This is a genomic window from Corynebacterium sp. HMSC070H05 (genome assembly GCF_001837615.1).
GTDB lineage: Bacteria > Actinomycetota > Actinomycetes > Mycobacteriales > Mycobacteriaceae > Corynebacterium > Corynebacterium coyleae.
The window spans coordinates 72110-187452 of sequence record NZ_KV833341.1 but is presented as its reverse complement, the minus strand read 5'-3'; the positions used below and the strand labels follow the sequence as shown (position 1 = coordinate 187452).

Genomic DNA, 115343 nt, shown 5'->3' with positions numbered 1-115343 from the left:
GCCATGGATACGCCGGTGCGCGACGCGGGGTCGTCGCTACGCACGTGGCCCGGAAAATTCCGCGCAACGGGTGGTGTGCTCACCGCCGCTTTGTTTGCCGCAGCACTTGCCATCCAGCCAATCTGGAACGATCGTATCGACGACGCCGACAAACCCCTCGACCCCGCCATCTACCCAGGCGCACTCGCACTCGCCGGCGCCGAAGTCCCCGACGTCGAAGCCCGACCAGACCCGAACCTGGTTGCAGGCATCTACCCACCAATCGGGCTGGACAACTGCATGGTCTTCCTCCCCGAAGGCCCAGACATCATGCCGGGACCTCACTGCGTATACGGTGACCTGGAAGCCGACACCACCATCGCACTGGTCGGCGGCTCCCACATCGAACCATTCGGCATCCCACTGGACATCCTTGGCAAACGCCACGGCTTCAAAGTTGCAACATTCGTGCGCCAAGAATGCCCACTCGTCGTCGGAGGCCCCTGGGACCCCGCCAACGCCGACATTGTCTCGCCAGAATGCGCAGAATGGGGCGAGAACGCGTTCGCAGAACTCGTCGAACTCAACCCTGCCATGGTGATCTCCACCTCCACACGCCCCGCAGGTCACGCAGGCGGTGGCATCGCCTCTCAGGACTACGTGCCTGACGCATACGCAAACTTCTGGCAACGCCTCGCTGAATACGGCATCCCATTCGTCGGTCTGCGCGACAACCCATGGATGTTCAACCCCGACGGCGACCCAATGGACCCCAACCTGTGCCTCGTAGCCGGATACTCCGAAGCCGACTGCTCCATGGACGCACACGTGGTCTACTCCCCTGAAGACCCTGCGAAGTACTTCCTCGACGGCGGCTACAACCAGTGGGAAATCGACACCGCCAGCTGGTACTGCATCGACGGCATCTGCCCGCCACAGATCGGCAACATTTACATCTACCGCGACCAGAATCACATCTCCAACGCGTACGCCGAATCGCTCGCCCCATTGATGTGGGAAGAGCTCACCCCGATCTTCAACAAGCTTGGGCTTATCGACGACACCACGCTGGCCCCCGAAACCGCCACCGACTCTGCCCAAGATGGCGAAGAGGCCAACACCCTCTAAAGTGCTGGCCTCTCCCCCCTTTGATCTGTGAAGCGTTCGCGCTGCGGCGCGCTGCGCGCTAGAAGAACTTCCCCTTCTGCATACGCTTCATCGCCTCGTTGAAATCGAGGTTGTTGAGATCCATGCCCTGCATGCCCGCAGGAAGCTGGCTCTGCAACTTTTCCAAATCCTTCATATCCGGCATACCGCCACCCATGCCCGGCATTCCTGGCATTCCTGGCATCCCTGGCATCTTCGGCATGCCCTGATTTCCACCGCGCTTCACCGGCTTGCGCTTGCCGTTCTTGCCCCGGCGACCCTTCGGCTTCTTCTTAGTAGCGCTTCGGCCCATGCCAGGCATACCCGGCAAGCCGAACTGGCTGGCCATCTGCCCCATCATCTTCTTCGCCTCGAAGAAGCGCTCCACCAACTGGTTCACATCCGAGACCTTCACACCGGAACCGTTAGCGATGCGCTTGCGGCGCGATGCGTTCAAAATCTTCGGATCCTGGCGCTCCTGAGGAGTCATACCGCGAATGATGGCCTGGATACGGTCGAGCTGCTTCTCGTCGACCATGTCCGCCATCTGGTTCATCTGCTTGCCGCCAGGCATCATCTTGAGCAGGTTGCCAATCGGCCCCATGCGACGAATCATGAGCAACTGGTCGAGGAAGTCCTCCAGTGTGAGTTCGCCGGAAGCCAACTTGGTTGCGGCTGCCTCAGCGTCCTGCTCGTTATAAGTCTGCTCAGCCTGCTCAATCAGCGACAGCAGATCACCCATGCCGAGAATACGGCTGGACATGCGGTCCGGGTGGAACACGTCGAAGTCGTCGAGCTTCTCGCCAGACGACGCAAAGAGAATCGGCTTGCCCGTGACCTCACGGATGGACAGCGCGGCACCGCCACGGGCGTCGCCATCAAGTTTGGTCAGTGCAACACCAGTGAAGTCGACGCCAGCAGCGAACGCCTCGGCGGTAGACACCGCATCCTGACCGATCATCGCATCAATAACGAAGATGACCTCATCCGGATTCACTGCATCACGGATGTTGCGGGCCTGAGTCATCAGGGTCTCATCGATACCGAGGCGGCCCGCAGTATCGATGATGACCACATCGTTTTTGTTCTGTTTGGCGTGCTCAATACCCTGCTGCGCCACCGCAACCGGATCACCGTGCGAGGTGCCCATCTCGTGCTCATACGAGTCGATGGACGTACCCGGATCCGGGGCAAACGTCGGCACACCAGCGCGCTCACCAACAATCTGGAGCTGCTGCACCGCACCCGGACGCTGCAAGTCACACGCCACCAACATCGGGGTGTGGCCCTGCTTAGCCAAGTGCTTAGCCAACTTACCTGCCAGGGTGGTCTTACCAGCACCTTGCAGACCGGCGAGCATAATCACGGTCGGCGGGTTCTTCGCCAAATTCAACCGGCGAGTCTCACCGCCGAGAATGTTTGTCAGTTCCTCATCAACAATCTTGATGACCTGCTGCGCCGGATTCAGCGCTGCCGAAACATCGGCACCGAGGGCACGCTCCTTGACGCGCTTAATAAACGCACGCACAACCGGAAGCGACACGTCCGCCTCCAGCAACGCGATACGAATCTCGCGAGCCGTGGCGTTAATATCCTCCTCGGTGAGCTTGCCCTTGCCTCGCAGACCACCCAGGGCTGATTGGAGGCGGTCGGACAGTGACTCGAACACGGTGTGCACGCTCCCTTTTGCTTCTAGCGGAAAAGAATCCCCACAAGACTAGCGCGCGCCCCGGGTGATGGGCACATCACCGGGGGCGCGGGGTCGTCGACAAGCAAGCGCTTAGCCGAGAAGAGCGTCGACGAAACTCTCAACCTCAAACGGCGCAAGATCGTCCGCGCCCTCACCAAGACCAACCAGCTTTACCGGCACACCAAGTTCCTCCTGAACCTGGAAAACGATACCGCCCTTGGCGGTGCCGTCGAGCTTGGTCAGCACCACACCCGTGATGTCAACAACCTCACGGAAGACACGCGCCTGCGCAATGCCGTTCTGCCCCACCGTCGCGTCGAGCACCAGCAACACCTCATCGACGTTGCTCTTCTTCTCCACGACGCGCTTGACCTTGCCCAGCTGATCCATCAGACCCGTGGAGGTGTGCAGGCGGCCCGCCGTATCGACGAGCACCACATCAGCACCCTCGTCAACACCAGTTGCCACAGCATCGAAGGCCACCGAAGCCGGGTCCGCACCCTCCTTGCCACGAACCGTGGAAGCGCCGACGCGCTTGCCCCAGGTCTCCAACTGGTCCGCAGCCGCCGCGCGGAACGTATCCGCAGCACCAAGCACCACCGAGTGCCCCATAGACACGAGCACACGAGCAAGCTTGCCGGTAGTCGTCGTCTTACCGGTGCCGTTGACACCGACAACCAAGATCACGGCCGGTTTGCCGTCATTCGGCATCGCCTTAATCGAACGGTCGAGCTCCGGACGGGCAGCCTCAATCAGAGTTTCGCGCAGCATCGCACGAGCCTGCGCTTCGTTTTCCACACCACGCTCAGCGATCTTCTCGCGCAGGTTGTCCGTGATCTTCATCGTCAGACCCGCACCGATATCGGCCAAGATCAGCGTGTCTTCAATCTCCTCCCACGCGTCCTCGTCCAGATCGCCAGCGGAAAGAATGCCAAGCAGACCCTGGCCGATGGCGTTCTGAGAACGGGAAAGGCGGCCACGAAGCTTGCCCATGCGACCTGCTGCTGGAGCGATGTCATCGATCGGTTCGCTCGCGGGGGCCTCAACAACGACAGCCTCATCGGAAACCTCAGCGCCATCCTGGAGCGCCTCTTCAGCACCCTCTTGAGCCACTACAGCAGCCGCAGCAGCCTCCTCTGCCTCCGCCGTGTCTGGTGTGTCTGGCGCATCGGGCGTTTCCGATTCGGCCTCAGGGGTTTCTGCCTCATCGACAGCAGGTTCCGGCTCCGGTTCTGGAGCTGGCTTCGGCTCTGCTACCGGCTCAGGTTCTGGTGCCGGCTCCGGTTCTGGCACGGCACATTCTTCAACGACAGGCTCCTCCACAGGCCGCTCGGCCGGCTCCGGCTGATCTACCTCCGTGCTGGTGGTGTCGTCGACAAGCAATGGCTCTTCATCAGGCGCAACTGCTTTCTCGATAACAGTCTTCGGCTCCTGCTCGGCCTTTTCAGGCTCGACTACCGGCAGAACCGGCTGGTCACGACGAATCGGCTCCGGCTGCTTCGGCTGAGCATCCGCCGGTGCGAAATTGAAACCGCCCTTCGCCTGATAATTGCCGGATTTCTCCTGCTGAGTGAGCTCCTTCGGCTCCTCCGGCTTCTCAAACGAAACGGTCTTCGACTCCTTGCGCTTCTTCCCCGCAACGACGATGCCCACGATGATCAGCACGGCAACGACGACCGCAACCGCCACCCAAAGGGCCGGGGAGTTCATCAACTCAGTGGTATTCATGCGTTCTAGTGTGCCAGCCGCCACGACACAAGGTGGAACAGCAATAGACACATTGCTTATCGACGAATCAACGCTGCAGGTCAGGCCCATCCATACGAACGGGTGTTCGAATGTGTGGCGATCGTGTCGGCCTGGTCTGTAGCTTCATTTTCAACTCAGTTAGCAGCACACGTAGCCGAGAGGGGGACCCATGACAACCATCATCGACCAACACGTCAACCAGATCACCGCTGGACTAGAAGCGCTGTCCAACCTCATGATGGAACCCGACTCCCTCCACCTCCTCGGCACCCACCAAGCAATAGAGCGGCTACACGGCTCATTGCCACTGCTCGGAAACGTCAACGCCGCCTTCGCACATCTCTGCACAAGGGACAATGCCGGATCCCTGGTCGGCGCCAACCATCCCGTGGAATACCTCACGCAACGCCTCGGCCTCTCCCGTGCCCAGGCGTTCGACCTCCTCAACCACGGCAAGCGCCTCTTCGGCGAGCCCGATATCCCAGCCCCACCAACTAACCCGGAACAAACCGAAGAGGAAAAGCGCGCCGCAGAAGAAGAAGCACAACGACGCAAAGAACAAGAAAAGAAAGCCCAGGAACGCGCCCGCAAGGCTGCACGAGAAAAGAAAGCCTCCGAAGAAAAGAAGCGCATTATCTCCAACGCGCTCAAGGACCTCAACGAACACGCCAACCCGGGCTACCTCGAGTGCTACTCCCAAGCCATGGAAGCCGCAGCACGCATGACCCCCGAAGAGCTCCGGAAGCTCGTCACCGACCTCGTCCGCAAAGCCAACCGCGCGGGGCTGGACTACGAAAAGAAAAAGGACCCCCTAGCCGCGTTTAAAAAACGAGGCATCTCCTTCGGACCCACCGATGCAGACGGCGGCTCCTACGCCCGGCTCTACCTTGACGCCGCATCACGCGCAAAATTCGAAGCAGCCCTCGCCGCCGGAGAAGCCCCCGGCTCTCACCTACCCGACGGCTCCAAAGACACCCGCACGAAACAACAACGCCGCTTCGACCAACTCATGCACATCCTGGATAACTACTCCCAGGCACGTATCACGCGCGACCGCGGCATCGGAACCGTTGTGGTGACACTGACCCTGGAAGATCTGGTCGGTGCTGATTGGCAAACACGCTTTTCCACCAATACCAGTGTGGATCTCACTGCCCTCGACATTCTTCACCTGGGCTTAGCAGGAGACACTTTTGCTCTCCAACTCGACTCTGCAACCGGTGTGCCACTATCACTCGGACGCGCCCGCCTCGCGTCGATTGAACAGCGCCTCGTCCTACTCGCTACCCAAGGTGTCTGCGCCTGGAACGGGTGCACCAAACCTGGCGTCGAACTCGAAGCCCACCACCTGCAGTCCTACCTCCACGGAGGTGTCACTGACCTCAATAACCTGATACTGCTATGTCGCGAACACCACAGATGCAACAACGACAACAGAGACGGAGCCGGCGGTAAGGGACACTTCGAAAAAGACCCCGACACCTGGGACATCACCCACCATCCAGCCGACGGCGGGCCACCGACCACGACCAGCACATGGCAGTTCGAACAGTCACCCGGTCAGCGGCATAAACGAAAAATTCGGGACAAACACCCAAGTTTCGACGACCAAGAACTACCGGGAACAGATCCACCCCTGTTCGCACCGGACACCGGGTAGCCATCTTGCGCTGTGCTACGCCCCAGGTGCTACACCCCAGGCGCTGCACCGGCAGGTTGCATGCGTTGAGACAGCACTCGAGTGACGCCATCGCCACGCATAGTCACGCCATAAAGCACGTTCGCAACATCCATCGTTGGCTTCTGGTGCGTGATCACAATGAGCTGCGAATCCTGACGGAGTTCCTCCAGAAGGGCAATGAGCCGGCGCAGGTTGACGTCGTCGAGCGCCGCCTCAACTTCGTCGAGCACATAAAACGGACTTGGACGCGCACGGAAGATAGCGACCAGAAACGCCAAGGCTGTCAGCGATTTTTCACCACCGGAAAGCAGCGAAAGCCGCTTGACACGCTTACCCGGTGGCCGGGCCTCAATTTCAATGCCGGTGGCCAACATGTCGTCTGGCTCGGTGAGCACCAAGCGCGCCTCACCACCCGGGAAGAGCGTCTGGAACACTCGCGGGAACTCGGCCTCCACATCCGTCCAGGCATCGGTGAACAACTGCAAGATCTGTGCGTCAACGTCCTCGATCACACCAGTGAGGTCTTTGCGCGCCTGAATAACATCATCAAGCTGCGTAGAAAGAAACGAATACCGCTCCTCCAACGCCTTGTATTCCTCCAAGGCCAGCGGGTTGACCTTACCCAGCGCGCGCAGATCCTTTTCTGCCCGCTTGAGACGTTTCTCTTCTGCTTCGCGGTCAAAGTCCTCACCTGGGGTGTACCCATCAAGCAGATCGGCTACGGCGATGCCCAGGGTGGAGGTGATGTTGGCTTCGGCTTCGTCGATACGCACCTGTGCTTGCGAGCGGGCAATATCGGATGCGTGTGCGTTGTCGGTCAATCGAGACAATTGTTGGCGCGTGGCATTGACCTGCTGACGAGCTTGCTGCAACTGTCCCTGCAGGCTCGCCGTCTGGGCGGAGAGCTCATCGCGTTGCGCCGTCGCGCGTGCCAACGCGTCCTCGATTCGGGCGGCAAGGTCGCGCGCGTGCTTCTCGACGACCCCCGCTAGCTCTGCCTCTGCTCGACGCCTTGCCATCGCAGCGTCATGGCGGGCTTTCGCCTGACGTTCTTGCTCGGCTTGGCGGCGTAGCGCGTCTCCCTTGCCCACTTCCGCCTCTGCCCGCTGTTGTGCAGTACGCGCGGCGAGAACGGCCTCCATTTCCATGGATTTGATGTGGTTTAGCGCGTTTCGGGCAGCGTCGCGTTCGGCAGATGACGGCTCCTCGGGTGAGGCGGATACGTCCGTGTCCACTCGGGTGAGGCGGTCGCGAGTTTCTTCCAGTTCGGTGCGGCGTTGCGCAAGCCGTGCGTCAGCTTCGTTGGCGCGCTGCGCAGCTCGTTCGTGCTCCGACTTGTTCGCTTCAGCTTGCTTGACCAAGCGGGTGCGATCGCGTCGCCAGGCTTCGAGTTCGGTGTCGTGCTCTCGAAGAGACGCACGCGCCGACGCGGCGTTGACTCGGGCTTCTTCCGCCGCAACCTTCGCACCTTCAAACGTGCCTGCGAGTTCGCTGAGTTGTTGGCGGGCCGTTTCAAGTTCCACGCGAGCAGCCTCGATGCGGGCGGAGACTTCAACCGTGGTTGCTTGCCCGGAGCCGGCTGCGATCCAGCCTTCGCCGACAAGTACGCCGTCGTGTGTGACGGCTCGTAATCTCGGGTCTTGTTCGACGACGGCACGAGCCAGCTCAACATTTTTTGCGACCACAGTGTCAGCGAGCAAACGTGTCACCGGACCAGCCACTGCTTCGTCCAGCGTGACGTGGTCGAGCAGCCAGTCCACCTCAACGTCGGTCTCCAGGCGCCATGTGGAGCCGCCTCGTGTATCGACGACCACCGTACGACTCGCATTCCCCAACCGCGACACGGTCTCGTCGGACACATCACCTGCGAGCGCTTCGGCATAGTCGCCGAGGGCCGCCGCAAGCGCCGTTTCCAAACCTGCCTCTGTAGTCAGCAAACCCGCTAGCGGTGAGAAACCGTCGAGCAATTCGGCGGCATCCATTTTCGGCGTCTGCTCAGACAGCGTTGCAATGCGCGATTCAAGCGTTGCTACGTTGCGTTCGTGTTCGCGCTGCTCAGAACGAAGTTGTTCGAGGCGCTTCTCTGCAGCGTCAGATTCGGTGTGGGCGCGGGCGAATGCGGCGTCGAGTGGAGCGCGTTCCGCCTCAAACGCCGCGATGCGTTCCTCAACGGACACAACCTCAGCGTCAGCTTGGCGTGCACGTTCACGGGTTTCTTGAAGCGTCTCGTCGAAACGCCGAATCTCCTCCTCAGCAGCTTCAACCGCTTGCGCCTGCGATTCTTCTTGAGCAAGCAGTCGCACTACGCCTTCGCGACGGTCCGCGATCGCACGCACCTGCGCCATGTGTTCGCGCTCAGCTTCATCGAAAGCTTCCTGTCGTTCCGCGACTTCTTCTCGTACCGTTTCCAGCTGTTCTGCTGCTTCTTCGGCTGCTTCGACGGCTTCCGCGTAGCGTTCGTCGGCAATCCGTGCCCGTGCTTCGAGGTCTTCCGGGTCTTGCCCGGCATAGGCAACATCCGCGTTGTGGCTCCGAGCACGCTCCGATGCGATGCGTTCCGTAGCACTCGCCCGTTCCGCCAGCGTCGATAGCGCAAACCACACCTGCTGTGCTTCTTGTGCTTTGGGCTGTACTTCCTGCTGCTGTGCTTCGATGCTCTCCTGCGCTTCGGTGTATTCCTCGAGTTGCGCGGTAACGGTTTCTACCTGTTCTTCGAGGAGTTCGGCAGCACGGGCGGCATCGGAAAGCTTCGCTCGCAAACGCACGACTTGGTCACCTGCGAGCTTGAGTTTGGCGTCGCGCAGTTCGGCCTGCACCGCCGCCCCACGTTTCGCGGCTTCTGCCTGCCGCGCCAACGGTTTGAGTTGCTTGCCCAGTTCGTCGGTGAGGTCGGTGAGGCGATCCAGGTTCGCCTGCATGCCGACAAGTTTGCGCTGTGCCTTCTCTTTACGACGACGGTGCTTCAGTACACCAGCGGCTTCTTCGATAAACGCGCGACGTTCTTCAGGGCGCGAATCAAGGATTTCGGAGAGTTTGCCCTGGCCGACAATGATGTGCATTTCGCGGCCGATACCGGAGTCGGACAGCAGCTCCTGAATGTCCATGAGACGTGCTTTGGAGCCGTTGATTTCGTATTCGGACGCACCGTCGCGGAACATGCGGCGAGTGATTGCTACATCGGTGTAGTCGATGGGCAATCGTTTGTCGGTGTTGTCGAAAGTAAGCGTGACTTCGGCACGTCCGAGTGGTTTGCGCCCGCCGGCACCGGCGAAGATGACGTCTTCCATCTTCCCGCCACGCAGGTTTTTCGCACCTTGCTCGCCCATCACCCACGCGAGTGCATCGACGACGTTAGATTTTCCCGAGCCGTTCGGCCCGACGACGGCGCAGATGCCCGGCTCGAATTTCATGGTTGTCGCGGACGCGAAGGACTTAAATCCTTTGAGCGTCAGCGATTTCAGGTGCATTTGCGCAATATTACCCGCTCGGGCGCGGCTTTTAACGTTCGTCGAATCCTACCGCACCCTTCGGTGCGCTGTACTGGGCTTGCACATGGTCCACGCGCCCAGGGCGCCCCGAACCAGAGGGTGTTTCCCGCAAGAGCTTTTCAAGCTTTTCGACGCCACCCTGCTCCCCCTCCGCAACCACTTCAACGCGGCCATCTGCAAGGTTCTTGGCGTATCCCGCAAGCCCAAGTTCGAGGGCGCGGGAGCGTGTCCACCAGCGAAACCCCACCCCCTGGACTTCGCCGTGGACGTGGGCGGTCATGCGTTTCTCAGCCATACCGCCCGAGAATACAACCTAGATGCGATCCTCTGCGCTGCGTCGGGTGACGGGGTCGGAGCCGTCCCAGAACTCAACGTTCTTGACTTCCGGCAGCATGTCGCGGTGGAAGACAGGGTCTTCTCCTCGGCGACGCTGTTCGTTGTAGTTCTTCAGCAGCTTCAGCGCTACCCCGCCGAGCGGAACGATTGCGATGATGTTGAAAAGCGCCAGAAGACCGGCCATCGTGTCGCCGAGGGCCCAAACGAGCGGCACAGATCCGAACGCACCGAAGATGACGAAGCCGAGAACAACAATGCGGAACGTGGTCAACGCGGACTTGGAGTCGGTGAGGTACTGCAAATTAGCTTGCGCCAAGTAGTAGTTACCGATCACGGAAGAAAACGCCAGGAAGAACAGGATGAATGTGATGGCGTGTGCGCCCCAGGCGCCGACAGAATCGGCGAGTGCAGACTGCGTCAGCGAGGCACCCTGGATGTCATCGCGGCCATAGGTGATTGCGGGGCCGAGCAGTACAACAAACGCGGTGATGGAGCACACGAGCAGGGTGTCAAAGTACACGCCGAGGGCCTGCACAAGTCCCTGCTTAACGGGGTGAGACACGGTCGCAGTCGCGGCAGCATTTGGTGCCGAACCCATGCCTGCCTCGTTGGAGAACAAACCACGACGCATACCGTGTGCGAAGGCTGCGCCAACGGTCGCGCCCGCAACCTGCTTGAGGCCGAGAGCGTGGCCAACGATGAGTTCGAACATACCTGGGATCTCGCGCCAATTGATCACCAGCACTGCGAGGCCAATCAAGATGTAGGCACCGGCCATGAACGGAACGATCACCTGGGTCCAAGATGCAATGCGGGTAACGCCACCGAAGATGATGAGCGCGGTGAGTGCGGCGACGACACCAGCCACGATGGTTTTCACAGCGACAGAGTCGTTGCCCAACGAGCCGGAAACCGCTTCAGCGATGGAGTTGGTTTGGATGGCGTTGTACACAAAGCCGTAAGTGATGGCGAGGAAGGCAGAGAACAGCACCGCGAGTGGCTTCCATCCGAGGCCCCGGGTCATGTAGTAGGCCGGACCGCCGTGGTAGTTGCCGTCGCTGTCCTTGGTTTTCCACAGCTGGGCCAGCGTGGATTCGACGAATGCGGTCGCACCACCGAGCAAGGCGAGCATCCACATCCAGAACACGGCCCCGGGGCCACCGATGGAGATTGCCAGTGCGACACCGGCGATGTTGCCGGTGCCGACACGAGAGGCGGCAGAGATGGTGAAAGCCTTGAAGGCCGACAAGCCACCGTACTCTTCATCGAGGTCTCGACCTTCGCGGTCTTTGCCCTTCGGGGTTTCTGCAACGGCTTTGAGCATGTCCGGGAACATGCGGATTTGAACGAATAATGTGCGCAAGCCGAAGTAGATGCCGGCAGCAACGAGGAACCACGGTACGAGGCTCCAAATCACGCCATTGAGCGATCCCTCGACAAATGAGGTAGCTGAATCCATGGCGGGCAGCTTATCCCTGGGTTGTCTCAATTACCCAACGTGATCGAGCGCACTACCCCTCTATGGATTTGGTCTGCACCTCTCCGGGTTGGATTGGCCCGTGGGTGCCAAACTCGCGTTGCCAGTACAGCAGCGGGCAGTTTGCGGTAACTTCGGTGGCAGTGACGTCAACCAAGACGAGGAAGTGGTCCCCTGCTTCGATGATGCGGCTAACGTTGCCGGCGATCCAGGTGTGGTCGCCGGCAAGTTTCGGTGCGCCGTCGGCAATGCGCCAATCCACCCCCGCGAAACGATCCTCGAGCTTGTCAGCGAACCTGCGCGCCAACTCGTTCTGTTCGGTGGACAGCACGTTGATACCGATCGGTGAGCCGATCTCCAACCTCGCGAGCAGCGATGACTTCTGGTCTAGCGAGACCAGCACCATCGGTGGTTCGAGAGAAAGTGACATGAATGCGCTGACCGTTGTGCCGTGTGCCGATGCTTGCGTCCCTGTCGTCACAATGGCAACTGCAGCGGCAACCTGGGACATCGCGACTTTGAACGTCTGCTGATCAACCATGTCTTCTAACCTAGAGCACTTGGCAAACCGGGCAGTAATAACTGGAACGGCCGTTGATCACGGTGCGGGCGATCTCCGTTCCGCATCGCGCACAGGGTTTTCCGGCTTGACCGTATGCATTGAGAGAGCGTGCGAAGTATCCGGAGGCTCCGTTGACGTTGACATAGAGGGCATCGAAGCTCGTTCCGCCTTGCTCGAGCGCCCGGGCCATTACGTCACGCGATGCCTCAAGCACTGCTTCGGCGTCGCGTTGTCGCATGGTGCGCGCTTTACGCCAGGGTTTGAGGTTTGCAGACCACATTGCTTCATCGGCGTAGATCGAGCCGATTCCACTGACAATTTCTTGGTTGAGCAGCACCGTTTTCAGAGCCGAATTCTTCCGGCGCATCGCGCGCGCTGTCTCTCGCACATCAAATGCATCCTCGAAAGGGTCCGGCGCAATATGGCCCGCAGGACGAGGCACCCCGTCGACGAGGTCGGTGTATTGCCAGAATCCGAACGTGCGCTGGTCGACGAAACACAGCTCACATGTGCCCATGTCTGCGCGAATTCGCAAATGCGGCGATGTCACTTCGCCATGCTTTGCGACGAGCATCTGTCCACTCATCCTCAAATGCACCAGCACCGCTGCCCCATTGTCCAGCAGTAGCCACAAGTACTTGCCCCGTCGGCCCGTATCCACGACGGTACGTCCCGGCAGCACACGCTCAAGATCAACTTCGTTGCCACGCGATGCACGTGGGTGAAGCACTTCGACGCGGCCGAACGTGAGGCCGACTATGTGTTGTTGGAGCCCCCGGCGGACCACCTCAACTTCTGGCAGTTCAGGCATGTCCCAGGGTGGCCTCGGCAGCGTGGTCGCGCAGGTATACCAGTGCCTGTTGCGCTGCTTCCTGTTCCGCGAGTTTCTTGTTCGGCCCCACGCCCTTACCTCGCACGACACCGTTGATCAGCGTTTCGGCGTGGAAGGTTTGCTCGTGGTCCGGACCGGTCGCCTCAGAGCGATACTCTGCAACAGGGAGCTTCAGTTCTGCCACACGAACTTGCAGTGCGGTCTTCCAGTCCTTGTTCTTTTTGCTTACCGTGGCGTGACGCAGTTTCTCGTCAAAAAGCCGCAGGATCACGTCGCGGGCAGTCGCGAATCCATGCTCGAGATATATCGCGCCGAGCACAGCCTCTGTTGTGTCGGCAAGAATCGACTCTTTATCGCGCCCACCAGTCAGTTCTTCACCTTTGCCAATGAGAACGTGCTGGCCGAGGTTGATCTCACGGGCGATGTCGGACAAGCCGTAACGCGACACAATCGCTGCGCGCATTGGAGAAAGATCGGACTCGGGACGCGACGGGTAAAGCTCAAAGAGCTTAGTTGCCACGGTCAGACCTAAGATGGCGTCGCCGACGAACTCGAGTCGCTCGTTGTTGGGCAGTTGGTTGTGTTCGTTGGCGAACGAGCGGTGAGTCAGCGCAAGTTTGAGATTGTCGCGCTCGATGTTGACGCCCAGTTTTTCCAGCAGTGGCGCATGGTCTACTGCCCCATAGGCGTCTTCCCATGCCTGTTCGGCGTTGGCGGGTTTCCTGCGTGAACGGCTCACAGGAACTTCTCCAGATCTGCCCAACGCGGGTCGACGAGGTTGTTTTCTTCACCCGATACACCGTCCGGCACGGGAACGTCGGTATCTCCGGCACATTCTGGCTGGCAGGACGGGTTGAACGGCAGGTTAAGCCCAGCTTCGTTCACAAACCCTTGCTCTAGGTCGACAGTATCGCCTTCGACACGGGCAATTTCGTCCCCCGAGCCACGGTCTTCTTCTTCCTCTGCGTCTCCGGTGATGAAATCATCTGAAGTGGAAAACACTTCGGAGATCTGGAGCGTTTCGGTGGGGGTCAGATCTTTAAGGCAGCGCACACACTGGCCTACAAATTCGGCAGTCAGGGTCGCATCGACCATGATGCCGGAGCCAAGTGGGGTCAGGGTGGCTTCTATCTTGACCTCTCGGCCTTCAGGAATAGCGATCATTTCCGGGCCGATACGCGACGGGGATGGCCCCGTCTGCGTCAGGGTTTCCGGCAGTCCATCGCCTTTGAGGACGCCGGAAACATCAAATACGAAAGGATTGTTAGCCATAGCCCTTTCAGACTACAACGAATCGCTTCCCTTGCTAGTACTCGTCGGCTTCACCCTGGCCACGGCGAGCGCGGTCTGCACCGGAGACGCCCGCCCCACGACGCAGCGCGGAGCGGTCGGTGGAGACAGTGCGCAGCACGGTGTTGAGGGTCTCCTCGAACTCTGCGAGCTTGGAGTCGACATAGTCGTCGCACTCTGCGCGCAGGCGGGAGGATTCAGCGTGTGCGTCTTCGACGAGGCGATGTGCCTCTTCGTCTGCGCGACGCATGACCTCAGACTCGGAGATCAAGCGCTTCTGCTCCTTCAGGCCCTGGTCGACGGAGCGCTGGTATTCCTCGTTGCCGGTTTCCACAAGGTGATCGGCTTCGCGCTGAGCACTGTTGATGGTGGTTTCTGCAATGTCGCGAGCGCGGGTGATCATCATGTTCGACTCTTCCTCGGCGCCCGAGACGAGTCGAGTTGCGTGGTCCTGGGCGTCCGACAGCACCGTCTCCGATTCGGCTTGGGCGTCGGAAACGATGCGACGGGCGTCCTCTTCGGCGTCGCCAACGAGAACGTCGGCGCGTTCCTGGGCCCCGCGCAGGATTTCGTCCTGCTTGTCCAGAACGTCCTGGGCGTCGTCTAGATCGCCGGGCAGGGCGTTGCGGAGGTCGTCGAGAAGAGCGAGCATCTCATTGCGGGGCACCATGCAGTTGGAGGTCATCGGCACGCCGTAGGCCTGCTCCATCGTCTGCACTAACTCATCGAGGGCTTCAAAAACGCGGTACATAGTTGCACAGCGTACTGGATGAAGCTCTAAATCACGCCTTGCGCCAGCATCGCGTCGGCAACCTTTTTAAACCCAGCGATATTTGCGCCCACAACATAGTCGCCCGCGCGGTCATATTGCTCTGCGGTTCGTGCCGCGGTCTTGAAGATGTTGGACATGATGCGCTGCAGACGGTCGTCGGTGTATTCGAAGGACCAGGAGTCACGGGAAGCGTTTTGCTGCATCTCCAGCGCAGAGGTAGCAACACCACCGGCATTAGCCGCTTTACCTGGGCCGAAAGAGACCTTATTAGCCCGGAAGACCTCGGTCGCTTCGTGCGTGGACGGCATATTGGCGCCCTCCGCGACGTACTTCACACCGTTGTCGACGAGGCGTTGGGCATGCTCGCCGTTGAGCTCATTTTGGGTTGCGCACGGCAACGCCACGTCAGCTTCGAGGTCCCAAATGGAGCCGTCGGTGTGGTAGGTCGCCCCGGTGGCTTCTGCGACATAGTCGGAAACGCGTCCGCGACGGTTTTCCTTGATGTCGATCAGGAGCTCAGTATCAACCCCATTCGGGGTCTCCACCCAACCGGAGGAGTCGGAGAAGCCAACGACAGTTGCACCAAGCGCCTGCGCCTTCTTGATCGCATAGGTGGCAACGTTGCCGGAGCCGGAGACAATCACGCGTGCACCGTCAATGGATTCGCCGTTGGTACGCATCATTTCGTCGGTGAAGTACACAGCGCCGTAGCCCGTGGCTTCCTTGCGCACGAGGGAGCCACCCCATGTCAGCCCCTTACCGGTGAGCACGCCCGACTCGTGCTGGTCCACCAGGCGGCGGTACTGGCCAAACAGGAAGCCGATTTCGCGCCCACCCACGCCGATGTCACCCGCGGGGACGTCGCGGTATTCGCCGATGTGGCGCCACAGTTCAGTCATGAAGGATTGGCAGAAGCGCATGATCTCAGCGTCGGACTTGCCCTTCGGGTCGAAGTCGGACCCGCCTTTGCCGCCGCCGATGGGCAGACCGGTGAGCGAGTTTTTGAAGATCTGTTCAAAGCCAAGGAATTTGATGATGCCCAGGTTCACGCTCGGGTGGAATCGCAGACCGCCCTTATAGGGGCCGAGCGCGGAGTTGAACTGGACACGGAAGCCGCGGTTGACGCGCACGTTGTTGTCATCGTCGATCCACGGGACGCGGAAGATGATCTGACGCTCCGGCTCGCAGAGGCGCTCGATGAGGCCGTAGTCGGCGTAGTGCGGGTCTTTTTCCAGGACGATCTTCAGAGAGTCGAGCACCTCGGCAACTGCTTGGTGGAACTCGGGTTCTCCCGCGTTTCGCTCGAGCACCCTGTCGTAAAAACTCGCAACTTCCTGGTCGATTGCACTCATGGGACCCCGCCTCCAATTTCTATAGGCTTGCAGAATTGTTTACCGGAAAGATGCTACAACACATCTCGCCCGCCCGCGGAATTTTGCGGTCTTCCGGTTAAACTTGCCCGCATGTCTTCCTCTTTCGACCCGGCTCCGTCGCCGAAAATCGTCATCGCCCCGGATTCGTTTAAGTCCACTGCTACTGCGCAGGAGGCTGCTGAATGGCTGGCAGAGGGTGTGACAAGCGTGATCCGCGATGCCCAAATCATCCTTGCCCCGATGGCCGACGGTGGCGAGGGCACGTCCGCGTTGTTTGAGGGGGAACGCATTTGCTTACCGACGACCACAGCAGACGGTCGCCTTACCGAAGCCGAATACACATTCCACGCCCCCTCCTCCACCGCCTATATCGATGTGTCTGCTGCTTCTGGGTTGCCCGCTGTGGAAAAGCCGGTCCCGCTGACCGGCGACACTTACGGCACCGGTGTGCTCATCGCTGATGCGGAGACCCGCGGCGCGAAACGTATCGTGCTTGGTCTCGGTGGCACCGCAACGGTCGATGGCGGTACCGGCATTCTGGTGGCGCTCGGTGTCAACCCCCTCGACGCTGCTGGCTATCAGCTAAAACCTGGCGGTGGCGCTTTGGAAAACCTTGCGGATTTCGACACTGCCAAAGTCAATGTCCCTGCTGGCGCTATGGAGTGGGTGCTGCTCACTGACACGTCTGCACCAGCAACAGGCCCGAACGGTGCAGCTCACGTGTTCGGCCCACAAAAGGGCGCGACCGCCGACGATGTTGAACTCTTGGATCGTGGCCTTGCTCGACTGTGCGAGGTCGCAGAGATCGACCCCACAACCCCGGGGCTTGGTGCGGCGGGCGGCGTGGGCATCGGCCTGACATGGCTTTCCACCATGCTGCACGGGACCGATTCCCACGTGCATATCGTGCCCGGCGCGCGCGTTGTCGCAGATTCCAACGGGCTGACTGAGCAGATCGATGGCGCTGCGTTGGTGATCACCGGCGAAGGTCGCTTCGATGGACAGACAGGCACCGGCAAGGTGGCGTCTGTGGTCGGCGAGCTTGCTGCGGAAGCAGGTGCGGTATTCGCGATTGCTGCAGGGCGTTTCGACGAGCAGCCCGCCAACGGAACTCTCGCAGTGACGCTGCCCGAGATTGACGACGTCCGCGAGCAGCTCGTTCGCGCCGGTGCGGAGATTGCGGTCGCTTACCTCAACACTTCAACTGTCCAGGGATAAATCGACGGGGCCTCGAACTTGTCCTGGTCCTCGAGCGCCACGGGGTCGCGTGGCAGGTCACGCTTGGGGGTCAGGATGCGTGAGAGCCCCATAGCGAGGCGGTTAATACTGTCCGCGCCTTCGGACTCGATGCGGTAGCGGTGGATTTCAGCGTCGTCTGCTGGCTCGCCGCGGTCGTGTTCATAGGTTTCGGCGAGCTGGGCGTGCACGGTGTCGTCGATACGCACTTGCTCCATAGTCACGCTGCCGGAGGTGAGCATCTCGCGGCGCACCAGGATGTCGAGGGCGCGCTGGAATGCGTCGCGTACCTCTGGAGCTGCCGCGGGTGGGACGAGGACGTCGAATTGAATGACAGACATGGGCATAAGGCTAGACGCTCGGGGCGGTAGGGTGTCGTTCATGTCTCACGCTGCTGTCAACCCGACGCCCGCGCAGCACACAGCGCTGCAACGTATGAAGGACGGCACGTTAAAGCAGGTCAATCCGTTCACCGGAACCCATGTGTGGACGGTGCCTGGCCGTGGCAACCGTCCGCTTCACCCCCAGCCGAACGAACCTGCAGCACTTGGCCCCGGCGCGCACACCGATACGTGTAATTTCTGCGCGGACCGCATGCTGCATACTCCCCCGGAGCGTTCGCGACTGGTGACTACCAGCACGGGTTTCGACATTCTGCGCAATGTCATGCCGGATGAACTCGATGCGACACAGGCCGACTTTCGGCGCGTGCCCAACCTGTTCGAGATCGTTTCTTACGACTACTGGCGCGAAAACTATGGTGCGGAAATGTCAAAAGATTGGCAGGAGCACATGGAGCGCTACCTGTCGGACCCGTCTGGCCGACACCACGTGTTGGATATTGTGCGCACGCGCTTGTCTGCGTCGGGTCAGGATCCGGATCTGCCGGACGAGCAACTGCTCAGCATCGCGCCTGCTTATTTTGGTGGTGGGCACGACGTCATCATTGCAAGGCGGCACTTTATCGACGACGCCCGCGACACCTCCGACCTCGCAGGCTCAGGCTCGCTCACTGCGGATGAGCATTACCAGTTCATCGCCTTCACCGTCGATTCGTTGCACGACCTCATCACTCACCACCGTCACGCCCGCTATGTTGTGGTGTTTCAAAACTGGCTCGCCGCAGCCGGCGCGTCCTTTGAACACCTGCATAAGCAGTTGGTTGCTATCGACGAGCATGGCGTCAACGCTGAGTCCGAAATCGCCAAGTTGCAGCAGCACCCGAACATGTACAACGACTGGGGTGTGAACCCCGCTTTCGACAACAACCTGGTCATCGCGGAGAACGACCACGCCGTCCTAGTTGCCGGTGTGGGGCACCGCTACCCCACGATGACGGTGTATTCGAAGTCGGAAGCATGCGAGCCATGGCTGCACACTGACGACGAGGTCCGTGCCATGTCGGACCTGCTCCACGCCGCACACGCCGCGACCGGTACCCGTGTGGCCACGAACGAAGAGTGGCACTACAAACCACACGATGTCGAGGTGCCAATGCCGTGGCGTATCAATGTGAAGTGGCGCATCTCTACTGTTGCGGGTTTTGAGGGCGGCACGCAGATCTTCGTCAATACGCTTTCGCCCTTTGATGTCCACGACCGCGTCACCACGGAACTGGAGCGCTTGCGTGCCGTGGGAACGGTCGCGCCTAGTATCCGTATAGGCCAAGAATGCACGCCTAGGCCGAACGTGCTGCGCTATACCCAAGGTTTGGCCCCGAACGTAGAGAGGTAACGAGACTATGAGCAACATCGCCGACATCTTGGATACGTACCAGGTTGATGCAGCCTGGCAGCGCCGACTCTACGAGGAACTGCACGCTAACCCGGAGCTCTCCATGCACGAGGAGGAGACCTACCAGCGAATCCTGCATGAGTTGAAGCCGCTTGATTGCGAGGTTGTTGCCCCGATTGGCAAGTACGGCATCTGCGCAGTCTTTCGCAACGGTGAAGGCCCGACAGCGCTCTACCGAGCCGACTTTGATGGCCTTCCGGTCACGGAGCGCACCGGCGTACCGTTTGCTTCCCGCAAGGTGGTCACCACTGCGGATGGGCACACGACCGGCACGATGCACGCTTGCGGCCACGACATCCACACCACGGCTCTGCTGAGCTTGTGCCACGTCATGGACAACACGCGCGACCACTGGTCGGGCACGTTTATCGCATTGTTCCAGCCTGGCGAGGAGCTGGCTGCGGGCGCCCAAGACATGGCCGATGGCGGCCTGGCTGAGAAGGTGCCCACCCCGGACGTGGTGTTGGGCCTGCACGTGATGCCTGGTCGCGCTGGCGAGGTCATGTCCAAGCCCGGCCCGCAGTTCGCTGCTTGTGATTCGATCAGGGTGCACATTCCCGGCCGTTCGGCCCACGGTTCGATGCCGCACAACTCGGTGGATCCCACGTTTACTGCCGCGATGATTATCGCTCGTCTGCAGGCGATTGTGGGGCGTGAGGTCAATCCGGCGGATTTCGCGGTGGTCACCGTCGGCAGCATGAGTGCTGGGCGCGCGATCAATATCATTCCAGGGTCGGCGGAGTTGGTGCTCAACTGCCGTTTCTACGACGACAAGGTCAAGGCACGCGTGTATGCCGCCATCGAGCGTGTTGTCCATGCCGAGGTAGCTGCCTCGGGCGCGGAGGGCACGGCTGGCATCGAGTACTTTGCTCACGGCGAACTGTTGGACAACGACGAGGCGGTCTTTTCCGCAGTGCGCGCGAACTTCGATGCGGTGTTCGGTGAGGACTCGGTCACGTCGGATCCGAAGACGGTTTCCGAGGACTTCCCGATCATCGGTCAAACGTTTGGGGCGCCGTACCTCTTCTGGCTCATCGGATGCACCCCGCGCGACGTGTGGGATCGTGCTGTCGCGGAGGATAGGGTTGCCGAGGATGTTCCGGTCAACCATATGCCGAACTTCCTGCCGGATTATGAGCCCACGATTTCTGCTGCCACACGCTCGGCCGCAGTTGCTGTCTTGACCTACCTAGCTGGCTAACTGGCGGTACGCTTGGGCGCCATGACGTTCTCCAAGCAGTCACCCGCATTTGAGCAGACGATCGCAGGCCATGTCCGTGGCTTTGCCGGCAAGTCGCCGCAAGCCGCAACCGTAAAGAAGTTTTGGACCGGCTTGTCGGCCGCTGTCGTTGAGCAGATCGCCGACGATTGGGATGAAACTCGCAACACCTACCGCAAGACTCGTCGCGCTGCGTATTTCTCGGCGGAGTTTTTGCAGGGCCGTGCGCTGCTGAACAATCTGACGAACCTTGGGCTCGTCGATAAGGCTGAGGCTGTGGCCCGCGAGTTGGGCCACGAGCTCTCCGACGTGTTGGAGGCAGAACACGACGCGGCACTGGGCAATGGCGGGCTCGGCCGCCTCGCCGCCTGCTTCTTGGATTCGGCAGCGACGCAGGACTATCCGCTGACCGGCTATGGCCTGCTGTACCGCTACGGGTTGTTCCGCCAGGAGTTCGAGGACGGCTTCCAGCGCGAGCACCCGGACCGTTGGAAGGAATCGTTCTACCCGTTTATCGTGCGTCGTGGCTCTGAGCAGCGCATTGTTCATTTCGACGACATGGATGTGCGCGCAATTCCGTACGACATGCCGATCACGGGTTACGGCACGAACAATGTGGGCACACTGCGTCTGTGGGACGCTTCCCCGATCGATGAGTTCGACTATGACGCGTTCAATTCTCAGCGCTTTGCCGACGCGATCCTTGAGCGCGAGGCTGTCCACGACATCACGCGTGTGCTCTACCCGAACGACACCACGTACGCCGGCAAGTTGCTGCGCGTGCGTCAGCAATACTTCTTCGTGTCTGCATCGTTGCAGGAACTTATCGACGACTACCGCGCCGCCCACGGCGACGACCTGCGCAACTTCCACAAGTACAACTCGATCCAGCTCAACGACACACACCCGGTGCTCGGCATTCCTGAGCTAATGCGTTTGCTTATGGACGAGCACGGACTCGGCTGGGACGACGCCTGGGAAGTCACCACCAACACGTTTGCCTACACCAACCACACGGTGCTGCAGGAGGCGCTGGAGACCTGGGAGGAGTCCATCTTCAAGCAGCTCTTCTGGCGCATCTGGGAGATTGTGGAAGAGATTGACCGCCGTTACCGCCTTGATATGGAGGCACGTGGGGTTGATCCAGAAACGGCGCACCACCACTCCCCGATCCACGACGGTCGCGTCCACATGGCATGGATCGCCTGCTACGCCTCCTATTCGGTCAATGGTGTGGCTGCGCTTCACACGGAGATCATCAAACGCGACACGCTCGGCTTCTGGCACGGGCTGTATCCGGAACGTTTTAACAACAAGACCAACGGTGTGACCCCTCGCCGTTGGTTGCGTATGTGCAACCCGCGCTTGTCCGAGCTGTTGGACCGTCTCGCGGGTTCGGACGAGTGGGTTACCGACCTTTCCAAGCTGCAGGAGCTACGCCACTTCGCGGACGACCCGGATATCATGCGCGAGCTGCGCGAGATCAAGGCAGCGAACAAACGTGACTTCGCCGGATGGATCAACGCCCGCCAGGGTGCGGTGATCGACCCGGACTCGATCTTTGACACCCAGATCAAGCGTCTGCACGAGTACAAGCGCCAGTTGATGAACGCCCTGTACATCCTGGATCTGTACTTCCGGATCACCAAGGATGGCGAGCACAACATTCCGAAGCGCACGTTCATCTTTGGTGCGAAGGCGGCCCCGGGGTACGTCACGGCGAAGGGCATCATCAAGCTCATCAACACCATCGCAAACCTGGTGAACAATGATCCGGTTGCTTCCCAGTTCATCCACGTGGTGTTCGTGGAGAACTACAACGTCTCCCCCGCCGAGCAGATCATCCCGGCAACGGATGTCTCTGAGCAGATTTCCACCGCTGGCAAAGAGGCCTCGGGCACATCGAACATGAAGTTCATGATGAATGGCGCGCTCACGCTGGGCACGATGGACGGTGCGAATGTGGAGATCGTCGATGCCGTCGGCGAGGACAACGCTTACATTTTCGGTGCCCGCGAGGAGAACCTGCCGGAGCTGAAGGCTCACTACAACCCGCGCCAGGTTGCGGAGCAGACCCCAGGGCTGATGCGCGCGCTCGATGCGCTTGTCGACGGCACCTTGGATGACCGTGGCACCGGTGCATTCCATGACATTCGCGCATCGCTTCTCGACGACAACGGCTACGGCGAGCGCGACGTCTTCTACGTCTTGGGTGACTTTGCCGATTTCCGTGACACTCGTGATCGCATGGCTGCTGACTACTACGCCGACCAGGACGAGTGGGCGCGGAAGTGCTGGATCAACATTTGCGAGTCTGGCCGATTCTCCTCCGACCGCACCATCCGCGACTACGCCGACGAGGTCTGGAAGATCAGCCCAACCCCGATCAACTAATCGCGCACCATGCGTTTGGTGGTGATCTTGTCCCGCTCATGGGTTTTCGACTCACCATCAAACGCAAAGCCTTGCTTGGTGTAGAAGGCCTGGGCGCGGTCGTTGAAGTCTGCGACCCAGAGGAATGCTGGTTCGCCGGGGTGGATGACGGCGTCGAGAAGCTTCGGCGCCACTCCTGTCCCTGCTGCGTCCTCGAGCAGGTACAGGTTGCGAAGTTCGGTGCGCTCGCCTGGGATGCCGTACGCCAACCCGATGATCTTTCCGTCGAACTCCGCGATTGCGACGCGGCCGTTCGGGTTGCGGAAGTACTCGACCCACTGTTGTTCGAGTGCTGCGTGATCGTCGAGGACGTCGTCGTCAATATGCCCCCGGAATGCTTGGGCACGGGAGCGGTAGTGCATGTCGGCAATGGCGATGGCGTCTTGTGCGCTTGCTTGTCGGATGCTGGCGTCCATGCGCGTCAACGCTATACGATTCCGAATCGATGATCCTGCTCATTGACAATTACGATTCATACACGTTCAACCTCGCCCACCTCATCGCCGAGGCCGCCGGCCGCGAACCACTCGTTGTGCCTGCTGGCGAGGGTGCTGACCTTCCACAGCGAGTGCGCGCCGGCGAATTCAGCCACGTTGTGATCTCCCCCGGGCCAGGTACCCCCGAACGCGAGGAAGACTTTGGTACGTCCCGGCGCGTGATTGAGGCTGCCGCCGATTCCCGGGTCCCGCTGCTGGGTGTGTGTCTGGGCCACCAGGGTCTGGCGATGCTCGCAGGAGCCTCCGTCACTCGTGCGCCGGAGCCTCGCCACGGGTTCGTTTCCACAATTACCCATTCCGGTGAGGGCATCTTCGCCGGTATTCCGCAGGGTTTTCAGGTGGTGCGCTACCACTCTCTACACGTCGAGGAAATCCCTGGCGTCACCGTGCACGCTCGCAGCGAAGACGGCGTCATCCAGGCGCTCAAGGTCGATGGCGCTCCGCATTGGGGTGTGCAGTTCCACCCTGAATCCGTGCTGACTGAGCACGGCGCCGCGATCATGCGTAACTTCCTCGGCGGCTGGCGGTTGCTGCACCGCGAGGTGCCCGGCGCACTCGACTGCCAGCGCGTCTTCAACGCGATCAAGCGCGACGGCAACGATGCGTTTTTCCTCGATTCCGCCGACCCCCGCGGGCGTTTCTCCATCCTCGGAGACACCGCGGGCGCCCTGTCGCGCTCGTTTCGCTATTCGCTTGGTAGCGACCCCGATATCCTCCACACCCTCCAACACGAACTATCCGCCCCTCTCCACGACGCGCCTGACCTGCCCTTTACCGGCGGTGTCATTGGGTACCTCGGCTACGAGTGCGCGGAACTTACGCTCCCGATCACGCTGCGCCACCGCTCGCCGTACCCGGATGCTTACTTTGTGCGCCCGCAATCGTTCATCGTTTACGACCACGAGGCCGAAACCGCCCACTTGTGTGCACTCGCCGGCGACGGCACGGATGCACTCCTTGACCGCCTCGAGAAGGCCTTGGATGGGGCGGACGGTGAGCGGGGGTCGTCGATAAGCAATGGCTCCTGGAGCAACCCCGACTACCTCGACTGCATCGAGAAAGCACAGGACCTGCTGCGCGCCGGTGAGAGTTACGAGGTCTGCCTGACCGACACCTACACCGCCGAAGCGACCGGCGAGATCTATGCGCCGCTGCGTGAGCACAACCCCGCGCCATATGCCGCGCACCTCATTTTCGACGGTGTGGAAGTCGCCAGCGCCTCGCCCGAACGTTTCCTCACCGTGCGTGGCCGCGAGGTGGAGGCCAAGCCGATCAAGGGCACCATCGCCGCTGATCAGGACCCCACATTGCTTCACGACGACAAAACCCGCGCCGAAAATCTCATGATCGTCGACCTGCTGCGCAACGATCTTTCCCGCGTCTGCGAACCCGGCAGCGTACAGGTCCCGGGTCTGATGCAGGTGGAGTCGTATGCCACCGTGCACCAACTGGTTTCCACCATCACCGGGCAGCTACGCGAGGGAGCCACTGCCGTCGACGCCATCCGTGCCACCTTCCCGCCCGGTTCCATGACCGGCGCACCGAAACTACGGACGTGTGAAATCATCGACCGGCTGGAAACCTCCCCGCGCGGAGTCTACTCAGGCGCGCTCGGCTACATCGGGTTCGACGGCCAAGCGGACCTATCCGTGGTCATCCGCACCGCCGTGCGCGCCTGCTCCACCGTCACCGTCGGAGCAGGCGGCGCGATCGTACTCGCCTCCGACCCTTCCGCTGAGCTCGCCGAGCGTAACCTGAAGGCCCAGTCCGTGCTGGGAGCATGGAATGCGTAGGTACACCTGGCGCGGCGACTTCGTCGGGTGCGATGTCTCCAACATCCCCCTCGATGTAGCCGACTCCTGGCGTCACTCGAACGGCCACACCAACGGCCTCGGCCTGCACCTGGAGCGTTTCGCCCGATCTGCCGGCCCGCTACCCGACGGCTTTGTCGACGCGATGCTGACGCTACTCAGCACCGGCGAGCTTTTTCCCCGCATCGCGCTGTCTCGAGGCGAACTGCTTCTCGACGTCCGCCCCGCCCCTCCCGCGCGCCCCACCACCTCACTGACCTACACGCAAGCCCCAGACCCGCGCACCCAGCCCGAGGTGAAAGGCCCCGACTTCGCCGCATTTCACGCGTACCGTTCGCGGTACCAGGTGGCGGGAACGGACGACACGGTGGTCGTCGATAAGCATGGCGCCATGCTGGAAACAACCACCGGCGCGCTGGTGATGTGGGACGGCGACACGCTGTGCATCCCCGACGGCGTGTGGCTGCCGAGTGTCACACTGCACCAGGTTGTCGCGCGCGCCGAGAAGTTAGATATGCGGGTGGAGCGCCGTCAGCTCAAACCCGAACTCGCCGCCAAGCACCCGTTGTGGTTCCTCAACTCGCTCCACGGCATTAGCCCCGTCAGCGAACTGCATGTAGGCGGCGATGTGATCACTCCGCCGGTCCACCCAAGTTTCAACGAGTGGCGCGACTGGTGGTGGGGCAGTTTTACGACCGAATGGCACATCGAGGCATAGCGAAACACCGTGGGTCCCCAGGACTATGCCACTGCATAGTCTCTACAACCGCCAACACTCTATGCCGCTGCATAGCGTCGCACCACAGGCACAACCGAAACCCAGCGAGCCTCCGGGACTATGCCGACCGCTCGGCGAGCACGCGCCCTGTTGCGGTGTCGCACTTTGCGAGCTCTGACGGGGTGCCCGAAGCCACAACTTGTCCGCCGTCGGCGCCAGCGCCGGGGCCCATCTCGATGACACGGTCCGCCTGCGCGATCACGGAGACGTCATGCTCGACCACGATCACGGTTTGGCCCGCTTCGACGAGGCTGTTGAGTTCCTTGACTAGCAGTGAGATGTCGGCCGGATGCAGGCCGGTGGTGGGCTCGTCGAGGAGGTACACGGTGTGGCCCCGGCGCGAGTTGCGGGAGCGCTGCAACTCGGTGGCGAGTTTGATGCGCTGTGCCTCGCCACCGGACAGTTCGGGCGCGCCCTGGCCGAGGCGCAGGTACCCCAGCCCCACGGCTTGCAGAGTTTCGACGGCGCGCAGGATCTTCGGTTCGTCGGCGAATACGTCCGCGGCTTCGTCGACGGTCAACTCCAGCACGTCCGTAACGCTGAGTCCTTCCCAGGTCACTTCGAGGGTTTCGTCGTTGTAGCGTGCACCGCCGCAGTCGGGGCAGGTGGTGTACGAGCCGGGCAGGAACACGAGCTCGACTTCGATCTTGCCGGCGCCGCCGCAGGTCGGGCACTGCCCTTGCTTGACGTTGTAGGAAAAGCGCGACACGCTCCATTTGCGTCGCTTTGCTTCGTCGGTTGCGGCGAAGAGTTTGCGCACGCCGTCGAAGAGTCCGGTGTAGGTGGCCAGGGTTGACCGCGGGGTGCGCCCGATCGGCTTTTGGGTAATTTGCACGACGCGGGTGACAGCGTCAAAGCCATCATGCTTATCGACGCCCCACTCGCCCTCCTGTCCCACCTCATCGTCTTCATCAACAACGGTAGAGGCGGCGTCGCGAAGGACACCGGCGAGAACGGTGCTGACCAGCGTCGACTTGCCTGAACCAGACACACCAGCCACGGCGGTGAACTGCCCCATCCCAAACGACACATCCAGGCCGTCGATGGAGCGGGCCGAGACACCGGACAGGGAAAGTTCGCCGGTTGCGGCGCGGGGGTCGTCGTTAAGCGAGAGCTTGCGGTTGGCAAGCGCGCGGGCAGTTGGCGCATCGCCGGAGTATTCGCTGGTGGGGCCGGAATAGACCACTTCGCCGCCGCGCTCACCCGCGAGCGGCCCGACGTCGACGAGCCAGTCAGTCTGGGCAACGAGTTCCATGTCGTGTTCCACCAAGAGAACGGAATTGCCTGCGTCGATGAATCGGCGGCAAATATCCAGCACCGCACCACGCTCGGACGGGTGTAGGCCCGCTGACGGCTCGTCGAGCACATACGCCACACCGAACAGGCCTGAGCGCAGCTGCGAGGACAAACGGATGCGCTGCAACTCACCCGCGGACAACGTGGGCGCGGGCCGATCCAGGCTCAAGTGCGCAAGGCCCAAGTCGAGTGCGGACTGCACCGCGGGCAAAATCTGTTTGAGCAGCAAGTCTTCGGCGGAGCCCTCCGAGGGCTTCTGTGCCGCGAGTACCTCATAGACACGGTCGAGAGGCAAGGCGCCGAGCTCGTCGATGGGCATGCCAGCATAGGTAACCTTGAGTGCTTCCGGGTTGAGGCGACGGCCGTGGCAGGTCTCGCAGATGCGTGACTCCATGTAGGACAGCACGCGTTTGCGCAGGGTATCGGACTGTGTTTCGGCGAGTGTATTGGTCAGATACGACGCCACAGATCGCCAGGTGCCTTTGTAGTTTCGCTGGATCTGGTCCTCACCGCGCAAGGGTTTCACGGTCACCACGGGGCGCTCGTCGGTGAACAGGATCCAGTCGCGGTCCTTCTTCGGCAGATCCTGCCAGGGTGAATCGAGGTCGTAGCCCAGCGTCTGCAAAATGTCGTGGAAGTTCTTACCTGCCCACGCGCCGGGCCAGGCTTGGATCGCACCCTCCTCGATAGATAGCGTCGGGTCCGGCACCATCGACTCTTCGGTTGGCTCGTGCACGACACCTGTGCCCTGGCACGTCGGGCACATGCCTTCCGGCGTGTTGGGCGAAAACGAGTCGGAGTACAGCCCCTTCGGGTTATCGCCAGCGCGCGAGTACAGCAGACGAATGCTGTTGGACAGCGCCGAGACCGTCCCCACCGTCGAGCGCGCCCCGCCCCCGGAGGTGGACTGTTCGAGCGCCACGGTCGGCGGCAGTCCCTCAACCGCGCCGACCTGCGGGTCTACTGCAGAACCAATCAGGCGACGCGCAAACGGCGCCACCGACTCCAGGTAGCGCCGTTGTCCCTCCCCGTGGATGGTGCCGAACGCCAGCGACGACTTGCCGGAGCCTGACACCCCTGTCACCGCAACGAGAGTGCCGCGTGGGATATCCACGTCCACGTTGCGCAGGTTGTGTAGGTGGGCATCGCGTACTTGGATTCCGGCATGTGTTTCAGGCATGCCCACCAGGGTAACGCGTTAGGGGTTTCGCGTGTCCTCGCCAAGTTGGTGCACGAGGATCGTGTTGGTAGTGCCCGCAACTCCTGGCGGGGTGCCCGCGACGACCACCATGGTGTCGCCTTCGTGGTACTGGTCCATGGCCAGCAATTGCTTGTCCACAACCTTGACCATCTCGTCGGTGCTGTTGACCTCATCGCACAGGAACGTCTCCGCACCCCAGGTCATGGCCAATTGCGAACGCACCTGCTGCACCGGTGTGAACACGAGCAGTGGCAGGTCCGGGTGCAGACGCGCCACGCGGCGTGCAGTATCGCCGGAGGTCGTAAACGTGACAATCGCACGTGCGTTAAGTCGCTGCGCAATGTCGTTAGCCGAGTAGGACACCACGCCACGCTTGGTGCGCGGAATGTGGTTCAGCGGCGGGACGTTGCCCATCGTTTCAGCAGAGCGGACGATGCGGCTCATGGTGCGCACCACGTTGTGCGGGTCCACACCCACGGATGTCTCGCCGGACAGCATCACGGCGTCCGCGCCGTCGAGCACAGCGTTGGCCACATCGGAGGCCTCCGCGCGGGTCGGGCGGGAGTTCTCAATCATCGAGTCGAGCATCTGCGTAGCGACGATCACCGGCTTCGCATTCTCACGCGCAATCTGAATCACACGCTTCTGCACAGCAGGAACCTGCTCAAGGGGGATCTCCACACCCAGGTCACCGCGGGCAACCATGACGGCATCGAATGCGAGGATGATGGACTCCAACGCGTCGACAGCCTCGGGCTTTTCCAGCTTTGCGACGACCGGAACGCGCCGACCCACCTCATCCATGATCTCGTGCACGAGCTCGACATCAGACGGCGAACGGACGAACGACAACGCGATAATGTCCACGCCAAGCTTCAGCGCGAAACGCAAGTCTTCCTTGTCCTTTTCGCTCAACGCCGGTACGGAAATGTCCATACCGGGAAGCGAGACACCCTTGTTGTTCGACACCGGGCCGCCCTCGGTGACGCGGCAGACGACGTCATTGCCGTCGATGTCGGTGCAGACGAGGCCGACCTTGCCGTCGTCGACAAGCAAACGGTCCCCCGGCTTCGCATCCTGCGCAAGCTGCTTGTACGTCGTAGACACACGGTCGTGCGTACCTACAACATCGTCGACGGTGATGCGGACGGTTTCGCCCGTCTCCCAGTAGGTTTTGCCGTCGCCTTCAAAGCGGCCAAGGCGAATCTTCGGGCCCTGCAAGTCCGCCAAAATGCCGACCGCATGGCCGGTCTCATCAGTGGCTTCGCGCACCCAACGGTAATTCTGCTCGTGATCCGGGTAATCGCCGTGCGAAAAGTTCAGGCGCGCGACATCCATGCCGTCGCGCACGAGTCCTAAGATCGCATCCTTGCTGGCCACAGCGGGACCGAGCGTACAAACGATCTTCGTTTTCCTATCCACGTTTTCCAACCTCACCTTCGTAGGCTTCTCGCGTGTCTTCCACCGCAACACGGTACTCCGGATTGTCCTCTTCTGCCGTGGACGGTGCGTTGTAATCCGGATCGACCTCTTCCGGGGTCTCGCGCCCCTTCGGTGTGCGCATGAACATCACCACCGCGATGATGAACAAGATTGCGGTCATCCAGGTGTTGACGCGCAGGCCGAGGATGAGCGTGGCTTCGTCGCTACGCATCAGCTCGATGAAGAACCGGCCAAGGGTATAACCCGCGACATAGAGCCAAAACACGCTGCCATGGCCCAGGCGCCGGCGGCGGTCAATCCAGATGAGCAGGAAGAACACCGCAACGTTCCAGATCAGCTCGTAGAGGAACGTCGGGTGCACGCTCGCGATCACCTCACCGGTGGACCGGCCGGTCAGCGGCGCGAACTCCCCCGCCTCGTTGACGCGGTAGTAAATATCCAGCGCCCACGGCACATTGGTTTCGGCCCCATAGAGCTCCTGGTTGAAGTAATTGCCCAACCGGCCGATGCCTTGGGCGAGAATCACCGTCGGCGCAACTGCATCCGCAAGTGGCGCGAACGGAAGGCCCTTGCGGCGCATCATCACCCACACGCACAGGGTTCCCAGCGCGACTGCGCCGATGATGCCCAAACCACCCGACGTGATGTCGAAAGCCTTCCACGGATTCTTGCCTTCACCGAAGTACTTATCGTAATCCGTGATCACGTGGTAAAGGCGCCCGCCGATAATGCCGGTCGGGATAATCACGATCGCTGCATCCCAGATCGTCTCCGGATTACCACCGCGGGCCTTGTAGCGACGCAGGGAAATCAACAGCGCGACAACAATGCCCGCCATGATGCACAGCGCATAGGCACGAATCGGAATCGGTCCGAGCTGCCACACCCCCTGCGGCGGGGAAGGAATGTTTGCCAGAAGTGTTGTTTGCACGCCCAACAGTGTGCCAGTTTAATTCCGCGATGGACAGGCTGGGTGCTGTCCCGCGGCCGCCAAAGAGCGGGTTGCCTCGTACACATCGCCAGACGCCATCACAGCCTCCGCTGCCAACACGGCATCCGCACCACACGCGGCGGCGTCCATCAGGTCACGCGGAGTGGTCACACCACCCAGGCTGATCTTGATCACTTCGGTGGGAAGCCCCGGCGCGATATCCGCAAAGGCGTTGCGGTTGAGGTCGTTGGTGTCAAAGGTCCAGGAGTTCACCGCGATCACACTCACGCCGGCCTTAAGGGCCCGATCCGCCTCCGCTGGCGTGCGCACCTCGGCCACACCGACCATGCCCAGCGATTCCACTCGGTCCAGCAGTGCCTCCAGGCGCGGCTGCTCGAGGATGCCTACCTGCAGCGGGAGCATGTCGGCGCCGTAGCAACGGGCCTCGTGGATCTGGTACGGGTCGACGATGACATCGCGACACACCATCGGCAGGCTTACGGCTGCGCGGGCGTTGGCCAGATCTGCCAGGGAGCCGTCGAAACGCAGCCGCTCTGTCTGGCAAGCGATGAGGTGGGCGCCACCGCGCTCGATGTCTTGGGCAACCGACTCGATCGAGCGTCTGCCTACCGCGGTTGGGCCAAAAACTGGCGAGTTGCGTTTGATCTCCACGATGACCCCGCAGCCGTGGCGCAAAAGTGCTGCTTTAGCATCGCGGGTTGGGGGCATGTCGCGCGAGCGGGCCTTGATTTCCTGGAACGGCACGACCGCTTCGCGTTTTTCGACATCACGGAGCACACCAGCGACAACGTTTGATACTGCGCTCGGTGCCGACATGCGCCTACCTCCAGGTGATACGGCCTATAGCGCTATAGGTTAGCGGTTGCCCTGCGTAGGACGAAAATCCTCGTCACCAGTTTCGGTCGGGTCGATATCCGCGTCGAGCGCATCCCACATCACGCGTCCGGAATCCGGCTCCTCTTTCAGGTCGTGACGGATGGTTTCTTTGCGCACAGCTTCCTTCTCGTATTTGTGTTGCTTCGGCGCATCCTCGCCAGGCTTGACGACGAGCATCGCACCGCCAATCACCCCCAGCACACATCCCACGATCGTGAGTACTGGGCCTACCACAGCAACGTCGGCGGCGGTGATCTCCGCCCAGTTCGCAATAGCAGCGGAGGACGTATCCGTGGCTGCCTGTTCCGCCCCTGCCGTCAAGATGGCGTGGATACGCTCATGGTCAGCACCACGCGCCAGAAGCGCTGCTGCTGGGATGACAGCAGCAGCGGCGGCGAGCGCGCAAATTCCGCCAACGACACGACGACCGACCTTGCGCAACGCAAACGCGGCAATCGCACCGGCGAGCAGCAGCACCGCCACTGCGGTGATCTCGGTGGACCACTCCGCGCCGGTGATGGTTGCTACACCTTCGCCGGAGAGGTCGTCGTTGTACTTCGCGGTCACCCAGTCCATGCGGGAAAAGCCCCACATCACCGCACCCGCCACACCGAGCAGCAGTGCACCGGTTTTGTTCTTCTTCATCTGAAGCGTCCTTCCGCTACTTTGCAACCATCTGGATCGCATCGAGCACAGTACGATGCGCATGCGGTGTACCGATAACCACACCGGCGGTGGTCGGAGTCCATTCCGAACCATCAAACGCGCTTGCGTTCGCCCCTGCACTGCGTGCCAACAACACACCAGCTGCGTTATCCCAGATGTGCGGGGAAAAACTGACCGCAGCCTGGTAGATCCCCTGCGCGACGAAGGCCAGGTCAACGCCGACCGATCCGCTGATGCGCGGCCGCAGGTGCGAATCCGTGAGTGCGCCTGCCAAGTCGAGACGGAACGATGCTGGGTATCGCTGCCTATCCGCCGAGGCCAACGAGCCAATCCCCACCTGCTCCGCAGCGGAAGTCAGCGCACCAACCGGTGGCAAGGCGTTGCCGTTGAGGTGCACGGGCTCGCCATCGACCGCGGTGAGGCGCATGTTCAGCAGCGGCGCATCGGTAATCGCTGCGACCGGTTTTCCACCAAGCAGCAGCGTGCACAGGATGGCGCAGTTCGGATTGCCGGACGAGTAGTTCGACGTACCGTCGATCGGGTCAACAACCCAGCACGCCTCCGGATCAAACGACCCGCCTTGTTCCTCGCCGTACACCGCAATGCCAGTCGTGTCCGTCAGACGCTTGCGCAACAGCTTCTCAATGATCAGATCAGCCTCTGTGGCAAAGTCGCCGGCCCCCTTGCGCAGTGCAGGAGCAGCCCCCACTTTGTCGACGAATACCTCACGCGCCTCATCAACCGCGCACAATGCAGCATCAAGCAGCTCCGCCGGCTTATGCATGAGACACCTCCGGCTGCAGCTGCTGCACCCAGTTGCCCAGCACGCTCACACCAACCTCACCGGACATGGCTGGGTCGAACGCCATCGCCCACAATGGCCCATTTTCTACAGCGGCAAGGATGCGCTCGCCGTTGATGTCTGCCCAAGACAGTTTCGGGTAGGCGATGAAGTCATCCTCTGCCAACGGGAACGACTTCACGGCTTGTGGCGCGTCGAAGAACACGTCTCCAACAATTCCGGCCAGTAGCTTCGAACCATCTGCCGCCACGACGGGGTACTCCCCCGCTTCAAATGCTGCCTCCACAACTTGGCCCGGCCACTCCCCAAGGCCTGGTGTGGTGCGGCTGCCGGTCACGGCGTCGTCGAAAAGCACGTGCATTCCAGTGCCGACCGCAAGCAGTGCCCTACCCCCTGCCAGACGCTGGCCTACGATGCGATCCCCTTTGATGCGCTTGATCGCCGCAGCAGCGTCTGCAAACGATGCCCCACCAGGCAGGACAAGACCGCTTGCCTGCACAGCCTTGTCGGGGTCAGTGGTGGCAAAAGCATCAGCACCTGCATTCACCAAAGCACTGACAAGGCTGGTGGTGGTCTCACTGCCGAGGTAATCAAGTACCGCGACTGTCGGGCTTGCCGGGGTGTTCGTCATGGTTGCGTAGTGTATCCGCTCCCCCGATTACTGGTTCTTCGGCTGCTTCTTATTCTTCGACGGATAACGACGCGGCGCCTGCACAGCCTTCAAACGAGCCGACAGATTGTTAACTTCCACCACACGGTGGCGGCCCAACTGACGGTCAAGCAACGTGACAATCAGCCCAATCGCGATGACACCGGAGGCGATGCTGAACATCGGCGCGAACGCCATCGTGGCAATGAGCATGCCGTAGAAGGTAGAACCTAGGCCCGTTCCGCCGTCGAAAGCAATGTTCCAGATAGCAGAAGCTTCCGAGGTCTTCGAGCGCGGCAGGCGGTAGAACATCATGGTCAGTGCCTCGTTTTGCACCGCGCCGAAGCCTGCGCCGTAACACAGGGCGGCCAGCAGCATGGTCCACACCGGTAGCTCAAGCGCCAAGATGGCAGCCATGAGCAACACGCCGAGTGCACAAAGGACCTGGCATGGGATGAGCACGGTGCCGGGCTGCCCACGACGGTCCATGATCTTGCCTGCCGTGTAGCGCGAGATCATCGACGCAAAGTTCATCACGCCGAGCATTACGCCGCCCATCGCGGCACCCGTGGCCGGGTCGAGATCACGCATGGAGACCGGCAAGAAGTTCGTGATCGCACCGTAAGCAGTGGTCACAAACATCAACGCGAGTGCCGGCACGAGCACCAGATGCCACATGGGCACATGGACCATGTTTGTGGTCTCTGGCTCGGAATCCGGTGGTGGAATAGCAGGGATCGCCGCACAGGCAATGAGCGAGATGCCACCGATCGATGCGGCGATAATATACACGGCGTCGTACCCAATCCTGTCCACCAGGGCCAAGCCCGATGGCAGCGCAATCATCTGGGCAAGACCGACAACACCACCGAAAATGCCCGTGGCACTGCCGAGCAGGCGCAGCGGTACCAGTTCCGCGATAATCGCTGCCTCAGCCACGGACAATGCACCGAAGCCGATGCCACGAATCGCACTGACCGTCAGCAGCGGCGTTGCGTCCATGCCGATGATGTACCCCAACGCCGGGATACCCAGAAGCATTGAGGCCACTGCCATGACGATGCTGTAGCCGAACTTCCGCAGAGCCCACGGCGTACAAACCTGCGTGAGCACTGTTGCCAGCATGAACACACCAGTGGACAGCCCGGCAAGCGAGGCAGACTGTCCGGCATCGATGACGGCTGTGGGCACTACCGGCAACAGAAGCGACCAGGCGGCGAAGGCAGATGCAACGGCGACGAGCACCGGGATCAAACCACGGGCCCGCCACACATTGGTTAGCGAATCAACCTCGTCGCGGGTAAGGGGCCGAACTCCGAACATCTCACATCACCTCCACCAACATCAGCACACCACCTAGGGCTGCCATAACTGCAAGAAGCGCGAGGACGGCAGTCACCGCTCTTGAGGAGCCGTTCTGATACGACGACCACACTCCACCGACGAGGATGCCTGCAAGGAGGAACAGCAAAAGAATGAAGAATGTGTTTCCGGCACCTGTCACTGGGCGAACCTCCTGCGTTATTGGCGCGTTCAAGCTGTGTACGCCGTCAGTGTAACGACGCAGTCCGATTCCGGCCGTTCGGGGCCTTACAGACGGCTGTCGTCATCCCCGCGTGGTTCACGCGCATAGGCGCGCAGGTTGCCGATCCAAAACACCAGACCAGCTGTCAGCGGCGCAACAGCCCACCCGACCCCCGGCGAAACCGGCGGGACAAGCGTGAAGCTCGATCCGGTTTCCAAGACATCGTGGGTAGGCCTGGGGTGCAGTTTGAGGCTCAACCAGTCACCGAACAGGTAAATCGAGATCGCGCCGAGTACGGCAACGATCATGATCCACAGCATCCACCACACAGAACCGCCGACCCTGCCGCGGCGCACGCTGCGCCACCCCACGGCGCCAAGCACCACCCCGAGCAGGAGTGCCAGCAGCACAAACCACGCAAACCCTGTGAACTGTACATTCACAGGGCTTGCCACTTCGTCGACCCCGATACCGCTGTTTTCTGTGATCACGCCGACGTATGCGGGACGAAGACCACCCCAGGCGAAACCTCCAGCGATACCGAGGAGCAGGGCTAGCGCGAGCAGCCCTGCACCAGATCCCATCACTAGTTGCAGAACTTCCAGCGGCCGTCTTCCTTCTCGAAGATCATGACCTGGGTTTCTTCACCGTTTGCGTTCTTTGCAGTCAGGTTGGCAGACGCACGGTTACCGTCCACACGAACGTCGGAAATGCTGACCTCGGACTTCGGCAGCTCGAGCGCCTGGCCCTGCTGCTCAGCAAGGCGGCCCGCCTCTTCAACCTGCTCAAGGGTCAGACCCTGACGCTCCAGTTCCTCCATCATCGGGTCAGCGACTGCCTTACAGGAATTGTCCAAGATGGTGCGGGTCCAGTCAGCGAAAGAACCCGGGTTAAGCACAGCACGTGCAGTGTCTTCCATCTGCTTGCGGTCTTCGTCGGTACCTTCCTGTGCGCCCTCGAGCGGCTGGTTGGTGTTTTCCGGCATGCCGTTCTCAAACGGATTGGCAAGGGTCGGGGCCTCGCCCTGGTTGCCGCCCTCTTCCTTCGACTCCTTCTTCTTCGAAGTCGTGGCGGTTGCCTTCTTCTCGTCCTTCTTTGCGTCGTCCTTCTTTCCTTCGCTCTTATCGGCATTCTCGGACACCGTGGACTCGACAGCCGTATCGGCCGGAGCAGCCTCAGCAGCGGTGGACAGCCCTCCGGACTTGCCTTCGTCGGAGGATCCGCATGCCGAAAGCGGAAGTACGAGCATTGCTGCAGCTACGCATGCTGCCATGCCGGACGTAGTGTTCATTTTCATCTTTGACTACCTTCCTAGTTTCACCCCATCCGTTCGCTGGACGCGGGCAACCGTCTTGGGCGTGGATTGGCGCCACGACGGGACGTTCGTCCCAAAGAGTACCAACGCAACGCTTACCTGACGGTTGAACGTCCGTACTATTGTTCTGAATGGTTCCTGTGAAGTCACGTAAACCCATGTTTCGGCCACTTCGGTCTAGGGTGGTGTGTCATGCAATTGTCTCGCGAGCGCATCACGCAGGCGGCGCTTGAGCTGCTGTCTGGGTACGGTTTGGCTGATGTTTCCATGCGGCGTGTGGCGTCGTCGCTGGGCGTCGCCCCCGGCGCGTTGTACTGGCATATCGCCAACAAGCAGGAGTTGCTCGCGTCGTTGGCGGAGCATATTGTGCGCCCTCTCATGAGCGATCCAGTTGCCGACCCAGCTGAGCTAAGTCGCGCGCTGCGGGAAGCGGTGCTCGGCATCCGCGATGGCGCAGAGGTGCTTGTGGCTGCAGTGAGTCAGCCGGACGCTGAGGTTCGCGCCCAGTTGTCGGAATTGTTTATTGCGTCGGTGCGTGAGTATTCGGGTGAGGGGTCGTCGTCAAGCGAGATGCGTGCTGTGGCTCTCGGCCTGTTGCATTTGACGCTTGGGGATGCCGCCGTGCACCAAGCAAGCACACAACTTGCGGAAGCGACCGGCAGTGTTTCGGACACGTACGAAGACGATTCTGCGCAGACGCATGCTGCGGCCGTGAAGTTTTTGCTGGACGGTTTGGCGCAGCATTCGTAGCCCGGGCAGTGTCGAGCGGGTGCACTATGCTCGGGCAGCATGACTGAGACGACGCATCCGGATCTGCAGCAGCAAGTCTGGCCTGGCTCCGCACATCCGCTGGGCTCGACGTTTGATGGGGCGGGGACGAACTTTGCACTGTTTTCGGGGGTTGCTGATGCAGTTGAGCTTTGTCTTATCGACGACACCGGCGCCGAAACGCGTATCGCCCTCGACGAGGTGGATAACCATGTCTGGCACGCTTACCTGCCCGGTGTTGGCCCAGGTCAGCGTTATGGCTACCGCGTGCACGGGCCGTGGGACCCGGCCGACGGCAAGCGTTGCGATCCCAGCAAGCTGCTCGTGGACCCGTACGCGCGCGCCTTTGATGGGGAGTTTGATCAGCATTCCTCGCTGTTTTCCTACGACGTCAACGCAGAAGAACCTGGTACCGGTCGCAATGAAGAAGACTCGCTCGGCCACACGATGTTGTCGGTGGTGATCAACCCGTTCTTCGACTGGGGCGACGACCGCGCGCCGAAGATCCCTGATGAGGAGATGGTGATCTACGAGTGCCATGTCAAGGGCATGACACAGACCCACCCGGGCATTCCTGAGCAGTTGCGCGGCACCTATGCGGGTATGGCGCACCCGGTAATGGTGGATTACCTCACCGACCTTGGTGTGACCTCGATTGAGTTGCTGCCGGTGCACCAATTTTTGCAAGACGACCGCCTACTCAAACTCGGGTTGCGCAACTACTGGGGCTACAACACGTTCGGTTTCTTCGCCCCGGAGCACAGCTACGCCTCCTCCTCTGCCCCTGGCGATGCCGTGGCCGAGTTCAAACAGATGGTGCGCGCCTACCACGAGGCCGGCATCGAGGTGATCCTGGATGTGGTATACAACCACACCGCGGAGGGCAACCACATGGGCCCGACAATTGCGTTTCGTGGCATTGATAACGAGGCGTATTACAGGCTTGTCGACGACAACCGGTTCCTCTATATGGACTACACCGGCACCGGAAACTCACTGAACGTGCGCTACCCGCACTCCCTGCAGTTGATTATGGATTCGCTGCGCTACTGGGTCACCGAGATGCACGTCGACGGGTTCCGCTTCGACCTCGCCTCGACCCTCGCGCGCGAGTTTTCAGACGTGGACCGTCTGGCCACCTTCTTCGACTTGGTTCAACAGGACCCGGTGGTGAGCCAGGTCAAACTCATCGCCGAGCCGTGGGATGTGGGCGAAGGCGGCTACCAGGTAGGTAACTTCCCTGCCCTGTGGAGCGAGTGGAACGGCAAATACCGCGACACCATGCGCGACTTTTGGCGCGGTGAAGATTCCACGCTCGGTGAGTTTGCCTCGCGCCTCACCGGCTCATCGGACCTGTACCAGCACAACGGGCGCCGCCCTACCGCGTCGATCAACTTCATCACAGCCCACGACGGGTTCACCCTGAATGATCTGGTGTCCTACAACGACAAACACAACGAAGCCAACGGCGAAGACAGCCGCGATGGCGAGAACCACAACCGGTCCTGGAACTGTGGTGTGGAGGGCCACACGGACGACCCTGTGGTGCTCGACCTGCGCGCACGGCAGCGCCGCAACTTCCTGACCACACTCTTGCTATCTCAGGGCACCCCGATGCTCGCTCACGGCGACGAGATCGCACGCACGCAGGGCGGCAACAACAACGTGTACTGCCAGGACAACGAGACGGCTTGGATGGACTGGTCCAACCTTGAAAGCGCAGCAGACCTGCACGAATTCACGCGTCGGCTCATCGCTTTGCGCCGAGATCATCCGGTGTTTCGCCGCCGCAGGTTCCTCGAGGGCGGTGCGCTTGGCGACGACGAACACGGCCGAGAGATCGCTTGGCTCACCCCCGACTGCCGTCTCATGACACAAGACGATTGGAACGCCGCCTTCGGCCGTGCACTTATGGTTCACCTCGATGGCGAAGCCATCGCCGAGCCCGATAGTCGAGGACAGCGCATCGTGGACGACTCCTTCCTCCTGATGTTCAACGCCCACTATGAGGACATCGACTTCACAGTCCCCGGCGCGAGGTTTGGTGACGAGTGGGAGATCGTCGTCGATACGACTGGCCCCCTCGGCTACCGTGAAGGCGCACAGCCCATCGGTCCGGATTCGACTGTCACCGTCGGCCAGCGCTCGACCGTGGTGCTGCGCCGTACGCAACCGCCCGCTGGAGCGGGCCGAAAGGAAGACAACGCCTAAATGATTTCCGCTCATGGTGCAACGTTGACTGTGACCAACGACGCCCTCACCGTGACCCCAACTGCCCTCCTCGCCTCACTGCGTGGCGATTCTTCCGACCGCACCGTCAACATTGCCGACATCACCGGCGTGGATATCACCGAAGGTGACGCATGGTCGCCGACCAAAGTGGATGTTGCCACCACCGGTGCTCCGCTGACCGTCTGGTTCGCACCGGGAGACGTCGATGGCGCAAAGAAGTTGCGCACGCTTCTCGACGACGCCAAGCACGGCGAGGCCCCCACCACCGCTACCGCCGACGGCGGAGCAGGCATTCCTGGCTTCTCCTTCGTCGGTTTCGATGTGGAAACCGCGAACCGTCGCTGGGGCTCGATCTGTCAGATCGGGTTGGTCAAGATTGTCGACGGCGAAGAGGTCGAGCGAAAGTCTTGGTTATGTAAGCCGCCTGCCGGTTTAGACGAGTTCGAATCCGGCAACGTTGCTATCCACGGCATTTCTGCTGAGGATGTCACTGATGCCCCAGACGTACGCGACTGTATCGCGGAAATGAGCGCCTTTGTCGGGGATTTACCCCTTGTCGCGCACAACGCACAGTTCGATGCCTCCGCACTTCGCGATGCTTGCTTGGCCTCCTCCATCGCCGTCCCGAAGATGCTGTTCGCGTGCACGTTGGCACAGGCCCGCGCTACCAAGCTGGATGTGGCAAATCACAAGCTTCCAACCCTTGCGCAGCACTTCGGCGTTTCCTTGGACAACCACCACGATGCCTGCGAAGATGCCGCTGCGTGCGCCGGTGTGATGGTTGGTCTCGCCCGGGAGGCCGGCCACACTGGCAGCCTGATGAGCTTCATCCACGACACCGGGTTCACGCTCGGATCGATCGACGACGCCCGCGTCACCCCTGTCCTCCGCGACCGCTCTGGTGCCGGCCGCGCGGTGCAGGCGAAGCAGGTCGCCGAAGGTGGTGTCGCTGCTGCCGTTGCCGCCACCGCCGAGCCACGTGGTTCCAACCAGGCCGGGCCGGTGAAGAAGGAGCGCAAACCCGCTCCGTGGCAGTCGGTGGCCACCCCGGACACCGTGCCGGAGCCAGATGCTCAAGCCGACCCGAACGCTCCTCTCTACGGCGAGCACGTCACCTTAACCGGTGAGTTCGAACCGCACGATAAGGGCGAGTTGTGGGACGCGATTGCGAAGCAGGGCGCGCAGGTGGGCAAGAACGTCACCAAGAAAACGACCATCCTGGTTGTCGGCGAATGGTCGAGTGTGACCTCGAAGGAGAAACGAGCCCGCGAACTGCAGGAAAAGGGCCAGGACATTCAGATTTGGCAGGCCCCGAAACTCCTCAAGGTACTCGGTCTGTAAAAAGTTTTGGTTCGGATGGAACCGGGGCGGTGTTGGCTACGTCTAACTGAGTATGTACGTAGTAGAAACTCTTCCCCGCCCTGTCCACCAAGATGCTATTGAATTGCGGCTGGCGCGTCGCGACGACGTCGCGCCATCGTCGTCGTCACGTTCCTGGCTCACGCCTGGCTTTTCGGCCTCGACCGCGTTTATCAACCTTGCACCGCGCCTGGTGTGTGTCTTTACCGTCGACGACGGTCCGGCGCTGACCCACCAACAAATCGGTGAGCTCACGCCGAGCATGAACCAGCTCTGGAATGGTGCCGCTGACCGGTTGGCGAAGCGGGCGCTCGTCGACACGGGCGTCGAGTTTTTGGTGCGCAATCCCGCTGCCGCGCTGGAGCAGACCGGCCTTCCGCCCGGTTTAGAGGTAGGTGGACACGGTGTGCCACCCACCGCGTGGCTCGCTCACCCGAAAACGTTTACGGTGATGCACCGCCATTTCCAGACGGTGCTCGACCCCCACCACGAGCTGGTCTACGCCACCCGCGACGACCAGGAACTGTTTATCTTCGACGCACCGCTGCATCACGTCCGCGACATCCTGGGGCGCGGCGCGCTGATGACATACTCGGTCGGCTTCCCGCTAATGCACGATCCGCCAGTTTCCGGGTAAGCTCACCCGCCGACATGAGCACTTCAAAACAACCGGCCAAGCGAAACAAGGAAGCTGACGACACAATCGCACGTCTCGGCTCCACCTACTTCGCTTGGGTAAACGCACACGAGGACGCGGCGATGACCTTCCGCCACGCCCTCCATGAACTCATGCGCGATGCCGGCGTGAATTTCGACCGTGTAGATGCACGAGTGAAGTCCTGGACCTCGTTGAAGGAAAAAGCCCGCAAAACTCGCGACGGTGAGTTGCTCTACCCCGACCCGTGGCACGACATCAAAGACATCATCGGCGCCCGAATCACCGTGCTGCACTCGACCGAGATCCCTGCAGTGCAGCGCCTGCTCGCCGACGAGTTTGAGGTGTTGCGCAGCGTGGACAAAGCCGAAGAAACCCGAGTCGCCGGCAACTTCGGCTACGGCTCGCACCACCTTGTCGTCCGTGTTGAGGAGCAATCCGAGGGCCTTGAGGAGTTCGTCGGCCAAGTCTTCGAGGTGCAGATTCGTACAGTGCTGCAGCATGCGTGGGCGGAGTTTGAGCACGACATCAGGTACAAACGCTCAGCGGAAAAACTCGACCCGCAGGTGGACCGCGCGTTCACCCTCGCCGCGGGACTTATCGAGCTAGCCGATCAGCAGTTTGACCAAATTTCAACCTTGGCAGACCCACAGGAAAAGGTGCACACCGACGTGGACACCGAAATCTCGCCTGAGACACTGCCGGGCATTCTGACCGTGTTGCTTGGCAGCCAGTTTCCGCTCTCACGCGCGGGCGACTACCGCTTCCTCACCGAGTTGCTGCGTGCCCACGGCATTGAGCTTGTCTCGGACGTTGCGGACCTGACCAACCCGGCAGACATCGAGGCTGTGTCCAACTCGATGAACTACTCATTCGTCCCGGGGCAAGTGCGCATTATCGACGATCTGCTGCTCAACCGGTTCGGCACCGAACACATCGAGAAAACCTGGGATTCGGGAAACCGCCCAGAGGTGCGCCGCGAGCGTCTGAACGGCCGTCTAGCCCGGCTGCGCAGCAGCATCGATTAGCTGCGTTTAGTTACGCCGCCCCATGAGGCGGTCGATTTCGCGGCGTTCCTTCTTCGTGGGGCGCCCAGTTCCGCGATCGCGCACAGGAGGTGCCGCGAAGAGTTCACGCGGTGGTGGTGGCGGACTGTGGTCGATGTAGCAGGTGCGCGCCACCGGGGCGCCAACGCGCTTCGACACCGTCGCCGTAACCTCGAGAATGTACTCGTGGTGGTTCTTCCATACCCGCACCGTGTCTCCCGGCACGACCTGGACGGCAGGTTTGACTGCCTTGCCACCGATCTTGACGTGCCCAGCACGAACGGCTTCGGCGGCCTGGCTGCGTGTTTTGAAGATCCGCACGGCCCACAGCCAGGCGTCGATACGGACGGCTTTGCCTGACGGTTCGATCAAGGCGCTAGTAACGGTCCTGGTGATTGACGATCTTTTGGACCTTGTTCCAATTCACAAAACCACCCGCAACTCCGATGACGAGCCCAAGCACCAGGATCGTCCAGGACTGCATCAGCAGACCGAACGCGATGCCGCCGGCGAGGCCGCCGCCGGCCCACACCAGCGCGTCGCGCGAGTATTTGCGCACGGCGGCTTTTCGTTGGTCGATCGGGTTGTTTGGGCGCGGCTGCATAGTCATGGCATGCAATTCTAGCGCGAAGTAGACAACTCGACCCACCGTGGTCCGAGCGTTTTGCTTTCTGCTTGGCCTTGGGTGGCGGCGGCGAGGAGGTCGTCGATACGCTCACGCTCCCCTGGTTCGAACGCGAGCGTGTACGTGGCGGCAGCTCCGTATTCGACGTCTACGACTTCCACCCCAGCGTTGCGTAGTTCTGCTTCGATTCGGCCGGCTTCAGCATGCGGAAGGTCCACGGCAACTTGCTCACGCATGGCACGTGTGGTGGTGACAACGCTCGGCAGTGTTTCAGACACCGCGTTCGTATACGCACTCACAAGGCCGCCTGTGCCAAGCTTGATGCCACCAAAGTAGCGAATAACCACGGCGACAATGTCGGACATACCTGATCCTTTGAGCACCTCAAGCATCGGCTTTCCTGCCGTGCCGGAGGGCTCGCCGTCGTCGGAGGAACGCTCGATTGGCTGTGCGTCGTCGACATGAACGATGAACGCCGAACAATGGTGGCGCGCATCCGGATAGGCTTCGCGCGCGGCATGGATGACCTCGCGCGCTTCCTCCTCAGTGGTGGCACGCGTCACCCAGGTGATGAACCTGGAACGTTTGATCTCAAGCTCGTGGATGGCTGTCTCCCCAGCCTTGGGTCGGACGTAAGAAGTAACCATTTAACCTGCAACGATGAAGTCGTACTCAGGCGTGCCAGGCTCGAGGCGACGGCAGCCGATCGGCGACGCTTCCATACGATCCAGCAAGGGCGCAAGGTCTTCTGCATGCGCCAACTCAATGCCAACTAGCGCCGCACCGGTTTCGCGGTTGTTCTTCTTCAAGTACTCGAAGAGCACGATGTCATCTTCCTCGCCCAGGATCTCCCGCAGGAACATGCGAAGCTGCCCTGGCTCTTGGGGGAAGTTGACCAGGAAGTAGTGGCGCAGTCCACGGTGGACCAAGGAGCGCTCCATGACCTCCGCGTAGCGCAGCACATCGTTGTTGCCTCCGGAAATGATGCAAACGACGGTCGAGCCGGGCTTAATCGTCGTTTGCGCAAGACCTGCAACCGACAGTGCGCCCGCGGGCTCGGCGATGATGCCTTCGTTTTGGTACAGCGAGAGCATCTCCGTGCACACTGCCCCTTCGTCGCAAGAAAGCACCTCAGCACGATCTTTGTGTGCTTGGAATACCTGCCAGGGAGTGTCACCGATCCGCTTCACCGCCGCCCCGTCCACGAATGGGTCGATAGATTCCAGCGTCACCGGCTCGCCCGCCTCAATCGCAGCGCGTAACGACGACGCCCCCACCGGCTCAACACCAACCACCCTCGTCGACGGCGACATGTCCGCCACATACGACATCACACCTGCCATCAGGCCACCGCCACCGACCGGCACAAGAACAGTGTCGAGCTGCTTGCCCATGCTGGACAACTGCGCGACGATCTCGGCCGCGACGGTGCCTTGCCCGACCACGGTATTGCGCGAGTCGAACGGCTCAATCACCGTCGCTCCCCGTGCCGCAGCGTCTTCGCGCGCAGCCTGGGCAGCCTCGTCAAACGTGTTGCCTGTGACGACGAGCTCAATCGCATCATCGCCGTGCACCAAAATGCGGTCACGCTTCTGCTTCGGGGTTGGCTTCGGGACAAAGATCTTGCCCTGAATACCAAGCGCACGGCACGCGTACGCCACGCCTTGGGCGTGATTGCCTGCCGACGCCGCCACAACGCCAGCCTCCCGCTCCTCCGGGGTCAGCTGCGAAATACCAAAGTAAGCCCCGCGAATCTTGTACGAACGCACATCCTGCAGGTCTTCACGCTTGAGATAAATCTCAGCACCGTACTGCTGAGACAGCCGCGGGCAGTACTGCAGCGGCGACGGAGTAATGACAGAAGAAATCCTTCCCTGCGCGAACTGGATATCGGCGGCATGGACCTCTCGGAATGTGTCGGATGGGCGCATGGTCGATCAGTGTACGCGCGACGAGTTTTCAGTTTGTTCAAACCTCGATTTACCCCACCTCCATAGAACTTAGACATATAGATGATTTGGGGTACACTGCTCGCCGTGACCAAACCCCTGACTTCCAGGTGTTGGCCAATCCGATGCGGGGAACACTGAAAACATTGCCTATATCACTATGTTTTCTTCTGGGAACCTGCTAGGTTCTTCCGAGTGATCTGTCGAGCGCACGGTCGACAGCGACAAACCCCCCTAAATTTCCATAGGAGTTTTTCATAATGAAGCGCTTTTCTTCTGCAATGGTCGCTGCCGCGACCGCGCTGACCCTGACTGTTACCCCGGCTTACGCTGAGGACGCCAAGAACACCGGCAACGAGGCCACCGACACCCACACCACCGCTCCGGTTGACCAGCCCGAGGACAACAAGGGCGAGACCGACAAGCCGGGCGAGGGCGAAACCGACAAGCCGGGCAAGGGCGAGGACAACAAGGACGAGACCAACAACCCGCCGGCTCCCCAGAAGCAGACTTCCGGTTCCTCCCAGGGCCACATCATCGGCGCTGTGTCTGGCACCCTCGCTGCGGTTCTGACCACCGGTCTGATCGTGTTCTCTGACCCGCGTGGCATCAACAAGATCATCGACGCACTGAACCGCGAGTTCCACCTGGGCATCCCGCACGTCCACGTGCCGCAGGTCCAGCTCCCGAAGCTCCCGTTCTAAACCTCCACCCCAGCTAGGAATATTCAAGCATGAAGCTCCGCACTCTGTTGGTTTCCGCAGCCGGTGCCGCCGTCGCCGCTGGCGCTCTTGGCACTTCAGCTCTCGCTGCAGAGACCACCACATCCGAACCCACTTCGGCAACTACCACCGCCACCTCGGAACCGGCACCGACGACGACCACTGAGGCGCCGGCGGAACCGACACCTTCCGAGGGCACGGAGGAAACCACCACCTCGACGACGACTACTGAGACGTCGGAGGAAACTACCACCAACCAGTCGACCGAAACCACGACGAAGGAAACCACGACCGCTCCTACGCCGACGAAGGTGACCGCTGAGCCTTCGGCAACGCTGGCTCCGCACGGAAGCATCGGCCCTGCCGATAATGAGGAAGAAATCCTGAAAGCAATCACGACTATCAGCGTGATTGTTACGACGCTTGGTGCTGCAATCGGCAGCCTGGTTGTCTTCATCAACTCGATCCCTGGTGGTCGCGAGGCGCTGCGTAAGTTCTTCAAGTAAGACACGCGCTTCATCTCCTCATGCCCGCTGTGCAATATGCCAGCGGGCATTTAGCTGCGCCGACTATGCAGCGGCATAGTTTCCCCTAACCCAACATCCCGGTTCCCAAGGCGTCACCCGACAAGCTCGCGGCGCGGTACGCCCGCAGAGAATCACCGAAGCCGACTATGCAGCGGCATAGTCACCACCGCACGAGCCCCAAACGCGCACACTATGCAGCGGCATAGTCACTACCGCACGAGCCCCAAACCCGCACACTATGCAGCGGCATAGTTTCCCCTAGCCCAAGATCCCCGCACCCAGGGTTGCCTTGAGATCACCCATCAGGCTCGCAGAACGGTGCACTCGCAGATGGTCGCCGAGGATCATCAGTTGACTGTGTTCGCCGTTGACCAGGTTGAGATAGACGTCTGAGTCGCCTGGGTTGTTCGACAGCACTCCCTTGAGTTTCGAAATGTTGTCGATGGTGCACTGGTCCGTCCGCAGCGTTAGACGAAGCGGTAGGCCAGCACCGTTGCCGGGGCCAAGTTCGGGGACTTTGACGTCGTCGCCAAACAAGCTCATACGCTCGTCGCGAATTGAGACATGTGCTCGGACCAAAATGATGTTGTCCTCCACAATTTGCGGAGCGACGAGCGCGTACACCTTGTTGAAGAGCAGCACATCCACCTGCGCGCCGTGGTGATCCTCGATGGTCACAATCGCCCAGGGGGAACCGTCCTTCTTAGAGAAGCGTCGGTCCACATTCGAAATCAACCCACCGATGGTGACCTCTGCGCCGTTACGCAGTTCACCGGACAGGATGGTGGTGAGCTGCGTATCGGTCTGTGCATCGATGGCTTCCTCGTACCCATCAAGCGGGTGCCCGGACACGTATAGGCCAAGCATTTCGCGCTCGAGGGCGAGTTTGTGCTTACGGTCCCATTCGTCTTCAGGTACTTCGATGGCAAACGCAGAGTTCGCGGAACCGTCCTCGCCGCCAAGGCCCGCGAAGAGGTCGAATTGGCCCTTGTCAGCGGCCTTCTTCGTCGCCAAGACTGAGTCCACCGCGTCTTCCTGGATCAGCATCAAGCCTTTACGCGGGTGACCCAAAGAATCGAACGCGCCTGCCTTGATCAGCGATTCCGTGATGCGCTTGTTGCACGGAAGGAGATCGATCTTGTCCAGGTAGTCAGAGAAGCTGGTGAAGTGTCCCTTGGACTTGCGGGTCTCTTTGATGGACTCCACCACTTCCGCACCGACGTTTCGCACAGCCGCAAGTCCGTAACGGATGTCTTTGCCGACAGCCATGAAGTTCTCTTCAGACTCGTTGATATCTGGCTGCAACACGCTGATGCCCAAGTGGCGGCAATCCGCCAGGTAAATCGCGGACTTGTCCTTCTTATCACCAACAGAGGTCAGCAGCGCGGCCATGTACTCGGCGGCGTAATTCGCCTTCATGTAGGCAGTCCAGTACGACACCAACGCATAGCCTGCGGCGTGAGACTTGTTAAACGCGTACGACGCGAACGGCTCAATCGTTCCCCACAGTGCATCGACGGCTTCCTTGGAGTAGCCGTTTTCAAACATGCCGGCAGAAAACGTCTCGTACTCCTTCGCCAGCACCTCCGGCTTCTTCTTACCCATGGCCTTACGGAAGCCGTCTGCCTGACCAGCCGTGTAGTTGGCTACCTTCTGCGAGATGTTCATGATCTGCTCTTGGTAGACGATCAGGCCGTAGGTTTCGTCGAGAATCTCGCGCAGCGGCTCCTCAAGCTCCGGGTGAATCGGAGTGATCGGCTTGCGCCCATTCTTGCGGTCGGCGTAGTCCCAGTGAGCGTTCACACCCATCGGGCCCGGACGGTACAGAGCGAGCGAGGCGACAATATCGTTAAAGCCCGTCGGCTTCATACGCTTGAGAAGCTCCTGCATACCTCCGGAGTCGAGCTGGAACACTCCAAGGGTGTCGCCACGAGACAGCAACTCGTACACCGCCTCGTCGTCGGTGTCCAAGGCTTCAAGGTCGATGGTCTCGCCGCGGTTCTTCTCCACGTTCTCCAGCGCGTCGCCAAGCACTGTCAGGTTGCGTAGGCCGAGGAAGTCCATCTTCAGCAGGCCAATGGCCTCGCACGCCGGATAGTCCCAACCGGTAATGATCGCACCGTCGGCAGGACGCTTCCACATCGGAATGTGGTCCATCAGCGGCACCGACGCCATAATCACCGCACATGCGTGCACGCCTGCTTGGCGCACAACGCCTTCAAGTCCACGGGCGGTTTCATAGATCTTGGCCACATCCGGATCTGTCTCGATCAGCGAGCGAACCTCAGCCGCTTCCGCGTAGCGCTCGTGCTCCGGGTCCGTGATGCCGGACAGCGGAATATCCTTCGCCATAATTGCTGGTGGCAGGGCACCGTTGATGCGGTCGGCCATCTGGAAGCCCGGCTGGCCGAAGTTCACCTTCGCCGAGTCCTTAATGGCCTGCTTTGTCTTCACCGTGCCAAAGGTGATCACCTGGGCGATCTTGTCCTCGCCCCAACGCTCGGCGGCGTAGGTGATCATTTCTCCGCGGCGGCGATCGTCGAAGTCGATATCGATATCCGGTGCGGACGGACGCTCCGGGTTGAGGAATCGCTCGAAGAGCAGGCCGTGCTCCATCGGGTCAATATTTGTAATGGTCAACGCATACGCAACCAACGAACCAGCGGCGGAACCACGACCCGGACCAACGCGAATGCCGATCTCGCGGGCGTGCTTAATCAGCTCCGCAACGATCAGGAAGTAGGAGGGGTAGCCCTTCATGTCGATGACGTCGATCTCGTAATTCGCACGCTCGGTGTATTCCTGCGGAACCTCTCCCCCGTTGAAACGCTCCGACAGTCCGCGGCGAACCTCCTCACGCAGCCACGTCGTCGGGGTGTGTCCCTCCGGAACGTCCGCGATCGGCATGCGATCGTGCGGGTGTTCCTCCCACAACTCGCTGTAGTCGCCGACACGCTCCGCGATCCACAGGGTGTTGTCGCACCCGTCAGGCACGGTGGAGTCCCACAACTCACGCATCTGTTCGGCAGTCTTGATGTAGTAGCCGGAGCCATCAAACTTGAAGCGGTCCGGATCCAGCAGCGTCTTGCCTGTCTGGACACACAGCATTGCCTCGTGCGCGGGCGCCTGGGATTCGAGGACGTAGTGGCAGTCGTTGGTCACCAGCGGCGGCAGTTCAAGCATCTCTCCGATGCGCAACAGGTCGTCGCGCACGCGGCGTTCGATGTGCAACCCGTGGTCCATCAGTTCAAGGAAGTAGTTGTCCTTGCCGTAGATGTCCTGCCACATCGCCGCAGCCTCCAACGCGGCGTCAAACTGGCCTAGACGCAGGCGAGTTTGCACGTCACCGGACGGGCAGCCAGTGGTCGCGATAATGCCGTCAGCATGCTCGGCGATAAGTTCCGCATCCATGCGAGGCCACTTGCCCAACTGTCCCTCGTACGACGCAAGGGAGCTCAGCTTGAACAAGTTGCGCAGACCCGTCGCGTTCTCGGCGAGCATGGTCTGGTGGAGGTATGCGCCGGACGCGGAGACATCGTCACGCTTTTGATCCGGCGTACCCCACAGCACACGCTTCTTATTAAAACGAGAGTCCGGTGCCATGTAAGACTCAATGCCGATGATCGGCTTCACACCAGCATCGACCATGCGACGGTAAAACGCATTGGAGCCGAACATGTTGCCGTGGTCGGTCATGCCGACTGCTGGCATGCCCTGGCGGGACACCTCCTCAGCCAGCAAGTCCACCTTTGCCATGCCGTCCAACATGGAGAACTCGGTGTGGTTATGAAGATGAACGAAGGAGGATTTTTTGGCCATGCGGCTCATCTTAGACGGCTACGCAAGTCCGAATTATTCGTAGCGCAGCGCGTCGATGGGCTGCATCTTCGCGGCCTTCGACGCAGGGTATGCGCCGAAGAATACACCGGTCGCCAGCGAGAACAGCAGCGCGAACACCACGGCTCCGATCGGTGGCCATGTCATTTCCAAAAGCGCCGAGCTGGCGATCATGCCGACAGCGCCACCTAGGATGACGCCAATGACGCCGCCGATGAGGCACACCAGCATCGCCTCGACGATGAACTGGACACGAATATCATTGTGGGTTGCGCCGAGCGCTTTACGCACGCCGATTTCGCGGGTGCGTTCAGTAACCGTGATCAGCATGATGTTCATCACGCCGATACCGCCGACGAGGAGCGAGATGCCGCCGATTGCGGAGAGCACGGTCGACAGGGTGCGGAAGATCGTCGTCAAGCCTTCGAGGCTCGCTGAGATATCGAACACCTCGGCCTCGTAGTTGTCGTTACCGGCGTACATGCGATCCAGGTACGTTTGCAGGTCTGCGCGGAACGCCTCCGGGTCCTCATCCACAGCAGCACGCACGCTAAACGACGACACCCAGTCCGCCTCCAAGCCAACCCTGTCCGCGGCCGTGACCGGAATGTAGGCGTCCGCAAACGCGGTTTCCCCGAACATGGGCTGGCTCTCCGATTTTTCCAGCACACCGATGATGGTGAACACCGCCGGCTTGCCGTGGATGATGAGGTCGAAGCGGGAGCCGAGCGCCTTGCTCGGATCGTTGTCGAACAACGCCTCGACCAGCTCTGGCGACACAACGGCAACGGGGCGACGACTATCAATGATGTCTTGATCCAACCCGCGACCGTACTGAACCTTCAGGCCACGCATGTCGAGCGAGCTCGCAAGCGACGGGTAGATCGACACACTTGAAGTGTTGTCCCCGACCTGTGCGTCACCACCACCGGAAAGCTCCAGATCGATGCCTTGCACGCGGTCGCCGAACGACGCTTGCAGCTCGTTGAGCTGATCAAACGTGACAGCATCGTTCTCGTTTGTCGGCGGGGCAAGATCAAACGCCGCAAACGGGTCCTCGGATTTCTCGCCTTCTTCCGCGCGTTCGTGCACCATCACCGGGTACGTGGTCGTGCCGGCGTCTTCCAGACCACCCATCACATCGTTCTCGAGGGCACGGCCCAACGTCATGATGATGATCACGGCCATGATGCCGATGATGATGCCCAAAAGCGTCAGCAGCGAGCGCAACTTGTTGGTATTCAGGCTGGACAGCGCCAACCGTAGCGATTCGCGAATATTCACCTAGTTCACCCCACCCGGCTGGCGCACACGAGCGATTTTTCCGTCCATCATTTCCACGATCCGGCCGGTTTCTTCAGCCAACTCCGGGTTGTGGGTAATAAACACGATGGCTTTGCCCAGTTCCTGGTTGAGTTCGTGGAACAGGTCCATGACCATGCGTCCGGTTTTGGAATCCAGGGCGCCCGTGGGCTCGTCGGCAAGCAGCAGCCCTGGGTCATTGGCCAGGCTGCGTGCGATTGCCACACGCTGCTTCTGGCCACCCGAAAGTTCGTTGGGGTTGTGGTGCAACCGATCCCCCATGCCCATGCGATCCAGCAGTTCGGCGGCGCGCTCCTCGCGCTCGCGCTTCGGCACACCGGCGTACATCATCGGCATGGCCACGTTCTGCAGCGCGTCGATGCGGCCAACGAGGTTGAAGTTCTGAAAAATGAATCCGATGTTTTGGCTGCGGTAATGCGCCAGTTCCTTGTCCTGCTTCGCGTACACAGGTTCGCCGTTGAAGGCATACGCACCTTCCGTGGGGCGATCAAGCATGCCGATTAGGTTCATCAACGTCGATTTACCGCAGCCCGAAGGACCCACGATAGAAACAAATTCGCCCTGTTCAGCGTAGAAATCCACGCCGTGCAGTACGGTCAGTTCGCTCGGCTCGCCAACGTTGTACGTCTTCACGATCCGGCGCATGTCGATCAACCTGCCGGTGTTCTCCATGCGCGGCTGCGTATCGACGACTTCCTCCACCGGGACAGTTTCAACTACCGGTTCGTCTTCATCGGCTGGGTCTTCTTCGCCGTCGAGGAAGAACGGGTCGTGGGTGTCTGTCGTGTCGGTCAGGGTGTCGTCGTCAAGCGGACGCTTTTTCCTGCGAAACACTTACGGCTGCTCCTTCTCGCCGTCCTGCTTCTTCTTGCCTTCGCGAGCCTCGCGGACCTTCTCCGGGTCGAAGTTCGGGTCGTTGATCTCAACGGTCTCCCCGATACGCTCGCGGTACTCGTCCGGCCAGTTCACAACAATATCGCCAGCCTTGAGGTCGCCGCCCGTAATGGCAATGTCGACGTCGTTGGACGCACCGGTTTTCACGATGCGTTCCTCGACCTTGCCAGAGGTCGCATCTTCGCCCTCGGTTGCCATGACGAGAACCTTCTTCTTCCCGTCTTCCTCATACACGGCGTCGAGCGGGACGTTGAGCGCGTCCTTCGCCTCAGCGGTAATGATCTCCGCACGCGCGGTACCACCCAGCAGCAGACCTTCCTTGTCGCCGGTGATTTCGATCTCGACCGGGAACGTCACCTCGCTCGAATTTTGCGATCCGCCGCCGCCCATCGCCATGCCAGGAACCTCAGCAGAACCAGAACCGCTCGCGGCCGGCGCAATGCGCGTGACCTTGCCCTTGAACTGCTTCTTGCCAGTTGCGGTCGACGTGAAATCAACCCGGTCCCCGACCGAGATGTTTGGCACGTCCGACTCACGGACGTCTGCCCGGATGACCAGGGAGGAATCGTCGGCAATACTGAGCAATTTGCCTTGCGGGATGTCGCCTTCGTGCACGGAAACCTCGGTCACCAATCCCGCGATCGGGGCGTACACGGTGCCTTCACGGACTTGGTATTCGAGTGTGCCGTCGCCCTCGCCAAGCTGCGCCGACTCGGCCTGACGGGTAGCGGAGCTCACCTGCGCCTGCAACTGGTCACGTTCCTGCGCCGCCTGCGCACGTGCGGACTCAAGTTCCGCCTGAGCCTGCTGCAGCGCCGCCTGAGCCTCCTGCTTGCTCAACGAACCACCAGCGAGCTGCGCCGGAGCTTGCGGTGCCGGTTGTGCCGGTTGTGCCGGCTGTGCCGGTGGCGCTGGAACACCCGGCTTTGCCGTCGCATTGCCAAGCGAAGAGATCTGACCCGCCATCTGCTCCACAGCCGCCATGCCGCGGTTGATCAAGCGCGGGCCACCCTCTGCAGCAACAGCTGCGTTATAAGCCGCCTGCGCCTGGTCGACCTGCGCCTGAGCAGCAGCAATCGCCGGGTGCGTCCCGTTATTGATGCTTGCCTGATACGCGTTCAGCTGCTGCTGCGCCTGCTGCACGTTGGCCTGCGCATCAGCCTGCGCGTTCGCCTGCTGCTTTTGCTGGACCGCCAACTGGCGCTCCAGCTCCTCGGTATTCATGGCAACGAGGAACTGCTGCGCCTGGACTCTATCGCCAGCCTTCACTGCAACGTTCTTTACCTCAGACTGCACCGCGGAGGTGATGTTGACCGTGCGCACCGGCTCAATCTTGCCGGAGACGACAACACTGTCAGAGACGCCTTCCTGGGACACGACGGTGTAATCGCCGGGCTGCAGCCCGTCACCTTCGCCTTCGCCGTTGCCATCGCCACCGAATCCGCACGCGCCGAGCAGCAGTGCGGACGACGTGACGATTGCCAGGCTCACGCGTGTCAGCCGGCGACGTGCGGTCGAGTGATTGGTCTCGGAAGCCAAGGGGTCTCCTCCCGGTAGCAGGCGTATAACTCCGCAAATTATACACGGCCCCCAGAGACGTTTCGGGTCAATGCAAACGCTCCCCACACAGCATCAGAAGGCAATACTTCCACGGCGAAAACAGCTGGCTGTTCGGCAACCGCGCGGAGTTCATCGCCTGAACCGTAAACGATCACTGCGTCAATTGGCTGCGTGGTTGCTTGCTGGAAGATTTCGTCACGTAGCTGCCCCGCAGGCGGTTCACCAACCGCGATAGGCGCTCCGCCGTTCGCGACCAGAGCACTCGCCCGGCGCGCCGGCGCAACCGTCACCGCAGCATCGTGAACAGATAATGCTGTATCGAACGTCACAAGCGCGAACGCGGGGGCGTCGGCGGCACGCAAGGTGTCGTCGGCGCGTTGCTTGTAGTTCTCTTCCCCGTCTTCGGGCCCGAGGGTGTCGCCTTGCAGCACAGATGGCAGTGGTGGCGTCGCAACGCCAATCGCCCACAACGCTGAGAGCGCAACACCAGCTGCAAGCAGCGTTGCGACGACCCGCCTACCCGTTACGGACCGCATCAAGCGCCACACGAAGGTCCTCCGGATACTCGGAGGTGACCTCCATATATTCACCGGTACGCGGGTGGACGAACCCAAGGCTGGTGGCATGCAGCCACTGACGCTTCAACCCGAGTTGCTTCGACAGAGTCGGGTCCGACCCATACATCGGATCTCCCACGCAGGGATGGCCCACCGAGGACATATGCACTCTGATCTGGTGGGTCCGGCCCGTTTCTAGGTGGACCTCGATGAGACTCGCCCGGCGGAACGCTTCAATTACCTCGTAGTGGGTCACGCTCGGCCGGCCGTCCTGCGTGACGGCAAACTTCCACCCGGCGGAAGGGTGGCGTCCGATCGGTGCATCGATTGTGCCAACTGTCGGGTCCGGCAGCCCCTGCACCAACGCGTTATAGGTCTTGTCCACGGTGCGTTCTTTAAAGGCGCGTTTCAACGCGGAGTAAGCGGGCACGCTTGCGGCAACGATCATGACGCCGGATGTGCCGACGTCGAGACGCTGCACGATGCCCTTGCGCTCCGGCGGGCCGGCATCGGGAAGCGTGAATCCCATGGCTTGCAACCCACCGACCACATCGGGGCCTTCCCAGCCCAAGGTCGGGTGCGCCGCCACGCCCACAGGCTTATCCACCGCGATGACGTCGGCATCCTTGTACAGGATCTCCAGACCTTCAACGAGTTCGGTGACCGGCTGCGGCGCCCGCTTCGGCTCCGGCAGAGTGACCTCCAGCATGGCGCCTGTGTGGACTCGTTCCGATTTCTGTGCAGCAGTGCCGTTGACAAGCACGTCACCGTTCGCGGCAATTTCTGCGGCGACGGCACGGGAGACACCGAACAGCTTCGACATCGCAGCATCGACACGCATCCCGTCCAGCCCTTCCGGCACTGGAAGCGCCCGGAACTTACCCATCGTTGTCCCCCTTCCGCTCTGCAACAAAGGTGGCCACGACAAACACCACCACACCGACCGTAATAGCAGCATCGGCCAGGTTAAACACCGCGAAACTGCCTACGGAGATGTAGTCCACCACATGTCCGAACCAGAATCCAGGCTCACGGAACAACCTGTCGCACAGGTTGCCCAGTGCGCCACCTGCGACCAGCGCTAGACCAAACGCCTCCCAACGTGTGGACATGCGAGGACCAAACCACAGCGCACCAATGACAAACGCAAGTTGGAGGGTGGTGAATAACCACGTCGAATTCTGCCCCATTGAAAATGCGGCGCCCGGGTTAAACAGCAGGTAGAAGCGGAACCAATCTCCGATCACTGGGTGGGGCACTCCGGGTTCCAGCCATGCGACCATGATGATTTTCAGGAGCTGGTCCAGCGCCGCCACGATGAGCATCACAGCGATCACGACACCAAGGTAGCGGGGTGTCGAGCGGGGTTTCGTTGCCTGTTCCATCGCCGTCCCACCTTAGCGCCTCGGACGCTACCCCTGCGTATGCCGTGCGGTACGTTCTTAAAGATGTCTCGTTTAACTGCCGCCGTTGCCGCCGTTGCTTTGTCACTGTCCCTCACCGCATGCGCGGGCGAGGAAGACCTGATCGAGGGCGTGCCCGCGTTCCCTGTGGACGAGCCGGGTGTCACTGTCGTCGATACGGGCGAACATGCTCGCGTGTTGTCGTACACCGAGAACGCCGAGCCCTGGTCCACCACGGTTGCGGTCTCGTCCGGTGTCGCGCAGACAGTGGGCGATCAGGTCCGGGGCGGCGATGTGGCGATCACGACGTTGCCGCTGGACATCTCGGTTGGTGACGCACCTGAACCCGGCGAGGGAGAAGCAGCTGCTTCTCGACGAATCGACTTCACCGTCGGCTCCGGCAAACACTCCAACCTGGACATCGGCCAGGACGTCGCCGCCACTGAAGGCTTCCGCATGAGCTGGCGTGGCGACGACTCTGGGAAGATCTCCACCATCAAACTGCTCGCCCCACCGGAAGCACCGGAGCGCGGCCTGCAGCATGTGGAGCCCGCCCTGCTGGCGCTGATCACCCAAAACGTCGTGTTCCCCACCGAACCAATCGGTGAGGGTGGCGTGTGGAAGGTGGAAAACCGAGTCGCCGGCGACAACACGATGTTGCGCACCACCACCTACACTGTCGAGTCGCTTACCGATTCCACCGTTGACCTCGCCGTCGACATCGAGGAACGCCCCTCGGAAAAGGACATGACGATCGACGCCGATGCCGCCGGGGACCTCAACGGCCAGCACATCGAGGTGGAGTCCTCTTCCACCACGTCGAAGGGGCACATCACCGTCGATTTCTCCCGCCCGTTGCCAGTGTCAGGCGAGGTGGAAGCGACAACCCACCTGGTGTACTCCGGCGGGGAGCAAACAACCCGCGTGGTCCAAGACATCACGCGGGCTGTGCGGTACGGCGCTTAACTTACAGGCCAGGAGCTGCCGGAGGCGCCTGCTCGGCTGGGGCTTCGGCCGGGGCCTCAGCCGGTGCGGCCGGTGCGGCCGGTGCGCCGGTGTTGCACATGTCCGGCACCTGCTCCGGCGGCAAGGTGTTGCTGACCAGGAAGCACGCCCAGCTTTGCGAGATCTTCCAGTGGCCCTCCTCGTACACAAACTCCACATCCTCAGCCAGCTGCGATTCCGCGTCCGGTCGGGTGAAGTTCACCGTCGCCAACACCGAGTTGGTGGTGTAGCCCGGCAACACCGGGTTGACCACCTGGAAGTTCGCGCCTGATTCCTGCTGAGACTGGGTCATCAGATCGAACAGTTCCGGCGTGGTTTCGCCACCCTGGACGGTGTTCGCGCGTTCTGCGATGGGCAGGTTCGGGTCGGCGGCGCGTTGCAGGACTGCGTTGAGCTCTTCTGCGGTGGGCATTTCTGCCACGGGCGCTGCGTCGGATGCGCTTGCCTGTTCGGCTGCGGTGGTGGTGTTCTCCGTGTTGTCGGACTCGCCCGAGCAGGCGGTCAGACCCAGCGCGAGGCTGGCCGCTGCAAGTGCCGCAGCAAATCGCTGTGCTTTCACGTGTTCTCCTTGCATACCTTGATTGACTTGCTCAACGTTACTGCACTGAAGCCCATTTCTGGCACTCTGGTGCACATGACCGTCTACGTTGTCTCCACCGGAGGCACCATCGCCTCCACCGCCGATGTGTCCGGGGCGCTTGTGCCGACCTTGTCCGCCGATGAACTTGTCGCCCGTAGCGAAACCACCCGTGACGTGCAAACTCGCGAGATCGCGAGCCTGGATTCGTCGTCAATGGGGCTCGCCGACATCGACCGCCTTCGTGCGCTCACTAGCGCATTGCTTAACGACGACACCCTCACCGGCCTCGTCATCACCCACGGCACCGACTCCTTGGCAGAAACCGCCCTCGCGTTAGAACTCGTCCACCGCGATGAACGGCCCGTCGTGTTGACCGGTGCGATGCGCTCCGCCGATCATCCCCACCCTGACGGGCCCGCAAACCTGCGTGGCGCGATCGAGGTGGCCGCCACCCAACGCGGCGGTGGCGCCTTCGTTCACTTCGGTGGCGCAACCTTGCCTGCACGCGGCCTACGCAAGCGGCACACTACCGATCTGGACGCCTTCGACGTCCCCGTTTCACTGCGCCGACCTATGCCTGTCCCCGCTGCGCCATTGGACGGCTTGTTCGTGCCGATCCTGCGTGCATGGCCAGGTGACGACGGCACCGTTGCACATCTTGTCGCCTCGAAGTCCCCCGACGGCGTCATTGTCGAGGCCCTCGGTGCCGGCAACGTCTCCGACGGCACCGGCGAAGCACTTCGCGACATGCTGCGCCGCGGCATCCCCGTAGTGATTGCCACTTCTGCCCCCTACGGTGCAGTGACCTTCGCCTACGGCGGCGCAGGTGGCGGCTCTACCCTCGGCGACCTCGGCGCGCTGCCCGCAGGCCACCTCTCCCCCGGCCAAGCTCGTATCGCACTGCTCACCGCCCTGGCCACCGGTGTGAATCCCAGCTCACTGCTCTGACAGCCAGTCCTCCCACGCCAACGAATCGACGGGGTCGGCCGGGACGAGCGCGGGGTCGTCGCTACGCAAGCTCTTGACCCTGCCAGGCCCCGTCGCGCGCGTTTCAAACCGCACCGTGACCCATCCCTTGCCGGCCCCTTGCACCCAACCGTGCCCAAACTCAGGGTGAAACACGTCCTGGGTAGCCCGCCACTGCCCTGGCGTGTCTCCCATCTCTGAGACCACCTCGAGTCCAGCCGGTGCGGCATGATCACTCACCCCAGTTTCGTAGTCCTCCGCCACCGGCGCCGGCTTCACAATCTCCTGATCCAACTCCGGAAACAACACATCCTGCAGCGCATCCTCCAGGCCCGAATACGACACCCCCACAAGCCTGATTGGCCCGACTTCGTCCGGGTAACGCACCAGTCGAAACGCCGTTGCGAGCAGGGTTTCCGCATCGTCGGTTGCATACGGCAGGGTCGCCGAGCGGGATTCGATGCGAAAGTCCGCCATCCGCAGCTTCACTGTCACCGTGCGAGCCCCTCTCCCGTCCTTGAGCAACCGTCGATGCGAATCCGCTGCCGCACGTTCCAGCGCAGTGTCTACCTCCGACGGCTGGGTTAAATCGTTCGGGTAGGTGTGCTCGGAGGAGATCTGCTTCGCCACAGCACGCGGGGCAACCGGCCGCTCATCCACACCGCGAGCAAGCCACCACAGCTGCTTGCCCACCGCACCACCAATCGCGATATCGAGTTCTTTCTCGGTCAGCGCCGCCAAATCCCCAATCGTCTCGATCCCCGCCGACGCTAACTTCGCCTCCGTCACCGGCCCCACACCCCACAGCTCATTGACCGGCATCGGATGCAGGATCTCTAACTGTTCTTCATGCGGGATGACAAACACTCCGTCCGGTTTCGCGCGGCCCGAACCAATCTTGGCGTATTGCTTGCCCGACCCAGCTCCGATCGAGCTCGGCAAGCCAGTCTCCTCCTTGATCTCCGCGCGCAACTGGTTCGCCCACTCACGCACCTCGTCAGGGGTAGCACCAATGAGCTCAGCTGGCTCCATGAAGGCTTCATCGATGGACAGTTGCTCCACCACATCAACGTGCTTGCTAATCACCTCGAACACTCGCCTCGACGCGGTCGTGTACACCGCCCGCCGGGGTGCCACAAGAACTGCTTTTGGCCCCACCAGACGTGCCGCCCGGTGTGTTGGCATGGCGGAGCGCGCCCCATACTTTCTTGCCTCGTAACTGGCGCCCGCCACGACCCCGCGGCCGGTCACACCCGCAACGAGCACTGGCCGCCCTTTCAGCGTGGGACGGGTGAGCTGCTCACATGACGCGTAGAACGCGTCCATGTCGATATGCAGCACCCAGCGAGTCATGCCACCACTGTGCACCACCGCTACCGCCGAGTTCCAATTTCGTCATTCATCGAATGAGGTACCCGTGATGAAATCCAGGCGACGCGGCAACCCTCGCCCGCGGGAAACAAACCGCGCACCATCGTTAAACGTGAAGAACAGGTCGGTTCCCCTGCTTTCAATTGTGATCGTCCCGTGGCTAACCTGCGAGTGACAACTCGAGCACAGTGGAATGAGGTTATCCATGTTGGTCGAGCCACCATGCTCCCATTCTCGGATGTGGTGGATCTCAATAAACCGGCGATGCGAGCACCCAGGCATGGCACATTGATACCCCCACGTTGCTAGCAACGCCTGCACCTGGCCGTCAGTGGCGAACCGCTGTGCACGGCCGACGTTGATGGTCAGCCCATGTTTGTCCATCAAGTGCAACCGCACCACGGCGTTAGCAAGGTAGCTTCGCACATCCTCTGACCGTGCGGCACGGTTTTCGGGCATCCAACAGCCCCCGCCCTGATTCACCATGAGATTGACCTGCACACCGGGGCTACGAAGCGGACTAATCGGGTGAGCCCGCACCATATCCACCATGGCCAGCAACGCTGCGTAAACGTCCTGTTTCTCCGGAGGCCCGTAGCGCGAAACCGTCTTCGCGATGTCTTCGGCGGTGATCTTTGTCCGTTTCCGTGGTTCGCGATCCTGCTCAGAGGCGACAGCATCCTTGGCGTTGGTGGCGTCGTCGATAAGCAGTTGCACCTTTTCAGGATCGTTGAGATCCTCCGGATCGACGTCCTCCAGACCAAAACTGGCCAACTGCGCCATTTTCAGCGCGGTCAGAAGTTTCTGCCCAGCCACGGCGGGAAGACGGGCCTCGAACGCAAGCATGCCATCGTCGCACTCTCTGGCCCGGGCGAAAGGTTCGGTCGGCTCATCGCCTTTCGGCCCGGCACCGGCGAGCACAAGTTTCAGGTCCGAAAACGCCAGAGACAACGCAAGAGCGACAAGCTCCTCTTCGTTTTGCTCGTCTAGAAACTGCAGGAGAAAACGAACCGTCGAATACGGCATCACCCCAGACTCAAACGCCTCGAATAACCGGCGATACCTGCGCAGGCCCCGGGCAACCCTCACATACTCAAAGGCCGTCGGTTCGGGCAGGTTGAGTTCCCTACGCAACCACGTCGCGGTCGACTTCTCCCCATACTGCGACGCGAGATCCTGCTCATCGAACTGCCCGACTGCTTCAAGCATCCGCGCACGATGGTGATTGGCCGAAAGGTGGTTGACCTTAATCCGGTCTTCGAGCACCTCTGCCGACAAATCATTCGTTCGATCAGCCACCCACTGGCTCACTGTAACTGTCATGTTCACACCCCTTGTTTACAAACATTGACACCTTTATATATCGAATAGGTGTGCGAGTCAATAGTTTTCCTCAAATCTACCCAAAGAGGCCATTCCCCCACCTTGGCTGCGCAGCTTTTTCACTATGCCGCTGCATACTTTGGAGCAGACGGCGGTTCTTTGTTCGAAAAACTATGCCGCTGCATAGTCGACACATTCGTCGCCACGATGTGTCACCATGACATCTGTGAAGATCATCCAAACGTTAATCTCGGTAGCGCTCGCATCCGCGACCACGCTCACTGCGCTCACTGCCTGTTCCGGTGCAGAAGATATCGCCGCCGATGCTCCCGAGACCAAACTGACACCGACTGAGGTCGCCGAATTATGTCAGAACGCCGCCAGAAACGCGTCCACCGCCGACGGCGTTGCCTACGACGCCCTAACGGTCTATGCACACGAAGTGCCCACTGACGCAATCACAGGACAGACGTTCGACAGCGAGATCTCCGGTTTTCTCAGCAATGACGAATACATCGGTGAATTCACATTCCGTTGCACGATCGACGGCTCCGACGCCCAAGTGAGCAATTTTTATTTCCCTCCCAAGAACTTTCTCGCCCCGCAATCGGAATCCAGCCCCACAAGGCAAGCACAGCGACAGCACGCACAGCCGCAGCAACCACAGGCACAGGCCGTGGACCCGCAACGCATCGACCCACGAAACAACGGCGCGGGAGTAACCGGCAGGGACGACAACCTGGGCATTTACTATCACAACAAACAGGACTGGCTGTTTCTCGAGGCTCCGGGCAAGGTTGTACCTGGCGCGAAGATTTACAACGTGAACAAAAGCTACTGCTCTACTGGTTTTATCGCGTCGCGGGAAAACCGCACATTCATCGTTACTGCCGGGCACTGCGGCGATGTGGGTGACCAGTTCTACGTCAATGACCAATACGGCGGGTCACTGGTTGTGGGCGAGATGGTCGAATCCTTCTACGAGCGCGACAACACGGGCTTTATCGGCACCGACATCGGACTGATTGAGATTTACGACGATGCCAAGCCGTACGTGGATTCCGCACTGCCCGTAAATTCCCGATTGAAGGGCTGGATCACCCCAGCCCAAGCGGGGCAAGGCAACATGACCATTTGCCGTCTCGGTGCCACCACTGGCTACTCCTGCGGCAAATTCGTCGAGGTAGATAGGGCCGGCCAATTCGTGTTTCGCAACATCGCTGACAGAGGCGATTCCGGAGGCGCGATCTTCGCGTTCGACGGCACGGACGCATGGGCACTAGGGGTGACGTCGAACGGCAGCGACTACAACAAGACGCTCACCAGCGGCATGGAAATCGCCGGCGCAATGCAGCACTGGGGCCTCACGCTTCACGGCTAGCCCCTAAAAACACTATGCCGCTGCATAGTGGTCCGGGTCAGGATCCACTATGCAGCGGCATAGTCCGTCAGCGCCTAATTCTTGCGAACGGTGGCGGTCACACCGTCGACAACATCATGGCCTTCGACTGGTTCGGTGACCACATCGAAGGAGGTTGCCAACGTTTCAGCGGCGATGTGCTCTGCGTGACGACGAGCCCACTCCTCCTTCTCAGCCGGCACCGCAAGCACAACCGCAATGCGATCGGAGACCTCAAGGCCCTCACGCTTGCGCGCATCCTGCAGGCCACGGATGACATCGGCGGCCCAGCCTTCAGCCTCGAGTTCCTCAGTGACGTTGGTGTCCAGGACGACGAGGCCGACGGCGGCGTCGGCGTCGACACGCGCAGTGCTCTCCGGGTTCTCGGCGACGAGACGCTCGGTGTAGAGCTCCGGAGTCAGCACGATGTCTCCGTCGACCACCACGTCGTCGCCACGACGCTCATAGTTGCCAGCCTTGACGTTCTTGATCGCGCGCTGGACATCCTTGCCCAGCTTCGGACCAGCAATCTTCGCATTAACGACGACCTCGAACGAACCAGCCGAGTCCACATCCGCGGTGAGCTCAACGTCCTTGACGTTCACTTCGTCGCGAATGGTGGAGCGGAACGGCTCAAGTAGATCAGCCTCTGGCAGAGCAACAGTGAGCTTCGGCAGTGGAAGACGGTTACGTAGCTTGTTCGCCTTGCGTACCGACGACGCCGCCGAACACACCGCACGCGTCGCATCCATCGCAGCGACCAGGTCAGCATCCGCCGGCAGGTTGTCTGTCTTCGGGAAGTCAGTCAGGTGCACCGAACGGCCGCCGGTGAGACCACGCCAGATCACCTCAGAGATGTACGGCAGCAACGGCGCGACGGTACGGGTCACGACTTCAAGCACCGTGTAAAGCGTATTGAACGCCTCCGGGTGGGCCTCCTGGCCTTCCCAGAAACGATCACGGGAGCGACGCACGTACCAGTTGGTCAGGGTGTCCGCGAAGCGACGCACCTCATCGCAAGCATCGGCGATGCGCGTGTCGTCGAGAGCCCCGCCCACGGCCTCAACCAAGTCGTGGGTCTTGGCCAGGATGTAACGGTCGAGCACGTTGTCGGAATCCACCGACCACTGAGCGTCCTCAGAGGAGTACAGCTGCAGGAAGGTGTACGCGTTCCAGATCGGCAACAGTGCCTGGCGCACGCCCTCACGGATACCCTGCTCAGTGACGATCAGGTTGCCACCACGCAGGATCGGCGAAGACATCAGGAACCAACGCATCGCGTCGGAACCGTCGCGGTCGAAAACCTCGTTGACGTTCGGGTAGTTGCCCTTGGACTTGGACATCTTCTGGCCGTCGGAACCAAGCACGATGCCGTGGGCGACGACCTTCTTGTACGCCACACGGTCGAACAGCGCGGTAGACAGCACGTGCTGGACGTAGAACCAGCCACGGGTCTGGCCCGAGTACTCGACGATGAAGTCAGCCGGCTGGCGAGCGTCGTGCTCCTCGCGGTTCTCAAACGGGTAGTGGTACTGCGCAAACGGCATAGAGCCGGATTCGAACCAGCAGTCGAGCACGTCCGGCACGCGGCGCATCATGGACTTACCGGTCGGGTCGTCCGGGTTCGGACGCACCAGTTCATCAATGTGCGGACGGTGCAGCGACTTGGGGCGCTCACCGAAGTCACGCTCGAGCTCATCGAGGGAACCGTAGACATCCACGCGCGGGTACTCCGGGTTATCGGATACCCACGCCGGCACCGGGGAGCCCCAGTAGCGGGTACGCGAAATGTTCCAATCGCGAGCGCCTTCGAGCCACTTGCCAAACTGGCCATCGCGGATGTGCGACGGGATCCAGTCGATCTCCTGGTTGAGCTCGACCATGCGGTCGCGGATGTCCGTGACCTTCACAAACCAAGCCGGCAGCGCCATGTAGATCAGTGGCTCGCCGGAGCGCCAGGAGTGCGGGTAAGAGTGGACGATGGTCTGGTCACGCACGACACGGCCCTTGGCGCGCAGGTCGCGGATGATGTCGCGGTTCGCGTCGAAGACCAACTTGCCTTCGTAGTCCGGAACCAGCGAGGTGAACTTGCCGTCGGCGTCGACGGGGATGACCAAATCGATGCCGTAGTCCTGGCAGGTGAACATATCGTCTTCACCGAAGGCGGGCGCCTGGTGGACGACACCGGTGCCGTCCTCGGTGGTGACGTAGTCCGCGTTAAGCACCATGAACGCGTTCTCGTGGTCGCGGAAGTAGTCAAAGACCGGCTCGTACTCCAGGCCCTCGAGCTGGGCGCCGGTGAACGTGGAGATGACCTCGTACTCGCCGAGTTCCTTCGCGTATGCGCCGAGCAGGTTCGTCGCCAAGAGCAATGGCGTATCGACGACACCCTCATCCCCCGGCTTCACCAACGAGTACTCAACCTCCGGGTGAACCGCCAACGCCAAGTTCGACGGCAGCGTCCACGGCGTAGTGGTCCAGGCGATCGCAGCCGCATCGTGCAGTTCAGGGTGCTCAGCCCACGTCTTCTCCGCAGCGTAGCCGGCGCGGCCGCCGGTGAACGGCATGGTGACGGTGACGGTAGGGTCCTGGCGGTCGCGGTAGGAATCGTCGAGACGCGTCTCCTGGTTGGACAACGGCGTGTGCTCTGCCCAGGAGTACGGCAGCACACGGAAGCCCTGGTAGATCAAGCCCTTGTCGTAGAGCTCCTTGAACGCCCACATGACGGATTCCATGTACTCCGGGTCCATGGTCTTGTAGCCGTTCTCAAAATCGACCCAACGAGCCTGGCGGGTGACGTACTCTTCCCACTCGCCGGCATAGTGCATGACGGACTTGGCGCAGTACTCGTTGAATTTCTCCAGACCCATGTCATGGATCTGGGCTTTGTCAGTGATGCCGAGCTGCTTCTCTGCCTCAAGCTCCGCAGGCAGACCGTGGCAGTCCCAGCCGAACACACGCGGCACATGGAAGCCAGTCATCGTGCGGTAGCGCGGAACGATGTCCTTGACGTAGCCCGTCAGCAGGTGGCCGTAGTGAGGCAGACCGTTAGCAAACGGCGGGCCGTCATTGAACACGTATTCTTCGCAACCTTCACGCTGCTCAAGCGATGCCTGGAACGTTTCATCCTTGTTCCAGTAGTCGAGCACAGCGCGTTCCATCTCGGGAAACTTGTCGCTGCCTCCGGTCATATCGACCTTAGGGTAGACGTTGCCAACCATGACACTCCTCCACACACAATCTGCAGGGACGCATGTGCTGCGCGGTACCACCCTGCTTGGGGCGAAAGCCCCCACTTCATTTGTGGTGAAGGAAGTGACGTCTTCCCATTTAACGTCCGGTTCTAATAAGCGTAATGCCGTTCTTCCGGAATGCTCCCCGGTGATAGCCGGATCAAAGCGTTACGCCCGGAAGTGTAGCACTCCCGGGCGTTGAGGTTTTACTTCTCGTTCGGCGCCGTAGTTGAGCGGGCCTCGAGTTCCTCGAGCTGGGACTCAAGCAGCGTCTTCAGGCGAGTACGGTACTCGCGCTCGAAGGTGCGAAGCTCCGCAATGCGGTTCTCCAGCGCAGTCTGCTGCTGCTTCACCGTGTTCATAATCTCGGTGTGCTTGCGCTCTGCATCTGCCTTGAGCTTGTTGGCCTTCTCCTCCGCTTGGCGGATCTGGGCCTCGGCGCGGGAAGCGGCCTCGCCAGTGGTCTCCTCGGCCTTCTTCTGGGCCTCGGCGACGAGCTGCTTGGCGCGAGTCTCCGCCTCCTGCAGCTGAGACTGGGAGCGGGTCTGAGCGTCCTGCAGTTGCTTCTTGGACTTCGCCTCAGCCTCGGCCACCTCACGCTCTGCAGCGCTGCGTGCGTCTGCCAGCATGGAGGTTGCCTCTGCCTGGGCATCGCTGGTCAGACGGTCTGCCATCTCCTGTGCAAGGCCGAGCACCTTGGCAGCCTGGATGTGCGAATCCTGCGAAGGCTCTGCCTTCTGCGGGGCGGTGTTGACCGCCTTGGACACGCCTTCAGCCGGACGCTTCGCAGCCTGTGCGCAAGCTTCCTCAGCCTGCTTGCGGGCTGCTGCCGCATCTTCCTTGGCAGCCTTAGCCTCAGCCTCGGCCTTGTCCTTGGCTTCCTTCGCGGAACGCAGCTGCGCCTCGTAGTCAGCGCGGATCTTCTGCTCCACCTCGCGGCGGATTGCAGCCTCGTCTGCGGAAGAACCGGCTGCTGCCGGTGCCGCTACGCCAGCGCCACCCTCTTCGAGTCGTGCGCGGAGCTCTTCGTTTTCATCCTGGAGCTGTGCAAGCGCGTCTTCAACCAGGTCGAGGAACTGATCAACTTCGTCCTCGTTGTAGCCCCGCTTGCCAATCGGGGGCTTGCTGAAAGCGACATTGTGCACGTCAGCTGGCGTCAACGGCATTTGCGTTCCCTTCATGTTCTTGTAACGGACCCGCGTCTGCGGGTCGCGAATGCGCCCCACGTTACGGGAACGTACTTAATTTGTCTGCTGAATTGTAACTGTTTCGTCTACACAACGCACATGACAGCGCGCTAATGCAGTGCCGGAACGATCATCGTCGCCCGGATAACCATCTGGAGCAGGGAAAGTGCCAGGAAAAGCACGATCACGCTCACATCGAGCCCTACTCCCCCGTTCAACCTCAACGGGGGGATGAGCTTGCGTAATGCAAACACTGGAGGGTCGGTGATCTTGAACAGTGGTTCCGCCACCATGATGAACCAGTGGGGCGGGTCGAAGTGCTTCGAAAATGCCTGAATCATCTCAATGATGATGCGCACGACGACAATCAGCGAGTAGATGCCGATGACGGCGTAAAGAATTGCTCCGATAAGTGCCACGCGTTCACACCCTACAGGTTGTCTAGCGCAGGCCCGCGGAGCGCTTCAGCGCATCTTTGTCCACGTTGGCGTTTTCCGGGACGATGGCAAACAGGCGCTTGCGAGTGTCCTCACCACGGGACAGGTTGTGCATGCTGCCGCGCAGGCCGAAGCACAGGCCAGCAGCAAAGTCGACGATGCGCTTTGCATCGGCGGTGTCCAGATCGGTGAGGTCCATCACCACTGCGTCGCCATCGCGGAACGGCTCGCCGATCTCCTTGGCATCGTTGTAATTACGCGGAGACACGTTGACGATGCGCGGGGTCGGACGGTAGCTGGCGCGTGTCGACGACACCTCGCGGTGGTCACGCTCATAACGCGACGGACGCTCAGCACGGTCGTACGCGCCAGCGCCAGCAGTCGAGGAAGTTTCGGAGTAGCGCGAATCCTCAAAGTAGGCGTCGTCCTCGTTGTTCTCGATCGGACCGAGGCCGAAGAATTCTTTTGCGCTGCCAAAGAAGGACATAGTGGGGCTCCTTGGGGGTGGTTTTGCGATGAAGGTCAGCCTACGGGGCGGGGCCCAAGCAGCGCTGTTCCGACACGCACGAGATCGGATCCGCACGCGATTGCTGTCTCAAAGTCCCCGCTCATACCGGCCGACAAGATGAGGTCGCGGCCGAGGTGGGCGGAGGTGTCGTCGACAAGCGCACGTGCCCTGCGGAACACCGTCTCGGGGTCGGAGTTCAACGGGGGCACGACCATGAACCCGTCGAGGCGAAGATGCTCGGAATTTTCGACCGCCTCGATGATTTCCGGCACGTCGTCGTAGGAGGCGCCGCCACGGGCGGTATCGCCGTCGTCGGAAAGCTGGATCAGGCACGGCAGGGTGTCCGTGGTGCGGTCGCCGCGCTCGAGGGCAAGCGCCATGCCACGGTCAAGGCCGTGGGCGAGTTTGACCGAGTCGAGCGAGTGGACCTGAGCCGCCCAACGCGCGACGGCGTTAGCTTTCTTGGACTGGATCTGGCCGATCATGGCGATCTGGCACCGCCCATCCAGAGCTTCAGCCTTCGCGCGGGCCTCCTGCTCGCGGTTCTCACCGACGAGGGTGATGCCTGCCTCGGCGAGTTCAATAATGCGCTCAACGGGGTGGAATTTGGTCACAGGCAAGAGTTGCACGCTGCCTTCCGGGCGGCGGGCGGCGCGCTCGGCGTCGTGAATCTGCTTGGTTACGGTTTCAAGGTTATGCATCTGGCATCCAAATCACGCCGGCCTGACGTCCGGTGACGCCCTCGCGGCGATGAGAGAAGAAATCGGTATCGGTGATGGTATCGCGCGGATCTGCGTCGATGTGGGTCACGCCCATGCTCATCAGTTGGCGCACAAGCCCGGCACGGACGTCGATGCCCGCGGTCCCCTGCTTGGTGGTTGTGCGCGAGCCGGGCAAATGCTTTTCGACGTCCGCAGCCATCTCGGCAGGCACCTCATAGGACTCACCTGCCGCCGCCGGCCCGAGCAGCACCTGGATACGCTCCGGGGCAGCGCCAAGCGCCACCATCTCCTCGACGGTGCGGCGCACAATGCCGTTGCGAGCTCCCATACGGCCCGCGTGGGCTGCGGCGATCACACCTGCGCTGTGGTCGGACAGCAGCACGGGGGTGCAGTCCGCAACCAGCACGCACAGCGCGAGGTTTTTCTCGCGAGTCACGATCGCGTCAGTGGTCGCAACCGGCTCATCCGCAGGCCCGTCGACCACGGTGACGGTGTTGGTGTGGAGTTGTTCCATCCACACGAAACGCTCGGCGGGAAGGCCCAAGATGTCGGCGAGACGCTGACGGTTCGCGGCGACGTCGGCTGGGTCGTCGCCAACATGCGTTCCCAGGTTGAACGCATCGTACGGAGAACGCGAAACCCCGCCAGCACGGGAAGTAAACACCATGCGGACGGGGCGGTTGGAAAGATCTGGCATGCCAGCCAGTCTAACTAGCGCATGAAATCAGGCACATCCAAATCGTCGAAGCCGCCGCCGAACTCCTCGTCGCGGCGCGGACGGGAGTCCTCACGGTCCGTAAACAGGCCACGGTTTGGCTCGTAGCGGTGACGAGCCTGGTAGCTCTCCGACGGCTGCTCGGTGCGAATCTCAGTGCGGGTTTCAGTGCGCGGCTCCGCCGGCTTCTCCGGCTGGGACTCGAGCTCCTCGGCTGGAGCGATGACGCTTGCCTGCGGGGCGTCCTCGGCAGGACGAGCGTTGGCCTTCTCGTCGAAGCCGGTGGCGATGATGGTCACGCGGACCTCGTCGCCCAGGTTGTCGTCGATAATCGTGCCGAAGATGATGTTCGCATCGTCGTCGGCCTTCTCCTCCACGATGGAAGCAGCGTTGTTAACTTCCATCAGGCCGAGGTCGGAGCCACCGGCGACGGAGATGAGCACGCCCTTTGCGCCCTCCATGGTGGTCTCCAGCAGCGGGGAGTTGATGGCCTGCTCAGTTGCGGTCATCACACGGTTCTCGCCGCGCGCGGAACCAACGCCCATGAGCGCGGAACCCGCGTCGGCCATGACGGAGCGCACGTCCGCAAAGTCGACGTTGATCATGCCCGGGATGGTGATCAGATTGGTAATACCCTGAACACCGTTGTAGAGCACCTCGTCAGCCGCGCGGAACGCTTCCATCATGGAGAGCTCCGCGTCTCCGAGCTGCAGGAGGCGGTCGTTCGGGATCACGATGACGGTGTCGCAAACTTCCTTCAGGTTCTCAATGCCAGCCAGCGCCTGGCGGGTACGGCGCTTGCCCTCAAAGGTGAACGGGCGGGTCACAACACCAATAGTCAGTGCGCCCATCTTCTTTGCAATACCTGCGACGACCGGGGCCGCACCAGTACCGGTGCCGCCGCCTTCGCCTGCGGTAACGAAGACCATGTCGGAGCCCTTCAGGGACTCCTCAATCTCCTGCTTGTGGTCCTCGGCGGAAGTGCGGCCAACCTCGGGGTTCGCGCCTGCACCCAGCCCACGGGTGGCTTCTCGACCAATGTCGAGCTTGGTGTCGGCATCGGTAAACAGCAGCGCCTGCGAGTCAGTGTTGATGGCGACGAATTCGACGCCCTTCAACCCCTCCTCAATCATTCGGTTCACAGCGTTGACGCCGCCCCCGCCGACACCGACGACGCGGATCATGGCGAGGTAGTTGGCGGGAGAAGTCATAGCGTAAGTCTCGCCTTTCAAAACTCGGGTGTTCAGTTGCGTCCCATCATGTTTGAAAGCGAAGCATTTTTTGTGTTCTCCCCCGGCGTGTCACAACCCTAAACCTGTACTTTAGGGTTGTGACCTGGGGTTTTAGCGCGAGGTCACCAACTCGGGGTTAGAAATATTGAACTCGTGGCCTTCCAACTGGAGCACGGTTTCGAGCGCCAGCGCCTTATTCGCATTGTCGGTTGCAGCTCCCCACTGGACTACGCGGTCGTCGTCAAGCACGAGCGTGTAGGTGTAGTCACCGTTGGCTTTGAGCGCGCGGACGCGAGGCCGGGCAACATCACTAATCGACGACGCCACCTCCACCGCCTGCGCAAACCGCTCCTGGGCCACCCCCTGGATCTCCACAGCGCCTGCGGGCGGCGCCGCAACGATGAAATCGCGGCCCTCCCGGTCGATCAGGTGCGGCTGGCCATCAATGTCCACCCACGCCACCGGATCATGCTCTGTGATCTCCACACTGACACCGTTCGGCCACGCGCGCGACACTGTTGCGGAATCCACCCAGGGGTTTGCGGCAACATTCTCGGCGGCTCGGCGCGGCTTCACCTTGCCTATCGGCGTGCCGTAATCAATCCCGGTGAGGTTGCGTACTTCCTCCTCGGGCAGGTTCACGGACCCCTCGACGGCAATATCGTTCACGCTCATCAGCGGCGTGAACGGCACGGCCGCGCACACAGCCACAACAATGGCCACCGTTGCTGCGATCGCACCGTACGGGATCTTCCGGTGCTTCGGCTGCTCCTCGGTTGAGTCAGGCATGGGAACTTTTGTGGACATTACTTGCCCGCCAACGCATCCAGGATCTCGTCTGCCAGCATGGTCACACTGCCCGCCCCCATCGTGAGCACCAAGTCACCCGGCTCGGTCACGGACGCAACGGTTGCAGGAGCAGCAGAGAAGTCCGGTTTAAGGTGCACCGGGATGGTCATTTCGTCGCTAATAATGCGCGAGGTCACACCCTCAACCGGGGTTTCACGGGCACCGTAGATATCTAACAGCACGCACTCGTCTGCCAGCGACAATGCCTTAGCAAACTCGCTGGAGAACTCCTGGGTGCGCGAGTACAGGTGTGGCTGGAAGCACACGACCACACGCGCACCGTTGCCTTCTGCTTCCACCTTGTCGCGGGCCGCGGTAAGCACCGCCTCCACCTCGGTCGGGTGGTGGGCGTAGTCGTCGTACACGCGAGTCTCGCCGACGCTGCCTTTGTACTCGAAACGACGGCGCACGCCCGTGAACTCGCTGAGCCCCTGGGCGAGCTTCTCCGGATTCGCGCCGACGAGTACCCCACCGAGCAGCGCTGCTGCCGAGTTGAGCACCATGTGGCGGCCCGGGATAGCCATGCTGTAGGTGACCTCGCCGGAGACATCAGGCGTGCGCAAACGCACACCGACTGCGGTGTGCTCGCCTTCCTGGCGCTCTTCGGTAATCACCGCCGCTGCCGGCACGCTCGGGTGGCGCTTTGCGGCTTCTTCAGTGCCGTATCCGTAAACCGTCAGACCACGCTCGATTGCGCGCTCACCGCAAGCTGCGGCGTGTTCGTCATCTAGGCACACCACGATGTTCTTCGCAATGTCCGCAAAATCATCGAACACCTTGAAATACGCCTCACGCGTGCCGTAGAAGTCCAGGTGATCCGGCTCAATGTTCGTAATCACGGCGACATCTGGGGAGTAACGCAACAGCGACGCGTCCGACTCGTCGGCCTCCGCGACAAAAACCTCGCCCTGGCCGTGATGAGCGTTCGTGCCGGCACGGTTGAGCTGCCCGCCGATCGCGAACGACGGGTCTTGCCCTGCTGCTTGCAACGCCACGACCGCCATCGACGTCGTCGAAGTCTTGCCGTGCGTGCCAGCGAGCAACAGCTGAGTACGGCCCTCCATCAACTCGGCCAGCAGGTCCGAGCGGCGCAGCAGCGGAACACCCTCCCGCTTGGCGCGGACGAGTTCGGGGTTGTCCTGCGGGATAGCAGCAAAGCTCGTCACCACCGCGGTGGGAAGCTCACCAGAGAGCTCCAGGTGGGCCTCGTCGTGGCCAAGCGCCACCTTCGCGCCCTTGGCCTTCAGCGCCCGAACCGGACGGGAGTCCTTCGCGTCAGAGCCAGTCACGGTTGCGCCTCGGTCCAACAAGATATGCGCCACGCCCGACATGCCGGCACCGCCGATGCCAATGAGGTGCACGCGTGAGAGATCCGTCATCAGTTTTCCTTTCCAGCCGCATCAGCAATGCGGCGCGCGAGGTCCTCGGCAACATTGCCGGCACCGGATTGAGCAATTGCGCGACGCATCTCGGCACGCGCATCGTCGTTATTGAGCAAAGGCAGCAGCTTCTCGACGAGTACGTCGCCGTTGAGCTCGGCGTCGTCGATACGCAATGCCGCCCCTGTGGCAACCAAATGTGCCGAGTTCAACCCCTGCTCGCCATTGCCATGCGGCAACGGGATGTAGATCGCCGGCACACCAGCCGCAGAGTTCTCCGCAACCGTCATCGCACCGGAGCGACACACAACAACATCTGCGACCGCGTACGCCGCCTCCATGTCGTCGATGTACGGCACTGCCGTATAACCCTCGTGGGGTGCAGGGGCATCATTTTTGCGCCCATAGGCGTGCAACACCTGGTGACCCGCAGCGGTAATACGCTCAACCGCGCCAGCGAGTGCCGTATTGATACTCACCGCACCCTGAGAACCACCCGTAACCAACACCGTGGTCTTCTCCGGATCCAGCCCCCACGTGCGCAAGCCACGCTCGCGCTTCGCCCCGTCCGGATCCACTCCGACACCAGGGCGCACCGGAATACCGACGACATCGCCAGCCATGCCCGAATTCGCCACCGCATTCAAGCCCACGCCGCCGAGCTTGACCCCAAGCTTGTTCGCCATGCCCGCAAGCGCGTTGGTTTCCAGCACGAAAAACGGCAGCCGCAGCGACTTCGCCGCCAAGTACGCCGGCGCGGACACATACCCGCCGGTACCGAGCACCACCTGAGCACCCGAAGACTTCATCGCCTCCTTGGCCTGATTGACCGAACGCAGCAGCTTCGCCGGCACCGCAGCCAACTTCCACGGCTTCTTGCGCGGAATGGGCACCGGATCAATCAACGCCAACTGAAAACCGCGGGCGGGAACAATCGTGGTTTCCAAACCACGCTCCGTGCCCAACGCGACAACATTGGCACCGAACTGATCACGCAACACCTCCCCCACGGCGAGCGCCGGCTCAATATGGCCTGCGGTGCCGCCGCCTGCCAAGACGACGTTGAGTTCACTCATGTAATCCTCCTGCTATCTACGCACGCGGCGCGGCCCACCAGTGGCTTGACGCACCGGCGCCGTCGGGCGGTGATTGCGCTGTACCTGCTCACGTGGGTGCTCGCGAGGCTGGCGTTGCTGTGTGATCGGACGGGGCTCCTGGACGCCAAGCATGCGGTCGAACACTGGGCGGCCGTAGTTCTGCATCGCGGAAATCGCATCCGGCTCGTGGCGAGCCACGTTTGCCAACACACCCATCGCCCCCAGGGTGATCACAGCCGAGGTACCGCCGGCAGAGAGCATCGGCAGCTGAATGCCGGTCACCGGCAGCAGACCGATGACGTAGCCGATGTTGACAAACGCCTGCGAAACAACCGCTGCCGTCAGCGCCGCCGCCATCAGCGTCTGGTACTGCGACTGCGCACGCCGAGCGGTACGGAAACCGAAAAAGCCGAGCAAGGCGAACAGGGAAATAACCAAGGTGCCGCCCCACAGGCCGAGCTCTTCGCCGATGATCGCGAAAATAAAGTCGTTGCGTGCCTCAGGCAGGTAGAACCACTTCGCGCGGGACTGGCCAAGACCGACACCGAAAATGTGACCGTCTGCGAGCGACAAAAAGCCTTGGTGGGACTGGAACGCAATACCTTGCGTGTCATCGAAGTGGCCGCGCAGTGCGTCGAAGTACACGTGGAAACGCGCAGAGCGGAAACCTCCGGACAAGAACGCCACAATCAGTGAGAACGCGCCACCAATTCCCAGGTAAACGATTGCCTTCTTTGGCACACCCGCGAAGATCAGGATGAAGGCGACCACAACCGCGAACGACAAAGCCATACCCATGTCGCCCTGTGCGGCAATCAACGCGACACAGATTGCAGCCACGATAAAGAACGCGAGGAAACCGTTGTTGGCCTGGAACAAACGTTGCGGATTTCTGTGTTCGAGCACCTTCGCGCCCCACATCGCGATAGCCACACGGGCCACCTCCGATGGCTGCAGGCGCAGCGGGCCCAGCACGATCCACGACTGGGAACCTACCTCTTCGCGGCCGGTGCCCAAGGGCGTGAGCACCAAGATCAGCAAAATAACGGAAGCGGCCATCAGGACAGCGGAGAAGCTGCGCAGCCGCTCAGGCGGCGTTTTCAGCGCCACCCAAAACGCGATCAGGCCACCGATGACCATGACGGTTTGACGGATGGCCACGCCCCAGACGCTCTCGGAATCTGCGAACGACGTCGCCATTGACGACGACATCACCATGACCACACCAAGACCTGCAAGCACCAGGACAATGCTGCGGATCATGGTGTAGTCGATGAGCGGCCGGGAATCCAGAAACTCCTCGAATTTGCGCACCTTAAGCGCCAATTTTGAGGTTGGCTCGGTCGATCGCGGGGCACGCCGCGTTGTCCCCTGTTGCACCGCCATGCAGCTGCCCTTTCATTCGAGAAGTCTCAACGTGAAGTTGAGCTTACTTGTTATCCGGGCTCCAGTGTCGCATCGCTGCCGCTGCGAAGGCGTCGCCACGCGCTGACATGCCCGAAAACATATCCAAGCTCGCAGCAGCCGGCGCCAACAGCACCGTATCGCCCGGCTGCGCCTGGGTCGCCGCCCACGCAACAACCTCATCCATGGCTTGTTCCGGATCCGTGGAGTCGGAGACAAACACCGGAACGTCCGGGGCGGCCGCGTTGACAGACGCGCGGATGAGCTCACGATCCACACCGAGCAGAGCAACGGCGCGGAACTGATCAGCGTGTGCTTTGACGACACCGTCGACGGCAGCGCCTTTGAGCTGTCCTCCCGCGACCCACACCACCGTGCCCGCACCGGTGAGCGCAGAATCCGCCGCGTGCGGGTTCGTGGCCTTGGAGTTATCCACCCAATCCACACCGCCGCCGGAGTGCACCACCGCCCCACGGTGACCGGCCACGCGGTACTTCTCCAGTGCCCGCTGGATGTGATGCGGCTTGGCCCCCTGGGTCAACGCCACCGCAGCGGCCGCGAGTGCGTCAAGCAGACCGGCGGCTCCGGCGGGCTCGATGCCGTCGGCACTTGCAACGTCGATAGTTTCGCCGCCGAGTTTGGCCACGATCCTGCCGCCCGAAACACCGACCTGGTTGTCGCCAGGCTCTTGAAGTGTGAACCCGATGATGTCGTCGCGACCAGTCTGCTCAGCTAAACGCTGCACCTCCGTATCGTCGATACCTGCAACCGCATGCGTTGCTTGCAATACCTTCGCCTTCGACGCGGCGTATTCCGCAAACGAGCCGTGCCAGTCAATGTGGTCTTCAGCCAGGTTCAGCAGCACGCCAGCATCCGGCACGAGCTCGGAGGACCAGTGCAGCTGGAAGCTGGACAGTTCGGCAGCGAGGACATCGACGTGTTCGTCGAGAAGCAGCACCTCTCCGACCGCGGTGCCGATGTTGCCGCAGGCACGTGCGATACGGCCGGAGTCGGCGCCGACTTCGGTCATCATCGCCGCCAGCATGCCCGTAGTCGTGGTTTTGCCGTTGGTGCCCGTGACGACGAGCCACGTCCGCGGTGCGCCAAACACGCCGGCGCGGTCAAGGCGGAAGCACAGTTCAACATCGCCGATGACGTCGATGCCGGCGGCGGTGGCGTCGACAAGCAATGGCGTATCAGGTCGCCACCCGGGCGAGGTGACCACAAGGCCAGTGTCAGCGAAGCGCTCGCGCGCTTCAGCGCTGGAACACACCGCGAAGCCTTTTGCGGTAGCGGCTGCGCGCCCATTCGGGTTGTCGTCGACAACCGTGCAATTCGCACCCGCCTTCGTCAGCAAGTGTGCTGCGCCGAGACCAGAAACACCAGCACCGGCGACTAAAACATGATCTGGCAGCGTCACAGGCCCGCTCCGTTCAACGAGAGCCACTCACCATAAAACGCGGCGAGGCCAAGCATGACCGACATCCCGGAGATGATCCAGAAACGCACCACTACGGCAGTCTCTGGCCAGCCGCCGTTTTCAAAGTGGTGGTGGAACGGCGCCATGCGGAACACTCGCTTGCCGGTGGTCTTGAAGGACGCAACCTGAATCACCACGGAGGCGGCCTCCAGGACGAACAACGCGCCGATGACAACCATCAGCAACTCCGTGCGCGAGGCAACCGACAGGCCCGCAACAAGGCCACCGAGTGCCAGCGAGCCAGTATCCCCCATAAAGATCTTCGCGGGTGCGGCGTTCCACCACAGGAAACCCACGCAGGCGCCAAAACCGGCCGCCGCGAGAATCGCCAAATCCAACGGATCACGCACCGAATAACAGCCAGCGGTCGCGACAGCATCACAAGAGTTACGGAACTGCCAGAACGTAATGCCCGAGTAGGCAGCCATCACAAGTGCCGTCGTACCAGCGGCCAACCCGTCGAGACCGTCAGTCAGGTTCACTGCATTCGACCACGCGGCGAGCAGGATGTAGATGAACACTAGGAAGATGATGGTGCCCACCACACCCCCGCCGATGGCGAGGTTGATCGTGTCGATGTCGCGCACGAACGACAAGAACGTCGAGCCAGGTGTCAGACCGTTCTCGTCCGGGAACTGCAAGATAAGCAGCCCGAAGGCGATCGAAATGGCAAACTGCGCCACAAGCTTCGCCGTCTTATTGAGGCCAAGGTTGCGGTGCATGAACAACTTAATGCCGTCATCGGCAAAACCTACGAGGCCGAGCGACAGCGTAAGCCCCAGCACGATCAGGCCCGAGGCAGTAAACGCCGTGTGGCCCGTAGCCAAGGCTGAGAGACTGCCGCCGACGTAGCCAAGCGCGATTGCTAACAAAATAGCGATGCCGCCCATTGTTGGCGTGCCACGCTTGCGGGCGTGCGACTTCGGGCCGTCCTCGCGGATCTCCTGCCCCATCTCGCGGCGATGGAAATATCTAATGAGCAGCGGGGTCACAAAAATCGAGACCAGGAAACTAAGAATCCCGGCGCAAATGACTTGAACCATGAAGTGTTACCTCGCTGCTGTTTCGTTATTCATGTTGAACTATCTAAGCGTATGCCCTTGCAGTAGCGACTCAGCCACCGCCCACAGGCGAGCAACATTTGACGCCTTTACAAGCACGACATCGCGGTCGGTTCGCGACTGCCAGTCGTCGATACCCGCTGGCGGCATGGCCAACAGTTCGCGCACTACCTCGCTGGCTTCGGCAGCATCGGCGACGCTGCTGGTGCGGATGCCGAATTGCTCAGCACGCTCGGCCAGCGCTTCCATCGACGCATTATTCCCGACAGTGATGAGGTCGGTGACGCTGTAGCGCGCCAACTCATCGGCAAGCGCCGCGTGCTCGTGTTCCGCACCGGCGCCAAGTTCGCCCATCTCCCCCAGCACAGCAACGGAGCGCACACCTGGGCGCGCCGCGGCGGTGTAACCCAACGCGGCAATGGCAGCCCGCATCGATTCAGGGTTTGCGTTGTAGGCATCGTTGATCACGGTCACGCCATCGGCGCGGGTGTTGACGTCCATGCGGTTGACCGACACGGAGTGCGCATCAGACAACGCCTGCGCGACAGTTGCGGCATCCATACCCGATTCAATGCCGACTGCAGCTGCAGCCAGCGCATTGCCCACCTGGTGGGCACCGAACACGTTGAGGGTTACGCGCTGCGGATCGCCCTTCGGGGTGTGCATGATAAACGACGCACGCGCCACCGCATCCAGTTCCACATCGGTGGCGTAGTAATCCGCTGCCGTATTGCCGTTGGCGGAAAAGCGCACCACGCGTGCCTTCGTCCGCGGAGCCATCGCGTTGACCAGGTCGTCGTCGGCGTTGAGCACCGCGATGCCATCGGCAGGCAGCGCCTCAACGAGTTCGCCCTTGGCCTGCGCGATGTTCTCGCGGGAGCCGAACTCCCCCAGGTGCGCCGAGCCCACGTTAAGCACCACACCGATCTGCGGTGGTGCAATCGTGGCCAAGTGCGCAATGTGGCCGATACCGCGCGCCGACATCTCCGCGACCAGGAACTTCGTCTCCTCCGTGCAGCGCAGCACCGTGTATGGGTGGCCGATCTCGTTATTAAACGACCCCGGAGGAGCCACCGTCTCGCCCGCACGCTGCAGGACCGCCGCGATCAGGTCCTTCGTCGAGGTCTTGCCGGCAGAACCAGTCACGCCGATGATCCGCAACCCGTGGTTCTCCGTCAGTTCGCGGGCCACATAGGTGGCCAACTTTGACATCCCATCCACAACGCCTGCTGCGGAGCCAGTCGGATCATTCACCGCTAAATCGGAGTTGTCGTCAGCGCGGGGCGGTCGCTTCTCGACGACCACAGCCGGCCGACCGACCTCCCTCGTGGTCAACGACGCCGTGGCACCCGCCGCAGCCGCCTTACCCACAAAATCGTGGCCATCCACGTTCGCACCCGGGAACGCAACGAATAGCCCGCCGGGGCCAATCTTGCGGGAATCAAACTCCACAAACCCGGTCACCGAGTTGTCCGGATCAGCCTCCGGGCTCAAGTGTCCTCCGGTGATCTCCGCGATCTGGCGAAGCGTCAGTGCAATCATGCGTTCCTCTTCTCTCGGCGGGCGCGAAGTGCGCGCCGCATCTCTTCGCGGTCATCAAAATGGTGCTTGGTGTCGCCGATGATCTGTCCAACCTCGTGGCCTTTACCCACGACAATGATGGCATCGCCGGGCTTTGCCCACTCGACGAGCGCGTCGATCGCCCTCGCGCGGGAGTCTGCCTCGATGACCTCGGCTGCCGTTTCTGCGTCGCGTGCGCCTTGCAGCACCGCTGCGCGGATCGCTGCCGGGTCTTCGGTGCGCGGGTTGTCATCAGTCACCACAACAAAGTCTGCGCCCTTCGCTGCTTCCGCTCCCATGAGCGGGCGTTTCGAGGAATCTCTGTCACCACCAGCGCCGATCGCCACACCAATCCGGCCATCGACCTGTCCACGCAGCGTCTGAAGCACTGCTGCGACAGCGGCCGGCTTGTGGGCGTAATCCACAACAGCTACAAAATCCTGGCCTTCATCAATTCGCTCCATGCGCCCCGGCACCGCCGCCTGCTCTAGGCCTGCGACAAACGCTGCTACATCGACACCAACCTGCGCCGCAAGCGTGGTGGCAAGGGCGGCATTGGCGACGTTAAACGCACCCGGCATCGGCAGAGCAAACTCCACCTGACGCTCTGGAGTGTGAAGTCGAATGTGCTGGGTTCCGGTGTCGTCGATACGCAATAGCTCCGCAGTGACATCTGCATGCTCACCACGGGTTGCCACCGTCACCGGGTGCTCCGCGCGCGCGGCCATCTTCTGACCCCAAGAATCGTCGACACAGATCACGCTGCGCTTCGCGTGGAGGTCGCTCGACGGGTCAAAGAACAAGGCTTTCGCCTCGAAGTAGTCCTCCATCGTCGGGTGGAAATCAAGGTGATCCTGCGACAGATTGGTAAAACCAGCGACGTCGAACTGGGCACCCGTCACGCGCCCAAGCATGAGCGCGTGGGAGGAAACCTCCATCACCACATGCGTAACGCCCTCGTCGCGCATACGGGCAAACAGTGCCTGCAACGTCGGCGCCTCAGGCGTAGTCAACTCGGTGGCCACATCGCGGCCCATGATCTTCGTGCCCGTCGTACCAATCAGGCCGACCTTGCAACCAGCCTGTGTCAGTCCACGCTCCAGCATGTACGTCGTGGTGGTCTTGCCCGACGTCCCAGTCACGCCCAGCAGCGTGAAGTCCTTCGACGGATGCCCGTACACCTCCGCGGCAACATGGCCAAGAATCGCGCGCACATTATCGACGACCAACACCGGCCGGCGATCCGACGTCTGCTGGATGATCGCAAGACCTTCCTCGTCAGTCAGAACCGCACCTGCGCCCGAATCAAACGCGTACGACGCGCCATGCACCCGCGTGCCAGGCAGCGCAGCAAACAAGCCACCGGGCTCCACATTTTGGGAATCAAGACCAATAAACGACACCTCAAACGGTGCCTGCGGCGCATTGACGATGCGTGCCCCCGCAATCTCAGCGAGGGATGTCAGCGTGGGCGCTGAGGACATGATAATTCCTTCCTTTCAGGGCCGTTACTGGGCTTGCAGAACAAACGGTTCCGCGGGCGGACTCGGCGGGATATTTTCCTTATCCAACATCCAGCTCGCAATCTGACGGAACACCGGCGCCGCAGACTGGCCACCGGCACCGCCGTCGAGTACACCGCGCTGCGGCTCGTCCAGCATGACCGCCACAACAAATCTCGGATCGTTCGCCGGGGCAATACCCGCAAACGTAATCCAATACTGGCTCTGTGAGTATGCGCCCGTTTCCGGGTTCACCTTCTGTGCAGTACCTGTCTTGCCAGAGAACTGGTAGCCCTCTAGCGCATTTCCTTGTGCAGTACCCGACTGGTTGCCGGTCGGGTCTTCTTGGAATGCGGCACGGAACATATCCACCGTTGTACGCGCCGCCTCCTTGCTCACCACTTGGTTGCGCTGCGGCTCATCCTGCGGGATATCTTGCCCGTCCGGTCCGACGATGCGCTCGATGATGCGTGGCTGGATGCGCTCGCCGTCGTTGGCCAACGCCTGGTACACACTCGCCATCTGCAGCGCAGTCCAGCTCATGCCCTGACCGATTGGCAAGTTGGCAAAGGTACCGCCCGACCACTGTTCAAGCACCGGCAGCAGACCCGGCGACTCATTGGGCAACTCAATGCCGGTCGGAGCACCGATACCGAAACGGTTGAGGTAATCCCAGTAGCGCTCCTCGCCGAGGCGCTGCGCCAACTGCAATGTGCCCACGTTGGAGGACTTACCGAAGATGCCTGCGGTGGTGTACGGCAGAACATCGTGCTGCCAGGCGTCGCTCACTGTCACACCGGCCATGTCGATCGAGCCCGGCACCTGGTGCACCTCGAACGGGTCAGTCAACCCCTGATCGATTGAAGCCGCTGCAGCGATGACCTTTGCCACCGAGCCTGGCTCGAACGGGTGCGAGATCGCTGGGTTTTCAAAATCCTTACCCTGCTTGATCTGCTTTTCAATATCCCCGTTCGGGTTGATGGTGTCTGTATTGGCCATCGCCAACACCTCACCCGTGTGAGCGTCAAGGACGACAGCCTCAGCCGACTTTGCCAAAGAGTTTGCCTTTGCCTGCTCAAGCACTTGCTGCACATACGTCTGCAGGTCGAGGTCTACCGTGAGCTCAATGCGCGCACCAGGTACCGCTGGCACCACATCGCGCAGGGAGCCCGGAATGGACTGCCCACCTCCCGAGACGTCCTCGGTCGAGCGGCCGTCGATACCGGTAAGCACCGCATCGCTAGAGGCCTCAAGGCCGAACTGACCGTGCCCGTCCATGGAAACCTTGCCAATGATGTTCTCCCCCACAGCACCGTTCGGGTACTGGCGGATGTCCTGCTGGTCAGCAGCCACACCGTGGAACTTCGCCGCCACCTTCGCAGCGACATCCGGGTCAACGTTGCGCACTAAAACTTCGTACGACGTGTCGGCGTGGAGCTTGTCCAAAATCTCCTTGGCACTGACACTGCCCACAGTGCGCAACTGCTCTGTGTCTGTACCCGTAGGCTGTGGATCAGTTTCGCCACCGATCATGCCGGGGATCTCATTCGCCATTGTGCGCAGCACGTCTTCAACGCGGGCGTCGAGCTGCGCGTCGATATCTGCCTTGGGGACGCCGTCGATACGCATCTGCAGCTCTTGCTGCTGTCGCAGTTCCTCACGCAACTGCTTCGGCGAGACCGTCAACGACCTTGCCTGCATCGTGTACGCCAACTGCTTGCCGTCACGGTCCACGATCTCACCGCGACGTGCTGGCTCAACATACTCGCGCTGGCGTTGCACCTTGGCAACTTCACGCAACTCGCCGCCGATGATCACTTGGACCCAAAACAGGCGTGCGATCAGCAAGGCTGCAACGCTGAGGAACACAAGCGTCAAAAGGAATACACGGTGGTTGGTGATGTGACGCTGACTCTTCCGTGGCGCCGGACGCTTCCGGGGTGTGCCCGTGGATGTCACGTGCCCTCCTCACCTACCAAATCTGCTCATTGACTCGTTTATCATGCCCCGCACAAATGCGAAACGAGGTTGCGCCACACGCCTGCGGCACAACCCCCACCGTTAACGTCTATTCGCCGGCGGGCACATTTGCCTGATACGGCGCCACGTTGGCAACCTGCGGTGCTTGCTGCGGACGAGGCGGAGCTTGATTGCCACCTGGAACCTGAGTCAGCGCATCCGCCAGCTCGCGGGTTGCACGGTCATCACTGCTTGCACGGCCCTGCCGCAACGCTTCGCCGTTAACGTCGACAATCTTGGCAACCTTTTCTGGGTTGAAAGGCCGGCGCTCTTCAGCACGACCATCTTCCATGACCTCCACTAGGCCAGGTTCTCCAGCGACCACCATGCCTGCGCCTGCAGCGCGCTGTGCGATCTCCGCAGCAGAACGACGATCCTCTAAGTCACGGTTGAGCGACTCGACCTCGTTGGCAAGTTCACGCTCCTTCGACTGCAGCTGCTGGATGGTGAAGGTTTGTGTCGTGGCCACGCCGGACAGCAGCATCGCTATAGCAATACCGATCACCAGCAGAGGCACCGCAAGTGCGGACACTGCGGAAAAACGCGACGGCGCCGCGACCGTGCCAACCCGACGCCCACGCACAGACACAACCTGCTGCGAGCCGAGGCGCCCCCGCCCTCGGGAGTGCGGCACATGCGGTTTCACACCCGGCATCGTGCGACGACGTGCCGGAGCGCTTGTACGGCTGGTGCGGGCACTGCCATCGCGCGTCAGCGTCATCGCGCGGGAGCCACCTCGTGTGTCTCGTGCTGCCATGGTGTCCGTCCTCAGATGGTTGTGTGTCGTACGTGGGTTGTTGTGGGTTATGTGGTTGTCGTTGAGTGCTTAAGCTTCTCGACGCCGCGCACCCTCACCGGTGCTGCACGCGAGTTGCGCTCAATCTCTTCCTGCGGAGCCTTTTCCGCCCCGCGGGTGATGAGTTTGAACGTTGGCTCGGTGCCCGGCAGATCCATCGGAAGCCCCGCCGGCGTCTTTGAAGCTGTCAGTTCAGCGAAGGCAGATTTGACGATCTTGTCCTCGAGCGACTGGTAACTCATGAACACTGCCCGCCCGCCGACGCCGAGCAAATCCGTAATCACCGGAACCACTCGCTCGACAGCCTCAAGCTCGCGGTTGACCTCAATCCGCAGCGCCTGGAAGGTGCGCTTCGCCGGGTGACCGCCAGTACGTCGCGTGGCGGCCGGGATGGTGCTGTACAGCAGTTCCACGAGCCGGTCCGCACGGTCAAACGGCGCACGCTCGCGCTCCTTCAGCACAGCCGACGCAATCTTGCCTGCGAAACGTTCATCGCCGTAGGACTTCAGAATCCTCGCCAGGTCTCCGTGCGAGTACGTGTTAAGTACCTCGGCCGCAGTGATGCCGGTGGTCGGATCCATGCGCATATCCAGCGGTGCGTCACCGCGGTAGGAAAAGCCACGCTCCTCCTGATCCAACTGCATCGATGAAACACCGAGGTCGAACAGCGCACCAGCCACACCGTGCTGCCTCACAAGGTCGAAGGTCTCGCCCTCCCCCGATGCGATCTCGTCGCCGATGTAGTCGAACCGGCATTGCACCGGAGTGAAACGCTCACCGAACTGAGCCAGGCGCTCAGTCGCCTGCTGCAGCGCATTCGGGTCGCGATCCACACCGATCACGCGCGCTTGCGGGAATACGTTGAGAAAGTGTTCGGTGTGGCCACCGGCACCAAGGGTTCCATCGACAATGACGGCGTTGGCGCCGAACGCCTCTACAGCTGGGGCCAGGAGTTCGGCCATGCGGTCGCGCATGACCGGCACATGCCCATGAGGGTCTGCAGCGTGTGTGCGGTACACCATCCGGGCTCACCCCTCGCGGTCAGTTAGTCGTCGGCTCCTTCTAAGCCGGGGAGTATGTAGAGCCCTGTCCGGGGCGGCTGTTCTGATGTCGGGGAAGTACACCAGAATGCTTCACGCCCCGGACAGAGTCCGTACACACTCTCCGAATTGGTTGCCCGCTGTTGGGTAGTCAGTCCTACAGCAGACCGGAGAGAATGTCGTCGTCATCCGCCGCGGAGAACGCGGCTTCAGTCTCTTCTTGATACTTATTCCAGGATTCAAGATCCCAGATCTCGAGAAAATCCACAGAACCGATAACTACGCATTCCTTGGAAAGGCCTGCGTACTCACGGTGTGCCGGCGACAGGGTGATACGTCCGGACCCATCGAGCGTTTGCTCATCCGCACTGGCAGCCAGATTGCGGATAAACGCGCGCGCCTTCGGGTTCGTCCTTGATGCTGCAGCGGCCTTGCGGGCGCGTGCAGCAAACTCGTCCCGCGGGTACACCGCGAGGGAGTGGTCCTGCCCTTTGGTCACCATCAGGCCGTCTGCCAAGTCCTCACGGAACTTCGCAGGCAGCGTCAGGCGCCCTTTGTCGTCGAGCTTGGGAGTGTAGGTTCCCAGAAACATCCGGCGACCTACCTTCCTTCACCTTCAGAGATTGGCATTTGCAGTTTTCTCGGCTTCGCTCCGCATTACGCACGTAGTCAAGATGCGCACCACGGTGCTCCGCTGTGCCCCACTTTAACCCACTTCCCCCCACAAACGCCACACTCTGAGCAACTTAGTTCCCACAACAAGAAGAACGCGCAGGTCAACGGCCACAATCCCCGTGGGGCAATTACCCGCCAATGTCCCCCACTTACCGCCACATCCCCCACTACAACCCCATCAATCACCTACAGGCACACGAGACGCAACCCGCTCCGAACGTCCTTTAACAGGCAAAATGGCCGGATCAAACCAACGGGTGGGGCAAAGTGGGGAATGTGGGGCGAAGTGGGGATAAAAAATTGCCCTCCCGAAGAGACCGGGAGGGCGAAGGGAAAGCTAAAAGCTACTGACGATCCTCAAACCGTCGACGGAAGCTCTCCTCCAGGCTAACACTGCGCGGCGAGCGCGACTTGGACTGAGCCTGCGCTCGCTGCAGCGAAACACCAGCGGCAGCCGGGGTACGGAGCGCCATGATCCCCCCATAGAACATCACACCGAAGCCGACGATGCTCAACACCACAGTCCACAGACTCCACGACGCCAGCGCCACTCCCCCAAGAAGAAGGACAAGGCCCAGCACAATGAGGGCGAGGCTACGCATAGTCAGCCGGCCCGACGGGTGCGAAGCACCATACCCAGAGGACGGAGCGACCGAGGAACCGAACTTCGGGTCGTCTGCAAGGAGCGACTGCTCGATCTCGCGCAGTGCGCGCATTTCCTGCTCAGAAAGAGACACTACTTTCTCTCCAGATCCCAGCTATGAATGAACAATGTATGGATACAACGAACATCGTACCCACATTGTTCCCGCGCCTTATTACGCCGCCATCGGCGCATCACCCCCAGTGGTGTCCAGGAGAAAGTCCTCAGCCGAACCGATAAGGCTTGAGACCACGACCGGCGACGGGTTGTCGTCGATCCCAGACGCCACCCTCGCCCGGCGCGCCGAGTATGCAGAAAATACCGTCGCCCAGTGCTGGCCACTTTCCCCGGTGAGCGCGAGCTTGTCCCACGCATTAGTTGGCAGCCGCTTCCGCTTCCGGAGCACAATGCTGCGAGCGTTGCATGCGCCAGCGATGCGCAGTGCAGCCCGGTATGCGTTTTCCATCGCAAGGTCGTAGCGCCTTGCCGCAAAGTCAGCATGCGCCTGTGCAAGCAGTGCCTCCGCAGAGAAGATGAACGAGTCAAACTTTCGCGGCGCCCCCATATCCCCGTACGCCCTGCCCGTTGTGGCTGAAACTACGCTTCCCATGACACTTTCCCCTTTCGCTGTTACCAGTGCATGTCGCCTCTTGATTGCCCATGACCTTAGAAGTCACCCACGACACCACAACCAAAAATTAGCACGTTTGTTCGACTGTTCGAACGAGGATGTGTGGTCAAGCCCCGCAACAGGCACATAAGTGGTTCGATAGTGGGGTGCACATTGAGATCCAAAGGCTGACCAAGGCGGAGTTTTCTTTCCTCGTGCCACGGTTGGTGGACATCTACATGGAAGCTATGGGGTACCCCCAAACCATGCGCGCGCAGCGTTTACGTGTGTGGCGTGGAGAGGTCACCTGGCCAGGCTTTTGCGCCGTGGCCGCAATCTCGGACAACAGCGTCATCGGAGTGGCCTACGGTTTTCTCGGCGCGCGGGAGCGCTGGTGGGACCAACAACTCGTCAAAGCACTCACTCAGCAACGTTCAGACGGCATGCTTTCTGACGACGACCGTGCGCTACTGGCCAATTACTTCGAAATCGCCGAAGTGCATGTGGATCCGAGGCACCAGGGCCGCGGCATTGGTGCGGCGATGCTCAGGGAACTGCTCGCATCGACATCAGCTCGTTGGGCTGTCCTATCTACTCCCGAGGTAGACGGCGAAGCTAATAACGCATTTGGGCTTTACCGCAAGTTTGGGTTCCAGGACGTTGCTCGCAATTTTTATTACGGAAGCGACCCTCGCCCGTTTGCGATTCTCGCACTCGACATGGCGGGCACACCCCGTGTCGGCGAGGCTGACTAGGGTACGTTCCAGAGAGATTTTCGTAGACGACGGTGAGGAGCAGCGTGGCTACACACGAATTGGGGATTGGGAACTTAAGTGCGGTGCCTGGTGTCGTCGAAAAGCATTTGGAGCAGTTTTTCGACGAACACGGGCCGGCGATTTCCGCGATCGGTGAGCCTGTCTCGGAAGCAGTCGCGCACTTGCGCGCGTTCACACTGGGTGGTGGCAAGCGAGTGCGTCCGCTGTACGGCTGGGCAGGTTTTGTCGGCGCCGGTGGTTTGGAAACCAGCGGCGAGGACCCAAACGCGGTCTTGCGCGCGATGAGTGCGCTTGAGTTCATCCAGGCGTGTGCACTGGTCCACGACGACATCGTGGACGCCTCCGATACCCGTCGCGGAAACCCCACGGTGCACCGCAGTGTGGAGGCCCAGCACCTCGAAAACCATTGGCTGGGCGACGCTGCGACGTTTGGCGTGAACACCGCGATTTTGCTCGGCGATCTCGCCTTAGTCTGGGCGGAAGATATGTGGCGCTACTCCGGTGTTTCGTTGGAGGCGCTGCAACGCGCCGCGGAACCGTGGGTGGGCATGCGCACGGAAGTCATCGGTGGGCAGATCCTTGATATTTCGTTGGAAAGCCGTGGCAGCGAGTCTGCGGACATGGCGGATCGGGTGAACCGGTTTAAGACCGCCGCGTACACGATCGAGCGTCCGCTTCATCTTGGTGCGACTATTGCTGGTGCCGACGATGAGACCATTGCGGCATTCCGTGGTTACGGACGCGATATTGGCATCGCATTCCAGCTTCGCGACGACCTCCTCGGTGTCTTCGGCGACCCAGCAATCACCGGAAAACCCGCGGGCGATGACCTGCGCGAAGGAAAGCGCACTGTCCTTTACGCGACGGCGCTTGAGCTTCTCGACGCCAACGATGCCGACGAGCTCCGCGCCGGTGTAGGTACCGCCACCGACCCAAAGGTGCTTCAGCGCCTCGCCGATCTCATCCGCCAAAGTGGTGCGGAGGATGCGGTCGAAGAGCGCATTAACCGTCTCACCGCGTCCGGCATTGCTCACCTGGATACCGCCGGTATTACTGCTGAGGCTCGCCAGGCACTGTCCGAGTTGGCCCACAAGGCCACAGACCGGCGTATGTGATGGCCGGTAAAATCCGGCCGATCCCCCTCGGCGTTGTCGCAGCCGTTCTCATCGCGATCGGTTCCTTTGGTGCCGGAGCGACGCGTTACCGTGACGGCCTCATGCGCTCGATAGGCCTTGAGTTCCTCACGTACGGCCACGGCCGCGGCATGATGGACGGCCTCCTGATGGCGGGCACTGGTCTTCTCGTGTTTGCCTGGCTGTGGCTGTGGCGCACCCGCCCAGGCGAGCAGACCGTGCTCCGTGCGGTGTGGTCGTGGGCCACTCCACTCGCCTTGAGCGCACCAATCATGTCGCGCGACGTGTACTCCTACCTCATGCAGGGGGCAATGCTTCGCGACGGCTTCGACCCCTACTCCGAAGGCGCCGCTATCAACCCCGGCCCGTATTTGTGGGAGGTCTCCCACGACTGGCGCAACACCACAACGCCGTACGGGCCACTGCACTTGGGCATTGGCAAAGCGGTGACCACGATTGTCGGCGACCACGTCGCGTTTGGCGTCGTTGCCTACCGGCTGATCGCGCTGGCAGGTTTCGCGCTCATTGTCTGGTCGGTACCGCGCATCGCGCGCCTCGCAGGTGCTAGCCCCGGGTTTGCACTGTGGGTAGGTGTAGCCAACCCTGTCATGCTGTTGCACCTGATTGGCGGCATGCACAACGAGGCGGTCATGGTCGGCCTGGTGTGCGCGGGCCTGTACCTGTGCATGCGACACACGTGGTGCACCCCCGGAATCGTGCTCATCGCATGCGCGGTATCGCTCAAGGCCACGGCTGCGTTCGCGTTGCCGTTTGTGGTGTGGCTGATGGTCACGCGTCGCGCCCGCGTCCACGATGTGCCCCACCACCTCGCCGCGCTTGCCGTCTCTGGAGCCTGGACGCTGGCGGTCTCGGTCGCCGTCATCCAGGTGGTGACGTGGGTCTGCGGCTCAACGTGGGGTTGGCTCGAGGAAATCACCGGTAACTCGAAGGTGATCAATCCGCTGGCCGGTCCGACGTTCGCCGCAGAACTGATTACCCCGCTCGTGCAGTTGGTCAACGACGACTTCAGCTACAACACAACGCTTGCAGCCACCCGCACGGTGTTCAGCTTCGCGATGCTCCTCGCGCTCGTGATCACGTGGTGGTGGTTCCGCCCGGCGCGCGGCAAGGCCTACGCGCCGCGGATGCTGGCGGGCACCACCGTGGCGTATACGGCAGCGTTTGTCACCAACGCGGTAACGCTGCCGTGGTACTACGCCTCCATCTTGGCGCTCGTGGGCACGTTCCGGGCACCGGCCTGGGTAGCTAGAATTACCACCGGCGCATCCATCGTCGTGGCACTCGCGTTTACAGGCAGCGGCAACCACAGGCTCTACGACGTGTGGTTCCTCGCCGCAGCCTTCATCGTCGCCGTGGTAGCGACTCGCTGGGTGTTTAGAACGCCATCGCTTGCGCACGACGAATAACCTCGCGCGCTTTCTGACCATGCAAGGCGTCAATCGGGCGTCCCGGCAGCGAATCCTCTTCGGTGTAGAGGAATGTGAGGATCTCCTCGTCGTTGTAGCCGCCATCGGCAAGCACGGTGATCGCGCCTGAGACGAACTTCGACAACCCATCCTCACCGATCAGCCCAGCCGGGATGAATTTTTTACCATCCCGGATGTACATGACAAGTTTGCGGGCACCGACATAGTCGTGCACACGAGTGACCGGAACGCCCAACGCTTCGGCGGCGTCGGGAAAGGCCAGCAAGGTTTCGTCGCTAAGCAATTGCTCGAGATTCGTTTGTGTGCTCACGGCGCACGATTCTACCCTGGGGTACATGGCAACACTCGCTCCAGGCACAACTCTCGACGAACGCTACGTCGTGGACCGCGCCATCGCCCGTGGTGGCATGGCCACGGTGTATCGCTGCATCGATTCCCGCCTGGGCCGGGAAGTCGCTGCGAAAGTCATGCACGAGCAATACGTCCACGACGCTGTGTTTCGCGACCGCTTCCGGCGCGAAGCCCGCGCGATGGCGCAGCTCAGCCACCCTAACTTGGTCAACGTGTACGACTTCTCCGCGTCCGGCAACAACGTGTTTCTCATCATGGAACTCATCACCGGCGGCACGCTGCGCGAATTGCTCGCCGAGCGTGGTCCGATGCCTCCCCACGCAGCCGCGGAGGTGATGCGCGGCATGCTCACGGGACTTTCTGTCGCGCATGAGAAAGGCATGGTGCACCGCGATATTAAGCCGGACAACGTGCTTATCGACGCCTCCAGCCGCGTCAAACTCTCCGACTTCGGCCTCGTGCGCGCAGCCGCCGAAAACACACATTCGACCGACCAAATCGTGGGCACCGTCGCCTACCTCTCCCCCGAACAAGTCGACGGCAGCCCCATCACAGCCGCGTCGGATGTGTACTCCGCCGGCATCGTGTTGTTCGAACTCCTCACCGGCCGCACGCCATTTCACGGCGACACCCCCATCGCGCACGCGTACGCACGCCTCCATGGAGAGGTGCCCGCGCCGTCCTCACTCATTGCCGGGGTGCCAATGCTTTTCGACGAGCTCGTCGCCACCGCAACCGCCCGCACCCCCGAAGCGCGCTTCCGCGATGCGGGAGAATTCCTCGCCGCACTCGACGACGTAGCAGCCGAACTTGCACTGCCGGATTACACCGTGCCTGCCCCGCGCAATGCCGCAGCCACGCGAGCCGCAGCACACCCGACTAACTTCGGACTGGTCAACAACGCCGCACAGCGACGCCTCTTCCCCGATGACGAGGCGCCAACGCGAGTCGCCCCTGCAGTTGCGAGGCCAACTAAGCAGGCGTCCCCAGAACTGCCGTCACGCAGCCAATGGCCCGCTGCACAGGCGTCTCCGGCTCCGGTTCCGGCCCCCGTTCCGCCTGCAGCCGCCCCCGTGCCCGCACCCGTGCCACCACGTGCACCCCGGCCTGCCGCTCCCAATCCGGCAAAGCGCCCCGCTGTCAAGCCGGTAACTAACCGCTCTCTGATCGGTGTCGTGCTCTACACCGCTGTTGCAATCGCCGTAGTAGCTGCGGTTGGTCTGGGCGCATGGTGGTTCGGCTCCGGGATGTACGGCGACATCCCGGAGATCGTCATCCCGCGGTAGCGCTGGCCGAGTAGCGCTGTCTTAGTAGCGCAGCATCTCTGCAACGAGGAAGGACAGCTCGAGTGCCTGCTCGGTGTTCAGACGCGGGTCGCAAGCGGACTCGTAACGGCCCGGCAGATCCACATCAGTGATGTCCTGCGCACCGCCGAGGCACTCAGTGACGTCTTCACCCGTGAGCTCGATGTGAATACCACCCGGGTGGCTGCCGAGTTCGCGGTGGACCTCGAAGAAGCCCTGAACTTCGTCGATGATCTTGTCAAAGTGACGCGTCTTGTAGCCATTGCTCGACGTGAACGTATTGCCGTGCATCGGGTCCGACTGCCAAATGACCTTGTGGCCGGAGGCCTCAACCGCCTTGACAATGCCAGGCAGTACTTCGCGGATCCGGTCCTGCCCCATGCGGATCACCATGGTCAAACGACCCGGCTCGCGGTTCGGATCAAGCTTATCTGCGTAAGCGACAGCCTCTTCTGGAGTGGTGGTCGGGCCCAACTTGATACCGATCGGGTTGCTGATCATCGCGGCGAAGTTGACGTGGAAATCGTCGATACCGCGGGTGCGCTCACCGATCCAGAGCTGGTGGGCGGACAGATCGTAAAGCTTCGTCTCACCCTTCGAATCCGTGGCCAAACGCAGCATCGCACGTTCGTAATCCACCAACAGCGCCTCGTGGGATGCGTACACGCTGGACGTGCGCAAGTTCGTGTCACTGACGCCACAAGCATCCATGAACGCAAGCGAACGCGAAATCTCGCGAGCAAGTGCTTCGTAACGCGCACCCGCAGGCGAGTTAGTCACGAACTCTCGGTTCCAGTTATTGATGTTGTGCAGGTCCGCAGTACCGGACGCCGTCAGGGCACGCACCAAGTTCATCGCCGCCGACGAGTTCGCGTACGCACGCACCATGCGGGCCGGATCGTGGCGACGAGACTCCTCGGTCGGATCCACACCATTGACGATGTCACCGCGGTAATTCGGCAAACCGTTCTCATCAAGATCAGACGAGCGCGGCTTCGCGTACTGGCCAGCAATACGAGCAAGTTTGACCACCGGCATCGACGCACCGTAGGTCAACACCGCAGCCATCTGCAGCAGGGTCTGCACGTTGGCACGGATGTGTGGCTCGGTGTTGGACTCGAACGTCTCAGCACAATCGCCACCCTGCAGCATGAACGCCTTGCCGTTGGCGACGTCCGCTAGATGCGACTTGAGCCCCTCAACCTCGGGCGCGAGCACGACCGGCGGGACGGACTCCAAAATCTTGCGAACATACTCAGCCTGGGCAGGGTCCCACGACGGCTGCTGCTTCGCATCGCGGGAAATAACATCTTCAAACTGCGCGTTTAAATCTCCCGGCAGCGGCGGCAGATCGGGCAGTACCTCTTTGGGGATATCAATAGTCCAGCTCACCGTTCTATATTTAGCACGGATTACTGCCCCAGTACAGGCGGTACAGCCTGCAACTTCTCACAAGGCGGTTTTATCGTCTCACATTTTGGATACGGCGCCGTCGCGGTTCAACGGCAAATGCTCCGCACACACACGAAACTTCCGCAGATTATGGCGCGCATCAACGAGAGCATCGTGGTTGCCCTCCGGCACCCGTGGCAGACGCGGCTTGCCCGCCATCTGCCAATACTGCTTCAGCTCGCAGGTGTAGCGCGGCAGCAAACGCGGCAGACCGGACATGTCACCCCATAGTTGCGCGAGCACCACGTGGTCATAGGCGCCAACCCAAGCCCACAGTTCTGGCCTGCTGTCACCCGAGGTGAGAAACTCATAGACCTCGTTACGGATGCGCTCCAGCGACTTCCACACTGGTTGGTTCTTCGGAGGGAGCTTCGACAACACGTGCGCTTTGACCCAAGCGTTGGCGCGTGCTGGGTCGAACTCATCGGACACCGCATAGTATTCGCGGCCATCCTCAGCAACAATGCCGATGGACACCAGCTCGATCGTCTCGCCGTCCTCAATGAATTCGGTGTCGTAGAAGAATCTCACTGCGTCGAACTACTTCCGTTGCTCCGATCGAATATCCCCCAACACCTCGCGCCGCGAAGGGCCCTTCTCACCCTCAACACGCCTCGGCCAAAACATCACTGCAGCCACCGCAACGACAGCAAGCGGGCCCGACAGTTTCGGGTACCAGCCCTGCTCAGACGCAATCAGGAACATCACAACAACGACGCATACCAACGCGATTCGGGTAACAAGTGGTTTATTCATTACTGCACACCTTTCGGCCCAGTTTTCGGTTCAGCACCTTCGGGGTACTTCCCCGTCTGCTCGAGGGACTTCTTCACATCCGTCGCGTAGACATCCACGTATTCCTCACCGATCATCTCTGCAATGCGATGCATGCAGTAGTCCGTAAAGGGACGCACGGCCTCGCGCGAGTCAGGGTCGTAGCCATTTTCAACCGCCCAAGCTCGCGGATCAATCGGCTCCGAAATCTTGATCTGCACCTTGACCGGCCGGATGAGCTTGGTGCCGATCGGGTTCGCGCGACCAGATCCAATCATGCCGACCAAAATCACAGGCACGCCGGTTGGCATAGCAATGCGCGCCATGCCAGTGCGCCCCTTGTACACACGCCCATCCGGCGAACGGGTTCCCTCGGCATAAATGCCGAAGAGCTCGCCGTCGTCGAAAATCTTCTTCACCGTTTCCAGCAAGACGTCCCCGGCGGTGTCGGAGCTTCGGTCAATGGGAACTTGACCCACGGCGGTGAAGAAAAACCGCTGCAAACGTCCACTGAGCCCCGTGCCAGTGAAGTACTCCATTTTGGCCGGGAACTTCAGCTGTCGGCGAACCATCAACGGCAAGTAAAAGGAATCCAGCACAGCCTGATGGTTAGAAACCAACAGGGCCGGACCTTCGTCCGGGATGTTCTCCACACCGTAAATGCGCGGGCGGTTCCACACCAACAGCGGCGGCCCGAAAATAGCCTTGAACAGGGAATACCACTTGTTTGCCATTGTTTCTCCCCTTTTTATCGCAGCTGGCGGGCCAAATCAGCAACGCCAATCATACCCGCCTTCGCTCCGAGCTCAGCACAGAGGATCTCCGGCAGCGGACGGTATCCAGCGCCGACGATGTTCGACGCCATGGACGCTTTGGCAGCGTCAAGGAAAAGATCAGCGTCTTCGCTCACACCACCGCCGAGGACGATCAGCGATGGATCCAAAATGTCGGACACCATTGCCAGGCCTCGTCCCAGCCAGATGGAGAAACTCTCCAGAGCCGCCACACCCAGCCCATCGCCTGCGCGTGCTGCGGCCATAATGTCGTGCCCGCTTGCTCGCTTTTCGACGACCTCCCGGTACAAATCGGAACCTCGATACCCTCCCCTGCTGGCAATCTCGATCGCACAATCGACCAGCGAGGTGCCAGAAGCGTATCGCTCAAGACAGCCCTGCTTGCCACACGAGCACACCCGACCTCCCGGCACCACCGTGATGTGGCCAAACTCAGGCGCGGTGCCGAACGCACCACGGTAAATCTCGCCACGGTGCATCAGCGTTGCGCCGATCCCTGTGCCGACGGCGAAAAACACCCACGTCTCTGCGTCACGAGCGGCACCGAACCGATACTCACCCCAGGCTGCCGCATTCGCATCGTGCTCGAGCCGGACCGGCAGCCCCAGCGCATTCTCCAAATCTTTGCGCACCGGCTGATCATCACGCCACGGCAAATGGGGCGCAAAACGCACGATTTCACACTCCGGGTCGAGGAAGCCCGCAACGGCAGCGCCAACTGCCCCGATCTCGTGTTTGTCCTGGAGCTGCTCGACCATCTGCACGATCGTGCGGGTCAGCCCGTCAGCGTCCTGCGGGGTCCGCGTACTCACCGTGTCGAGGATCGACCCATCCGGCGCGACCACAGATGCACGAGCGTTCGTCCCGCCAATGTCAAAGCCGACTGTCAGCGCCTGGTCTCCTCGTTGTGAAGTCATAGCCGGACAGTTTATGCCCCTGACAGCGGTCAGCCCTAACCCGCCAACACGTCGCGCAGGCGCTCCCCCAGAGTGCCCCACGAAAACTCCCGTTGCACATGCTTGCGCCCGGCGGTGCCCATGGCGGTGCGGTGGTCGTCGCAAAGCAATTGCCCAATGGACCGCGCGACCTCATTCACATCGCGACCATTGACGACGACACCACTTTCCGGCACCACCGTCTCCGGCGCACCACCGGAATCGCCAGCGACCACCGCAACCCCACACGCCTGCGCCTCGAGATACACAATCCCCAGACCTTCCACATCAAGACCACCCCACCGCGTCCGCGCGGGCATCGCAAACACATCGGCGGCAGCCACAATGTCGCGCAACCGCTCGCGCGACACCCGGCCCGTGAATTCCACGCCCGGCGAAGACGCGGCGAGCTTGCGCAGCCGCTGCTCGTACGGCCCCTCCCCCACAATCACCAATCTCGCATTCGGCGCGTATCGACGAATCCCCGGCAACGCACGGATCAACACATCCTGTCCCTTGCGCGGGACCAACCGCGACGAACACACCACAAGTGGCGCATCACCCACGCCGAGCCAGCGCCGCGTTTCATCCCGCTTGTGCGCGCTCGCTGGCGCGAAGAAATCCGTGTCCACCCCCGACGGCAGCGCAACATAGTCGACGTCATCGCCGAACACCGCCTGCAAGCGCTCTATCGTGAACCGCGAAATGTACGTCACCACATCCGCGCTACGACCAATCCGGCGCAACACCTGACGGGCCACAGGAATCATCGCCCAGCCCACCTCGTGGCCGTGGGTGGTGGCCACCACACGTTTTGCTCCAGCACGTTTCGCCTGGGCTCCGAGAATTGCCAACGGTGCAGCCGCACCGAACCACACAGTGTCGATGCTGTGCGTTCTGATAATTCGAGCCATCTCCCGAGCAAGCCCCGGGGTAGGCAACATGATGTTGCGCGGCCAACGAATCACCGTAAAACTTTGTTCGGCGTCCCACTCGCGCGCAGCATCTGCTTCCTGGACGGATGCGAGCACCACGATTGATTCCGGGCCTTCGCGCTTGACGAGCTCGTCGACGTAATCCCGTAAGTACGACTGAATCCCGCCGACAGTGGGCGGGAAATCATTCGTTACCAACAACGTGGTCATAATCGCGCTAGTAGCGCACAGCCCCCTGAATCGGCATGGAGTTCGCCGGCACTACCTGGATCGGAATGCCGTAGTCAGACGAGTGAACGACCATGCCGTTACCGATGTACATACCCACGTGAGTCACACCCGGGTAGTAACCAATGATGTCACCCGGCTGCAACGCATCCAGCGACACCGGTGTGCCACCCGCAAGCTGCGCTTGGGAGGTACGCGGAATGCTAATGCCGTTCTGCTCATACGCCCACACCATCAGACCAGAGCAATCGAACGCATCCGGTCCAGCAGAGCCCCAGCCATATGGCTTACCCACCTGAGCCAACGCCGCACCAACGATTCCGGAGTCCACGCCCGGAAGCGAAGCGCCGCTAATCGGGTTGTCCTTATTGATCCAGCGCAGGCGATCGGCCTCGCTCAAGTTGTCTACGCGGTGTTCGATGTCACGAACCTTGTCATCCAGCTCTTCACGTTCACGTTCCAGCTTCTTTCGCTGGATCTCCAGCTCATTGCGCGCATGGCGTGCCTCTGCCACCGCAATATTGGCCGAGTTGGACTTCTCTGCCGCCACCCGGTTGGCATCCTCCAACTCGGTCAACGCACGCTGAGACTTGCGAGTGAGCGCCGCCAAATAAGCGGAACGGTCGATCGCCTCTTGCGGGTTGCCCGAATCCAGGGTGGTCAGGATCGCTTCAGATTTCGGGATACGGTAACGGGACTGCGCAATGTCACCGACATTCCTGCGATGCTCGTTACTTACCTCCTGAATAGCGGCAAGTTCTTGTTTCGCCTCTGCAGCGCGGCCATTGGCTTCCTCAACCTTGCGCTCTGAATCGGCGATTTTCTCTTCGAGTCCCTTAATTTCTTCCGACTTCGCAGTGGCGTCGTGGGAGATCTGCTCCATCTCATCGATGAGAGCATCGACATCATCGGCCTTCACAGGGGCCGCTACGCCGCCGGCGAGGATGACGCCGACGAGCGCGGACACTGCGGTCTTCTGAGCAGAAGGACGACGAGACTGAAAAGAGTGCTTACCCACGACCAAAACCTTTTCGCAATACTTGTGAGAACACAAAAACTATAGCGACATCGGTCCCACCGTCCAAGCAAAAAACATGGCCACACAGCATATTGTGAATCAAGAGCACTGGTGTGACGCACGAGGTGTCAAGGTCCCCAAAACGCACGAAAGCCCCAACTCCAAACACAGAGTCGGGGCTTGAAAACGTGCCGTTAGAAGCGAACCACAGAGTGGATCGGCATGAGGTGCAGATCGCGGTAGCCCACCGGGATACCGGAGTTCAGCGCATCGATGATCTGGCCGTTGCCAACGTAGATGCCAACGTGGGATGCACCACCGTAGTAAACAACGATGTCACCCGGCTGGATGTTGCTCAGCGCAACCTGCTGGCCAGCAGCAGCCTGAGCCTGGGAGGTACGCGGGATGGACTTGCCAGCCTGAGCGTAAACCCAGGAGGTGAAGCCGGAGCAGTCGAATGCGTTCGGGCCAGCTGCACCGTAAACGTACGGGGAACCAACCTTGGACTGTGCGATGGACACAACGCGCTCAGCGAAGGACGGCTGCGGGGCCGGAGCCGGCTGCGGCGCAGCGGCCGGTGCCGAGTAGTTGGTTGCGGCCTGTGCCGGCAGAACCTGCTTCTCGACGTTCGCGATGAAGGCGCTGAAGCCCGGAACGTTGTTCACGCCCGGCAGAGCCTTCACGCGAGCGATAGCAGCCTGAGCGTCGCCCGTAGCGGCTGCGCCCTTCAGCGACGGGATCCAGGCGTCAATGCCCGGGATTGCCGCTACGCCTGGAATGGTCTCAATACCCGGGACCTGTACTGCGATCGGCGAGTTGGGGACGCGGACCTCTGCTGCGGAGGCGGCGGCCGGCGCGATGAGCGCAGCGCCTGCTGCGAGAGCGGTGGTGGCCGCTGCTGCGCGGGCTGCGGTGTTGGTCTGGCGACGGTGCTTTGCCACTTTAGATTTTCTCCATATCTTCTCTTCGCCAACCGGGTTAGCTGTCGGGCGGGGTGTTGAGAAATGACCCTCGGTCCGAACGACCTACGCCCCACGGGAGCAGGTGCTCCACTCTGGTTCCCCGGTCCCCTTCGGCTTCGATCGGCTTTTCCGATCTCCACTTCAGAGTTACGGCTCATATGTTGTTTTCGATCCATGCTTCCAACGGCTGTTGTCGCAATGTCTCGAACAGGTTACGAAACGGCAACAAGAGTGTCCAGCCAACACGCCGTTACAGTTCCGTTATCAAAAGATTTGATGCGAAACAGCGTCGAAGTCTGCGTTTCTAAATGAAAACTAAGAACGGTCCAACAACCTCAAAACACGGCCATACGCTGCGCATTTATCCGCCGAACCAAGAAGCAAGTTGATCTCCGCAAAGTTAAAGACAACCCAATTAAAACGGATTGTGTGATCTTACTCACACTTGCTTGTTAACCTCATTGTTACAAAGAAAATCGCCCCGCACCACAGTGTGGTGCGGGACGATTCACGCAACTACTTACATGCTAGCGAGGCGATACGTCGCGGTCGTCGCGATCCTTGTTGGCCTCGAGAGCACGCAGCGTCTCGACAGCCTCCTCGTGCTTCTGCTTCTCTGCATCGCGTACACGCTCAGACACGCCGATCTCGGCGGGCGAGAACTTACCGATGGTCTCAGAGTCAGCGAAGCCAAGCTGGTTCATCTGCTTCGGCACACGAGCACCTGCGTACTCGAGCGGAACCGGGTGACCATTCTCATCCACTGGGCCAAGCGGCTGGTGGATCTCGATGAAGGCACCGTTCGGCAAACGCTTGATGATGCCGGTCTCGATACCGTGCTCCAGCACAGCGCGGTCGGAGCGCTGCAGGCCGATGCACAGACGGTAGGTGATGAAGAATGCCAGCGGCGGCAGAACAATGATGCCGATACGTCCCACCCAGGTCATCGCGTTCAGCGAGATCTGGAAGAAGTGAGCAACGTGGTCGTTACCACCGGAGATGGTCATCAGCAGGAAGAAGGTCAGACCCATCACGCCGATGCCGGTACGTACCGGAACGTCACGCGGACGCTGCAGCAAGTTGTGGTGTGCGTCGTCGCCGGTGACCTTCTTCTCGATAAAGGGGTAGGCGATGAGCAGCGCAACCATCAGACCACAGAGCAGTGCGACCCAGAATGCACCCGGGATGGTGTAGCTACCGATGTAGAGCTCCCAAGCCGGCATGACACGGGCGGCACCATCAGTCCACAGCATGTAGACGTCAGGCTGCGAACCAGCAGACACCTGCGACGGGTTGTACGGGCCGATGTTCCAAATACCGTTGATGGTGGTCAGACCAGCCATTGCAGCCAGCACTGCGAACACGATCATCATGTAGCCGATTGCGTGCGTTGCAAACACCGGCATGATGCGGACACCAACAACGTTGTTCTCGGTGCGACCCGGTCCCGGGAACTGGGTGTGCTTCTGGAACCACACGAGCAGCAGGTGAGCTGCGATCAGCGCCAGGATGATGCCCGGCAGGATCAGCACGTGCAGGATGTAGAAGCGGTCCAGCATCAGATCGGACGGGAAGTCGCCGCCGAAGATAGCCCAGTGCATCCAGGTGCCGATGATCGGCAGGCCCAGGATGATCGCGGACATAATGCGCAGACCAACACCGGAGAGCAGATCGTCCGGCAGGGAGTAGCCCATGAAGCCCTCAATCATGCCGAGGAGGACAAGGGTTACACCGATGAGCCAGTTTGCCTCACGCGGGCGACGGAACGCACCGGTGAAGAAGACACGCATCATGTGGGCGAACATGGCCATCATGAACATCAGTGCAGCCCAGTGGTGCATCTGACGAACAAACAGGCCACCGCGGACGTCAAAGGAAATGTCAAGCGCGGTTGCGTATGCACGGGACATTTCGACGCCGTTGAGCGGCAGGTATGCACCGTCGTAGATCACCTTGGTGATCGACGGGTCGAAGAACAAGGCCAGGTAGATACCGGTCAGCAGCAGGATGATGAAGCTGTAGAGCGCCATCTCGCCGAGCATGAAGGACCAGTGCGTCGGGAAGACCTTGTTGAGCTGCGGGCGCAGGACGCCCGCAACGGTAAAGCGGGAATCCGCATTGTTTGCGGCTTGCTGAAGTTTCGTACTCATTAGGACTGACGCTCCCAGAATGCCGGGCCGACGGGCTCAATGAAGTTCCCGTTGGCGATGAGGTAACCGTCTTCGTCAACCGTCACAGGAAGCTGCGGCAGTGCACGAGCGGCGGGACCGAAGATCGGCTTACCGTGCTGCAACGCATCGAACTGCGACTGGTGGCACGGGCACAGGATGCGGTTGGTCTGAGCCTCGTACAGCGAGGTCGGGCAACCAATGTGCGTGCAAATCTTGGAGTAGGCGTAGTAATCGCCGTAGTGGAAGTCTTCCTGACCCTCACGTTCGATAACGCGCTTCGCGTCCTCAGAACGCAGACGGATCAGCATGACAGCGTTGCGCGGACCATGGATGGAGTGCATGTGGTTCTCATACACATCGCGCTTCGGGTCGTATTCCTTGCCGTCATTGACGTCCTCTGGGTAGAGCGGGAACACGGTCTCCATCGCAGCGGCGGCAAGGTCCTCCGGACGCATACGCACCAGGCGAGACACGCCGGCGGTGGTGTAGTGCGAGCCGACCTCACCCTTGTGAAGTTCTGCAATCGCACCGGTGTCGCGGCCGAGGTAAACCTTCACGCCTTGATCCTGGACGGTCCAGCCGTGGGTCCACAGGGTGCCGTCGCCGAAGTAGTTCAGCTCGTGGCGGACCTTCCACGGGTTCTTGATCATGCCGCCAAGCGGAGCGATGACCATCAGACCGGCGAGGACACCAGCGGTGCCGAGCAGACCCTTGAGCGCCTTGCGACGACCAAGCGTCGAGGTCTCCCAAGCATCGTTCAGCAGTGCGGTCGTAGTGCGACGATCCAGCTCGCTGGACGGGCCGTCGTGGCGACGCTGTACAGCGATCTCTTCAGGGACGAACTTCTTCACGTACTGGATGATTGCAACACCCAGGCCGAGAAAGGCCAGGCCTGCAGTCAGACCAAGCAGTGGCGTGTAGAAGGTGTAGATCCAGAGACCTTCGTCGCCGTGGAACTTCGGCTCCCACGGCCAGAACAGGTAAACACCGAGGAAAGCAATCGCGGCGAGAACCGAGATGGCCAACCAAATCTTGATGCCACGCTCAGAGGACTTCTCGCGAGGGTCACCCTCGACCGGGAAGCGCTCCTTACGGTAAGCAACCGTTACGTCGTCAAGCTCCGTGCCGAGAGCAGCGAGCTCCGCATTGCTCATGCGGTCAAGCTCTTCCTTCGTGTAATTCTTCTTCACATCACTCATGAGCGGGATCCAATCCACATAGCACCAGCGGCGACCAGCGAGATGCCGATCATCCACATCGCAATACCTTCAGAAACCGGGCCGAGGCCACCGAGGGACCAGCCACCCGGGGACGGGGTCTCCTTGGTCGACTTAATGAAGGCAATGATGTCCTTCTTCTCATCAGCGCTGAGCTGACGGTCAGAGAACTTCGGCATGTTCTGCGGACCAGTGAGCATCGCCTGGTAGATCTCCTGCTCGTTCGCAGGGTCGAGCACCGGGGCGTACTTACCAGAAGACAATGCGCCACCACGACCGGTGAAGTTGTGGCAGGAGGCGCAGTTCAAACGGAAGAGTTCGCCGCCACGTGCGACGTCTGCTTCCTGAACCTTGCCGTCGTAGTTCTTGCCGCGCAGCTCTTCCTTAGCCAGGGTGCCGTCCGGGTTGTACACGAGCTCCGGGCCACCACCGTTGGCTGCGACATATGCAGCCAAGGCGAGAGCCTGGTTCTCCGTGTAGCGCGGCTTCTTACGCTCAGCCTGCGCGTCGTTCGACATCATCGGCATACGGCCAGAGTTGACCTGGAAGTACACGGCGCCTTCGCCGGTACCGATCAGAGACGGACCACGGTCGGCAACGCCCTGCAGGTTCGCACCGTGGCAGGTGATGCAAGCGACGTCGTAGATTTCCTTACCCTCCTGGATAAGGGCCTGGTCGTCACGCTGGGCGGTGGCCACCTGTGCATTAGGGGCCAACGCCGATGCGAGAAGACCCGCGCCGGACAAGCCCAGCGTCAACGCAGCAGCACCTGCGAAGGTGCGCTGCGCCTTGCGTGCGCGACGCTTCTTGTTGGGTGAGTTTTCCATTTTGTTCCTTATTAACGAGTTTTCAGAACACGTCTGCAGCCCGGGTTATACCCAGGGCACGGCTACTGGACGAGGTACAGGGTGATGAACACGCCGATCCAAATGGCGTCGACGAAGTGCCAGTAGTACGAAACCACCATGGCAGCAGTTGCCTGTGCCGGGGTGAACTTCGACTTGGCTACTCGCATCAGCACAACGATGAACGCGATGATGCCTGCAGTCACGTGCGCCATGTGGAAACCGGTGATGATGTAGAACACCGATCCATAAACGCTGGACTGCGGGGTCACGCCGTGCATGACCATCTCGGTCCATTCGAATGCCACCAGACCGAGGAAGATGACGCCAAGCACAACGGTTACGGTGAACCACTTGCGCAAGCCGTATACGTCACCTCGTTCTGCAGCGAACACGCCGAACTGAGAGGTGAAAGAGGAACCAATCAGCACGACGGTAATGATTCCGCCGAAAAGGACGTTGAGGTGGTCCGTCTGGTTGCTCCAGTCACCTGCGGCGAGGCCGTTTGCACGCGATGTGAAGTACATCGCGAACAAGCCGGCAAAGAACATGAGCTCTTGGGCGAGGAACGCGATCGTGCCAACGCTGACCATGTTCGGCCGGTTCAGCGCCGGAAGACGATTCTGCGGAGTCGCCATATTTGGGTTAGTAGTTGCGGTCGTCACGCATGCGATTATCCCCTATTTCTTCCTGATATTCATCTCATTCACCCCCACGATTTCCCTGTGAGACAGGGCCCAACCAGCAGCATTTAAAAACATTTTGGTTGCAAAAATAATTTTTAGAATTTCGGGAACTTTTTATAGCGTCTATCCGACGCACATCAACGCAGGTCATTGCCCCGCCACCCAAAGTCGCCGGCTCCCCCACAAGATAGTTCCTCCAATTACTCGAGCAAATAGGAGTCGCGCTGGGGTTCCAGAAAGTTCCCAAGTGTGCCCGACATCACATTGTGGCACACCCCCGCTTCGTGCCTAAACTTTCGATTGATTGATATCTCTTTAACAACAAAAGTGCCCCTTCCGATAACTCGGAAGGGGCACTATCGTGGGCCGGGAAGGCCGCGACCCACTCTTTCTGCGTTAGTGCTTCTCGCGCGGAATGCCGTACTGCAGGTTCAGCTGGGCGGTAGCCCAGATCAGCATGACCGCACCAAAGGCGATCAGCCAGAACTGCCAGAAGGCAATGCCGAGGCCGAGGAACAGAATCGATGCAGACATCGTAAACGGCCAGATCGAGCCCGGCGAGAAGAAGCCCAGCACGCCAGCGCCGTCTTCAATCTCTGCCTCTTCCCAGTCTTCCGGGAGGACGTCAGAGCGGGACTCCGCAATGTGGAGGTAACCGCCGAGCATGAAGCAGAGTGCGGTAGCAAGCACGAGGCCCACTGCGCCGATCCACTCAACACCGAAGAGGTATGCATCTTCGCCGATCCACGCCGTTGCGAGGATGTAGAACACTGCCATCAGGGCAAGAAATGTGCCAATGGCGTAGAAAACTTTTGAACCGGTTCCCATGGCTACGTTCTCTCTTTCTTAAACGGTCGCGTTCGGATCGACAGTGTTGACGCCGTCACGAGAACCCTCGCGCTCGGACACAAACGGACGGGTGCTGGTTGCGTACGGTGCTTCACCGATGGAGCGCAGTGCCTCGGAGTTCGGTGCCTCCGGGTTCTGGCGACGGAATTCGATGTACTGCTGGAACTTCTCGGGCGTGACTGCACGGATCTCGAAGTTCATCATTGCGTGGTAGGTACCGCACATCTCAGCACAGCGGCCGACGAATGCACCTTCCTTGTCGATGCGCTCAATCTGGAACTCACGCTGCTGCTGGTTCGACTCCGGGTGCGCGTAGACGTCGCGCTTGAAGAGGAACTCCGGAACCCAGAATGCGTGGTTCACGTCACCGGACGCGAGACGGAATGCAATCGGGGTGTCGGTCGGCAGAACCAGGACCGGAACTTCCTCGGTGGAGCCAACGGTCTCGATCTCGTTGAAGTTGAGGTAGGACAGGTCGCCCATCGAGGTGCCGTGGATCGGGTTCGCGTTGTGCATGTCCTCGTCGTCGTACTTCGTCGCCTCTGCAAGAGCCTGGCGCTCAGCGTCAAGACCGTCGTAGTCGCGACCGTCTGCAGTCAGATCGCCTGCGACCTCTGCGTAGCCGAACTTCCAGTTCCACTGGTAGCCGGTGACGTCAACGGTAACCTTCGGATCCTTATCCAGGGCGGTCGTGCGGGTCTGTGCCTGAACCGTGAAGAAGAACAGGACCATAACGATGACGATCGGGAGGATCGTCAGACCGAGCTCGAGCGGCACGTTGTACTGCAGCTGCTTCGGGAACTCGCCGGCACCCTGCTTTTCGCGGGCCTTGTGGTTCCACCGAACGATGGACCAGAGGAAAAGACCCCACATAATGATGCCGATTGTCCAGGCTGCTACCCAGACCCAAACCCAGAAGTTGTACATCTGGGTACCTTCAGGGGTGACCGGGTCCGGCCAGCCCATGTCGAGGATGCGCGCGACTGACTCCGGCGGAGCTACATCACAGCCCGTCAGCGCAAAGCTTCCGAGGAGCAGCGAACCGGCGACGGCAGCCTTCTTGGCGAATCCGCGCTTAACTTCCTTTTCCACGTGTGTTTGCCTTCCTGTCCACACTAGAACCATCGAATGCACATGCCGATGGCAGAACATTCCTACGGAGCCAGAATAGTTCAAACAGATCGTCGCTACGGAATCTTGTCGAGCCTCACGCTTTTGGACGATCGCCCCTCCGAACAAAACCACCTCTCCCCCGCAAATTAACCCGCAGTGCTGGGCATTAAGTTCATAAGCAAGGCGTTGCGAAGATCAGTCGAAATCTTCGCTTTGACCCCTCAACCATTAGTTGGCCCCCTTATGGGGCACCGCAAAAGGTGGACACTCCGCGACGCGTTCGGTTCACGAGTTCGCCGTTGAAAACCCTATTGTGGAATGCGTCATGACGGTGCCGCACGGTTCGAGGCGGCGCACCTTATATATAGGAGAGGTTTCACAACGATGTGCGGTCTTGTTGCACTGTTGACTGCCCGCGGCGATGCCCCAGTGTTTACCGACGCGGTCGGTCGCTCGCTTTCCTGCATGTATCACCGCGGCCCTGACGCTGCGGGAACATGGAACGACGATGACGCTGTTTTCGGCTTTAACCGCCTGGCGATCATCGACATCGAGCACTCCCACCAGCCACTGCGCTGGGGGCCGGCAGAAAACCCCGAACGTTACGCCCTGACGTTTAACGGCGAGATCTACAACTATGTGGAGCTGCGCGAGGAACTCACCAAGGCCGGATACACCTTCAACACCGCAGGTGACGGTGAGCCGATCGTGGTGGGCTACCACCACTGGGGCGCCAACGTCGTTGAGCATCTGCGCGGCATGTTCGCCTTTGTCATCTGGGACACCGAGACCAAGACGATGTTTGCAGCGCGCGATCAGTTCGGCATCAAGCCGTTGTTCTATGCGACGACCGACAAGGGCACCGTTTTCGCCTCCGAGAAGAAGTCGATCCTGGAGATGGCAGACGAGTTGGGTCTAGGCCTCGACCTTGATCGTCGTGCGATCGAGCACTACGTGGACCTGCAATACGTCCCGGAGCCGGAGAGCCTGCACCGCGAGATCCGTCGCGTGGAGTCGGGCTGCACCGTGACTATCAAGCCTGGTGGCGAGGTCCACTCGGACCGCTACTTCAAGCCACACTTCAATTCCCAGCCTGTGCCAAAGGGCAAGGAGCAGGACCTGTACGACAGGATTGCCCGGGCGTTGGAGGATTCCGTCGAAAAGCATATGCGCGCTGACGTGACGGTTGGTTCCTTCTTGTCTGGCGGAATCGACTCCACGGCGATCGCGGCGCTGGCGAAGCGTCACAATCCGAACCTGTTGACCTTCACCACTGGTTTTGAGCGGGAGGGCTATTCCGAGGTGGACGTCGCTGCAGAGTCTGCTGCGGCGATTGGTGTGGAGCACATCGTGAAGATTGTCTCCCCGGAGGAGTACGCCGACGCGATTCCGAAGATCATGTGGTACCTCGACGATCCGGTGGCTGACCCTTCACTGGTGCCGCTGTTTTTCGTCGCGCAGGAGGCACGCAAGCACGTCAAGGTTGTGCTGTCCGGTGAGGGCGCGGATGAGCTTTTCGGTGGGTACACCATCTATAAGGAACCGCTGTCGCTGGCACCGTTTGAGAAACTGCCGAGCGCGCTGAACAAGGGGTTGAACCGCCTCAGCCGCCTACTTCCGGAGGGCATGAAGGGCAAGAGCCTGCTTGAGCGCGGCACTACCCCGATGGAAGACCGTTACTACGGCAATGCGCGCTCGTTTAACTTTGAGCAGCTCCAGCGCGTCCTACCGTGGGCGAAGCGCGAGTGGGACCACCGCGAGGTCACCGCACCGATTTATGCAACGTCGACCGAGATGGATCCGGTGGCACGTATGCAGAACCTTGACCTGTTCACCTGGATGCGTGGTGACATTCTGGTCAAGGCAGACAAGATGAACATGGCGAACTCGCTGGAGCTGCGCGTTCCATTCCTGGACAAGGAAGTCTTCGAGGTCGCGCAGACGATCCCGTACGACCAGAAGATTGCCAACGGCACCACGAAGTACGCGCTGCGCAAGGCGATGGAGCAGATCGTCCCGCCGCACGTGCTGCACCGCAAGAAGTTGGGCTTCCCGGTGCCGATGCGCCACTGGCTGGCGGGCGACGAACTCTTCGGCTGGGCGCAAGACACGATCCGCGAGTCGCAGACCGACGACATTTTCGCCAAGGACCAAGTCCTGGAGATGCTCAAGGAGCACCGCGATGGTGTGTCCGACCACTCGCGTCGTCTCTGGACGGTGCTGGCGTTCATGGTCTGGCACGGCATTTTCGTGGAAAACCGCATCGATCCCCAGATCGAGCACAAGGATTACCCGGTCGAGCTGTAGGTAGTGCCAGCACTACCCCAGTTGGGCAGCCGTCTGTATTGTCGGGCTGCCCGTTCGCCGGTTGAATGTGGTGTATGTCAACTGCAAAGAAAGTACTCACCACCATCGCCGCGGTGTTCGGCGTCCTGTTGATCGCCGCCGGCGCCGCCGCCTATGTGTACGGGCCGACCATGACTGCCATGTTCGCCGGCACCGCCAAGTTCATGGGTACCGATACGCCGAAGCGCTACGCCGCGACGGTGCTTAACCTCGCAGAGCAGGGCATTTACGCGGACTCCCCCGAGTTTGCCGAGGCTAGTGACAAGGCACGCGAGGCCGCGAAACAGGCGGATTCGCTCGACGAGATCCGTCCGGCGCTCAACGACGCGGTCCAGGCTGCTGGCGGCAAGCACTCGAAACTTATCGACCCGAACGTCGAGCAGGAATACGCCGAGATGGAATCCACACGTGCGGCCGTCGAACGCAACGGGAACGTAGCGTGGGCAACGGTGCCGGGCGTCAGCCGCCACGACGATATCCAGTCCTACGCCGACACGCTGACATCCGGCCTAGTGCAAGCGCGCGACAACGGCGCCTGTGGCGTGGTTGTGGATCTGCGCGGCAACGACGGTGGCGACATGGGCCCGATGGTCGCCGGCCTGTCCCCTGTGCTGCCCGACGGCACGGTGCTCGAGTTCGTCTCGGCAGGCGGTTCGTCGCCGGTGACGGTAAGCGGCAACGCTGTCAGCGGTGGCGGCAGCCCCGTAGAAACCTCCGGCGGCAAATGGGACGGCGTGCCAGTCGCAGTGCTTGTCGACGACCTCACCGCCTCGTCCGGCGAAGCCACTATGCTGGCCTTCCGCGGCCTGGATCAGTCGCGTAGTTTCGGCACCCCCACCGCCGGATACGCCTCGGCGAACACCGTCTACGACTTCCCGGACGGCAGCAGCCTAATGCTGACCATCGCGAAGGATAAGGCCCGCACCGGCGAAACGTTTGCGGAAGACCCGATCGAACCCGATGTTCAAGGTGGCCAGGAACAGGCGCTGCAGTGGCTCCGGGACGAACACAACTGTTCGTAGCGGCACTACAGCACAGAAAAATCCCCGTACTGGCGTGATGGCCGGTACGGAGATTCGTCGATAAGCAGCGGCTTAGTTGAAGCTATCGCCACAAGCGCAAGCGGAACCTGCGTTCGGGTTATCGATGGTGAAGCCCTGCTGCTCGATGGTGTCCGCGAAATCGATCGTCGCACCCGTGAGGTACGGCACGCTCATCTTGTCCACGACAAGACGCACGCCGCCAACCTCATCGGCCTTGTCGCCGTCCAGGTCGCGGTCGTCGAAGTAGAGCTGGTAGCGCAGACCAGCGCAGCCACCAGGCTGAACGGCGATACGCAGGGACAGGTCGTTGCGCCCCTCCTGGTCAAGCAGGGCCTTTGCCTTCGCCGCCGCTGCCTCGGTGAGGTTCACGCCAGTTGCGGAAGTAGGTGCAGTCATTGGGTACTCCTTCGTGCTACGCGTTCGAGTGGCGCCCATGCTACGCGCGCCCCTTCATAGCCGGTGTAACGGTTCTCCCCCGCAATCTATTCCCACTGGTTACAGGAATGTCGCGGTGGCCTTGTAGCCTAGGTGGCGTGAAACTACCCTGGCAAAAATCCGAGCAGACCGCTGAGGCTGGTTCGACCAAGGCCGAACTGCCCCAGACCGACAACGCGCCCGCGGCAGACACCCCAGAGGCCTCAGAGCAGAAGCTTCCGAAGGGCTACACCCCGCCGAAGGGCAAGCCGACGCCGAAGCGACTTGATCAGGAGATCAAGCGCGGTGTTGTGCGCGACCCGAATGCGGCCACCCCGGCGCAGATTCGTCAGCGTGAAAAAGAGCTGAAGAAGTCCATGACCAAAGAGGAATGGAAGGCGCACAAGAAGGAGGTGCGCGAGGAGAATCGGGCCCGCAACCGCGAGATGCAGGCCAAGATCGACTCGGGCGACGAGCGCTACCTCATGGAGCGCGACAAGGGCGAGGAGCGTCGCTTCATCCGTGACTGGGTGGACTCGCAGCGCTTCTTCAACAACTACGTCATGCCGATGGCGCTGGTGCTGCTAATCGTGATGTTGATCGGCACGTGGCTGCCTCGCGTCGCGGCGGCATTGTCTTTGGTGAGCCTGCTGTTTATCGTCACCATCTTCATCGAGGGCATCATCATCGGCATCCGCGCCAACCGTGCGGTCCGTGCAAAGTTCCCGGAGGCGAACACTGGTTTCAGCCTGGGTATGTACGCGTTCTCCCGCGCTACTCAGCCGCGTAACTGGCGCTCCCCCAAGCCACGGGTGGCGTTGGGCGCGAAGGTATAGCCCATGCAGTTTCCCCCGGTTGAGCCGCCGAAACGCGCGCATGCCCGTGCGGTGGCGGATGCGTTGGCAGGTGGCACGAGTGGCGTTGCCCTTGGAAGGCTGGGGGCGATCGGTGCGTGGGTTGCCTCCGTACAAGGCCGTGACGTGCCCACGCCGTTTCTGCGCCCGCGTGCCGTGATCGTCGCTGGCAATCACGGCATTGCCGCGCGCGGTCTGTCGGCGTGGACATCGGATGCCGGCGCCGCTCAGGTTGAGCAGCTGCGCGCCGGTGTCGGCCCTGCCTCCACGACGGCGCGGGTTGCGGGAGCGAGCATCAGGCTTATCGACGACTACCTGGACACCCCCACCGGCGCCATCGACGTGGAACCCGCCGTGTCGCAAGACGTGTGGGATGCGGCGTTGGCTGCGGGTGCAGAGATCGCCGATAGTGAAATCGACGGCGGTGCTGACCTGCTGATCCCCGGAGACATCGGCGTTGGCAACACCACCGTCGCCGCGGCGGTGTACGGCACGTTTACGCGCACTGAGCCCGCAAAGGCGATCGGGCGTGGCTCCGGCATCAACGATGAGGTCTGGAAGATCAAGGTCGCCGCTATTCGCGACGCGATGTTCCGCGTGCGCGGGTTCCGCGACGACACCGAACGTGTCTGCGCGGAACTCACCGGACCGGATTTCGCCTGCCTGGTCGGCTTCATCGCCCAGGCCGCCGCGCGCCGCACGCCGTTGCTTATCGACGGCGTCTACCCCGCCGTCGCCGCATACGTCGCCGAACGCCTCGCACCCGACACCAAAGACTGGCTCATGGCAGCGCAGGAGGCGAACGAGCCGGCGCAGGCTGGCTGCTTCGAAGCGCTCGGGCTTCGACCGCTGCAACACCTGGATATGAAAACGGGCCAGGGCGCTGGGGCCCTGGCCGCGTTGCCGCAATTAAACCTGGCGGCGGAGATGGTTGGCGAGGTGCTCGCCGGGGGATCGTCGATAAGCGACTAGCCCTCGACGAGGGTGAGGTTCCAGCCGTGCGTGTCCTCGACCTCGCCGGTCTGGATGCCGCGCAGACGCTCGCGCATTGCCAGGGTGATCTCGCCGGCCTCGTTGTTATTCACCGTGAACTCGCCCTCGTTGCTGAGCACGCGGCCAACCGGGGTGATCACAGCTGCGGTGCCGCACGCCATGGTCTCGGAGATGGTGCCGTCCTCGGCACCAGCACGCCACTGCTCGACGGTGATCTTGCGCTCCTCGCTGGTGTAACCCAAGTCTTCTGCGACCTGCAGCAGCGACTTACGCGTAATGCCCGGCAGGAGCGAACCGGACAGGGACGGGGTGATGATCTTCGCGTCCTTGCCGGAGCCTTCGACGAACATGAGGTTCATGCCGCCCATTTCCTCGATGTACTTGCGCTCGATCGCGTCGAGCCACACAACCTGGTCGCAGCCCTTGTCCGCAGCCTGCTGCTGCGCAAGCAGGGACGCTGCGTAGTTGCCGGCGAACTTCGCATCGCCGGTGCCACCCGGTGCTGCACGGACGTAGTCTTCGGAGATCCACACGCTGACCGGCTTCACACCACCCTTGAAGTAGGCGCCTGCCGGGGAGGCGATGATGTAGAAGGAGTACGACGAGGACGGCTTCACACCCAGGGTCTTCTCCGTGCCGATCATGAATGGACGCAGGTACAGCGACGCCTCGCCGCCAGCTTCAGGTACCCACTTCTGGTCGATGGTGACCAACTGGCGCACGGCCTCCAAGAAGTCCTCATCCGGCAGTTCCGGCATTGCCATACGACGCGCGGAGCTGCGCATACGCTCAGCGTTTTGCTCCGGACGGAACGCGGTGATGCGCCCATCGGTGTGGCGGTACGCCTTCAGGCCCTCGAAGATCGCCTGGCCGTAGTGGAAGACGTTGGCGGCCGGGTCGAGCGCGATCGGTTCGTACGCGCGCACCTGGGCGTTGTGCCAGCCCTTATCTTCGGTCCAGTCGATGGAGACCATGTGGTCCGTGAATTCCTGGCCGAACGCCGGGTTAGCGAGGATCTTTTCACGCTCAGCATCGGTTGCGGGGTGGTCTGACGGGGTAACTGCGAATTCGAGGTTAGACATGTGGCCCACGTTACTCCGTGGCTATGTACCCTCGGGAGGCAATCCTGTTCAATTGTCAGAAAGGTGTTGTTTATGTCGTTCGATGTCACACTTCCTGCCCGCGGTACGACGGTGCGCGCGGTTGCCGGTTCTGCCGCCCCTGAGGGCGCTGTGCTGCTGGTTCCGGTCGCGCAGGGCGATGGCGGAGTCGAACTTCCGGTCACCCAACTTGCCCCAAAGGGCCTGCTTGAAGCCCTCGTTGCGGTCGGCGCGAAGGGCACGGCTAATGAGGTCACCCGCGTTGTCGTCGACGGCACGCTGGTCATCGCATACGGCCTCGGCGACGCGAACGACATTGACGACGAAGCCGTGCGCCGCGCCGTCGGCGCCGCCACCCGCACCCTCAATGGGGTGGAAAAGGCAGCTATCTCCGCCGAGTTCGGCGTCCAGCCGGTCGTCGAGGGCCTCCTGCTCGGCGGCTACGTTTACAACGGTCTGAAGTCCACCGCCAACACGCTTGACGACGACAACACCGACGCCGAACTCCCCCAGACCACCGAAGTCACCGTGGTCGGCGCAGACGAGAAGGCGTTCGAGCAGGCCGTCATCGTCGCCGAGTCGGTCAACCTGGCTCGCGACCTGGTCAACACCCCGTCAAACTTCCTCTACCCCGAGTCCTACGCCGCTGTCATGGGCGAGGTTGCTTCGGCGGCCGGCCTGGACATCGAGGTGCTCGACGACAAGGCGCTTGAGAGCCAAGGCTTCGGCGGCATCCTCTCCGTCGGTCGCGGCTCCGCACGTACCCCGCGCCTGGTCCACCTGACGTGGGCGCCGTCCGGGGCGACGAAGAAGGTCGCGCTTGTGGGCAAGGGCATCACCTTCGACACTGGTGGCATCTCGCTGAAGCCGGGCTCCGGTATGGAGGACATGATCTCCGACATGGGCGGCTCCGCAGCACAGCTCGGCGTCATCGCCGCTGCCGCCCGCCTTGAGCTGCCAGTGCGTATCGACGCCTGGCTGCCCCTCGCCGAGAACATGCCCTCCGGTACCGCCACCCGCCCGGGTGATGTGATCACCCACTACGGCGGCATCACCAGCGAGGTCATCAACACCGACGCCGAAGGCCGCCTCGTCCTTGCCGACGCCATCGCCCGCGCCTGCGAGGACAACCCCGATTACCTCATCGAAACCGCAACCCTCACCGGCGCACAACTGGTTGCCCTGGGCAACCGTACCTCCGGCGTGATGGGCTCCGACGACCTGCGCGACCTCATCGCCGAGACAGGCCGTGCCGTCGGCGAGCAGGCTTGGGCTATGCCGCTGCTCGAGGAGCAGGAGGACGAGCTGAAGTCCCCTATCGCCGACATCCGCAACACCCACAACGCCCGCACCGGCGGCATGCTCTTCGCCGGCCTCTACCTCTCCCGCTTCGTGCCGGAGAACGTCGAGTGGGCTCACATCGACATCGCCGGCCCGGCCTGGAACGGTGGCGGTGCCTGGGGCTACACGCCTAAGCGCGCAACCGGCGCTCCGGTCCGTACGATCCTCGAGGCACTCAACCGCCTGGCTGCGAAGTAGGCGTTTGAGGCAATACGGCCACTATGCCGCTGCATAGTCCCCCGCTCTCGAGCCGACAGGACTATGCCGCTGCATAGTTCTGCTAGGCCTCCCCACCTAAACGGCACACCGTACACGGTACATTTCGCTGTTTTTACCGTTTGTGGCCTCACTTTCCCGCCCTAGGCGGTAACCACCAGATGGTAATCAGCCGAGTACCTGGACCGCGGTGCTCGTTCGTACTCGGCTGATTACCACCCTCCGGTTACCATCCTCGGTGAAGAATGGGCCGGGCGGGGGCAGCATAAGGGGCAGCGTCCGGCACAGAAGCCGTCTAGCTGTACGGGTTTTCGCCGCGCTCGAACCGGGCGCGGCGTTCTTTTTGTTCCTCACGCTTGCGCAGAATGCGTTCCTGTTCCATTTTCTTGCGCATGCGGTCGGGGTAACCGGTCTCTTCGACGTCGTAAAGCAAGATGCCCAGCATTTTGGAGACGGCGTCGATGCCCTTGGGGCCGCCGATGCGGCGTCGGGTGTAGTTGCCGTGCTCGTCGACAAGAACGACGGACATCTCGTTGACCATGGTTTCTGGCTCGACAAAGCCTTCCACGAACGCACGGCCGGCGACCCAATCGCGCAAGTATTGCGCGTCGTCGGGGCGGATTGTCTCGCCCGGTGCTCGTGGCGGTTTGAACGTCGTGGACTTCTTGCCTTTGCCGAACAGGTTGAACACGCCCCACATCATACGGGCCTGTCTAAGCAATTAGGTCACCCCTTGGGCAACGAACGTGTGTGGATGCAGGTACGCTTTGTGCCGTATAGCTTCCAACGTTTCAATGAGGAGACTTTAAACATGGCGCACTCTGTTGAGATGCCCGAGCTGGGCGAGTCAGTCACCGAAGGCACGATCACGACGTGGCTGAAGGAAGTCGGCGACACGGTTGAGGTCGACGAGCCGCTGCTCGAGGT

At 61.2% G+C, this 115343-nt stretch carries 104 protein-coding genes, 1 pseudogene and 1 riboswitch (1 of these 106 cut by a window edge); of the genes and pseudogenes, 28 read left to right on the top strand and 77 right to left on the bottom strand.

The features are described 5' to 3' along the window. Positions 1–1107, top strand: partial view of an acyltransferase family protein gene (locus HMPREF2617_RS09095; RefSeq protein WP_070422249.1) — the 3' portion only. The gene continues 1089 nt to the left of window position 1, outside the view; only the last 1107 of its 2196 coding nucleotides appear in the window; the start codon falls outside the window, past its left edge; its stop codon occupies positions 1105–1107. A gap of 58 nt (positions 1108–1165) precedes the next feature. Here HMPREF2617_RS09095 and ffh read toward each other — a convergent pair whose 3' ends face one another. Then, positions 1166–2794, bottom strand: a complete 1629-nt coding sequence (gene ffh / locus HMPREF2617_RS09090) for a signal recognition particle protein (protein ID WP_070422388.1) — start codon at positions 2792–2794, stop codon at positions 1166–1168. A gap of 111 nt (positions 2795–2905) precedes the next feature. Continuing rightward, the gene (ftsY, locus tag HMPREF2617_RS09085; RefSeq protein WP_245167866.1) at positions 2906–4543 is read right to left on the bottom strand and encodes a signal recognition particle-docking protein FtsY; all 1638 of its coding nucleotides are present in this window, start codon (positions 4541–4543) and stop codon (positions 2906–2908) included. Positions 4544–4733: 190 nt separating this feature from the next. Here ftsY and HMPREF2617_RS09080 point away from each other — a divergent pair, with 190 nt between their 5' ends. Next, positions 4734–6224, top strand: a complete 1491-nt coding sequence (locus tag HMPREF2617_RS09080) for an HNH endonuclease signature motif containing protein (RefSeq protein ID WP_070840553.1) — start codon at positions 4734–4736, stop codon at positions 6222–6224. 29 nt (positions 6225–6253) lie between these two features. Here the strand turns inward: HMPREF2617_RS09080 and smc are convergent, their stop codons facing one another. From smc to gdhA, 9 genes are read right to left on the bottom strand one after another with little or no spacing between them, the layout of a single operon-like run. Further along, positions 6254–9712 carry a chromosome segregation protein SMC gene (gene smc / locus HMPREF2617_RS09075; protein WP_070840552.1) on the bottom strand — a complete coding sequence of 1153 codons (3459 nt, stop codon included), beginning with the start codon at positions 9710–9712 and terminating at the stop codon, positions 6254–6256. Between the two features lie 31 nt (positions 9713–9743). Then, on the bottom strand, positions 9744–10028 hold the full coding sequence (locus tag HMPREF2617_RS09070; protein WP_070450968.1) for an acylphosphatase: 285 nt from the start codon (positions 10026–10028) through the stop codon (positions 9744–9746). 18 nt (positions 10029–10046) lie between these two features. Continuing rightward, positions 10047–11528: an alanine/glycine:cation symporter family protein gene (locus tag HMPREF2617_RS09065; protein ID WP_070840551.1), complete on the bottom strand. Its 1482-nt coding sequence runs from the start codon at positions 11526–11528 to the stop codon at positions 10047–10049. A 52-nt stretch (positions 11529–11580) separates the two neighbouring features. Next, positions 11581–12087 (bottom strand): flavin reductase family protein, encoded by a 507-nt coding sequence (locus HMPREF2617_RS09060; RefSeq protein ID WP_070422244.1) that lies wholly within the window; start codon positions 12085–12087, stop codon positions 11581–11583. Positions 12088–12097: 10 nt separating this feature from the next. Beyond that, complete coding sequence (mutM, locus tag HMPREF2617_RS09055) at positions 12098–12919, bottom strand: bifunctional DNA-formamidopyrimidine glycosylase/DNA-(apurinic or apyrimidinic site) lyase (protein WP_070450964.1); 822 nt, start codon at positions 12917–12919, stop codon at positions 12098–12100. Then, positions 12912–13679: a ribonuclease III gene (rnc, locus tag HMPREF2617_RS09050; protein WP_070450962.1), complete on the bottom strand. Its 768-nt coding sequence runs from the start codon at positions 13677–13679 to the stop codon at positions 12912–12914. The genes mutM and rnc overlap by 8 nt, the downstream gene beginning before the upstream one ends. Next, positions 13676–14212, bottom strand: a complete 537-nt coding sequence (locus tag HMPREF2617_RS09045; protein WP_070570036.1) for a YceD family protein — start codon at positions 14210–14212, stop codon at positions 13676–13678. Before HMPREF2617_RS09045 ends, rnc begins: the two co-directional genes overlap by 4 nt. A gap of 34 nt (positions 14213–14246) precedes the next feature. Next, entirely contained in the window at positions 14247–14981 is a 735-nt protein-coding gene (locus tag HMPREF2617_RS09040) for a DivIVA domain-containing protein (RefSeq protein ID WP_070422240.1), read from the bottom strand. 26 nt (positions 14982–15007) lie between these two features. Then, positions 15008–16354, bottom strand: coding sequence for an NADP-specific glutamate dehydrogenase (gdhA, locus tag HMPREF2617_RS09035; RefSeq protein ID WP_070450958.1), 1347 nt, complete (start codon positions 16352–16354; stop codon positions 15008–15010). A gap of 111 nt (positions 16355–16465) precedes the next feature. On the opposite strand from gdhA, the gene HMPREF2617_RS09030 reads away from it, so the two are divergent. Beyond that, on the top strand, positions 16466–17593 hold the full coding sequence (locus HMPREF2617_RS09030; RefSeq protein ID WP_070840550.1) for a glycerate kinase: 1128 nt from the start codon (positions 16466–16468) through the stop codon (positions 17591–17593). Here HMPREF2617_RS09030 and HMPREF2617_RS09025 read toward each other — a convergent pair. Next, positions 17563–17952 (bottom strand): hypothetical protein, encoded by a 390-nt coding sequence (locus tag HMPREF2617_RS09025; protein ID WP_070422386.1) that lies wholly within the window; start codon positions 17950–17952, stop codon positions 17563–17565. The genes HMPREF2617_RS09030 and HMPREF2617_RS09025 overlap by 31 nt on opposite strands. A 40-nt stretch (positions 17953–17992) precedes the next feature. On the opposite strand from HMPREF2617_RS09025, the gene HMPREF2617_RS09020 reads away from it, so the two are divergent. From HMPREF2617_RS09020 to HMPREF2617_RS09010, 3 genes are read left to right on the top strand one after another with little or no spacing between them, the layout of a single operon-like run. Next, positions 17993–19345 carry a DUF4921 family protein gene (locus HMPREF2617_RS09020; RefSeq protein WP_224213725.1) on the top strand — a complete coding sequence of 451 codons (1353 nt, stop codon included), beginning with the start codon at positions 17993–17995 and terminating at the stop codon, positions 19343–19345. Positions 19346–19352: 7 nt separating this feature from the next. Then, positions 19353–20606, top strand: a complete 1254-nt coding sequence (locus tag HMPREF2617_RS09015; protein WP_070422237.1) for an amidohydrolase — start codon at positions 19353–19355, stop codon at positions 20604–20606. Positions 20607–20627: 21 nt separating this feature from the next. Next, a complete protein-coding gene (locus HMPREF2617_RS09010; RefSeq protein ID WP_070840549.1) occupies positions 20628–23018 on the top strand; it encodes a glycogen/starch/alpha-glucan phosphorylase in 2391 nt (796 codons plus the stop codon). Here the strand turns inward: HMPREF2617_RS09010 and HMPREF2617_RS09005 are convergent. Then, on the bottom strand, positions 23015–23473 hold the full coding sequence (locus tag HMPREF2617_RS09005) for a GNAT family N-acetyltransferase (protein WP_070450949.1): 459 nt from the start codon (positions 23471–23473) through the stop codon (positions 23015–23017). The genes HMPREF2617_RS09010 and HMPREF2617_RS09005 overlap by 4 nt on opposite strands. Before the next feature lie 29 nt (positions 23474–23502). Here HMPREF2617_RS09005 and HMPREF2617_RS09000 point away from each other — a divergent pair, with 29 nt between their 5' ends. Both HMPREF2617_RS09000 and HMPREF2617_RS08995 read left to right on the top strand, forming a co-directional pair. Beyond that, positions 23503–25347 carry a chorismate-binding protein gene (locus HMPREF2617_RS09000; RefSeq protein WP_070840548.1) on the top strand — a complete coding sequence of 615 codons (1845 nt, stop codon included), beginning with the start codon at positions 23503–23505 and terminating at the stop codon, positions 25345–25347. Next, complete coding sequence (locus HMPREF2617_RS08995; RefSeq protein WP_070840547.1) at positions 25340–26083, top strand: aminotransferase class IV; 744 nt, start codon at positions 25340–25342, stop codon at positions 26081–26083. Before HMPREF2617_RS09000 ends, HMPREF2617_RS08995 begins: the two co-directional genes overlap by 8 nt. Before the next feature lie 118 nt (positions 26084–26201). On the opposite strand, the gene HMPREF2617_RS08990 is transcribed toward HMPREF2617_RS08995, so the two are convergent. From HMPREF2617_RS08990 to HMPREF2617_RS08940, 11 genes are all read right to left on the bottom strand, one after another. Next, positions 26202–28619 carry an excinuclease ABC subunit UvrA gene (locus HMPREF2617_RS08990; protein WP_070840611.1) on the bottom strand — a complete coding sequence of 806 codons (2418 nt, stop codon included), beginning with the start codon at positions 28617–28619 and terminating at the stop codon, positions 26202–26204. A gap of 18 nt (positions 28620–28637) precedes the next feature. After that, entirely contained in the window at positions 28638–30062 is a 1425-nt protein-coding gene (pyk, locus tag HMPREF2617_RS08985) for a pyruvate kinase (protein ID WP_070840546.1), read from the bottom strand. Beyond that, positions 30055–31014, bottom strand: a complete 960-nt coding sequence (gene lgt / locus HMPREF2617_RS08980; protein WP_070422383.1) for a prolipoprotein diacylglyceryl transferase — start codon at positions 31012–31014, stop codon at positions 30055–30057. Before lgt ends, pyk begins: the two co-directional genes overlap by 8 nt. An 18-nt stretch (positions 31015–31032) precedes the next feature. Next, positions 31033–31851, bottom strand: coding sequence for an indole-3-glycerol phosphate synthase TrpC (locus HMPREF2617_RS08975; RefSeq protein WP_070422231.1), 819 nt, complete (start codon positions 31849–31851; stop codon positions 31033–31035). A 39-nt stretch (positions 31852–31890) separates the two neighbouring features. Continuing rightward, positions 31891–32556, bottom strand: coding sequence for a TIGR02234 family membrane protein (locus HMPREF2617_RS08970; RefSeq protein ID WP_070450939.1), 666 nt, complete (start codon positions 32554–32556; stop codon positions 31891–31893). A 16-nt stretch (positions 32557–32572) separates the two neighbouring features. After that, positions 32573–33361 carry an inositol monophosphatase family protein gene (locus HMPREF2617_RS08965; RefSeq protein ID WP_070422229.1) on the bottom strand — a complete coding sequence of 263 codons (789 nt, stop codon included), beginning with the start codon at positions 33359–33361 and terminating at the stop codon, positions 32573–32575. After that, complete coding sequence (locus tag HMPREF2617_RS08960) at positions 33354–34010, bottom strand: type 1 glutamine amidotransferase family protein (protein WP_070422228.1); 657 nt, start codon at positions 34008–34010, stop codon at positions 33354–33356. The genes HMPREF2617_RS08965 and HMPREF2617_RS08960 overlap by 8 nt, the downstream gene beginning before the upstream one ends. A 27-nt stretch (positions 34011–34037) precedes the next feature. Continuing rightward, a complete protein-coding gene (locus HMPREF2617_RS08955) occupies positions 34038–35351 on the bottom strand; it encodes an MFS transporter (RefSeq protein WP_070840545.1) in 1314 nt (437 codons plus the stop codon). Between the two features lies 1 nt (position 35352). After that, positions 35353–35532, bottom strand: coding sequence for a hypothetical protein (locus HMPREF2617_RS08950; RefSeq protein ID WP_070422226.1), 180 nt, complete (start codon positions 35530–35532; stop codon positions 35353–35355). 86 nt (positions 35533–35618) lie between these two features. Next, the gene (locus HMPREF2617_RS08945) at positions 35619–36140 is read right to left on the bottom strand and encodes a hypothetical protein (RefSeq protein ID WP_141763039.1); all 522 of its coding nucleotides are present in this window, start codon (positions 36138–36140) and stop codon (positions 35619–35621) included. After that, a complete protein-coding gene (locus HMPREF2617_RS08940; RefSeq protein ID WP_070422224.1) occupies positions 36140–36850 on the bottom strand; it encodes a hypothetical protein in 711 nt (236 codons plus the stop codon). Before HMPREF2617_RS08940 ends, HMPREF2617_RS08945 begins: the two co-directional genes overlap by 1 nt. Before the next feature lie 210 nt (positions 36851–37060). On the opposite strand from HMPREF2617_RS08940, the gene HMPREF2617_RS08935 reads away from it, so the two are divergent. The 5 genes from HMPREF2617_RS08935 to HMPREF2617_RS08915 all read left to right on the top strand — a co-directional run bounded on the left by HMPREF2617_RS08935 (position 37061) and on the right by HMPREF2617_RS08915 (position 42910). Further along, on the top strand, positions 37061–37618 hold the full coding sequence (locus HMPREF2617_RS08935) for a TetR/AcrR family transcriptional regulator (protein ID WP_070483943.1): 558 nt from the start codon (positions 37061–37063) through the stop codon (positions 37616–37618). Positions 37619–37657: 39 nt separating this feature from the next. Beyond that, the gene (glgX, locus tag HMPREF2617_RS08930; protein ID WP_070829077.1) at positions 37658–39847 is read left to right on the top strand and encodes a glycogen debranching protein GlgX; all 2190 of its coding nucleotides are present in this window, start codon (positions 37658–37660) and stop codon (positions 39845–39847) included. Next, positions 39848–41209, top strand: a complete 1362-nt coding sequence (locus HMPREF2617_RS08925; protein ID WP_070840543.1) for an exonuclease domain-containing protein — start codon at positions 39848–39850, stop codon at positions 41207–41209. Positions 41210–41312: 103 nt separating this feature from the next. Continuing rightward, the gene (locus tag HMPREF2617_RS08920) at positions 41313–41864 is read left to right on the top strand and encodes a hypothetical protein (protein ID WP_070450928.1); all 552 of its coding nucleotides are present in this window, start codon (positions 41313–41315) and stop codon (positions 41862–41864) included. 14 nt (positions 41865–41878) lie between these two features. After that, a complete protein-coding gene (locus HMPREF2617_RS08915; protein ID WP_070570056.1) occupies positions 41879–42910 on the top strand; it encodes a GTP pyrophosphokinase in 1032 nt (343 codons plus the stop codon). A gap of 6 nt (positions 42911–42916) precedes the next feature. Here HMPREF2617_RS08915 and HMPREF2617_RS08910 read toward each other — a convergent pair whose 3' ends face one another. From HMPREF2617_RS08910 to ilvA, 4 genes are read right to left on the bottom strand one after another with little or no spacing between them, the layout of a single operon-like run. Next, the gene (locus HMPREF2617_RS08910) at positions 42917–43300 is read right to left on the bottom strand and encodes an RNA-binding S4 domain-containing protein (RefSeq protein WP_070570058.1); all 384 of its coding nucleotides are present in this window, start codon (positions 43298–43300) and stop codon (positions 42917–42919) included. Between the two features lie 4 nt (positions 43301–43304). Further along, positions 43305–43538: a hypothetical protein gene (locus tag HMPREF2617_RS08905; RefSeq protein WP_070422217.1), complete on the bottom strand. Its 234-nt coding sequence runs from the start codon at positions 43536–43538 to the stop codon at positions 43305–43307. Between the two features lie 11 nt (positions 43539–43549). Continuing rightward, on the bottom strand, positions 43550–44200 hold the full coding sequence (locus HMPREF2617_RS08900) for a YigZ family protein (RefSeq protein WP_070450919.1): 651 nt from the start codon (positions 44198–44200) through the stop codon (positions 43550–43552). Next, the gene (gene ilvA / locus HMPREF2617_RS08895; RefSeq protein WP_070840542.1) at positions 44201–45484 is read right to left on the bottom strand and encodes a threonine ammonia-lyase IlvA; all 1284 of its coding nucleotides are present in this window, start codon (positions 45482–45484) and stop codon (positions 44201–44203) included. It abuts the gene before it with no gap. A gap of 278 nt (positions 45485–45762) precedes the next feature. Between ilvA and HMPREF2617_RS08890 the strand changes: the two genes are divergently transcribed. Together HMPREF2617_RS08890 and HMPREF2617_RS08885 are read left to right on the top strand one after the other, a co-directional pair. After that, positions 45763–46206 carry a hypothetical protein gene (locus HMPREF2617_RS08890; protein WP_070840541.1) on the top strand — a complete coding sequence of 148 codons (444 nt, stop codon included), beginning with the start codon at positions 45763–45765 and terminating at the stop codon, positions 46204–46206. Between the two features lie 29 nt (positions 46207–46235). Then, positions 46236–46730: a hypothetical protein gene (locus tag HMPREF2617_RS08885; protein WP_070450913.1), complete on the top strand. Its 495-nt coding sequence runs from the start codon at positions 46236–46238 to the stop codon at positions 46728–46730. 279 nt (positions 46731–47009) lie between these two features. On the opposite strand, the gene dnaE is transcribed toward HMPREF2617_RS08885, so the two are convergent. The 7 genes from dnaE to lspA form a co-directional block, all read right to left on the bottom strand. Then, on the bottom strand, positions 47010–50570 hold the full coding sequence (gene dnaE, locus HMPREF2617_RS08880; RefSeq protein WP_070422212.1) for a DNA polymerase III subunit alpha: 3561 nt from the start codon (positions 50568–50570) through the stop codon (positions 47010–47012). 33 nt (positions 50571–50603) lie between these two features. After that, entirely contained in the window at positions 50604–51872 is a 1269-nt protein-coding gene (locus HMPREF2617_RS08875; RefSeq protein ID WP_070771487.1) for an ABC transporter permease, read from the bottom strand. After that, on the bottom strand, positions 51873–52583 hold the full coding sequence (locus HMPREF2617_RS08870; RefSeq protein WP_070422382.1) for an ABC transporter ATP-binding protein: 711 nt from the start codon (positions 52581–52583) through the stop codon (positions 51873–51875). A gap of 162 nt (positions 52584–52745) precedes the next feature. Beyond that, entirely contained in the window at positions 52746–54344 is a 1599-nt protein-coding gene (locus tag HMPREF2617_RS08865; RefSeq protein ID WP_070840540.1) for an efflux RND transporter periplasmic adaptor subunit, read from the bottom strand. 38 nt (positions 54345–54382) lie between these two features. Continuing rightward, positions 54383–54901 carry a hypothetical protein gene (locus HMPREF2617_RS08860; RefSeq protein WP_141743379.1) on the bottom strand — a complete coding sequence of 173 codons (519 nt, stop codon included), beginning with the start codon at positions 54899–54901 and terminating at the stop codon, positions 54383–54385. Next, positions 54882–55808, bottom strand: coding sequence for an RluA family pseudouridine synthase (locus HMPREF2617_RS08855; RefSeq protein ID WP_070422209.1), 927 nt, complete (start codon positions 55806–55808; stop codon positions 54882–54884). The genes HMPREF2617_RS08860 and HMPREF2617_RS08855 overlap by 20 nt, the downstream gene beginning before the upstream one ends. Continuing rightward, the gene (lspA, locus tag HMPREF2617_RS08850) at positions 55801–56307 is read right to left on the bottom strand and encodes a signal peptidase II (protein ID WP_070422208.1); all 507 of its coding nucleotides are present in this window, start codon (positions 56305–56307) and stop codon (positions 55801–55803) included. Before lspA ends, HMPREF2617_RS08855 begins: the two co-directional genes overlap by 8 nt. Before the next feature lie 63 nt (positions 56308–56370). Here lspA and HMPREF2617_RS08845 point away from each other — a divergent pair, with 63 nt between their 5' ends. Continuing rightward, a complete protein-coding gene (locus HMPREF2617_RS08845; RefSeq protein ID WP_083308108.1) occupies positions 56371–57291 on the top strand; it encodes a hypothetical protein in 921 nt (306 codons plus the stop codon). Position 57292: 1 nt separating this feature from the next. Here HMPREF2617_RS08845 and HMPREF2617_RS08840 read toward each other — a convergent pair whose 3' ends face one another. Then, the gene (locus tag HMPREF2617_RS08840) at positions 57293–57889 is read right to left on the bottom strand and encodes a WKL family lipoprotein (protein ID WP_070570073.1); all 597 of its coding nucleotides are present in this window, start codon (positions 57887–57889) and stop codon (positions 57293–57295) included. Positions 57890–57964: 75 nt separating this feature from the next. On the opposite strand from HMPREF2617_RS08840, the gene HMPREF2617_RS08835 reads away from it, so the two are divergent. Further along, a complete protein-coding gene (locus HMPREF2617_RS08835) occupies positions 57965–58858 on the top strand; it encodes an asparaginase (RefSeq protein WP_070816410.1) in 894 nt (297 codons plus the stop codon). Here the strand turns inward: HMPREF2617_RS08835 and HMPREF2617_RS08830 are convergent. Then, positions 58847–60229 carry a DNA polymerase IV gene (locus tag HMPREF2617_RS08830; protein ID WP_070450902.1) on the bottom strand — a complete coding sequence of 461 codons (1383 nt, stop codon included), beginning with the start codon at positions 60227–60229 and terminating at the stop codon, positions 58847–58849. The genes HMPREF2617_RS08835 and HMPREF2617_RS08830 overlap by 12 nt on opposite strands. A gap of 42 nt (positions 60230–60271) precedes the next feature. Continuing rightward, positions 60272–61570: an HNH endonuclease signature motif containing protein gene (locus tag HMPREF2617_RS08825; protein WP_070840539.1), complete on the bottom strand. Its 1299-nt coding sequence runs from the start codon at positions 61568–61570 to the stop codon at positions 60272–60274. A 217-nt stretch (positions 61571–61787) separates the two neighbouring features. Here HMPREF2617_RS08825 and HMPREF2617_RS08820 point away from each other — a divergent pair, with 217 nt between their 5' ends. Continuing rightward, positions 61788–62951 carry a S1 family peptidase gene (locus tag HMPREF2617_RS08820; RefSeq protein WP_070840538.1) on the top strand — a complete coding sequence of 388 codons (1164 nt, stop codon included), beginning with the start codon at positions 61788–61790 and terminating at the stop codon, positions 62949–62951. Positions 62952–63025: 74 nt separating this feature from the next. Here HMPREF2617_RS08820 and ileS read toward each other — a convergent pair whose 3' ends face one another. The 21 genes from ileS to HMPREF2617_RS08715 form a co-directional block, all read right to left on the bottom strand. After that, on the bottom strand, positions 63026–66190 hold the full coding sequence (gene ileS, locus HMPREF2617_RS08815; RefSeq protein WP_070840537.1) for an isoleucine--tRNA ligase: 3165 nt from the start codon (positions 66188–66190) through the stop codon (positions 63026–63028). Positions 66191–66408: 218 nt separating this feature from the next. After that, complete coding sequence (locus HMPREF2617_RS08810; RefSeq protein ID WP_070483969.1) at positions 66409–67368, bottom strand: DivIVA domain-containing protein; 960 nt, start codon at positions 67366–67368, stop codon at positions 66409–66411. A 131-nt stretch (positions 67369–67499) separates the two neighbouring features. Beyond that, positions 67500–67808: a YggT family protein gene (locus HMPREF2617_RS08805; RefSeq protein WP_070422201.1), complete on the bottom strand. Its 309-nt coding sequence runs from the start codon at positions 67806–67808 to the stop codon at positions 67500–67502. A 22-nt stretch (positions 67809–67830) separates the two neighbouring features. Further along, on the bottom strand, positions 67831–68313 hold the full coding sequence (locus HMPREF2617_RS08800; RefSeq protein WP_070483971.1) for a cell division protein SepF: 483 nt from the start codon (positions 68311–68313) through the stop codon (positions 67831–67833). A 35-nt stretch (positions 68314–68348) separates the two neighbouring features. Further along, positions 68349–69035 (bottom strand): YggS family pyridoxal phosphate-dependent enzyme, encoded by a 687-nt coding sequence (locus tag HMPREF2617_RS08795; protein ID WP_070483973.1) that lies wholly within the window; start codon positions 69033–69035, stop codon positions 68349–68351. After that, positions 69028–69753: a peptidoglycan editing factor PgeF gene (gene pgeF / locus HMPREF2617_RS08790; RefSeq protein ID WP_070483975.1), complete on the bottom strand. Its 726-nt coding sequence runs from the start codon at positions 69751–69753 to the stop codon at positions 69028–69030. The genes HMPREF2617_RS08795 and pgeF overlap by 8 nt, the downstream gene beginning before the upstream one ends. Positions 69754–69767: 14 nt before the next feature. Next, positions 69768–70982: a cell division protein FtsZ gene (gene ftsZ / locus HMPREF2617_RS08785; RefSeq protein WP_070840536.1), complete on the bottom strand. Its 1215-nt coding sequence runs from the start codon at positions 70980–70982 to the stop codon at positions 69768–69770. 132 nt (positions 70983–71114) lie between these two features. Further along, positions 71115–71792, bottom strand: a complete 678-nt coding sequence (locus HMPREF2617_RS08780) for a cell division protein FtsQ/DivIB (protein WP_070422196.1) — start codon at positions 71790–71792, stop codon at positions 71115–71117. Positions 71793–71809: 17 nt separating this feature from the next. Beyond that, positions 71810–73231 (bottom strand): UDP-N-acetylmuramate--L-alanine ligase, encoded by a 1422-nt coding sequence (murC, locus tag HMPREF2617_RS08775; RefSeq protein WP_070840535.1) that lies wholly within the window; start codon positions 73229–73231, stop codon positions 71810–71812. Beyond that, complete coding sequence (locus tag HMPREF2617_RS08770; RefSeq protein ID WP_070570093.1) at positions 73231–74307, bottom strand: UDP-N-acetylglucosamine--N-acetylmuramyl-(pentapeptide) pyrophosphoryl-undecaprenol N-acetylglucosamine transferase; 1077 nt, start codon at positions 74305–74307, stop codon at positions 73231–73233. The genes murC and HMPREF2617_RS08770 overlap by 1 nt, the downstream gene beginning before the upstream one ends. Positions 74308–74319: 12 nt before the next feature. After that, entirely contained in the window at positions 74320–75714 is a 1395-nt protein-coding gene (locus HMPREF2617_RS08765) for an FtsW/RodA/SpoVE family cell cycle protein (protein ID WP_070422193.1), read from the bottom strand. Between the two features lie 43 nt (positions 75715–75757). Then, a complete protein-coding gene (gene murD / locus HMPREF2617_RS08760) occupies positions 75758–77152 on the bottom strand; it encodes a UDP-N-acetylmuramoyl-L-alanine--D-glutamate ligase (protein WP_246821726.1) in 1395 nt (464 codons plus the stop codon). Beyond that, positions 77149–78255 carry a phospho-N-acetylmuramoyl-pentapeptide-transferase gene (gene mraY / locus HMPREF2617_RS08755; protein ID WP_070816328.1) on the bottom strand — a complete coding sequence of 369 codons (1107 nt, stop codon included), beginning with the start codon at positions 78253–78255 and terminating at the stop codon, positions 77149–77151. Before mraY ends, murD begins: the two co-directional genes overlap by 4 nt. A gap of 39 nt (positions 78256–78294) precedes the next feature. Further along, positions 78295–79815, bottom strand: a complete 1521-nt coding sequence (gene murF, locus HMPREF2617_RS08750; protein WP_070840533.1) for a UDP-N-acetylmuramoyl-tripeptide--D-alanyl-D-alanine ligase — start codon at positions 79813–79815, stop codon at positions 78295–78297. Continuing rightward, complete coding sequence (locus HMPREF2617_RS08745) at positions 79812–81317, bottom strand: UDP-N-acetylmuramoyl-L-alanyl-D-glutamate--2,6-diaminopimelate ligase (RefSeq protein ID WP_070840532.1); 1506 nt, start codon at positions 81315–81317, stop codon at positions 79812–79814. Before HMPREF2617_RS08745 ends, murF begins: the two co-directional genes overlap by 4 nt. A gap of 24 nt (positions 81318–81341) precedes the next feature. Continuing rightward, entirely contained in the window at positions 81342–83294 is a 1953-nt protein-coding gene (locus tag HMPREF2617_RS08740; RefSeq protein ID WP_083308109.1) for a peptidoglycan D,D-transpeptidase FtsI family protein, read from the bottom strand. A 109-nt stretch (positions 83295–83403) separates the two neighbouring features. Beyond that, a complete protein-coding gene (locus HMPREF2617_RS08735; RefSeq protein ID WP_141739360.1) occupies positions 83404–84111 on the bottom strand; it encodes a cell division protein FtsL in 708 nt (235 codons plus the stop codon). 47 nt (positions 84112–84158) lie between these two features. Then, positions 84159–85172 (bottom strand): 16S rRNA (cytosine(1402)-N(4))-methyltransferase RsmH, encoded by a 1014-nt coding sequence (gene rsmH / locus HMPREF2617_RS08730; RefSeq protein ID WP_070483991.1) that lies wholly within the window; start codon positions 85170–85172, stop codon positions 84159–84161. A 175-nt stretch (positions 85173–85347) separates the two neighbouring features. Next, positions 85348–85782: a division/cell wall cluster transcriptional repressor MraZ gene (gene mraZ, locus HMPREF2617_RS08725; RefSeq protein ID WP_070422186.1), complete on the bottom strand. Its 435-nt coding sequence runs from the start codon at positions 85780–85782 to the stop codon at positions 85348–85350. A gap of 427 nt (positions 85783–86209) precedes the next feature. Beyond that, on the bottom strand, positions 86210–86602 hold the full coding sequence (locus HMPREF2617_RS08720; RefSeq protein WP_070422185.1) for a DUF3040 domain-containing protein: 393 nt from the start codon (positions 86600–86602) through the stop codon (positions 86210–86212). Positions 86603–86683: 81 nt separating this feature from the next. After that, the gene (locus tag HMPREF2617_RS08715; RefSeq protein WP_070422184.1) at positions 86684–87118 is read right to left on the bottom strand and encodes an SAV_6107 family HEPN domain-containing protein; all 435 of its coding nucleotides are present in this window, start codon (positions 87116–87118) and stop codon (positions 86684–86686) included. 167 nt (positions 87119–87285) lie between these two features. Here HMPREF2617_RS08715 and HMPREF2617_RS08710 point away from each other — a divergent pair, with 167 nt between their 5' ends. The 3 genes from HMPREF2617_RS08710 to HMPREF2617_RS08700 are packed head-to-tail and all read left to right on the top strand — an operon-like array spanning position 87286 to position 90454. After that, positions 87286–87873: a GNAT family N-acetyltransferase gene (locus HMPREF2617_RS08710; protein ID WP_070614689.1), complete on the top strand. Its 588-nt coding sequence runs from the start codon at positions 87286–87288 to the stop codon at positions 87871–87873. A gap of 44 nt (positions 87874–87917) precedes the next feature. Beyond that, complete coding sequence (locus HMPREF2617_RS08705) at positions 87918–89009, top strand: polyprenyl synthetase family protein (protein WP_070450867.1); 1092 nt, start codon at positions 87918–87920, stop codon at positions 89007–89009. Then, the gene (locus HMPREF2617_RS08700) at positions 89009–90454 is read left to right on the top strand and encodes an alpha-(1->6)-mannopyranosyltransferase A (protein WP_070840531.1); all 1446 of its coding nucleotides are present in this window, start codon (positions 89009–89011) and stop codon (positions 90452–90454) included. Before HMPREF2617_RS08705 ends, HMPREF2617_RS08700 begins: the two co-directional genes overlap by 1 nt. Here the strand turns inward: HMPREF2617_RS08700 and HMPREF2617_RS08695 are convergent. Then, on the bottom strand, positions 90423–90812 hold the full coding sequence (locus HMPREF2617_RS08695; RefSeq protein WP_070450864.1) for an Rv2175c family DNA-binding protein: 390 nt from the start codon (positions 90810–90812) through the stop codon (positions 90423–90425). The two genes, HMPREF2617_RS08700 and HMPREF2617_RS08695, sit on opposite strands and share 32 nt — an antisense overlap. On the opposite strand from HMPREF2617_RS08695, the pseudogene HMPREF2617_RS08690 reads away from it, so the two are divergent. Then, a pseudogene (locus HMPREF2617_RS08690) lies at positions 90811–92100 on the top strand (protein kinase); the annotation flags it as partial. The gene HMPREF2617_RS08695 and the pseudogene HMPREF2617_RS08690 sit on opposite strands and share 2 nt — an antisense overlap. A 33-nt stretch (positions 92101–92133) precedes the next feature. Here the strand turns inward: HMPREF2617_RS08690 and HMPREF2617_RS08685 are convergent. The 14 genes from HMPREF2617_RS08685 to HMPREF2617_RS08615 form a co-directional block, all read right to left on the bottom strand. Then, positions 92134–93522, bottom strand: a complete 1389-nt coding sequence (locus HMPREF2617_RS08685; RefSeq protein ID WP_070422179.1) for a class II 3-deoxy-7-phosphoheptulonate synthase — start codon at positions 93520–93522, stop codon at positions 92134–92136. 78 nt (positions 93523–93600) lie between these two features. Beyond that, positions 93601–94113: a polyadenylate-specific 3'-exoribonuclease AS gene (locus HMPREF2617_RS08680; protein ID WP_070840529.1), complete on the bottom strand. Its 513-nt coding sequence runs from the start codon at positions 94111–94113 to the stop codon at positions 93601–93603. A 9-nt stretch (positions 94114–94122) separates the two neighbouring features. Then, complete coding sequence (locus HMPREF2617_RS08675; RefSeq protein WP_070422177.1) at positions 94123–94338, bottom strand: hypothetical protein; 216 nt, start codon at positions 94336–94338, stop codon at positions 94123–94125. Beyond that, positions 94338–95090, bottom strand: coding sequence for a lysophospholipid acyltransferase family protein (locus HMPREF2617_RS08670; RefSeq protein ID WP_070422176.1), 753 nt, complete (start codon positions 95088–95090; stop codon positions 94338–94340). Before HMPREF2617_RS08670 ends, HMPREF2617_RS08675 begins: the two co-directional genes overlap by 1 nt. Positions 95091–95104: 14 nt before the next feature. Continuing rightward, positions 95105–96067, bottom strand: coding sequence for an ROK family protein (locus HMPREF2617_RS08665; RefSeq protein WP_070484010.1), 963 nt, complete (start codon positions 96065–96067; stop codon positions 95105–95107). Between the two features lie 35 nt (positions 96068–96102). After that, complete coding sequence (locus HMPREF2617_RS08660) at positions 96103–97230, bottom strand: glycosyltransferase family 4 protein (protein ID WP_070840528.1); 1128 nt, start codon at positions 97228–97230, stop codon at positions 96103–96105. A 7-nt stretch (positions 97231–97237) separates the two neighbouring features. After that, positions 97238–98266 (bottom strand): C40 family peptidase, encoded by a 1029-nt coding sequence (locus HMPREF2617_RS08655; protein ID WP_070820371.1) that lies wholly within the window; start codon positions 98264–98266, stop codon positions 97238–97240. Positions 98267–98460: 194 nt separating this feature from the next. Further along, positions 98461–99207, bottom strand: a complete 747-nt coding sequence (locus HMPREF2617_RS08650; protein ID WP_070422172.1) for a C40 family peptidase — start codon at positions 99205–99207, stop codon at positions 98461–98463. Between the two features lie 14 nt (positions 99208–99221). Next, a riboswitch (cyclic di-AMP (ydaO/yuaA leader) is annotated at positions 99222–99364 on the bottom strand. A 391-nt stretch (positions 99365–99755) separates the two neighbouring features. Further along, positions 99756–101378 (bottom strand): cytochrome bc1 complex cytochrome b subunit, encoded by a 1623-nt coding sequence (locus HMPREF2617_RS08645; protein WP_070422171.1) that lies wholly within the window; start codon positions 101376–101378, stop codon positions 99756–99758. Beyond that, a complete protein-coding gene (locus HMPREF2617_RS08640) occupies positions 101378–102598 on the bottom strand; it encodes a cytochrome bc1 complex Rieske iron-sulfur subunit (RefSeq protein ID WP_070422170.1) in 1221 nt (406 codons plus the stop codon). The genes HMPREF2617_RS08645 and HMPREF2617_RS08640 overlap by 1 nt, the downstream gene beginning before the upstream one ends. Next, entirely contained in the window at positions 102595–103443 is an 849-nt protein-coding gene (locus tag HMPREF2617_RS08635; RefSeq protein ID WP_070422169.1) for a cytochrome bc1 complex diheme cytochrome c subunit, read from the bottom strand. The genes HMPREF2617_RS08640 and HMPREF2617_RS08635 overlap by 4 nt, the downstream gene beginning before the upstream one ends. 62 nt (positions 103444–103505) lie before the next feature. Beyond that, a complete protein-coding gene (locus HMPREF2617_RS08630) occupies positions 103506–104126 on the bottom strand; it encodes an aa3-type cytochrome oxidase subunit III (RefSeq protein WP_180950032.1) in 621 nt (206 codons plus the stop codon). A gap of 417 nt (positions 104127–104543) precedes the next feature. Beyond that, positions 104544–104975: an aa3-type cytochrome oxidase subunit IV gene (locus tag HMPREF2617_RS08620; protein ID WP_070422166.1), complete on the bottom strand. Its 432-nt coding sequence runs from the start codon at positions 104973–104975 to the stop codon at positions 104544–104546. An 18-nt stretch (positions 104976–104993) separates the two neighbouring features. Then, positions 104994–106088 carry an aa3-type cytochrome oxidase subunit II gene (locus HMPREF2617_RS08615; RefSeq protein ID WP_070422165.1) on the bottom strand — a complete coding sequence of 365 codons (1095 nt, stop codon included), beginning with the start codon at positions 106086–106088 and terminating at the stop codon, positions 104994–104996. Positions 106089–106493: 405 nt separating this feature from the next. On the opposite strand from HMPREF2617_RS08615, the gene asnB reads away from it, so the two are divergent. Then, positions 106494–108416: an asparagine synthase (glutamine-hydrolyzing) gene (asnB, locus tag HMPREF2617_RS08610; protein WP_070820372.1), complete on the top strand. Its 1923-nt coding sequence runs from the start codon at positions 106494–106496 to the stop codon at positions 108414–108416. 74 nt (positions 108417–108490) lie between these two features. Continuing rightward, positions 108491–109477 (top strand): S41 family peptidase, encoded by a 987-nt coding sequence (locus HMPREF2617_RS08605; RefSeq protein WP_070840527.1) that lies wholly within the window; start codon positions 108491–108493, stop codon positions 109475–109477. A gap of 72 nt (positions 109478–109549) precedes the next feature. On the opposite strand, the gene HMPREF2617_RS08600 is transcribed toward HMPREF2617_RS08605, so the two are convergent. Next, positions 109550–109894 carry a HesB/IscA family protein gene (locus tag HMPREF2617_RS08600; protein ID WP_070450850.1) on the bottom strand — a complete coding sequence of 115 codons (345 nt, stop codon included), beginning with the start codon at positions 109892–109894 and terminating at the stop codon, positions 109550–109552. Positions 109895–110031: 137 nt separating this feature from the next. Here HMPREF2617_RS08600 and HMPREF2617_RS08595 point away from each other — a divergent pair, with 137 nt between their 5' ends. Together HMPREF2617_RS08595 and HMPREF2617_RS08590 are read left to right on the top strand one after the other, a co-directional pair. Continuing rightward, a complete protein-coding gene (locus HMPREF2617_RS08595) occupies positions 110032–110748 on the top strand; it encodes a DUF3043 domain-containing protein (protein WP_070840526.1) in 717 nt (238 codons plus the stop codon). Between the two features lie 3 nt (positions 110749–110751). Next, the gene (locus tag HMPREF2617_RS08590; RefSeq protein WP_070450846.1) at positions 110752–111738 is read left to right on the top strand and encodes a nicotinate-nucleotide--dimethylbenzimidazole phosphoribosyltransferase; all 987 of its coding nucleotides are present in this window, start codon (positions 110752–110754) and stop codon (positions 111736–111738) included. Here the strand turns inward: HMPREF2617_RS08590 and HMPREF2617_RS08585 are convergent. Continuing rightward, positions 111735–112841 carry a branched-chain amino acid aminotransferase gene (locus HMPREF2617_RS08585; RefSeq protein WP_070422159.1) on the bottom strand — a complete coding sequence of 369 codons (1107 nt, stop codon included), beginning with the start codon at positions 112839–112841 and terminating at the stop codon, positions 111735–111737. The genes HMPREF2617_RS08590 and HMPREF2617_RS08585 overlap by 4 nt on opposite strands. A 72-nt stretch (positions 112842–112913) precedes the next feature. On the opposite strand from HMPREF2617_RS08585, the gene HMPREF2617_RS08580 reads away from it, so the two are divergent. Continuing rightward, positions 112914–114398, top strand: a complete 1485-nt coding sequence (locus HMPREF2617_RS08580; RefSeq protein ID WP_070840525.1) for a leucyl aminopeptidase — start codon at positions 112914–112916, stop codon at positions 114396–114398. 313 nt (positions 114399–114711) lie between these two features. Here the strand turns inward: HMPREF2617_RS08580 and HMPREF2617_RS08575 are convergent, their stop codons facing one another. Continuing rightward, entirely contained in the window at positions 114712–115107 is a 396-nt protein-coding gene (locus HMPREF2617_RS08575; protein WP_070451055.1) for an oxidoreductase, read from the bottom strand. A gap of 120 nt (positions 115108–115227) precedes the next feature. Between HMPREF2617_RS08575 and HMPREF2617_RS12345 the strand changes: the two genes are divergently transcribed. Then, positions 115228–115343: biotin/lipoyl-containing protein (locus HMPREF2617_RS12345; protein WP_371441307.1), on the top strand; the 116-nt coding region annotated here is incomplete at its 3' end.

Bases quoted from the DNA above. Each gene is read 5' to 3' on its own strand.
- ftsY (WP_245167866.1), bottom strand. From the start codon at position 4,543: ATGAATACCACTGAGTTGATGAACTCCCCGGCCCTTTGGGTGGCGGTT.
- HMPREF2617_RS09080 (WP_070840553.1), top strand. From the start codon at position 4,734: ATGACAACCATCATCGACCAACACGTCAACCAGATCACCGCTGGACTA.
- smc (WP_070840552.1), bottom strand. From the start codon at position 9,712: ATGCACCTGAAATCGCTGACGCTCAAAGGATTTAAGTCCTTCGCGTCC.
- HMPREF2617_RS09070 (WP_070450968.1), bottom strand. From the start codon at position 10,028: ATGGCTGAGAAACGCATGACCGCCCACGTCCACGGCGAAGTCCAGGGG.
- HMPREF2617_RS09065 (WP_070840551.1), bottom strand. From the start codon at position 11,528: ATGGATTCAGCTACCTCATTTGTCGAGGGATCGCTCAATGGCGTGATT.
- HMPREF2617_RS09060 (WP_070422244.1), bottom strand. From the start codon at position 12,087: ATGGTTGATCAGCAGACGTTCAAAGTCGCGATGTCCCAGGTTGCCGCT.
- mutM (WP_070450964.1), bottom strand. From the start codon at position 12,919: ATGCCTGAACTGCCAGAAGTTGAGGTGGTCCGCCGGGGGCTCCAACAA.
- HMPREF2617_RS09045 (WP_070570036.1), bottom strand. From the start codon at position 14,212: ATGGCTAACAATCCTTTCGTATTTGATGTTTCCGGCGTCCTCAAAGGC.
- HMPREF2617_RS09040 (WP_070422240.1), bottom strand. From the start codon at position 14,981: ATGTACCGCGTTTTTGAAGCCCTCGATGAGTTAGTGCAGACGATGGAG.
- gdhA (WP_070450958.1), bottom strand. From the start codon at position 16,354: ATGAGTGCAATCGACCAGGAAGTTGCGAGTTTTTACGACAGGGTGCTC.
- HMPREF2617_RS09030 (WP_070840550.1), top strand. From the start codon at position 16,466: ATGTCTTCCTCTTTCGACCCGGCTCCGTCGCCGAAAATCGTCATCGCC.
- HMPREF2617_RS09025 (WP_070422386.1), bottom strand. From the start codon at position 17,952: ATGTCTGTCATTCAATTCGACGTCCTCGTCCCACCCGCGGCAGCTCCA.
- HMPREF2617_RS09020 (WP_224213725.1), top strand. From the start codon at position 17,993: ATGTCTCACGCTGCTGTCAACCCGACGCCCGCGCAGCACACAGCGCTG.
- HMPREF2617_RS09015 (WP_070422237.1), top strand. From the start codon at position 19,353: ATGAGCAACATCGCCGACATCTTGGATACGTACCAGGTTGATGCAGCC.
- HMPREF2617_RS09010 (WP_070840549.1), top strand. From the start codon at position 20,628: ATGACGTTCTCCAAGCAGTCACCCGCATTTGAGCAGACGATCGCAGGC.
- HMPREF2617_RS09005 (WP_070450949.1), bottom strand. From the start codon at position 23,473: ATGGACGCCAGCATCCGACAAGCAAGCGCACAAGACGCCATCGCCATT.
- HMPREF2617_RS09000 (WP_070840548.1), top strand. From the start codon at position 23,503: ATGATCCTGCTCATTGACAATTACGATTCATACACGTTCAACCTCGCC.
- HMPREF2617_RS08995 (WP_070840547.1), top strand. From the start codon at position 25,340: ATGCGTAGGTACACCTGGCGCGGCGACTTCGTCGGGTGCGATGTCTCC.
- HMPREF2617_RS08990 (WP_070840611.1), bottom strand. From the start codon at position 28,619: ATGCCTGAAACACATGCCGGAATCCAAGTACGCGATGCCCACCTACAC.
- HMPREF2617_RS08975 (WP_070422231.1), bottom strand. From the start codon at position 31,851: ATGTCGGCACCGAGCGCAGTATCAAACGTTGTCGCTGGTGTGCTCCGT.
- HMPREF2617_RS08970 (WP_070450939.1), bottom strand. From the start codon at position 32,556: ATGAAGAAGAACAAAACCGGTGCACTGCTGCTCGGTGTGGCGGGTGCG.
- HMPREF2617_RS08965 (WP_070422229.1), bottom strand. From the start codon at position 33,361: ATGCATAAGCCGGCGGAGCTGCTTGATGCTGCATTGTGCGCGGTTGAT.
- HMPREF2617_RS08960 (WP_070422228.1), bottom strand. From the start codon at position 34,010: ATGACGAACACCCCGGCAAGCCCGACAGTCGCGGTACTTGATTACCTC.
- HMPREF2617_RS08955 (WP_070840545.1), bottom strand. From the start codon at position 35,351: ATGTTCGGAGTTCGGCCCCTTACCCGCGACGAGGTTGATTCGCTAACC.
- HMPREF2617_RS08940 (WP_070422224.1), bottom strand. From the start codon at position 36,850: ATGAAAATGAACACTACGTCCGGCATGGCAGCATGCGTAGCTGCAGCA.
- HMPREF2617_RS08935 (WP_070483943.1), top strand. From the start codon at position 37,061: ATGCAATTGTCTCGCGAGCGCATCACGCAGGCGGCGCTTGAGCTGCTG.
- glgX (WP_070829077.1), top strand. From the start codon at position 37,658: ATGACTGAGACGACGCATCCGGATCTGCAGCAGCAAGTCTGGCCTGGC.
- HMPREF2617_RS08925 (WP_070840543.1), top strand. From the start codon at position 39,848: ATGATTTCCGCTCATGGTGCAACGTTGACTGTGACCAACGACGCCCTC.
- HMPREF2617_RS08915 (WP_070570056.1), top strand. From the start codon at position 41,879: ATGAGCACTTCAAAACAACCGGCCAAGCGAAACAAGGAAGCTGACGAC.
- HMPREF2617_RS08905 (WP_070422217.1), bottom strand. From the start codon at position 43,538: ATGACTATGCAGCCGCGCCCAAACAACCCGATCGACCAACGAAAAGCC.
- HMPREF2617_RS08900 (WP_070450919.1), bottom strand. From the start codon at position 44,200: ATGGTTACTTCTTACGTCCGACCCAAGGCTGGGGAGACAGCCATCCAC.
- ilvA (WP_070840542.1), bottom strand. From the start codon at position 45,484: ATGCGCCCATCCGACACATTCCGAGAGGTCCATGCCGCCGATATCCAG.
- HMPREF2617_RS08890 (WP_070840541.1), top strand. From the start codon at position 45,763: ATGAAGCGCTTTTCTTCTGCAATGGTCGCTGCCGCGACCGCGCTGACC.
- HMPREF2617_RS08885 (WP_070450913.1), top strand. From the start codon at position 46,236: ATGAAGCTCCGCACTCTGTTGGTTTCCGCAGCCGGTGCCGCCGTCGCC.
- dnaE (WP_070422212.1), bottom strand. From the start codon at position 50,570: ATGGCCAAAAAATCCTCCTTCGTTCATCTTCATAACCACACCGAGTTC.
- HMPREF2617_RS08870 (WP_070422382.1), bottom strand. From the start codon at position 52,583: ATGGAGAACACCGGCAGGTTGATCGACATGCGCCGGATCGTGAAGACG.
- HMPREF2617_RS08860 (WP_141743379.1), bottom strand. From the start codon at position 54,901: ATGCGGTCCGTAACGGGTAGGCGGGTCGTCGCAACGCTGCTTGCAGCT.
- HMPREF2617_RS08855 (WP_070422209.1), bottom strand. From the start codon at position 55,808: ATGGGTAAGTTCCGGGCGCTTCCAGTGCCGGAAGGGCTGGACGGGATG.
- lspA (WP_070422208.1), bottom strand. From the start codon at position 56,307: ATGGAACAGGCAACGAAACCCCGCTCGACACCCCGCTACCTTGGTGTC.
- HMPREF2617_RS08845 (WP_083308108.1), top strand. From the start codon at position 56,371: ATGTCTCGTTTAACTGCCGCCGTTGCCGCCGTTGCTTTGTCACTGTCC.
- HMPREF2617_RS08835 (WP_070816410.1), top strand. From the start codon at position 57,965: ATGACCGTCTACGTTGTCTCCACCGGAGGCACCATCGCCTCCACCGCC.
- HMPREF2617_RS08830 (WP_070450902.1), bottom strand. From the start codon at position 60,229: ATGACTCGCTGGGTGCTGCATATCGACATGGACGCGTTCTACGCGTCA.
- HMPREF2617_RS08825 (WP_070840539.1), bottom strand. From the start codon at position 61,570: ATGACAGTTACAGTGAGCCAGTGGGTGGCTGATCGAACGAATGATTTG.
- HMPREF2617_RS08820 (WP_070840538.1), top strand. From the start codon at position 61,788: ATGACATCTGTGAAGATCATCCAAACGTTAATCTCGGTAGCGCTCGCA.
- ileS (WP_070840537.1), bottom strand. From the start codon at position 66,190: ATGGTTGGCAACGTCTACCCTAAGGTCGATATGACCGGAGGCAGCGAC.
- HMPREF2617_RS08810 (WP_070483969.1), bottom strand. From the start codon at position 67,368: ATGCCGTTGACGCCAGCTGACGTGCACAATGTCGCTTTCAGCAAGCCC.
- HMPREF2617_RS08800 (WP_070483971.1), bottom strand. From the start codon at position 68,313: ATGTCCTTCTTTGGCAGCGCAAAAGAATTCTTCGGCCTCGGTCCGATC.
- HMPREF2617_RS08795 (WP_070483973.1), bottom strand. From the start codon at position 69,035: ATGCATAACCTTGAAACCGTAACCAAGCAGATTCACGACGCCGAGCGC.
- pgeF (WP_070483975.1), bottom strand. From the start codon at position 69,753: ATGCCAGATCTTTCCAACCGCCCCGTCCGCATGGTGTTTACTTCCCGT.
- ftsZ (WP_070840536.1), bottom strand. From the start codon at position 70,982: ATGACTTCTCCCGCCAACTACCTCGCCATGATCCGCGTCGTCGGTGTC.
- HMPREF2617_RS08780 (WP_070422196.1), bottom strand. From the start codon at position 71,792: ATGCCTGACTCAACCGAGGAGCAGCCGAAGCACCGGAAGATCCCGTAC.
- murC (WP_070840535.1), bottom strand. From the start codon at position 73,231: ATGACGGATCTCTCACGCGTGCACCTCATTGGCATCGGCGGTGCCGGC.
- HMPREF2617_RS08770 (WP_070570093.1), bottom strand. From the start codon at position 74,307: ATGAGTGAACTCAACGTCGTCTTGGCAGGCGGCGGCACCGCAGGCCAT.
- HMPREF2617_RS08765 (WP_070422193.1), bottom strand. From the start codon at position 75,714: ATGGCGGTGCAACAGGGGACAACGCGGCGTGCCCCGCGATCGACCGAG.
- mraY (WP_070816328.1), bottom strand. From the start codon at position 78,255: ATGGTTCAAGTCATTTGCGCCGGGATTCTTAGTTTCCTGGTCTCGATT.
- murF (WP_070840533.1), bottom strand. From the start codon at position 79,815: ATGATTGCACTGACGCTTCGCCAGATCGCGGAGATCACCGGAGGACAC.
- HMPREF2617_RS08745 (WP_070840532.1), bottom strand. From the start codon at position 81,317: ATGTCCTCAGCGCCCACGCTGACATCCCTCGCTGAGATTGCGGGGGCA.
- HMPREF2617_RS08735 (WP_141739360.1), bottom strand. From the start codon at position 84,111: ATGGCAGCACGAGACACACGAGGTGGCTCCCGCGCGATGACGCTGACG.
- rsmH (WP_070483991.1), bottom strand. From the start codon at position 85,172: ATGGTGTACCGCACACACGCTGCAGACCCTCATGGGCATGTGCCGGTC.
- mraZ (WP_070422186.1), bottom strand. From the start codon at position 85,782: ATGTTTCTGGGAACCTACACTCCCAAGCTCGACGACAAAGGGCGCCTG.
- HMPREF2617_RS08715 (WP_070422184.1), bottom strand. From the start codon at position 87,118: ATGGGAAGCGTAGTTTCAGCCACAACGGGCAGGGCGTACGGGGATATG.
- HMPREF2617_RS08700 (WP_070840531.1), top strand. From the start codon at position 89,009: ATGGCCGGTAAAATCCGGCCGATCCCCCTCGGCGTTGTCGCAGCCGTT.
- HMPREF2617_RS08695 (WP_070450864.1), bottom strand. From the start codon at position 90,812: ATGTACCCCAGGGTAGAATCGTGCGCCGTGAGCACACAAACGAATCTC.
- HMPREF2617_RS08675 (WP_070422177.1), bottom strand. From the start codon at position 94,338: ATGAATAAACCACTTGTTACCCGAATCGCGTTGGTATGCGTCGTTGTT.
- HMPREF2617_RS08670 (WP_070422176.1), bottom strand. From the start codon at position 95,090: ATGGCAAACAAGTGGTATTCCCTGTTCAAGGCTATTTTCGGGCCGCCG.
- HMPREF2617_RS08665 (WP_070484010.1), bottom strand. From the start codon at position 96,067: ATGACTTCACAACGAGGAGACCAGGCGCTGACAGTCGGCTTTGACATT.
- HMPREF2617_RS08660 (WP_070840528.1), bottom strand. From the start codon at position 97,230: ATGACCACGTTGTTGGTAACGAATGATTTCCCGCCCACTGTCGGCGGG.
- HMPREF2617_RS08645 (WP_070422171.1), bottom strand. From the start codon at position 101,378: ATGAGTACGAAACTTCAGCAAGCCGCAAACAATGCGGATTCCCGCTTT.
- HMPREF2617_RS08640 (WP_070422170.1), bottom strand. From the start codon at position 102,598: ATGAGTGATGTGAAGAAGAATTACACGAAGGAAGAGCTTGACCGCATG.
- HMPREF2617_RS08635 (WP_070422169.1), bottom strand. From the start codon at position 103,443: ATGGAAAACTCACCCAACAAGAAGCGTCGCGCACGCAAGGCGCAGCGC.
- HMPREF2617_RS08620 (WP_070422166.1), bottom strand. From the start codon at position 104,975: ATGGGAACCGGTTCAAAAGTTTTCTACGCCATTGGCACATTTCTTGCC.
- asnB (WP_070820372.1), top strand. From the start codon at position 106,494: ATGTGCGGTCTTGTTGCACTGTTGACTGCCCGCGGCGATGCCCCAGTG.
- HMPREF2617_RS08605 (WP_070840527.1), top strand. From the start codon at position 108,491: ATGTCAACTGCAAAGAAAGTACTCACCACCATCGCCGCGGTGTTCGGC.
- HMPREF2617_RS08600 (WP_070450850.1), bottom strand. From the start codon at position 109,894: ATGACTGCACCTACTTCCGCAACTGGCGTGAACCTCACCGAGGCAGCG.
- HMPREF2617_RS08590 (WP_070450846.1), top strand. From the start codon at position 110,752: ATGCAGTTTCCCCCGGTTGAGCCGCCGAAACGCGCGCATGCCCGTGCG.
- HMPREF2617_RS08585 (WP_070422159.1), bottom strand. From the start codon at position 112,841: ATGTCTAACCTCGAATTCGCAGTTACCCCGTCAGACCACCCCGCAACC.
- HMPREF2617_RS08580 (WP_070840525.1), top strand. From the start codon at position 112,914: ATGTCGTTCGATGTCACACTTCCTGCCCGCGGTACGACGGTGCGCGCG.